At 71.1% G+C, this 109,919-nt stretch carries 101 protein-coding genes, 1 pseudogene and 1 riboswitch; of the genes and pseudogenes, 60 read left to right on the plus strand and 42 right to left on the minus strand.

Annotated features, from left to right (window positions below):
• The first annotated feature begins 118 nt into the window (after positions 1-118).
• Complete coding sequence (locus ACZ470_RS04185; protein WP_468424244.1) at positions 119-2,050, plus strand: AMP-dependent synthetase/ligase; 1,932 nt, start codon at positions 119-121, stop codon at positions 2,048-2,050.
• Between the two features lie 31 nt (positions 2,051-2,081).
• On the opposite strand, the gene ACZ470_RS04190 is transcribed toward ACZ470_RS04185, so the two are convergent.
• On the minus strand, positions 2,082-2,396 hold the full coding sequence (locus ACZ470_RS04190) for an AzlD domain-containing protein (RefSeq protein WP_468424246.1): 315 nt from the start codon (positions 2,394-2,396) through the stop codon (positions 2,082-2,084).
• Positions 2,393-3,106 carry an AzlC family ABC transporter permease gene (locus ACZ470_RS04195; protein WP_468424247.1) on the minus strand — a complete coding sequence of 238 codons (714 nt, stop codon included), beginning with the start codon at positions 3,104-3,106 and terminating at the stop codon, positions 2,393-2,395. The genes ACZ470_RS04190 and ACZ470_RS04195 overlap by 4 nt, the downstream gene beginning before the upstream one ends.
• Before the next feature lie 68 nt (positions 3,107-3,174).
• On the opposite strand from ACZ470_RS04195, the gene ACZ470_RS04200 reads away from it, so the two are divergent.
• Positions 3,175-3,741, plus strand: a complete 567-nt coding sequence (locus ACZ470_RS04200; RefSeq protein WP_468424249.1) for a helix-turn-helix domain-containing protein — start codon at positions 3,175-3,177, stop codon at positions 3,739-3,741.
• A gap of 121 nt (positions 3,742-3,862) precedes the next feature.
• Here ACZ470_RS04200 and ACZ470_RS04205 read toward each other — a convergent pair whose 3' ends face one another.
• Positions 3,863-4,066, minus strand: a complete 204-nt coding sequence (locus tag ACZ470_RS04205; protein ID WP_003992177.1) for a cold-shock protein — start codon at positions 4,064-4,066, stop codon at positions 3,863-3,865.
• A gap of 309 nt (positions 4,067-4,375) precedes the next feature.
• On the opposite strand from ACZ470_RS04205, the gene ACZ470_RS04210 reads away from it, so the two are divergent.
• The 4 genes from ACZ470_RS04210 to ACZ470_RS04225 all read left to right on the plus strand — a co-directional run bounded on the left by ACZ470_RS04210 (position 4,376) and on the right by ACZ470_RS04225 (position 14,484).
• The gene (locus ACZ470_RS04210) at positions 4,376-5,224 is read left to right on the plus strand and encodes a menaquinone biosynthetic enzyme MqnA/MqnD family protein (protein ID WP_468424251.1); all 849 of its coding nucleotides are present in this window, start codon (positions 4,376-4,378) and stop codon (positions 5,222-5,224) included.
• A gap of 75 nt (positions 5,225-5,299) precedes the next feature.
• The gene (locus ACZ470_RS04215; RefSeq protein ID WP_468424253.1) at positions 5,300-7,498 is read left to right on the plus strand and encodes a serine/threonine-protein kinase; all 2,199 of its coding nucleotides are present in this window, start codon (positions 5,300-5,302) and stop codon (positions 7,496-7,498) included.
• A 118-nt stretch (positions 7,499-7,616) separates the two neighbouring features.
• Positions 7,617-9,929: a protein kinase domain-containing protein gene (locus tag ACZ470_RS04220; protein WP_468424255.1), complete on the plus strand. Its 2,313-nt coding sequence runs from the start codon at positions 7,617-7,619 to the stop codon at positions 9,927-9,929.
• A gap of 82 nt (positions 9,930-10,011) precedes the next feature.
• The gene (locus ACZ470_RS04225; protein ID WP_468424257.1) at positions 10,012-14,484 is read left to right on the plus strand and encodes an FtsK/SpoIIIE domain-containing protein; all 4,473 of its coding nucleotides are present in this window, start codon (positions 10,012-10,014) and stop codon (positions 14,482-14,484) included.
• A gap of 477 nt (positions 14,485-14,961) precedes the next feature.
• Here the strand turns inward: ACZ470_RS04225 and ACZ470_RS04230 are convergent, their stop codons facing one another.
• Positions 14,962-16,428 carry a hypothetical protein gene (locus ACZ470_RS04230; protein WP_468424259.1) on the minus strand — a complete coding sequence of 489 codons (1,467 nt, stop codon included), beginning with the start codon at positions 16,426-16,428 and terminating at the stop codon, positions 14,962-14,964.
• An 11-nt stretch (positions 16,429-16,439) separates the two neighbouring features.
• The gene (locus tag ACZ470_RS04235; RefSeq protein ID WP_468424261.1) at positions 16,440-16,709 is read right to left on the minus strand and encodes an SAV_915 family protein; all 270 of its coding nucleotides are present in this window, start codon (positions 16,707-16,709) and stop codon (positions 16,440-16,442) included.
• A gap of 71 nt (positions 16,710-16,780) precedes the next feature.
• Here ACZ470_RS04235 and ACZ470_RS04240 point away from each other — a divergent pair, with 71 nt between their 5' ends.
• Complete coding sequence (locus ACZ470_RS04240) at positions 16,781-17,083, plus strand: hypothetical protein (RefSeq protein WP_468424262.1); 303 nt, start codon at positions 16,781-16,783, stop codon at positions 17,081-17,083.
• 94 nt (positions 17,084-17,177) lie between these two features.
• Here ACZ470_RS04240 and ACZ470_RS04245 read toward each other — a convergent pair whose 3' ends face one another.
• Positions 17,178-17,438: a WXG100 family type VII secretion target gene (locus ACZ470_RS04245; protein ID WP_468424264.1), complete on the minus strand. Its 261-nt coding sequence runs from the start codon at positions 17,436-17,438 to the stop codon at positions 17,178-17,180.
• Between the two features lie 146 nt (positions 17,439-17,584).
• Between ACZ470_RS04245 and ACZ470_RS04250 the strand changes: the two genes are divergently transcribed.
• Complete coding sequence (locus tag ACZ470_RS04250) at positions 17,585-17,845, plus strand: hypothetical protein (RefSeq protein WP_468424266.1); 261 nt, start codon at positions 17,585-17,587, stop codon at positions 17,843-17,845.
• A 23-nt stretch (positions 17,846-17,868) separates the two neighbouring features.
• On the opposite strand, the gene ACZ470_RS04255 is transcribed toward ACZ470_RS04250, so the two are convergent.
• The 4 genes from ACZ470_RS04255 to ACZ470_RS04270 are packed head-to-tail and all read right to left on the minus strand — an operon-like array spanning position 17,869 to position 20,827.
• Positions 17,869-18,654, minus strand: coding sequence for a hypothetical protein (locus tag ACZ470_RS04255; RefSeq protein ID WP_468424268.1), 786 nt, complete (start codon positions 18,652-18,654; stop codon positions 17,869-17,871).
• Positions 18,647-18,955, minus strand: a complete 309-nt coding sequence (locus ACZ470_RS04260) for a hypothetical protein (RefSeq protein WP_468424270.1) — start codon at positions 18,953-18,955, stop codon at positions 18,647-18,649. The genes ACZ470_RS04255 and ACZ470_RS04260 overlap by 8 nt, the downstream gene beginning before the upstream one ends.
• A 22-nt stretch (positions 18,956-18,977) precedes the next feature.
• On the minus strand, positions 18,978-20,474 hold the full coding sequence (locus ACZ470_RS04265) for a C2 family cysteine protease (protein ID WP_468424272.1): 1,497 nt from the start codon (positions 20,472-20,474) through the stop codon (positions 18,978-18,980).
• A complete protein-coding gene (locus ACZ470_RS04270) occupies positions 20,474-20,827 on the minus strand; it encodes a hypothetical protein (RefSeq protein WP_468424274.1) in 354 nt (117 codons plus the stop codon). The genes ACZ470_RS04265 and ACZ470_RS04270 overlap by 1 nt, the downstream gene beginning before the upstream one ends.
• A gap of 255 nt (positions 20,828-21,082) precedes the next feature.
• Here ACZ470_RS04270 and ACZ470_RS04275 point away from each other — a divergent pair, with 255 nt between their 5' ends.
• Genes ACZ470_RS04275 through ACZ470_RS04285 form a run of 3 tightly spaced genes read left to right on the plus strand, consistent with a single transcriptional unit; the run spans position 21,083 to position 23,818 of the window.
• The gene (locus tag ACZ470_RS04275; RefSeq protein ID WP_468424276.1) at positions 21,083-21,691 is read left to right on the plus strand and encodes a hypothetical protein; all 609 of its coding nucleotides are present in this window, start codon (positions 21,083-21,085) and stop codon (positions 21,689-21,691) included.
• 20 nt (positions 21,692-21,711) lie between these two features.
• Positions 21,712-22,527 (plus strand): hypothetical protein, encoded by an 816-nt coding sequence (locus ACZ470_RS04280; protein ID WP_468424277.1) that lies wholly within the window; start codon positions 21,712-21,714, stop codon positions 22,525-22,527.
• Between the two features lie 52 nt (positions 22,528-22,579).
• The gene (locus ACZ470_RS04285; protein ID WP_468424279.1) at positions 22,580-23,818 is read left to right on the plus strand and encodes a mucin-2; all 1,239 of its coding nucleotides are present in this window, start codon (positions 22,580-22,582) and stop codon (positions 23,816-23,818) included.
• A gap of 60 nt (positions 23,819-23,878) precedes the next feature.
• Here ACZ470_RS04285 and ACZ470_RS04290 read toward each other — a convergent pair whose 3' ends face one another.
• Genes ACZ470_RS04290 through ACZ470_RS04315 form a run of 6 tightly spaced genes read right to left on the minus strand, consistent with a single transcriptional unit; the run spans position 23,879 to position 28,941 of the window.
• Positions 23,879-24,718 carry a hypothetical protein gene (locus tag ACZ470_RS04290; protein WP_468424281.1) on the minus strand — a complete coding sequence of 280 codons (840 nt, stop codon included), beginning with the start codon at positions 24,716-24,718 and terminating at the stop codon, positions 23,879-23,881.
• A 60-nt stretch (positions 24,719-24,778) separates the two neighbouring features.
• A complete protein-coding gene (locus ACZ470_RS04295) occupies positions 24,779-25,357 on the minus strand; it encodes a hypothetical protein (RefSeq protein WP_468424283.1) in 579 nt (192 codons plus the stop codon).
• Positions 25,358-25,405: 48 nt separating this feature from the next.
• Positions 25,406-26,581 (minus strand): hypothetical protein, encoded by a 1,176-nt coding sequence (locus ACZ470_RS04300; RefSeq protein WP_468424285.1) that lies wholly within the window; start codon positions 26,579-26,581, stop codon positions 25,406-25,408.
• Positions 26,578-27,168, minus strand: a complete 591-nt coding sequence (locus ACZ470_RS04305) for a hypothetical protein (RefSeq protein WP_468424287.1) — start codon at positions 27,166-27,168, stop codon at positions 26,578-26,580. Before ACZ470_RS04305 ends, ACZ470_RS04300 begins: the two co-directional genes overlap by 4 nt.
• Before the next feature lie 22 nt (positions 27,169-27,190).
• Entirely contained in the window at positions 27,191-28,276 is a 1,086-nt protein-coding gene (locus ACZ470_RS04310) for a hypothetical protein (protein ID WP_468424289.1), read from the minus strand.
• The gene (locus ACZ470_RS04315; protein WP_468424291.1) at positions 28,273-28,941 is read right to left on the minus strand and encodes a hypothetical protein; all 669 of its coding nucleotides are present in this window, start codon (positions 28,939-28,941) and stop codon (positions 28,273-28,275) included. Before ACZ470_RS04315 ends, ACZ470_RS04310 begins: the two co-directional genes overlap by 4 nt.
• A 159-nt stretch (positions 28,942-29,100) precedes the next feature.
• On the opposite strand from ACZ470_RS04315, the gene ACZ470_RS04320 reads away from it, so the two are divergent.
• On the plus strand, positions 29,101-29,616 hold the full coding sequence (locus ACZ470_RS04320; protein ID WP_468424293.1) for a hypothetical protein: 516 nt from the start codon (positions 29,101-29,103) through the stop codon (positions 29,614-29,616).
• Positions 29,617-29,660: 44 nt separating this feature from the next.
• On the opposite strand, the gene ACZ470_RS04325 is transcribed toward ACZ470_RS04320, so the two are convergent.
• Both ACZ470_RS04325 and ACZ470_RS04330 read right to left on the minus strand, forming a co-directional pair.
• On the minus strand, positions 29,661-29,969 hold the full coding sequence (locus ACZ470_RS04325) for a helix-turn-helix domain-containing protein (protein WP_468424295.1): 309 nt from the start codon (positions 29,967-29,969) through the stop codon (positions 29,661-29,663).
• Positions 29,966-30,346, minus strand: coding sequence for a type II toxin-antitoxin system RelE/ParE family toxin (locus ACZ470_RS04330; RefSeq protein WP_468424297.1), 381 nt, complete (start codon positions 30,344-30,346; stop codon positions 29,966-29,968). The genes ACZ470_RS04325 and ACZ470_RS04330 overlap by 4 nt, the downstream gene beginning before the upstream one ends.
• Before the next feature lie 486 nt (positions 30,347-30,832).
• Between ACZ470_RS04330 and ACZ470_RS04335 the strand changes: the two genes are divergently transcribed.
• The 14 genes from ACZ470_RS04335 to ACZ470_RS04400 all read left to right on the plus strand — a co-directional run bounded on the left by ACZ470_RS04335 (position 30,833) and on the right by ACZ470_RS04400 (position 43,716).
• Positions 30,833-31,552, plus strand: coding sequence for a CpaB family protein (locus ACZ470_RS04335; protein ID WP_468424299.1), 720 nt, complete (start codon positions 30,833-30,835; stop codon positions 31,550-31,552).
• A gap of 18 nt (positions 31,553-31,570) precedes the next feature.
• Positions 31,571-32,455, plus strand: coding sequence for a hypothetical protein (locus ACZ470_RS04340; RefSeq protein WP_468424301.1), 885 nt, complete (start codon positions 31,571-31,573; stop codon positions 32,453-32,455).
• Positions 32,452-33,759 (plus strand): CpaF family protein, encoded by a 1,308-nt coding sequence (locus ACZ470_RS04345; RefSeq protein ID WP_468424303.1) that lies wholly within the window; start codon positions 32,452-32,454, stop codon positions 33,757-33,759. The genes ACZ470_RS04340 and ACZ470_RS04345 overlap by 4 nt, the downstream gene beginning before the upstream one ends.
• Positions 33,760-33,820: 61 nt before the next feature.
• Positions 33,821-34,780: a type II secretion system F family protein gene (locus ACZ470_RS04350; RefSeq protein ID WP_468425170.1), complete on the plus strand. Its 960-nt coding sequence runs from the start codon at positions 33,821-33,823 to the stop codon at positions 34,778-34,780.
• A 14-nt stretch (positions 34,781-34,794) separates the two neighbouring features.
• A complete protein-coding gene (locus ACZ470_RS04355; RefSeq protein WP_468425171.1) occupies positions 34,795-35,703 on the plus strand; it encodes a type II secretion system F family protein in 909 nt (302 codons plus the stop codon).
• 79 nt (positions 35,704-35,782) lie between these two features.
• Positions 35,783-36,034 carry a hypothetical protein gene (locus ACZ470_RS04360; protein ID WP_006133157.1) on the plus strand — a complete coding sequence of 84 codons (252 nt, stop codon included), beginning with the start codon at positions 35,783-35,785 and terminating at the stop codon, positions 36,032-36,034.
• 23 nt (positions 36,035-36,057) lie between these two features.
• Positions 36,058-36,507 carry a TadE family protein gene (locus ACZ470_RS04365; protein WP_468424305.1) on the plus strand — a complete coding sequence of 150 codons (450 nt, stop codon included), beginning with the start codon at positions 36,058-36,060 and terminating at the stop codon, positions 36,505-36,507.
• Positions 36,508-36,945 (plus strand): TadE/TadG family type IV pilus assembly protein, encoded by a 438-nt coding sequence (locus tag ACZ470_RS04370; protein ID WP_468424307.1) that lies wholly within the window; start codon positions 36,508-36,510, stop codon positions 36,943-36,945. It abuts the gene before it with no gap.
• Positions 36,942-37,403 (plus strand): TadE/TadG family type IV pilus assembly protein, encoded by a 462-nt coding sequence (locus ACZ470_RS04375; RefSeq protein ID WP_468424309.1) that lies wholly within the window; start codon positions 36,942-36,944, stop codon positions 37,401-37,403. The genes ACZ470_RS04370 and ACZ470_RS04375 overlap by 4 nt, the downstream gene beginning before the upstream one ends.
• Positions 37,404-37,695: 292 nt before the next feature.
• Positions 37,696-37,932 carry a hypothetical protein gene (locus ACZ470_RS04380; protein ID WP_468424311.1) on the plus strand — a complete coding sequence of 79 codons (237 nt, stop codon included), beginning with the start codon at positions 37,696-37,698 and terminating at the stop codon, positions 37,930-37,932.
• A gap of 213 nt (positions 37,933-38,145) precedes the next feature.
• Complete coding sequence (locus ACZ470_RS04385) at positions 38,146-41,109, plus strand: BTAD domain-containing putative transcriptional regulator (protein WP_468424313.1); 2,964 nt, start codon at positions 38,146-38,148, stop codon at positions 41,107-41,109.
• Positions 41,106-41,840 carry a prepilin peptidase gene (locus ACZ470_RS04390; RefSeq protein WP_468424315.1) on the plus strand — a complete coding sequence of 245 codons (735 nt, stop codon included), beginning with the start codon at positions 41,106-41,108 and terminating at the stop codon, positions 41,838-41,840. Before ACZ470_RS04385 ends, ACZ470_RS04390 begins: the two co-directional genes overlap by 4 nt.
• Before the next feature lie 69 nt (positions 41,841-41,909).
• A complete protein-coding gene (mqnC, locus tag ACZ470_RS04395) occupies positions 41,910-43,109 on the plus strand; it encodes a cyclic dehypoxanthinyl futalosine synthase (protein ID WP_468424317.1) in 1,200 nt (399 codons plus the stop codon).
• A gap of 7 nt (positions 43,110-43,116) precedes the next feature.
• The gene (locus ACZ470_RS04400; RefSeq protein WP_468424319.1) at positions 43,117-43,716 is read left to right on the plus strand and encodes an imidazolonepropionase-like domain-containing protein; all 600 of its coding nucleotides are present in this window, start codon (positions 43,117-43,119) and stop codon (positions 43,714-43,716) included.
• A 34-nt stretch (positions 43,717-43,750) separates the two neighbouring features.
• Here ACZ470_RS04400 and ACZ470_RS04405 read toward each other — a convergent pair whose 3' ends face one another.
• A complete protein-coding gene (locus tag ACZ470_RS04405; RefSeq protein ID WP_468424321.1) occupies positions 43,751-44,749 on the minus strand; it encodes a chitinase in 999 nt (332 codons plus the stop codon).
• A gap of 187 nt (positions 44,750-44,936) precedes the next feature.
• On the opposite strand from ACZ470_RS04405, the gene ACZ470_RS04410 reads away from it, so the two are divergent.
• Genes ACZ470_RS04410 through ACZ470_RS04425 form a run of 4 tightly spaced genes read left to right on the plus strand, consistent with a single transcriptional unit; the run spans position 44,937 to position 49,316 of the window.
• Positions 44,937-45,308, plus strand: a complete 372-nt coding sequence (locus ACZ470_RS04410; protein ID WP_468424323.1) for a hypothetical protein — start codon at positions 44,937-44,939, stop codon at positions 45,306-45,308.
• Positions 45,305-47,533: a bifunctional polysaccharide deacetylase/glycosyltransferase family 2 protein gene (locus tag ACZ470_RS04415; protein WP_468424324.1), complete on the plus strand. Its 2,229-nt coding sequence runs from the start codon at positions 45,305-45,307 to the stop codon at positions 47,531-47,533. Before ACZ470_RS04410 ends, ACZ470_RS04415 begins: the two co-directional genes overlap by 4 nt.
• Entirely contained in the window at positions 47,533-48,624 is a 1,092-nt protein-coding gene (locus tag ACZ470_RS04420) for an acyltransferase family protein (protein ID WP_468424326.1), read from the plus strand. The genes ACZ470_RS04415 and ACZ470_RS04420 overlap by 1 nt, the downstream gene beginning before the upstream one ends.
• Positions 48,621-49,316: a demethylmenaquinone methyltransferase gene (locus ACZ470_RS04425; RefSeq protein WP_468424328.1), complete on the plus strand. Its 696-nt coding sequence runs from the start codon at positions 48,621-48,623 to the stop codon at positions 49,314-49,316. Before ACZ470_RS04420 ends, ACZ470_RS04425 begins: the two co-directional genes overlap by 4 nt.
• On the opposite strand, the gene ACZ470_RS04430 is transcribed toward ACZ470_RS04425, so the two are convergent.
• A complete protein-coding gene (locus ACZ470_RS04430; RefSeq protein WP_468425172.1) occupies positions 49,303-49,644 on the minus strand; it encodes a PASTA domain-containing protein in 342 nt (113 codons plus the stop codon). The two genes, ACZ470_RS04425 and ACZ470_RS04430, sit on opposite strands and share 14 nt — an antisense overlap.
• Positions 49,645-49,769: 125 nt before the next feature.
• Entirely contained in the window at positions 49,770-50,276 is a 507-nt protein-coding gene (locus ACZ470_RS04435; RefSeq protein ID WP_468424330.1) for a GNAT family N-acetyltransferase, read from the minus strand.
• Positions 50,277-50,373: 97 nt separating this feature from the next.
• Here ACZ470_RS04435 and ACZ470_RS04440 point away from each other — a divergent pair, with 97 nt between their 5' ends.
• Together ACZ470_RS04440 and ACZ470_RS04445 are read left to right on the plus strand one after the other, a co-directional pair.
• Positions 50,374-51,657: a geranylgeranyl reductase family protein gene (locus ACZ470_RS04440; RefSeq protein ID WP_468424332.1), complete on the plus strand. Its 1,284-nt coding sequence runs from the start codon at positions 50,374-50,376 to the stop codon at positions 51,655-51,657.
• Between the two features lie 143 nt (positions 51,658-51,800).
• Positions 51,801-53,477, plus strand: coding sequence for a hypothetical protein (locus ACZ470_RS04445; protein WP_468424334.1), 1,677 nt, complete (start codon positions 51,801-51,803; stop codon positions 53,475-53,477).
• Positions 53,478-53,767: 290 nt separating this feature from the next.
• Here the strand turns inward: ACZ470_RS04445 and ACZ470_RS04450 are convergent, their stop codons facing one another.
• Positions 53,768-54,601 (minus strand): C40 family peptidase, encoded by an 834-nt coding sequence (locus ACZ470_RS04450; RefSeq protein WP_468424336.1) that lies wholly within the window; start codon positions 54,599-54,601, stop codon positions 53,768-53,770.
• Positions 54,602-55,446: 845 nt separating this feature from the next.
• Between ACZ470_RS04450 and ACZ470_RS04455 the strand changes: the two genes are divergently transcribed.
• From ACZ470_RS04455 to recQ, 15 genes are all read left to right on the plus strand, one after another.
• The gene (locus ACZ470_RS04455; RefSeq protein ID WP_007490928.1) at positions 55,447-55,806 is read left to right on the plus strand and encodes an NADH-quinone oxidoreductase subunit A; all 360 of its coding nucleotides are present in this window, start codon (positions 55,447-55,449) and stop codon (positions 55,804-55,806) included.
• A gap of 13 nt (positions 55,807-55,819) precedes the next feature.
• Positions 55,820-56,374 (plus strand): NuoB/complex I 20 kDa subunit family protein, encoded by a 555-nt coding sequence (locus tag ACZ470_RS04460; protein WP_016640165.1) that lies wholly within the window; start codon positions 55,820-55,822, stop codon positions 56,372-56,374.
• Positions 56,371-57,120, plus strand: coding sequence for an NADH-quinone oxidoreductase subunit C (locus ACZ470_RS04465; protein WP_468424339.1), 750 nt, complete (start codon positions 56,371-56,373; stop codon positions 57,118-57,120). Before ACZ470_RS04460 ends, ACZ470_RS04465 begins: the two co-directional genes overlap by 4 nt.
• Positions 57,117-58,439 (plus strand): NADH-quinone oxidoreductase subunit D, encoded by a 1,323-nt coding sequence (locus ACZ470_RS04470; RefSeq protein WP_468424340.1) that lies wholly within the window; start codon positions 57,117-57,119, stop codon positions 58,437-58,439. The genes ACZ470_RS04465 and ACZ470_RS04470 overlap by 4 nt, the downstream gene beginning before the upstream one ends.
• Positions 58,436-59,296: an NADH-quinone oxidoreductase subunit NuoE gene (nuoE, locus tag ACZ470_RS04475; protein WP_468424342.1), complete on the plus strand. Its 861-nt coding sequence runs from the start codon at positions 58,436-58,438 to the stop codon at positions 59,294-59,296. The genes ACZ470_RS04470 and nuoE overlap by 4 nt, the downstream gene beginning before the upstream one ends.
• Positions 59,296-60,642 (plus strand): NADH-quinone oxidoreductase subunit NuoF, encoded by a 1,347-nt coding sequence (nuoF, locus tag ACZ470_RS04480; protein WP_468424343.1) that lies wholly within the window; start codon positions 59,296-59,298, stop codon positions 60,640-60,642. Before nuoE ends, nuoF begins: the two co-directional genes overlap by 1 nt.
• Complete coding sequence (locus ACZ470_RS04485; RefSeq protein WP_468424345.1) at positions 60,639-63,143, plus strand: NADH-quinone oxidoreductase subunit G; 2,505 nt, start codon at positions 60,639-60,641, stop codon at positions 63,141-63,143. Before nuoF ends, ACZ470_RS04485 begins: the two co-directional genes overlap by 4 nt.
• The gene (gene nuoH / locus ACZ470_RS04490) at positions 63,140-64,516 is read left to right on the plus strand and encodes an NADH-quinone oxidoreductase subunit NuoH (RefSeq protein WP_468424347.1); all 1,377 of its coding nucleotides are present in this window, start codon (positions 63,140-63,142) and stop codon (positions 64,514-64,516) included. Before ACZ470_RS04485 ends, nuoH begins: the two co-directional genes overlap by 4 nt.
• Positions 64,509-65,150, plus strand: a complete 642-nt coding sequence (gene nuoI / locus ACZ470_RS04495) for an NADH-quinone oxidoreductase subunit NuoI (protein WP_468424349.1) — start codon at positions 64,509-64,511, stop codon at positions 65,148-65,150. The genes nuoH and nuoI overlap by 8 nt, the downstream gene beginning before the upstream one ends.
• Positions 65,147-65,989, plus strand: coding sequence for an NADH-quinone oxidoreductase subunit J (locus ACZ470_RS04500; RefSeq protein ID WP_468424351.1), 843 nt, complete (start codon positions 65,147-65,149; stop codon positions 65,987-65,989). The genes nuoI and ACZ470_RS04500 overlap by 4 nt, the downstream gene beginning before the upstream one ends.
• A complete protein-coding gene (gene nuoK / locus ACZ470_RS04505) occupies positions 65,986-66,285 on the plus strand; it encodes an NADH-quinone oxidoreductase subunit NuoK (protein ID WP_037929353.1) in 300 nt (99 codons plus the stop codon). Before ACZ470_RS04500 ends, nuoK begins: the two co-directional genes overlap by 4 nt.
• 14 nt (positions 66,286-66,299) lie before the next feature.
• The gene (gene nuoL / locus ACZ470_RS04510; RefSeq protein ID WP_468424353.1) at positions 66,300-68,264 is read left to right on the plus strand and encodes an NADH-quinone oxidoreductase subunit L; all 1,965 of its coding nucleotides are present in this window, start codon (positions 66,300-66,302) and stop codon (positions 68,262-68,264) included.
• A 5-nt stretch (positions 68,265-68,269) separates the two neighbouring features.
• Positions 68,270-69,841: an NADH-quinone oxidoreductase subunit M gene (locus ACZ470_RS04515; RefSeq protein ID WP_468424355.1), complete on the plus strand. Its 1,572-nt coding sequence runs from the start codon at positions 68,270-68,272 to the stop codon at positions 69,839-69,841.
• A complete protein-coding gene (nuoN, locus tag ACZ470_RS04520) occupies positions 69,838-71,487 on the plus strand; it encodes an NADH-quinone oxidoreductase subunit NuoN (protein WP_468424357.1) in 1,650 nt (549 codons plus the stop codon). The genes ACZ470_RS04515 and nuoN overlap by 4 nt, the downstream gene beginning before the upstream one ends.
• A gap of 174 nt (positions 71,488-71,661) precedes the next feature.
• Positions 71,662-73,521, plus strand: a complete 1,860-nt coding sequence (gene recQ, locus ACZ470_RS04525; protein ID WP_468424359.1) for a DNA helicase RecQ — start codon at positions 71,662-71,664, stop codon at positions 73,519-73,521.
• A gap of 155 nt (positions 73,522-73,676) precedes the next feature.
• Here recQ and ACZ470_RS04530 read toward each other — a convergent pair whose 3' ends face one another.
• Together ACZ470_RS04530 and fahA are read right to left on the minus strand one after the other, a co-directional pair.
• Positions 73,677-74,615, minus strand: coding sequence for a M56 family metallopeptidase (locus ACZ470_RS04530; protein WP_468424361.1), 939 nt, complete (start codon positions 74,613-74,615; stop codon positions 73,677-73,679).
• 184 nt (positions 74,616-74,799) lie between these two features.
• Positions 74,800-76,014, minus strand: coding sequence for a fumarylacetoacetase (gene fahA, locus ACZ470_RS04535; RefSeq protein ID WP_468424363.1), 1,215 nt, complete (start codon positions 76,012-76,014; stop codon positions 74,800-74,802).
• Positions 76,015-76,326: 312 nt separating this feature from the next.
• Here fahA and ACZ470_RS04540 point away from each other — a divergent pair, with 312 nt between their 5' ends.
• Positions 76,327-77,517: a DegT/DnrJ/EryC1/StrS family aminotransferase gene (locus tag ACZ470_RS04540; RefSeq protein ID WP_468425173.1), complete on the plus strand. Its 1,191-nt coding sequence runs from the start codon at positions 76,327-76,329 to the stop codon at positions 77,515-77,517.
• The gene (locus ACZ470_RS04545) at positions 77,510-79,891 is read left to right on the plus strand and encodes a lipopolysaccharide biosynthesis protein (RefSeq protein ID WP_468424365.1); all 2,382 of its coding nucleotides are present in this window, start codon (positions 77,510-77,512) and stop codon (positions 79,889-79,891) included. The genes ACZ470_RS04540 and ACZ470_RS04545 overlap by 8 nt, the downstream gene beginning before the upstream one ends.
• Before the next feature lie 24 nt (positions 79,892-79,915).
• Here ACZ470_RS04545 and ACZ470_RS04550 read toward each other — a convergent pair whose 3' ends face one another.
• The 6 genes from ACZ470_RS04550 to ACZ470_RS04575 all read right to left on the minus strand — a co-directional run bounded on the left by ACZ470_RS04550 (position 79,916) and on the right by ACZ470_RS04575 (position 86,742).
• Complete coding sequence (locus tag ACZ470_RS04550) at positions 79,916-80,989, minus strand: glycoside hydrolase family 26 protein (protein ID WP_468425175.1); 1,074 nt, start codon at positions 80,987-80,989, stop codon at positions 79,916-79,918.
• A gap of 89 nt (positions 80,990-81,078) precedes the next feature.
• Positions 81,079-81,543, minus strand: coding sequence for a hypothetical protein (locus tag ACZ470_RS04555; RefSeq protein WP_468424367.1), 465 nt, complete (start codon positions 81,541-81,543; stop codon positions 81,079-81,081).
• A gap of 43 nt (positions 81,544-81,586) precedes the next feature.
• Positions 81,587-83,500, minus strand: a complete 1,914-nt coding sequence (locus ACZ470_RS04560) for a hypothetical protein (protein WP_468424369.1) — start codon at positions 83,498-83,500, stop codon at positions 81,587-81,589.
• A gap of 73 nt (positions 83,501-83,573) precedes the next feature.
• The gene (locus tag ACZ470_RS04565) at positions 83,574-84,374 is read right to left on the minus strand and encodes a polysaccharide deacetylase family protein (protein WP_468424371.1); all 801 of its coding nucleotides are present in this window, start codon (positions 84,372-84,374) and stop codon (positions 83,574-83,576) included.
• Complete coding sequence (locus ACZ470_RS04570; RefSeq protein ID WP_468424373.1) at positions 84,371-85,654, minus strand: glycosyltransferase family 2 protein; 1,284 nt, start codon at positions 85,652-85,654, stop codon at positions 84,371-84,373. Before ACZ470_RS04570 ends, ACZ470_RS04565 begins: the two co-directional genes overlap by 4 nt.
• Positions 85,655-85,671: 17 nt before the next feature.
• On the minus strand, positions 85,672-86,742 hold the full coding sequence (locus ACZ470_RS04575; RefSeq protein WP_468424375.1) for a GNAT family N-acetyltransferase: 1,071 nt from the start codon (positions 86,740-86,742) through the stop codon (positions 85,672-85,674).
• Positions 86,743-86,974: 232 nt separating this feature from the next.
• Between ACZ470_RS04575 and ACZ470_RS04580 the strand changes: the two genes are divergently transcribed.
• Positions 86,975-87,847, plus strand: coding sequence for an HAD family hydrolase (locus tag ACZ470_RS04580; protein ID WP_468424377.1), 873 nt, complete (start codon positions 86,975-86,977; stop codon positions 87,845-87,847).
• On the opposite strand, the gene ACZ470_RS04585 is transcribed toward ACZ470_RS04580, so the two are convergent.
• Positions 87,811-88,305 carry a transglycosylase SLT domain-containing protein gene (locus tag ACZ470_RS04585; protein WP_468424379.1) on the minus strand — a complete coding sequence of 165 codons (495 nt, stop codon included), beginning with the start codon at positions 88,303-88,305 and terminating at the stop codon, positions 87,811-87,813. The two genes, ACZ470_RS04580 and ACZ470_RS04585, sit on opposite strands and share 37 nt — an antisense overlap.
• A 3-nt stretch (positions 88,306-88,308) precedes the next feature.
• Positions 88,309-88,479, minus strand: a riboswitch (cyclic di-AMP (ydaO/yuaA leader).
• A 572-nt stretch (positions 88,480-89,051) separates the two neighbouring features.
• Between ACZ470_RS04585 and ACZ470_RS04590 the strand changes: the two genes are divergently transcribed.
• From ACZ470_RS04590 to ACZ470_RS04610, 5 genes are all read left to right on the plus strand, one after another.
• Entirely contained in the window at positions 89,052-90,062 is a 1,011-nt protein-coding gene (locus tag ACZ470_RS04590; protein WP_468424381.1) for a polyprenyl synthetase family protein, read from the plus strand.
• Between the two features lie 237 nt (positions 90,063-90,299).
• Positions 90,300-91,520: a LolA family protein gene (locus tag ACZ470_RS04595; RefSeq protein WP_468424383.1), complete on the plus strand. Its 1,221-nt coding sequence runs from the start codon at positions 90,300-90,302 to the stop codon at positions 91,518-91,520.
• Between the two features lie 56 nt (positions 91,521-91,576).
• Complete coding sequence (locus ACZ470_RS04600) at positions 91,577-92,551, plus strand: ABC transporter ATP-binding protein (protein ID WP_468424385.1); 975 nt, start codon at positions 91,577-91,579, stop codon at positions 92,549-92,551.
• On the plus strand, positions 92,538-93,416 hold the full coding sequence (locus ACZ470_RS04605) for an ABC transporter permease (protein WP_468424387.1): 879 nt from the start codon (positions 92,538-92,540) through the stop codon (positions 93,414-93,416). Before ACZ470_RS04600 ends, ACZ470_RS04605 begins: the two co-directional genes overlap by 14 nt.
• A gap of 46 nt (positions 93,417-93,462) precedes the next feature.
• Entirely contained in the window at positions 93,463-94,053 is a 591-nt protein-coding gene (locus ACZ470_RS04610) for a hypothetical protein (RefSeq protein ID WP_468424389.1), read from the plus strand.
• 13 nt (positions 94,054-94,066) lie between these two features.
• On the opposite strand, the gene ACZ470_RS04615 is transcribed toward ACZ470_RS04610, so the two are convergent.
• The 3 genes and pseudogenes from ACZ470_RS04615 to ACZ470_RS04625 all read right to left on the minus strand — a co-directional run bounded on the left by ACZ470_RS04615 (position 94,067) and on the right by ACZ470_RS04625 (position 96,380).
• Positions 94,067-94,651, minus strand: a complete 585-nt coding sequence (locus ACZ470_RS04615) for a flavodoxin family protein (RefSeq protein WP_468424391.1) — start codon at positions 94,649-94,651, stop codon at positions 94,067-94,069.
• 81 nt (positions 94,652-94,732) lie between these two features.
• Positions 94,733-95,889: pseudogene (locus ACZ470_RS04620) on the minus strand (amidase).
• A complete protein-coding gene (locus ACZ470_RS04625; RefSeq protein ID WP_468424393.1) occupies positions 95,886-96,380 on the minus strand; it encodes a DUF6668 family protein in 495 nt (164 codons plus the stop codon). Before ACZ470_RS04625 ends, ACZ470_RS04620 begins: the two are co-directional and overlap by 4 nt.
• 159 nt (positions 96,381-96,539) lie before the next feature.
• Here ACZ470_RS04625 and ACZ470_RS04630 point away from each other — a divergent pair, with 159 nt between their 5' ends.
• Complete coding sequence (locus ACZ470_RS04630; protein ID WP_468424395.1) at positions 96,540-97,766, plus strand: tetratricopeptide repeat protein; 1,227 nt, start codon at positions 96,540-96,542, stop codon at positions 97,764-97,766.
• Between the two features lie 8 nt (positions 97,767-97,774).
• On the opposite strand, the gene ACZ470_RS04635 is transcribed toward ACZ470_RS04630, so the two are convergent.
• From ACZ470_RS04635 to ACZ470_RS04645, 3 genes are all read right to left on the minus strand, one after another.
• Positions 97,775-98,248: a VOC family protein gene (locus tag ACZ470_RS04635; protein ID WP_468424397.1), complete on the minus strand. Its 474-nt coding sequence runs from the start codon at positions 98,246-98,248 to the stop codon at positions 97,775-97,777.
• A 43-nt stretch (positions 98,249-98,291) separates the two neighbouring features.
• A complete protein-coding gene (rarD, locus tag ACZ470_RS04640) occupies positions 98,292-99,263 on the minus strand; it encodes an EamA family transporter RarD (protein WP_468425176.1) in 972 nt (323 codons plus the stop codon).
• 195 nt (positions 99,264-99,458) lie between these two features.
• A complete protein-coding gene (locus tag ACZ470_RS04645; protein ID WP_468424399.1) occupies positions 99,459-100,313 on the minus strand; it encodes an SDR family oxidoreductase in 855 nt (284 codons plus the stop codon).
• 91 nt (positions 100,314-100,404) lie between these two features.
• Between ACZ470_RS04645 and ACZ470_RS04650 the strand changes: the two genes are divergently transcribed.
• Positions 100,405-100,785, plus strand: coding sequence for a winged helix-turn-helix transcriptional regulator (locus ACZ470_RS04650; RefSeq protein WP_468424401.1), 381 nt, complete (start codon positions 100,405-100,407; stop codon positions 100,783-100,785).
• Between the two features lie 32 nt (positions 100,786-100,817).
• Here the strand turns inward: ACZ470_RS04650 and ACZ470_RS04655 are convergent, their stop codons facing one another.
• From ACZ470_RS04655 to ACZ470_RS04675, 5 genes are all read right to left on the minus strand, one after another.
• Complete coding sequence (locus tag ACZ470_RS04655; protein WP_468424403.1) at positions 100,818-101,876, minus strand: 2-oxoacid:ferredoxin oxidoreductase subunit beta; 1,059 nt, start codon at positions 101,874-101,876, stop codon at positions 100,818-100,820.
• Positions 101,869-103,803: a 2-oxoacid:acceptor oxidoreductase subunit alpha gene (locus tag ACZ470_RS04660; protein WP_468424405.1), complete on the minus strand. Its 1,935-nt coding sequence runs from the start codon at positions 103,801-103,803 to the stop codon at positions 101,869-101,871. The genes ACZ470_RS04655 and ACZ470_RS04660 overlap by 8 nt, the downstream gene beginning before the upstream one ends.
• Positions 103,804-103,944: 141 nt before the next feature.
• On the minus strand, positions 103,945-104,604 hold the full coding sequence (locus tag ACZ470_RS04665; RefSeq protein WP_468425178.1) for a LuxR C-terminal-related transcriptional regulator: 660 nt from the start codon (positions 104,602-104,604) through the stop codon (positions 103,945-103,947).
• 237 nt (positions 104,605-104,841) lie between these two features.
• The gene (locus ACZ470_RS04670; protein ID WP_468424407.1) at positions 104,842-106,206 is read right to left on the minus strand and encodes a sensor histidine kinase; all 1,365 of its coding nucleotides are present in this window, start codon (positions 106,204-106,206) and stop codon (positions 104,842-104,844) included.
• Positions 106,207-106,316: 110 nt separating this feature from the next.
• Positions 106,317-107,576 carry a sensor histidine kinase gene (locus tag ACZ470_RS04675; RefSeq protein ID WP_468424409.1) on the minus strand — a complete coding sequence of 420 codons (1,260 nt, stop codon included), beginning with the start codon at positions 107,574-107,576 and terminating at the stop codon, positions 106,317-106,319.
• A 245-nt stretch (positions 107,577-107,821) separates the two neighbouring features.
• Here ACZ470_RS04675 and ACZ470_RS04680 point away from each other — a divergent pair, with 245 nt between their 5' ends.
• From ACZ470_RS04680 to ACZ470_RS04690, 3 genes are all read left to right on the plus strand, one after another.
• On the plus strand, positions 107,822-108,214 hold the full coding sequence (locus tag ACZ470_RS04680; RefSeq protein WP_030860845.1) for an NADH-quinone oxidoreductase subunit A: 393 nt from the start codon (positions 107,822-107,824) through the stop codon (positions 108,212-108,214).
• On the plus strand, positions 108,205-108,831 hold the full coding sequence (locus tag ACZ470_RS04685; RefSeq protein WP_468424411.1) for an NADH-quinone oxidoreductase subunit B: 627 nt from the start codon (positions 108,205-108,207) through the stop codon (positions 108,829-108,831). Before ACZ470_RS04680 ends, ACZ470_RS04685 begins: the two co-directional genes overlap by 10 nt.
• Positions 108,828-109,919 (plus strand): NADH-quinone oxidoreductase subunit C (locus tag ACZ470_RS04690; RefSeq protein WP_468424413.1); only part of this gene is annotated, 1,092 nt, incomplete at its 3' end. The genes ACZ470_RS04685 and ACZ470_RS04690, both read left to right, overlap by 4 nt.

Below are 109,919 nucleotides of genomic sequence, written 5' to 3' on the forward strand. Positions count from 1 at the left end.
TCCCGGCACCGACCGGTGGTAATCCCTTTCCCCGCCGGCCATCGGTGAGCGCCTCGGCGTGCGAGGCACGTACGTCGTGGCACCCAGCAGTTCCACTGCACCGCCTCAGGAGCCGCCCGTGTCCACCGCGTATCCCTCCGCGTTTTCCTCCGGTCTCGACGACGACGTCTACGGAGCACCCGTCCTGGTCGAGCCAGAGATCCGGCGGCTGGACGGAGTCGTACGGGAAGTGTCCGTGCCGCCGTTCGCCCGGCCGGTGCGGCACGGCTCGCTCGCCGACCTGCCGTTCGAGAACGCGAGCACGGCACCGCACGCGGTGGTCCTCAGCCGGAAGACCCCGGACGGCAGTTGGAGCGACGTGACGGCCGCCGCGTTCGCCGCCGAGGTCCTGGCCGTCGCCAAGGGGCTGATCGCCGAGGGCCTGACCCCGGGCGACCGCATCGCCGTCATGGCCCGCACCATCTACGAGTGGACCGTCCTCGACTTCGCCGCGTGGGCCGCCGGACTGGTCACCGTCCCCATCTACCCGACCTCCTCCGTCTTCCAGGCCCGCTGGATCCTGCACGACTCCGGCGCCGTCGCCCTGATCACGGAGACCGCCGGCCAGGCCGCCGCCCTCGGCCCCGAGTTCCCGCACCTTCCCGACCTGCGGCGGGTGTGGACCGTCGAGAAGGGCCACGTCGAAGCGCTCGCGGAGGCCGGCGCGCACATCCCGGACCAGGAGGTGGAGGTACGCCGGGGAGTCCTCGGCCCCGACACCCTCGCCACCCTTATCTACACCTCGGGCACCACGGGCCGGCCCAAGGGATGCGCCCTCAGCCACGGCAACTTCTTCGCCGAGGTCGACAACGCGATCGAACTGCTCTACCCCATCTTCAAGGCCCGGACCAGTGAGGAGGCCTCCGTCCTCCTCTTCCTGCCCATGTCCCACGTCTTCGGCCGCATGGTCGCCGTCGCCTGCGTACGCGCCCGGGTGCGCCTCGGCCACGCCCCGAGCCTCGCGGCCGAGGACCTCCTGCCCGACCTGGCGAGCTTCCGGCCGACCTGCCTGCTGACCATCCCGTACATGCTGGAGAAGGTCTTCAACACCGCCCGCGCGAAGGCGGAGGCGGGCGGACGGGTCTCCACGTTCGACCGCGCGGCGTCCGTGGCCCGCCGCTACGGCGAGGCGGTCGAGGCCCGGCAGACGGGAGCCGGTTCCGGCCCGTCCCGGGCCCTGAAGACCTCCCGCGCCTTCTACGACCCGCTGGTCTACCGCAAACTCCGCAACGCCATGGGCGGCAGGGTCCGTTACGCCATCTGCGGCGGCTCCCCGCTCGGCCGCCGCCTCTCCGCCTTCTACGCCGGTGCCGGCATCGAGATCTTCGAGGGCTACGGCCTGACGGAGACCACCGGCGCCTCGACGGTGACGCCCCCGCTGAAACCCCGCCTGGGGACGGTGGGCTGGCCCCTGCCCGGGACGCGGATCAGGATCGCGGCGGACGGCGAGATCCTGGTCGGGGGAGAGCATGTGCTGCGCGGCTACTGGGACCCGCAGGCGGGCGGTGTCGTCCCCGCCGCCCCCGACGGCTGGCTTCCCACCGGCGACATCGGCGAACTGGACGACGAGGGCTATCTGACCATCACGGGCCGCAAGAAGGAGCTGATCATCACCTCGGGCGGCAAGAGCATCGCCCCGGCCCCGCTGGAGAACTGGCTCCGCTCACACCCGCTGATCTCGCAGGTCATGGTGGTCGGGGACAACCGGCCGTACGTCTCCGCGCTGATCACCCTCGACCCCGACGGCATCACCCACTGGCGCCGCATGAACGGCAAGCACCCGGTCCCCGCGAAACTCCTGGCCGACGACGAGGAACTGCACGCCATCCTGCAACGCGCGATCGACGAGGCCAACAAGATGCTCTCCCGCCCGGAGTCGATCCGCCGCTTCACGATCCTCCCCGGGGACTTCACGGAGGAGGCGGGCCATCTGACCCCGTCGATGAAGCTGCGGCGGGAGGAGATACTGCGGGACTTCGCGGGGGAGGTGGAGGGGCTGTACGGGGGGTAGGGGCGGGTGGTGACGGTTGGCGGCGCGCTGTCTACGCGACACCCACGGCCCGCAGCGCCGCCGCCGTCCCCGCCGCACCGAGGACGACCACCGCGAACGGCGCCCGACGCCACGCCAGCACCCCGCCCACCAGCACCCCCACGGGGCGCGCCCACCCGGCGAAGGCCCCGCCCTCGGTGAGCGCCCCCGTCGCCAGCAGCGCCACCAGCAGGACCACCGCACCGGCGGACAGCAGCTCCTGCACCCGGGCCGGTAGTTCGACCCGTCCGTGCAGGGCGGGCCCGACCAGCCGGAACGCATACGTCCCGACCGCCAGCACCAGGATCACCGCGACCGTCGCACTCACCCGGACCACCCCGGCCGACGCCCGAGACCGCGCCCTCGCCCGTACAGCACCAGCCCCGCCAGAGCCACCAGCACGGGCACGCCCGCAGGCACCAGCGGTGTCACCGCCAGGGCCAGCACGGCGCCCGGCAACGCGGCCCGGCGGACGTCCGCGTCCCGGCGCAGGGCGGGCAGCACCAGGGCGACCAGCACCGCCGGGAAGGCCGCGTCCAGTCCGTACCGCGCCGTGTCCCCCAGCGCGTCCCCGGCCAGGGCGCCGACCAGCACCCCGGCGTTCCACACGGCGAACATCCCGAGCCCCGAGATCCAGAACGCCGCCCGTCGCCGGGCCGGGTCCCGCTGGGCCAGCGTGAAGGCCACCGTCTCGTCGGTCACCAGATGCGCGCCGACCAGCCGGGCGAGCCGTCCCCGGCCGAGGTGCTCGGCGACGGCGAGGCTGAAGGCGGCCGTACGTGTGTTGAGCAGCAGCCCCGTCACCGCCGCCGCGACCGGACCGCCCCCGGCCAGCAGGACGCCGACCGCGCTGAACTGGGCGGAGCCCGCGTACACCACCAGTGACATCACCACCGGCACCCAGACCGGCAGCCCGCCGGCGACGGCGATCGCCCCGAACGACACGCCGACGATGCCACCGGCCAGACACACCAGGGACACGTCCCGGACCAGGGACGAGGAGGAGGGTGTTCGCGGTGTTCGCTGTACCGAACGCATGTTTTCTACAATGGACGGATGAGCTCGTGTTCGTCAAGGCGAACGATTCGACTGCTGGAGCGAACGACATGACCGACGGCCCCCCGCCCCGCCTTCCCCTCGACTGGATCGCCGCCGCTCTGCGCCGCGAACGCACCCGCGCCGGACTCTCCCTCTCCGAGCTGGCCAAACGCGCCGGAATCGCCAAGTCCACGCTGTCCCAGCTGGAGGCGGCGAGCGGGAATCCGAGCATGGAGACGATCTGGGCGCTGGCGGTGGCGCTCGGCGTGCCGTTCAGCGCGCTGGTGGAGCCCCCTGCGCCGTCCGTTCAGGTGATCAGGGCCGGTGAGGGGCCGAGCGTACACTCCGAGCAGTCCAGTTACGTGGCCACGCTGCTGTCGGCCGCTCCGCCGGGCGCGCGGCGCGACATCTACGCCGTGGGGCTGGAACCGGGGACCGTACGCGCCTCCGACCCGCACATTCCGGGGACGGTGGAGCACATCGTGGTGAGCGCCGGACGGGTGAAGGCGGGGCCCGACGAGGAGAAGGCGGAACTCGGCCCTGGGGACTACATGACGTACCGCGGGGATGTGCCGCACACGTACGAAGCACTGGAGACCGGTACGCAATTCGTGCTGATCATGCAGCACGTATGAGAGGAATTCCCCGAATATTCACCGGGGCATTTCGGTGGGTGTGGGAGGGAAAAGGCAGGAGCCCCGTCGCCTGACGGCGCGGGGCTCCTTGGGTACTGCTAGTCGTTCCCGGATCGGAGGATCAGACCGGGGTGACGTTCTCCGCCTGCGGGCCCTTCGGGCCCTGCGTGACGTCGAAGCTCACCTGCTGGTTCTCCTCGAGGGAGCGGAAACCGCTCGCGTTGATCGCGGAGTAGTGGACGAAGACGTCGGGGCCGCCGCCTTCCTGGGCGATGAAACCAAAGCCCTTTTCGGCGTTGAACCACTTCACGGTTCCGGTAGCCATAAGCCCTCCTTGGGCCCAAAGGGTTGCCCTGCTCCAGAACCAGCAAGTGTGAAGACAAGTTCCGCACAATCGCTCATGTCTGAGAACGACGAGAGCCCGCGGTCACATGCTCCGCAGGCTCTGTACTGCAAGGGAAACCAAACTGCAACTTGCGAACGAGCCTAGCACGCGGGGACCCGAATGCAATAGAGGTCAAGATCACGTCACCCGAATGTTTGAACACCCCGTCCGTCACGGGTGTCGTTCGAACGCTTGAGCGGGCAAGGGGGTGAGGGCCCGACCGCCCGGGGCGAGGGCTAGCCTCACGATGTGGACAATCCTCGCACCCGGCCGCGCGTCGGCCACATCCAGTTCCTGAACTGCCTGCCCCTGTACTGGGGGCTCGCGAGAACGGGCACGCTCCTCGACTTCGAGCTGACGAAGGACACCCCGGAGAAGCTCAGCGAGCAGCTGGTGCAGGGCGACCTCGACATCGGGCCGATCACCCTCGTCGAGTTCCTCAAGCACGCGGACCGACTCGTCGCCTTCCCGGACATCGCCGTCGGCTGCGACGGCCCCGTGATGTCCTGCGTGATCGCCTCGCAGGTCCCGCTGGACCGGCTGGACGGAGCCCGGGTCGCCCTCGGATCGACCTCCCGCACCTCCGTACGCCTGGCCCAGCTCCTCCTCGCCGAGCAGTACGGCGTACGGCCCGACTACTACACCTGCCCGCCCGACCTGAGCCTGATGATGCAGGAGGCCGAGGCGGCCGTCCTCATCGGCGACGCGGCCCTGCGCGCCAACATGCTCGACGGGCCCCGCTACGGCCTCGACGTCCACGACCTGGGCGCGCTGTGGAAGCAGTGGACGGGGCTGCCGTTCGTCTTCGCGGTGTGGGCGGTGCGCCGCGACTACCTGGAGCGCGAACCGGTCATCACCCGCAAGGTGCACGAGGCCTTCCTCGCCTCCCGCAACCTCTCCCTGGAGGAGGTCGGCAAGGTCGCCGAGCAGGCGGCCCGCTGGGAGGCCTTCGACGAGGAGACCCTCGCCCAGTACTTCACCACCCTCGACTTCAGCTTCGGCGCCCCGCAGCTGGAGGCGGTCGCGGAGTTCGCCCGCCGGGTCGGACCGACGACGGGCTTCCCGGCGGACGTGAAGGTCGATCTGCTCCAGCCGTGAGGCCGCCGGCGGCCCGCCCACTACCCTGCTGGAAGGTTCCGGCGTACGGGGCGTGACGGGGGAGGGGTGGACGCCATGCGGCCGCTCGAAGTGGACGAGCCCACGGTCGTGGGGCCCTACCGGCTGCTCGGCCGGCTCGGCTCCGGCGGCATGGGCCGGGTCTATCTGGGCCGCAGCGCCGGGGGCCGCACGGTCGCGGTGAAGATCGTGCACCCCCATTTCGCGCTGGACGAGGAGTTCCGCGCCCGCTTCCGGCGCGAGGTCGACGCCGCCCGCCGGGTGGGCGGCGCCTGGACGGCGCCCGTCCTGGACGCCGACCCCGACGCCCGGGTCCCCTGGGTCGCCACCGCCTACGCGGCCGGCCCGTCCCTCACGGCGGCGGTCACCGACACCGGCCCCCTGCCCCCGTCCACCGTGCGGGCGCTGGGCGCGGGACTGGCCGAGGCGCTGACGGCGGTGCACGAACTGGGCCTGGTACACCGGGACGTGAAGCCGTCCAACGTCCTCCTCACCCTCGACGGCCCCCTGCTCATCGACTTCGGCATCGCCCGCGCCACGGACAGCACGGCCTCGCTCACCTCCACCGGCGTCTCGATCGGCTCCCCGGGCTACATGTCCCCCGAGCAGATCCTCGGCAAGGGCGTGACGGGCGCGGCGGACGTCTTCTCCCTCGGCGCGGTCCTGGCGTACGCGGCGACGGGCAGCCCGCCGTTCCCCGGCGACTCCTCGGCCGCGCTGCTGTACAAGGTCGTGCACGAGCCGCCGGAGCTGGGCGAGTTGGGCGGCGAGGTACGTGAACTCGTAGAGGCATGCCTCGACAAGGACCCGTCGGCCCGCCCGACCCCCACCGAACTGGCCGGCCGCCTCGCCCCCGAGGGCGCGGCCCGCCTGATGACGGGCGGCTGGCTGCCCGGCAGCCTGGTGGAGCAGGTGAGCCGGGCCGCGGTGCGACTCCTCAACCTGGAGGCGACGGGGGACGCCCCGTCGGGGCCGGTGGGCTTCAGCAGTCCGTCGGTGGGCGGGGAGGCGGGCGACGGGCTGGATGGTGTGTCGGGCGGCGGGGGCTCGGTGGGCGGTGGGTTCGGCGGCTGGCCGGCCGGTGAGGGCTCGGTGGACGGTGGACTCGGCGGCCGGTCGGCCGGTGGGGCTCCGTCAGCCGGGCGGTCGGGCGATCCGTCGGCGGGGGTGGCGCCCGGAGGGGCGGCATCCGGCGCCCTCGGTGATCCCTCGGCCGGTGGGTTCGGCTTCCCGTCGGCCGGGGCGGCATCCAAGGGTATGGGCGGCCCCCCGGAGGGGGGTTCTCCGGCGGCCGGGGCTGGGTCCGGCGGGCTCGGTACCCCGGCGGAGGCGAGGTTCGCGGGCCTTGGCGGTCCGGCGGAAGGCAGCCCTCCAGGGGCCGGGGAGGGGGCCGACGGGTCCGGTTTCCCGCCTGCCGACGGGACAGGGGCGGGAGCGGGCGGCGCGGTGATCGCGGGACCTGCCGGAGGCGCCCCGTCCGGAGGGCCTTCGCCCGCCGGAGCGGCGGCCGCCGGATTCACCGGCCCGTCGGCCAACGACGCCCCCACGGCCGGAGCGGCGGCGGCGTCCGGGACGTTCGGCCCGCCGCCGGTGATGCCGGGCCCGAGGGGCGCGGAACCCACCCCCGAGCAGCCCCGCGACGCGCCCCCGCACCCGCCGACCCAGCCGGTGGACCAGCACCGCGCCCCCGGCAAACTCTCCGTTTCCTTCGCGGCGACCTCCACCCCCGACCACGGCGGCCGGGGCCGACGCGTCAGCTGCACGGTGGCCCTCGCGGTGGCGGGCGCCCTGGCCGCCGTGACCGTCGGCTCCGTGCTCGTGCTCGACGTGCTGCCGGGCGGCTCCGGAGGCGCCGCCCAGTCCGACGGCGGAAGCCAGACCGAACAACCGGCCACCCCCACCACCGTCCCCGCCGCCTACCTCGGCACCTGGGAGGGCCAGGCCAACTCCCGCGACGGCATCAGCATTCCGCTCGGCACGTTCCGGGTGACACTCACCCAGGCCAAGGTGGGCGAGCGGGTGGGCACCCTCCGCCACACGGACATCTTCGGCGGCACCTGCGACGACGTCCTCACCCTGAAGCAGGTCACGAAGAAGCAGCTCGTCGCGACCTCCGTCGGCGCCAAGTCCAACCGCGACGTCTGCAACCCGGCCCGCCACACGGTCCGCCTCACCCCGGCCGGCGACGACCTCGTCTACGAGTCGGACAGCAAGGAATCGGGGTCGCCGAAGGCACGGTTGTCGAAGATCAAGTAAGTATCTTTCAGCTCTCCCGGTCGCTGTCCGTCTCCCCGTACTCACTAATGTGTCTGCGTTGGCGAACGACACCAGGCGCAGCACATGCCTCACGGGCATCACGACGGGGAAGGCCACCATGGAGACACTGCAGCCGGACGACCCTCGCGAGTTGGGCCGTTACCGCCTGCTGGGAAGACTCGGTGCCGGCGGAATGGGGCGTGTGTACCTGGCGCGTTCGCCCGGTGGCCGTACCGTCGCCGTGAAGGTGGTCCGCCCGGATCTTGCGGCGGACGCGGGCTTCCGGGACCGCTTCCGGCACGAGGTGGAGATCGCCAAGGCGGTCTCCGGCCGCTACACCGCACCGGTCGTGGACGCCGACCCGGACGCCTCACTGCCCTGGCTGGCGACGTCGTACGTGCTCGGTCCCGACCTCACCGAGGTCGTCGCCGCGCATGGCGCGCTGCCGGAGCACACGGTCCGTGCCCTGGCCGCCGGCCTCGCCGCGGCACTTCAGGAGGTGCACGCGGCGGGTCTGGTCCATCGTGACCTCAAACCGTCCAACGTCCTGCTGGCCGCCGACGGTCCACGCGTCATCGATTTCGGCATCGCCCGGGCGGTCGACGGAAGTCGTATGACGCAGACCGGAGTCGTGGTCGGATCGCCCGGCTACATGTCCCCGGAGCAGGCGCAGGGAAAGGATGTCGGCACCGCCGGCGACGTCTTCTCCCTGGGAGCCGTACTCGCGTTCGCGGCGACCGGCAGGGGGGCGTTCGGCGACGGATCCTCCTCGCACGCGGCGCTGCTCTATCAGATCGTGCACGGTGAGCCCGACCTCACCGGCGTACCGCAGTCGCTGCTGGGCCTGATCCGCGCCTGTCTGATGAAGGACCCCGCGCAGCGCCCCGCACCGGCACAGATCGTGGCATCCCTTGCCCCGCAGGGCGTCGAGCCCGTCCTGACCGACTGGCTGCCGTCGGCCGTGGCGTCCACGATCGCGACACACGCCGCGAGGATCCTCGACCTGGAAGCCCCCGACTCGGCTCCGGCCGGAGCGTCCTTCGGCCCGGCGCCGACCATGACGGCGGGCACGGCCGCGACGGCCGTCCCGGGCCAGGCGTACGGCAGTCCGCCGGCCCCGCGATACGGCGGAGCGTCGACGCCGGGGTACGGCACCCCCGCCCACGGAGGTGGCGGCCCGGGCACCCCCCTCCCCGGAACGGTGCAGCTCGGCGGGCAGCCCGACGGCCGGTCCCGTCGCAACGTACTCGGCCTGACGCTCGGCGCCGCCGCCGGTGTGGCCGTGGTCGGTGGCGGAGCGGCCTGGTGGCTCACGCGGAACGAGGACGACACCCCCGCGACGGGCCGGGGCGGCGCGGCCGAACCGGCCGGGGAACGGTTCACCACGCCACCCCCCGGCGTCGCGCCGCAGCCCCTGTGGCACAAGTCGGCGGCCGAGGACGGCACCAGCCCGCGGGTGCCCCTGCTCACGCACGACGGCCTGCTCCTGATCAGCGGCGATCCGCTGGTGGCCTACGACGTGAAGACGGGCAGGGCACGCTGGTCGAAGGAAGGCGTCTGCCGGCCGGGAGAACCCCTTCTCTTCCACGGTGGCAAGGTGTTCCTGGCCGACGGCGACTACGACGGCGTACTCGTCGCCCTCGACGTGAGGACCGGCGAGGAGGTGTGGCGGAGCCGCCTCGGCAAGACCGTCACGGTCGAGTCCGCCGTCGCGATCGACGACAAGCACGTCTATGTCACGGCGAACGACTACGGCGAGTCCAGGAGCGCCACGCAGTACCGCACGGCCGTGGCCGCCATCAGTCACACCACCGGCAAGAAGGTGTGGCTCCAGAAGCGGGACTGGGGCACCAGGGACTACGACGTCCAGGGCGATGTCTCCGGCAAGTACCTGGTCTACGCCGACTCCAACAAGAACCTCACCGTGCGGGACACCGCCACCGGCGCACAGTTGTGGACCAAGAAGATCGGTGACGACTGGAGTTGGCAGCCCACCGTCGCGAACGGTCTCGTCTTCCTGCCGGGCGACGAACTGACGGCCGTCGACGCCGACACCGGCGCCACCCGCTGGACCCTGTCCCCCAACGGCCGCCGGAGCTTCCGCAACCCGTCGGTGTTCGACGGCGTGCTCTACGTCAGCGATCACGACGACGGTGTCTGGGCAGTGAACGTCAAGACCGGCAAACGGACCTGGCTCTGCGACGACCTCGAGGTCGAGGGACCGGAGACGTTCCTGCGGGTCGGCTCCTCGCTGTACGGGGCGACCGGCAGCCTCGACGGCGGCATCGTCGCCCTGGAGGCCAGGACCGGCAAGGTCCGCTGGGTCTACGACGACAACAAGAGCAACGGCGAACCGTGGCAGGTGACCATCTCCGGCAACCGGCTGCTGGTCACCCACGGACCGGAGATCTACGCGCTGCCGGCCGTCTGACGCACGGTCGGAACCGGCACCGACGCCGGTCAGCCGAAGCAACGAATGTGGCCGCAGGGGCCGACGGGGAGGATGAACCGCCATGCAGATGCTGGTCACGGTCGTACGGGAGGGCGGTGAGCCGCAGGACGTCGTCGTCACCACGGACGACACCGCCACGGCGGGCGACGTCGCGGAGGCACTGGCGGCCGCCCTCGGCGGGCCCGGCGGCCCGGAGGGTGTGCCCGGCAACGTCGTCCCCCTGCCCGGCGCCTCGGGAGCCCTCCCGTACGGCCATGGCGCGGTGGCCGCCGGAGCACCGTTCCTGTGGGCCGACGGTGAGCGCTGCGATCCCTCCGCGCCGGTGACGGCCGTCCTCCAGGACGGCATGCGCGTCTCGGTCGACGACTCGATCGGCCCACTGCTGCGCAAGGGGGAGCCGGTCGGACAGTACGAACTGAGGGTGGCCGGCGGTCCCGCCTCCGGCCGGGTGGTCCGCCTGGGCATCGGAGTGGCCACGGTCGGTGCCGCGCCCACGTGTTCCCTTCCCCTGACGGACACGTCGCTGCCGCCGGTCGCCCTGAGGATCACCATCGACATGAAGGGCGGCACCACGCTCGTCCCCGAGGGCGGGGCCGAGGTCCTCCTCGACGACCAGGCGGTGACGTCCGGTACCCCTTGGCCGCTCGGCGGCGTCGTCCGGGTCGGTGACTCACTGCTCGTACTCGACCGGGTGGCGGAGCCCGACGCCCACCTGTCCGCGATGAGCGAGGGCGGCCTCGCCTACAACCGCCCGCCCCGGCTGTCCCCGCTGCGGCCCCGGCGGCGGCTGGTGGTGCCCGTACCGCCCACCAAGGGGGACAGGGCCCGCTTCCAGTTCATCATGGCGTTCATGCCCATGCTCTTCGGCATCGGCATGTGGCTCCTCACCAAGCAGATCTACATGCTGCTCTTCTGCCTGATGAGCCCGATGATGATGCTCGCCCAGTGGCTCAGCGAGAACCGCGAGGGCAAGAAGAAGCACAAGACCTCCGTCAAGCAGTACAAGAAGGACCTCGCCGCCCACGAGGCGGACCTCGCCGCCCTCGGCAAGGAGGAGCAGCGCGCCCGCCGCGCGGACAGCCCCGACCCGGCCGAGATCCTGCTGTTCGCCACCGGACCGCGCCGTCGTCTGTGGGAGCGCCGGCTCACCGACCCGGACGCCCTCCAGCTGAGGGTCGGCACCGGCCATCTGCCGTCCGACGTCGAACTCGTCCTGGGCCGCGGCGGCTCCCTGTACGAGGAGGAGCGCCCCGAGCCTCCCGTCCTCCCGGACGTTCCCGTCACCCTCCCCTTCACCGAGCTCGGCGTGGTCGGCGTCGCCGGGGACCGGTCCCGTGCCCTGGCCACCGCCCGCTGGCTCGCCGTCCAGGCCGCGGTGCTGCACAGCCCGCGGGACCTCTCCCTCGTGACGCTCGCGTCCACCCCGAACGCCGGCGCCGACTGGCACTGGGCGCACTGGCTGCCCCACGCCGGCCCCACCGAGGGACAGGACTGCGTCGCGCTGGTCGGCTTCGACTCGGAGGGAATCACCCGCCGTGTCAACGAACTGCTCAACGAGCTGGCCCGGCGCAAGGCCTCCCGCGAGCAGAACAACATGACCGGGCAGCTGTACCCGGACCCCAACGTCCTGCTCGTCCTCGACGGGGCCCGGCTGCTGCGCCGCGTCCCCGGTGTGCCCCAACTGCTCGCCGAGGGCCCCCAGTACGGCATCCTCGCCCTCTGCGTCGACGAGGACGAGCGCCTGCTGCCGGAGGAGTGCAAGGCCGTCGTCGCCTGGTCCCCCGACGCAGCCCACCACGTCCGGGTCCGCGGTCACGGCCTCGAGGCCGCGGGGGACGTCCTGGCCGACCAGGTCACCCCGGAGTGGTGCGAACTGCTCGCCCGCTCCCTCGCCCCCGTCCGGGACGTCAGCCGGGACGACGCGGGCAGCGCCCTGCCCACCTCCGCCCGGCTGCTGACGCTGCTGGGCATGCCGGACCCGACCGGGACCGACGTGGAGCGGATCTGGCGGGCGGGCGGCTCCACCACGGCGGCGCCCGTCGGCATCGCCGCGGACGGCCCCTTCGTCCTCGACATCCGGCGGGACGGACCGCACGCGCTGGTCGCGGGAACCACCGGTGCCGGTAAGTCGGAGCTCCTCCAGACGATCATCACCTCGCTGGCCGTCGTCAACCGGCCCGACGCCCTCAACTACGTCCTCATCGACTACAAGGGCGGCAGCGCCTTCATGGACTGCGCCCGGCTGCCGCACACGGTCGGCATGGTCAGCGACCTCGACGCCCACCTCACCGAGCGGGCCCTCGCCTCGCTCGCCGCCGAGCTGCACCGCCGGGAGAAGATCCTCTTCGACGCCGCCGCCAAGGACATCGAGGACTACAACGACACCCGCAAGCTCCGCCCCGAGCTGGAGCCGATGCCCCGACTGGTCCTGGTCATCGACGAGTTCGCCTCGCTGGTCGCCGAACTCCCCGACTTCATCGCGGGCCTGGTCGACATCGCCCGCCGGGGCCGCTCCCTCGGCGTGCACCTGGTCCTGGCCACCCAGCGGCCCGCCGGTGTGGTCAGCGCGGACATCCGCGCCAACACCAACCTGCGGATCGCGTTGCGCGTGACGGACGCCTCGGAGTCCATCGACGTCATCGAGGCGCCGGACTCGGGCGCCATCGCCAAGTCCACACCGGGCCGGATGTACGTCCGCTCCGGTGCGCAGTCCCTGGTCGGCGTGCAGTCGGCGCGCATCGGTGGCCGCCGGCCCGCCACCGGGCAGACCGGTCCGAAGGCCACGCTGCTGCCGCTGCCCTGGAACGCTTACGGCCGCCCGCTGCCCAGGCGCGCCGAGGCCGAGGACGACGGCACCATGGTCACCGACCTCGCCGTCCTCGTCGACGCGGTGCGGGACGGCGCCCGGCGCATGGGCTTCGGTGAACAGCGCAGTCCGTGGCTGCCGCCGCTGTCGGAACAGGTCACCCTGGACGAGCTCACCGTGGCGGAGTTCACCTCGGGTGAGGCAACGGACGTGGCGCCGATCCCGTACGGCCTGATCGACCTGCCGGCCAAGCAGTCCCGTACGCCACTGTCCCTGGACCTGGTGCACGGCGAGCACACCATGCTGCTCGGCGGTGCCCGCTCCGGGCGGTCCACCGCCCTGCGGACCCTGGCGGGCTCGCTGGCCCGCAGCACCTCCCCGCACGACGTGCACCTCTACGGCATCGACTGCGGCTCCAACGCACTGCTGCCGCTGATGCGGCTGCCGCACGTCGGTGCCGTGGTGACACGCGACGAGCCGGACCGGGTCCGGCGGCTCATCGAACGCCTGCTGGCGGAGATCGCCCGTCGGCAGCAGTTGCTCGCGATGGAAGGCGCCTCCAGCGCGGCCGAACAGCGGGCGACGGCCGCGCCGGAGGACCGGCTGCCGTGGATGGTTCTCCTGCTGGACAGCTGGGAGGGCTTCGCCTCCGCGTTCGAGGCGTACAACTACGGCCAGCTCCTCGAGGCGGCCCAGCGCATCTTCCGTGAGGGTTCCGCCGTCGGCCTCAAGGTCGTCATGACCGCCGACCGCAGCGGCCTGAGCGGTCACGTCTCGTCCGCCTTCGCCGATCGGCTGGTGCTGCGCTTCGCCGACCCGAACGACTACTCCACGGCCGGGCTCCAGCCCCGCGAGGTCCCCAAGAACATGCCTCCCGGACGCGCCCTGCGGATCACCGACACGGGCGTGGACGAGACCCAGATCGGCCTGCTCACGGACGACCCCGCCGGTCAGGCGCAGGTGCGGGCGCTGCGTGAGATCGCCGAGGAGGCGGCGGCCCGGCACGGCCGGGTCCCGGCCGAGCGACGCCCTATGCGGGTGGACGCACTCCCCTCGCGCATCACGGTGTCCGAGGCCCTCGCCCTCGACCCCGACTTCACCGTGCCCTCCCCGCTCTGGGCGCTGATCGGCGTCGGCGGCGACGAACTCCAGCCGATCGGCATCGACCTGGAGGAGAGCGGACCCGGCTTCGTCATCGCCGGCCCGCCGAAGTCCGGCCGCTCCACGCTGCTGGTCGCCGCCACGGAAACCCTGCTGCGTTCCGGCACACCGGTGGTGCTGGTCGCCCCGCGCCGGTCACCGCTGCGCGAACTGGATGGCCGGGAGGGCGTTCTGGGCCTCCTCAACGCCGACAGCCGCGAGGACGACCTCGACGAACTGGTGGACAAGGCGTCCGGCGGCTCGTACGTCGTGATCGTCGACGACGCGGAGCTCCTCTACGACACCCGCCTCGACGAGGCCCTGGAAACCGTCGTCCGCAAGGGCGCCGACGGCGGCATCGGCCTCATCGCGGCCGGCTCCACCGACAGCCTCTCGGGCCAGTACCGCGGCTTCGCGGTAGAGGCCCGCAAATCCCGCAACGGCATGCTCCTGACCCCGCAAAGCCCTTCGGAGGGCGAACTCTTCGGCATCCGCCTGCCGTCGAGCAGCGGCGGCGGCGCAGCGGGGAGCGGGCTGTTCGTGGCCGGGGGCTCGTTCATGCCGATTCAGGCGGTGATGAACGGGTGAGGGGGGTGCGGAGCAGTCGGCGGCGGCGGACGGTACCAATGAGTGCCCCAGTCAGGAAGAACGTCGCGACAGCTGAGGCGCCGTAGGCGGGCAGATTCGTCGGCGGATCGATGACCCAGTCGTGCAGGAGGGCACGTGACGGGTCCTTTGGGTCGTACGTAACCATCATCGAGTCGCCTGAGTGAGCATCAGGGAGCATCCCTGCGTAGTCCCAGAGTTCCGTCTCAGTTCCTGACTGTGGGCCTTGGAGAAACTTGACGCGCACGTACCTGGGCTTGTTGTCGACTCCAGTGACCGCGGCAACGACTGTAACCCCGTCCGCACGTAGGTCATGGATCAGAGACCGCGAAGGGAGCCAGAAGAACAACGCCAGCGCTAGGCAGAGCAGAAACCCGCCAAGGATGCCCCAGATCATTCGAGGTGTGGGTGTCACTGGGCGATTGCCTCCTGAAAGCCGATCGGCCGTACGCCTCCGCTTCACGAAAACCACCTTTCTACCGTGGTCTTCACGCTGGAGGCCGCATCACCGACCGCCTTGCCCGCATCCTTTACCGATCCCGTTACAGCGTTGATGGCCTTCTTGCCCGTTGGAGTTTTGAGGGCATAGGAGACTCCGTAGCCCACACCAAAACCGACCACAACGCCCGCTGCGATTCCCCACCCGACGGGACCTCCGGCCGTTGCCACCACGGCCATCGTGCTCGCAGTCATGCCGGATCCGGCAGCCATCCCACCCACATTGGCCGCCACGGCAACATCCATTTCCTCGCCGTGATCGATGTCCCACCCAATGGCCCCGACCGTGAGCACCGTGCCGACCAACGGGAGCTTGCCGCCCGTGTGGAGGGCGCGGCCGAAGAGTGTTGACGAGTTGGGTGGGGCTAGGCCGGGGACCTTGCCGATGAGCCAGCTGCCGCCGTCCGCGACGGAGAATTCCATCAACCGCGACAACGTACCCATGCCGAACTTGCCGAGAATCCGCTCCGCCTCCGCAGCCGAGTGTCCAGCGGCTCGGCCCGCGCGTTTGGCCGCGTTCTTGAACTGCCTCTTTTCCGCCTTGCTCATGCTCAGCCAACGCTGATCACGCAGCCGGGCCGCCTCGTCGGAGAACTTCTGCGACCGTTCCCAGAAGTGCCCGGCGTACTTCGCCTGCATGCCGATGACGGACGCCAGCAGCCCCGCCGTGTCGGACCACGTGTCCCCGGGATCGCCGAGCTTCTTCACCGCGATCTCCGTGTGCTTCCACGCGAGGGCCCACAGATCGACGTCGTCGCCCTGCATGAGTGCCCTGTTGAACACGGCCGTCGGCTCGTCCTCGCCGATGTCACCGTGGAAGAGGGCGACCGCCTTGGCGAAGCCGGGAGCGGGAGGGTCCGCGTCGACCGCGGTGGTGAACGCGGAGCCGAACACCTTGGCGTCCGCCTCCGCCGTGGGCGCCTTCGCGGCGGCGACGGTCACCGGCAGTACCTTCAGCAGCGCCGGATCGAGCTTCGCGTAGAACGCCGAGGTGAAGTCGGGGTCCCCCTTGTTCTCGGCCAGCACCGCCGCGATCCGGTGGAACTCCGCACCCGCCTTGCCCGGGGCGAGGTCCGCCGCCAGAGACGTCTCCTCGGCGAGTGCCTTGCCTTTCGTTCTCGCCTCGCCGATCCCCAGAACCGGCTCACGCACCCGGACCATGGTCCCGGTCCCGCCCCTGAAACCTCCCCGCTCCGTCTCCATGGCCGCTGCCAGGGCCTGTCTCCGGCGCAGCATGGGAAGTTCGTCGTCCACCCAGCCGGCGATCCTGCCGATCTCCGTCAGATGTGCCGTGTCCAGACCGAACTTGCGGAACCTGGAGAGGTACACGGTTTTCGCGCTGTGCAGCGCCTTGCTGCCGGATTCGAGGTCCTTGATGGTCCTCAGCAGGTTGTCCGGGTTGATTCCGGAGAAGTTCGGGTCGACCATCAGGCCGCTTCCTATTCCGCGCCGACGGCGAGTCGGGGATCGACCAGCACCGCTTCCGCGCCGGAGCCCGCCAGGGCGTCGTCGACCTCGCCCGCGGGGAGGACGACCCACGACTGCTCCTCGCCCATCGCCTCTACCAGCAGGGAAACCGAGGTGAACGCGAGTGCGGCGAGCCGTGCTTGTCCGCCCGTTCCGGTGATGGGGACGAGGGTCACCTCGACGGTGTCGCCGGCGAGCGGGGAACCGCTCATTGTGGGCAGGACGAGGTATTCGGAAGCCATTGGCTTAGATTATGAGGCGCTGAGAGCGGGGGCAATTCCGAGCGCGAAATGAAATTCGGAAGGTAATACTAATGGTGGAATCCGAATCCAACGTGCCCAATCCCAGAAAGGCGGATCTGCAGAAACTGCGCGATGACCTCGCCAAGGAGGTGGAGAGCCTCGGCAGGACTCTCAAGGGACCGGCCGCGGACATCGGCGGCGACAAGGTCTGGGTGGGGGCGAATGCCCGTGCGTGGCAGCGGGAGTTGGACGGACGTCACCGCAGACTGGGCGAGCAGGTCGGCAAGCTGTTGCCGTTGATCGACGCGGCCATCCGTGGTGAGCCCGAGAAGGTGTCCGCGGCCGAGGCGCGCTCGTACCACGGGAGCGTCTGACGCCGGGCCTCGTATGAACGCCGCCGGGGCCCACCGCTGAGGGTGTGCCCCGGCGCCCCGGCCGACTGTGCGGTCCGCGTGAGGCGTCCTGGAATCAGGTGGCGCGCTCGATGTTGTCGGCGCTGGTGTTCGCGGACTTGCTGGCCTCGTTCAGCGTGTCGACCCACTTCTCGAAGGTCGGCTTCACATCGCGCCAGTCGTCCCGGAAGCGGTCGGCCTTCGGGCCCTTCCAGTACCCGGTGCTGTCTGCCGTGGCCGACTGAAGGTCCTTGATCAGGAGCTGAAGGTCGTGAGCCTTCCGCGCGTAGAGCTTCGACAATTCCCGGAGCCGTGTGAGATCTGCACCGCGATCCATGGCGATCCTCCCCGTGTCATCAGGAACAAGCGGACTATCCGTTTGCAACAGTGGACGCTATCGCACCACGGCCAGTTCCTGCCCCGCGCACAGGGGTTGGGGGATGCGACCGTATCCTGGCCGTCGAGACAGCGGGGGAGGCTGCTATGGCAAATCCTGACATACAGGAACTCAACCAGCGCGCCAGCCGGTTGCGATCGCTGGCCGACCACATCGACTCACTGGTCGACACGGCCAAGAACCACAGCACGACCGGCATGAAGTCCTGGGCGGGCCCCAACGCGGACGACGTACGGGGCAAGCTCAAGACCTGGCAGACGAAATGCGGCACCGTCGCCAAGGCCCTGCGCGACGAGGCACAGCAGTGCGCGCAGGATGCCAAGGACCTCCAGGACAAGAAGAAGTAGCGGCAGGAGCGTCGGCCGGCCCGCTACGCACTCGCCCGTGTGAGCCGTACGACCTGTTCGGTGATCTCCGAGACCTCGAACAACACCCCTGCGAGCTCCACCGGATCGCCGACGCGTACGTCCTCGTACGCCGCGACCGGGATCGCCGCGCAGTTCGCGGCGACACCGGCTGTGCCCGTGTCGGTGTCGAGGTACGAGACGGTGAGGGACAGGCCGATGGGGAAGCGCTGTACTCCACCGTTGCCGAGGAGGGAGAGGGGCTCGCCCTTGGCCGGGAAGCCGGCCGCGGCGGCGGCCAGGACGTCCTTGTTGGTGGTGAAGCACAGGGGTGAGTCCGCCGGTCCGCCCACGGACTTCATGGACGTGGGCGCCGCGGCGAGCGCGGCCTTGTCCTCGGCGGCCTCCGGTTCGAGTACGACGCGGTAGGAGCAGATCTGCCGGACGACGTAGCCGTGGCCGGAGACGGTGACCTGCGTGCCGGGCTCGATGGACCACTCGTGTTGGCCGGACTCGTATCGCTCCCCCTCGCGGAGGGTCGCCGTACGGGTCGTGCCGTCGGCGTCGGCAGCGGCGTACTGCACGCCCCCGCCCCCCGGGAGCCGGAAGCCGCCGCCGCGCAGGACGTGCACCCCGTCCCGCGGCGCCTCGCCCACACACACCGGGCCCTTGTCCTTGGCGGCCGCCTGTGTGGTCGCGGGGGCCGTCGTGGGCTCCCCGCCGCCCCCGCCGCCGGACGACGATCCGCAACCCGCCAGCGTCAGCAGGGCTGCCAGCGAGGAGCCTGCGATGCGGTAACGGTACCTACTCACCGGCCTGTGCACCGGAATCCTCCTCTGTCTCCTCGGGGACGCGTTCCAGGACGACACGGGTCCGGTACTCGACCTCCGTCACCCGCCACACGTCCCCGGTGATCTCCACCTGACTCCCGGGAACCAGCTCGTCGTACTCGGCGATGAGCTGCCCGTCGCGGTTGACCTGGATCCGGCCGTGGACCGACGGCTGGGCGAAGATCGTGGCCACGATCCGGTGCGTATGGCCCTCGTGCTCCACCGTGTACGGAATGTGGTAGCGAAGCACCCAGCGGCCGTCGAACTCGAACGGATACTTCACCTGTGAACGGTGGGTCGTGTTGTCACGGGACATCGAATGCCTCCGGCGCCTGGAAGTACTTGTCGAACTGCTCCTGCGTCACGGTGATCGGCGGATAGCCGGACGTTCCCCAGGGATTGCCGAGGATGACCTTGCCGTCGTCGGTGAAGCCGCGGACGTAGTAGGCGTGATTGCTGTGGTAGGTGCTGCCCCATTCCTTGGGGTGGTTCTTGTCCAGGCTCTCGTCGGCCGGTGTGGAGACGGTGACGACCTGCCCGGACTCGAACGCCTTCCTCAGGGAGTCCAGGTTCTTGTCCTCGTCCTCGCCGATGCCGAGGAAGCCGCCCGTCGTCAGGTCCTCGCCCTCCCGGCCGGTGAGGTAGGGAGCGGACTTCTTCGGGTCGTCCCCCTCGATGCCGCCGTAGCCGCGTTCGCCGTCACCGTCCTCGGAGTAGACCATCGCGAAGGCCTTCTCGTAGTACGCGGGCCAGGACTCGCCCTTGCCGTAGGTGCTGATCGGGTTGCCGTTCTGGTCGGTGGGCAGATCGGCGGTCATGGTGACCCAGTGGTAGTTGCCCTCCTTGTCCCAGACGCGGACGCTGACCGTGCCGTTCGGGTTCTCCTTGATGCCTTCCTGGACGAACCGGGGGTTCTTCTGTGCCAGACCGGCCAGTGAGGCGACGTACCAGCAGTCACCGAACTGGTTCTGGTTCACGTCGTCGGCCGAGACGCCGTTCTGGAACAGCGGATCGCCGGGCGGCGCCCAGTGGATGCCGCTGTTGGTCTGCCCGTTCTGGTTGTTGCCGCCCTGTTCGTACGCGCCGGTGTTGGTGAACGTCGGCTGCATATTGGGGAAGGCCGCCTGGAAACGGGGCACGTTCTGCGGGCTGATCTTCGACAGCATCAGGCTGAGCGTGTCCCGGCGCTTGTCTTCGGGGAGGCCGTTCTTGTCGAAGGGGTTCCAGCCGGAGTCGCCTGTGTCGGTGAGGAGTTCGTTGTAGAAGGCGAGGTCCTTCGGGGATGCCTTCGCCATGAGGGCGTCGAGTTCGGCGGCCGTCAGCCCGTCGAGCTCGCCCGCGACCTTTTCCAGGTCGTCGCGGTTGCCGTTGGTGCCGAAGTCCTTGCCATCCAGGGCCCGCAGGTTGCGCAGCGCCTCGTCGATCTTCTTGGCGTCCGGGGCCTTCTCGTCGAGGAACACGCTCCCGTCGGCGACGGGATACCCCTTCCCGGCCAACTCCTGAACGCCCTCCAGTTGCCTGATCCGGCGCTTCATCGACGCCTGCATGTCGCCCAGCTCCCCGGCCAGGGAACCGGGCAGTCGGCGGCGCCCGCCGAAGAACGACGGTATGGGGACGACATCGCCGACGAGAGCCTGCAGTTCGGGATGGCGGGAGGCGCTCTGCCCCGACGGCAGGTTCTGCTGGGCGGAGGTCAGGAGGGCGGCCAGCCGGCTATGCAGCTTGCCCGCATTGCCGGCGAGGGCGTCGAGCTCGCCGGCGAGCGCCGTGAGCTTGGAGGCGTCGAACCCTCTGAACCCCATCAGTTGCCACCCGCCCCGGTCTTGGCCTTGTCCTTTTCCTTGGCCTGGCGGTCGAGTTCGTCTGCCTGGTTCTCCCAGCGGGTGGCATCGGCCAGCAGGGCGCCGCCCATGCCGTTGAGGGTGCGCTGCCGCTGCTGCAACTGTGCGGTGCAGTCGTCGGCGAAGGGCCCCTGCCAGATCGCGTCCGCACTGTCTCCCGCCCGGGAGCCGGCCCGCGGGGTGGCCTTCTTCACCACGCCATCGAGATACGGGCCCAGGCTGCGCGCGAGGGTCCGCGCCTCACGCGCACACTCCCGCAACCGCTCGGCCCGCCTCTTCAACTCGGCACCACTGTCCGCATCTGTAGGCCCCACGGCCGACGCCCTCCCCGTCCGCTGACATTTCCGGCGATTTCACGTGAGTTGATGCACGGGATCGCCGCTGAAGCATACGAGAGTCGGTTCCGTTCCACGGTTGCGGAGCGGAACCTCCCCGGCCGACACAGGTCCACCACATGGGCCTTCGGTGTCCGGCGGCACGTCAATCGGCTTTGCTTTACTGTGACTTGGCGGCCGGTGTGGGAGGCGAGGAGATAGCGCGCCATTTCCCCCATATCGGCCTTTTGGTATGTGATCGAGGACAAGGAAGGGGGCAAGCGAGTGAGCGGGGTGTCCTTTGAGCTGCAACGCGCGTCATCCACTCGGGGGCGCCGGGGCGAGGTCTTCTCGTGGGTCGGCCAGGTGGACGGCCTCGGCCGTATCGAGTTGGCCTTTCCCACGGAGCACAGCGACTATCCGTCGGAATACTGCGAGGTGGCGGTCAGCGGCGACAGCTTCCCCCTCGTCACCTACCTCGGGCTGCGGTACCTGCGGCGTCCTCTCCTGGCGAGAGGGGAACTGCGGGTCGACTGGGAACCGGCGGACCTTTCCCGGAACGTCTACTGGCCGGGCCGCCGGGGTCGAGCTCTCCGCATTCAGGTCATGGGACGCTCGTACGCTTACGCCCAGACCGGTGGCAAGCGCAGCCATGAACTGACCCGTCCAGGCGCGGGCGTACTCATGAGACGTTCCAGCTGGAACAACCCACGGACGCTGTCCGGGACCTGCTCGGGTGAGGCGGACGCCCTCGACATCGGCCTCGCCGTCGTCCTGGAGGCCGTGTACACGCGGAATCTGTCGATGCCCGGCGCTCTGGTGTCGATGCCCGGGCGCTTTCTGAACCGATGCAATTTTCTCTGAATTCTGGGGGACACAACAGAATGCCTTCCTTGGATGCGGCGCGGCGTCGGCTGCGGCTGTCCGATGCCCATATCAGCGTGCTGGGAATTCTCGTCGAAGGGGACCCGCTGCCGGACGAACTCTCGCAGGCACGAGCCGAGTTGCGGGAAGCGGCGCTGCTGGACGGCGACGACAAGATCGTCGCCGATCTCTATCCACTCGTTTCCACACTGATGGCGCCGCGTGTCATCGCGCGCGTGGAAGTCACCGGCCCGCAGGGGGTCACCAGCAACGGGGCGGTCATCGGCGACGAGTTCATCTTTGTCCACGAGGCGTGGCCCGGTTCGCCGGAGTCGGAGTACGTGCCCGCGGAGCCCGAGACCCTGGTGTGGTCCCTGGCCCGGATGGTCGACCTGCACCGGGACTTCACAGACGAGGTCGACGGCGGCGAGGTGATCACGTCCACCATGGGCTTGTTCGACAAGGTGATCGAGCGCATGGAGGCCGGAGAGTTCGAGGAGCCGGAAGCTGTGGCAGAGGCGACCGGAGCCCCCCTACGGCTCGCCGAGATCCTCGCTCAGCTGAACGGCATGTGGCGGATCACCGTGGTCTGGCAGGGAGTGGAGGAGGGACGGGGCTCGGACGGGCTCTCCGTGGCGGCGCTGTCGGCCTGGGACTGCGGCGTTGAGGGCTACTGGCTGCGCGAACTGCCGGCCGAGCCGGTCAGTGACGGTCAGGTGGAGGCAAGCAGTGAGCTGCGGGTGCGACGCACCTCGGCCAAGGAGCTCTGGCGCCTGATCACGGATCTGCTTCCGGACGGCGCGCAGCTCGACGCTGCTCAGCCGCGGGCCTCCTGAGCCGGCCCTACTCCGAATCCAGACACCGCATCATGACGAACACGGGGAAAAAGTGAGCGACAGTTCCAAGCGCATGGCCAACCCGTCGGACCTGGAACACCTGGCGAAGCTGTTCGACGGCAGGGGCAATCTCGGGGACAAGCTGGACGAGGCCTTCACCCGGGCGACCCAGCTCGGCGTGCGGGACAAGCTGGCTGTTCTGAAGCCCATGCGGTCGTGGACCGGCGAGACGGCCGTCGACCTGCGGCGGCGTGCGGCCATCCTGAGGGCCGAGAAGGGCGATCCCAAAGCCGCGGCCCTGTACGCGGGTTTCAAGCCCGAGGAACTCAAAGGTCTGTCGCTCCCGCCGGACGCCATGCTGATCGCCAACGCCTCCGTCGCGAGTGGGGAAAAGTTCGACGCCGCTTGGCTCAAGCGCAAGCCCGGTGAGACGTATCAGGACTGGCTGCAGCGCATTCCGGGAGACGCCGTGGCCAAAGTCAGCGGTGACGAAAAAATCGGTGAGGTGGTGGGTGACTACATCGAGCTCACCGCTCTTGCCTCCACTGTCACGGGTGCGTTCACGACGGCGACCCTGGGAACGCTCAGTCTCATCAAGAGGTTCAAGCACGGCACCTTCATGAAGGCGCCGGGAACCACGCTCGCCCAGATTCTCAAAGGCAGGGCTCCGAGCCTGATTCCGGCACGAATAGCGAGTTTGGGGGCGCAGATCGGCAGGAGCACACCTACTGTCGTCCTCGATGTCCTGACCGGCTCGGACAGGCTCGCTCAGCTCCATGGCGGAAGGCTGTACGCCTGGGAGGCCAACCTCCTCAAGGTCGGCAATAACGTCGGTACGGCCTCCCGGGCCGCCGGTGCGAGCCGGCTGGGGGCATTGAGGTCCGGTGCGGGGGCCGCGCTGCGTACCGCCGGCTGGTGGCGGGCGGCCGGCATCGGTGGAAGCGTTGTGGCCACTGGTGTCGGTGCGTTCGACGTCTACCAGGAGGGGAACCCTGTCGAGGCGTTCAAGCGAGACAAGCTGGGATATGTCTCAAAGGTTTCCGGCACGGCCTTCAACGCCTCACTCACCATGGCCATGGTGGCACCCACCCCGCTGACCATTGGTGCCGCGGTGGTCACTGGCGCCGTATACGGTGGCGTCTCCCTTTGGCAGAACCGAGAGAAAATAAAGGAGTTCCCCGGCAAGGTCGCCGACGCGGGAGCCTGGGCCGGCAAGAAGATCGCCGAGGGCGCCGACAAGTTGGCGGACGGCGCCAAGAAGCTGGGTAGCGCCCTCAATCCCTTCGACTGATCCTCAGGCCGAGCGCTGAGCGGCAATGGCATTCAGGCCAGTGCGGTGAGCAAGGCCGGATCAACCCGCTTGCGGCGGCGCCGCGAACTCCTCGGCGGCCGGGAGCAGATCGGTGATCAGCTGCCAGACCTCCTTGGCGTCGACCCGGACCAGCTTGAGCGCAGTGGTGCCGTCCACCTGGCCGGGCAGGATCGGTTCGGCGGGCAGTTCACGGTGCCAGTAGCCGAGGGGTCCGCAGTCCCACACCGCGAACCCGCGCACCTTCGGGGCCGGGGTTCCGTCGTCGTGCCCCTGCCATACAGCGGTCATCCGCCAGCTGGAACGCATTCCGGCGATCAGCTTGGCAAACGTGCTGAGCTGTGACTTCCGGGTGAGTCCGGCGTCCTTCAGTGCCTCCGCGATCCGGTCGATGCCCTCGTCCGCCGTCAGACCGGGGAGGCTGTCCAAGGTGTCGAGCCCCGCGTCGAGGACGGCCATGGTCGTCTCGATCACGGGTGTGGCGACCTCTACGGTCTCCTCGCCCTGGAGATTGACCATTCGGGCCAGTGCCCAGACGAGCATGCTCGGCTCCAGCCGGACATACTCCGACTCCGCGGAGCCCGGCCAGGACTCATGGGAGTAGACGTAGCCGTCGCCGATGGTGACTCCGTGGTGGAGGGTGCCGTGCTCACCGAGCGCCTCCACATGAAGGACGACGACGGGAGCCCGCAGAGTGCTGACCAGCGGGCCGAGCAGGAGGTCGAGGTTTCCCTCCCGGTCGGTCAGGCCTGCCTCCGACAGTTCGCGGTCGGCGTCGGCCAGTTCCGCGGGCACCTCCTCCCCTTCGACGCGGTGACGGAGGACGTCCAGGTGGCTCTCGGCAAGGCGGAACCGGCCCCGGGTGCTGTCGTACGAGGGCATTGTGTGTCGCTTTCTGCGGCGGGAGGGATCGGACGGCGGTGGCTCAGGCGGTTCACGAGATCACTGGAAGATCTCCAGCCAGTTCAGCGATCTGTTGAAGAAGGCGCGAACGGCGCCGCCCCGGGTGAGATTGCGGGTGTTGACGCCGACCAGCACGGCGGCCAGCGCGAGGTCGGTGGCGTCGGCCGGACCGAGGACGGTGAAGGTGGCCTTCTTCCGCGCACCGCTGCCGTGCCGGCCGGTCCGGATCTCCACGCCGTCGCGGATCAGGGCACGGTCGCGGTGGCGTCGGCCGGTGGCGAGATAGCGGTACTCCCGTCCGGCGCACTGCATCCGCAGGGCGCGTCCGGCTCTGGTCTGTGCCCAGCGGTTGCGCTTGAGGCGGATTCCGGCGCCGCCGACGCTGAGCTGCCCCATGTGGAGCGAGGGCTTGCGCCCGTAGGCCCAGCCGCCGAAGGACGTGGCGGGCACGGTGTCGCCGTCGACCTCCGTGACATGACGGTCACCGTGCCGCTTCGCCGGATAGACCACCTCGATCCGGCCGAACTCCCCCGCCGTGCCCCGGTAGCCGAACGTCCAGGTCAGCCGATGGCCGGAGCGGTCTTCCCAGCGGTCGAGCGTGTATGTGTGCTGCTGCATGGTTCCTTTCCCCTCGCGCCGCAGGGCGCGGACGTGCCACGACCGGCGTCAGTCGAACGGGTTGAGGGCGCTGCCGAGTTTCTTGGCACCGTCGGATATGGCCTCTCCCGCCTTGTCGGCCTTGTCGCCCACCCAGTTCGCCGCGTCCTCCGCAGCGTCCGCGATCTTGTCCGAGTTGTCCCAGATCAGGGTTCCGGCATAGGCGAGTCCGGTGCCGACGGCGAGGCCGACGGTGACCGGGTTGGGAGCGATCATCGCGGCGGTGAGGGAGGCGTTGAAGGCCGTACCGGTCCAGTTGGAGAGGTACTTGGCCTTGTCCTCCTTCCAGGCCTTGCCGTGATCCATGGTCGCCAGGTTGGCGACGCCCCAGGCGGTGGCGCCGGCGGAGCCCACGATGCCCAGGCCGCGCATCCACCCGGCGGCCTTGGCCGCGTTGGCGAGACCACCGCGCTGTGCGACGCGGAGCAGGTTGGCCTCCGTGGCGGTGGGCAGGTAGAAGGCGCCGTTGCGCATGTATCCGGCGAGCATCGCCGCCTCGTCGGAGCCGGTGAGCACACTGGCCGGCACCCGGGTCAGCCAGCTTCCGGCCTTGGGAATCCTGGACAGTTTGTCCCAGTGACCGTTGATCATGCGGGCGGTGAAGGTGCCCGGCGCGTTGAGCACCTTCGATGATCTGAAGTAGGAGATGAGGGATTTGCCGCCGAGTATCGCCGTGGTCGACGACGCGAAGAACGCCGACAGGTTGGCGGCCCCCTCGATGTACGTCGAGACCGCCTTGCCCAGCTGTTCGTTGCCGGTGAGCTGGGTGACGGCGTCACCCTGGATCCTGACGAGCCAGTCGTCGAGGGTCTCGCCGTCCTTCCTCTTGAGCCAGCCGTCGTCGACCTGGTCGTCGGACGCGGCCGCGTTGGCGACCAGCAGGATGTCCGGTGGCAGGTCCTTGTTCTTGAGCTGCTCGGGGGTGAACCCGGCAAGCAGCAGGCCCGCCAGCGGATCGCCGTTCTCCAAGCGGGCGTAGGCGGCCTTCTTGCGGAGTTCGGGCGCGGTGTCCGATATCCATGAGCGCATCGGCCGTATCGCGGTCAGCTTGTCCGACACCCCGAGGGCCGAGGCCCGGGTGAAGGCCTCGTCGAGCTTGTCCCCCGTTCCGCCCCTCCCGTCGAGCAACTTGGCCAGCTGCTCGAGGTCCTGCGGATTCACCACTCTGTTCAGCTTGCCTGTCACAAGGCTCCTCCCTGGGTCTGCCGGGCCCGCGCCAGTGCGTCCAGCAGCGCCTCGCGGTCGTGGGTGGCGATCAGCAGCGGCTCACCCCGCACGGTCTCGACGACGATCTGGTCCATCCCCATCGGCACGGACCAACCGCCACCTACGAGCCGCGGCGGCCTGCTCGCGTGGCTGCTCCGGCGCAACTCCGCGAGCTCCTCACGCGACCGCGAGGCCAAGGACGCGACGAATTCCGCGTCCGAGGGCTGCTCACGGGCCTCCTGAAGTGAGGCGACCGTCAACGATTCCACCGCGATCGTCTCCCGCCCCACGGTCAGCTGACCGTCCTGAATGCGGATTCGATGATAGATGCGTTTGGAAATGGGCACGGCATTGAATACGAGCGTGAGCAATGCGGAGAAACCAAGAATGATGACCCAGACCGTGCTGTCCTCGGGCAGCAGCACGCTGCCCTGATAGGCGACCCAGGCGGTCAGGACTGCCGAGGTCGCGATGATCCAGCGCCTCGGCAGCTTCTCCCGGTACACCACCGCGCGCCCGTAGGACGCGTTCGCTGCGCCTATTCCGGAATCCTCCGCGCCTTCCACGGCTGCTCCTCGGTCACTCGGTTCAACGATTGATGGCCTGGATTTCTTGGACGGTAACCGCCTGATCGTTCCCGAAGGTGCCATCGGGCAGGTCGCCCCCGGCGCCGCCCGTGCCGGTCCATGCGATTTCCCAGGTGATGGTGGCCTGGAGGTCGTAGGTTCCGCTGCCGGAGGAGCGGAGGTACTTGAGTCCGCAAGGGGGAGTACGGTCCGCCTTGCCCTTTGCGTACGGCTCGCCGATGGAGCCGTCGGCGTTGATGGTGCACTCGCCCGAGGCGGGGTAGGTCATGGCGTCATCGGTGCCAGGCTCCAGCTTCAGGGACACCGGCTTGGCGGTCGTCGTGGCCTGGAGGGCGAAACCGGGGACGTTGATGGACGCCGTGGCCTGGACCTCGTCGAAGACGGCCTTGTCGAGCCATGCCCAGGTCGGCAGGTTGACCTTGGTGGTTCCCTCGGGCCTGAGGCTGACCTCGGTGTCGGGCAGCTGCATGTGCTGGTAGGCGAGGGCGGCGAGGATCTCCGGGGTGATGGCTTCCTCGTACTGGGGCGGCGGGGCCTCGCCGTTCTCGACCCAGAAGGGGAGGTCGTTGCAGGAACTGCGCTTGAGCAGGTCGGGTTCGTTCGGGTTTTCGACGGCGGCCCAGAACATGCCCTCGCCGTCCCTGTCGACGTTGTAGTCCTTGTAGCCGGGGGTGTCGGTCCAGCCGTACTCGTCCTCGTAGTGGCGCTGCAACTCGCTGAGCGCCGCGCCCGCGTGGCCGCCCATGCCCGGCGCGCTCATCTGGCTCTCGATGTCCTTGGACATCTTCTTCTTGAAGTCCTTGGCGCCGAGGTACGGGGCGTACCAGCAGGGCGGCGGCGTCCAGTTGACGTCGGCGGACGTCACGTTGCCGGTGCCGCCGTTCTTGGCGACGGATCCGGAGTACGTAATCCGGGCTGCGGCGTAGATGCCGTTGCCGTTGCCACCGCCGGTCTGTTCTGTGGTGGCTCCATTGCCGTTGCTCGACGGTTCTGCCGAGTAGGCGGGTTCAGTGAGGATGGTGACGCCAAAGGTCAATGTCAGGGCAACGATCGCGGCACTGAGTGCGATATGCCGTGACCTGCTCATCGGCACTGCTCGGCCTTCGTCTCGACAAATACCTTGGATGCCTGCCACAGTCCGTCACTCGTGGGGACCTTGACCATGATGATCTTGAAGTGGTCGTAGTCCGCGATGCTGGGCTCGCTCTTCAGGACCTTCCCAGTCTTGATTTCCTTGCCGTAGAACTTGCTGGAGTCCACGCAGAACGCCACCTCGACCGACGTGCCGTTCGCGGCGGACCGAGTGGTGGCCTGGTAATGACGCCGAGTGCCGGTGGCCGTCCAGCCGCCCTCAACCCTGTCGCCGATTTGCGTCTTCGCGTAGGTCAGGCCTCCGCCCGTGGCGTAGGCGGTCACGGCCGCCACCTCGGACGTGCGCTTGTCGACGCCGTGGTAAATGGCGCGGACGAAGTTGGCCGTATCGGCCATCGCCGCCGCCTCGTTCGCGTTCTCCGGCTTGTCCCAGTCGAACACCAGGTTCATGTCCGCAGGAAGCGACACGTCCACGCCGTCAGGCTTGTCCGCGGCGGGTGCGCCCGAGGGCTGGGCTGACTTGCTGGGGGTCTGAGTTGCCTGGTCGGCACCGGGGATCTTGTCGCCGCCCGACTTGTCTTCCCCGCCGCCGCAGGCTGTCAGCAACAGACTTGCGGCGGTGGCGAACGCGGCAGCGGCGGGCAGAGTGCGGCGCTTCACAGTGGGCTCCCCGTAAGACGACAGTTTGCAGTGACTGACGATATCGGTGGGGTTCTCGGTTTCACTAGCGCGAACTACTCAAGTGGGTGGCGGATATGGCGAGCTTGGGATGCTTCGGCGCCGATGTGCGGCGGGAGTTACGCCGTCTACGCTGCGGCTGTGGTCTTCATCTCGCACCGTGCCCTGCAAGGCAGCCGTGGGCAGCGGCTGGCCGCCGGCGTCATGCTCCTCCTCTTCTGGCTCTTCCTGGCAGTCGGGCTCACCGCCGCGGCGGCCGGGTCCCGTGTCGAGTGGCTGATCCGGCTGGGGTTCGGCGCCGGAGCCGTCTCCGCGTATCTGCTCGTGTGGTGGTGCGCCCGATTCTGGTGGTCCGCCTTCTGCGAGGGGCGGCGTGAGGAAGAGGTGGCCGAGCCGGACTCCTGGCCCTGGCTGTTTCCGCCGGTCGTTATCGCTGTCACTCTCGCCGTATCGGGAGCGGGGGCGCTGGGCCGTGGGGACGGTAGCGGGTGGTTCTCGTTGGGGTTCGCCGCGGTGTTCGGCGGTCCGTCGCTCACGCTGGTCGCCGTCCAGGTGTGGGAGTGGTTCTCCGGGCGAGGGCGTCGCGATCCGGTTGTGGCGGCCCGGCCCGTCGAGCCGCCGAGACCCCGGCGGGACTGGGGGCCGATCGGCCGGTGAGCGCCCTGCCCCGACGTGCCGAGCCGGTGGTGCCGGGGCCGGGCTCAGGCCGCGCGGTCCTCGAATCGGAACTCGGGGCTGGTGCGCGGGTCGATGTGGGCTCCGGCCTCCAGTGCCGTGGCGAGGCGCTCGATCAGCTCGAGTGTTGGATCGACGCCGCTTTCCTCGATGGCTTCGATGTCCTCTTCGGGGAGCGCCGCACGTCGGGCCAGTTCTGCTGTCGTCCAGCCGAGGGCTGAGCGCCGGTCGTGTACCGCCTGTGCGAAGTCCATGCGACGGCCCGCGGCACGGTACGCAGGGTCCTCGCGGTGTTCTGGCGGGACCTTCCAGCTCGTGTGGTATCCGCTGCTCATCGGGCCTCCTCATCCCTACTGTAAACGTCGTGCTCACCGGCTGGTGCGTGTTCCGCCTCGCATTGTTTCCTCGCTCGCTGCGCGCGCACGACCTCGTCCCGCTCTCGCATCCTGGTCTTGCGGAAGACCGTGAGGAGGACTGCGCGGTGTCCCGGAGCGAACCAGTAGGTGACGCGCACCGGCCCGATACGAAGTTCTCGCAGGCCGTCGCCGAGGTGGCTGGCGAGCGGGAACGGCAAGGCCGGGCCATCGGTGGCGAGCCGGTCTGCGAAGCGTTCGACGGCTCGGTAGTCCGCATGAGGGAGGGTCTCCAACCAGGTGCGCACCTCCGGCTCGACTTCGATCGTGTAGAGGTCTGGGGCCGGTGGTTGCGACATGACCCCTCCGTTCATAGGTGGCCTTCAGTGCGGCGGGCGTCGGCTCGGCTTTGCCTCAGTACGTCCTGTCACCGGTCCGAGCGAAGTGCGAGGCCCGCAGGCTGGACCCCCTCGTGAGTGAATCGTGGAAGGGCCATGTGTGGGGCGTGAGGGCCGCGTACGGTCTCCGCGGTCAGGGGGACGTGGCGGGGTTCGCCGGTGCACAGGTCGGCGGGCTGGTTTCAACTGGGTTGTTCAACAGTGAAATTGCAGATGAGGAAGTGTGTGTGGGGTGGGGCACGTGAGGTGGGTTCCGCCTTGAGGGGCTTATGTGCGGCTGATACGGTGCCATGGCTTGACACTCACCCCCAGCGTTGGCTATTTGCCCAGGTCGGGCGGGTACGTCCGACCCGTCGTGCATGTCTGTGCGCGAGCGGGCCTGGGTGAAGTGTCCGGAATTACAGGGAACTTGGCAGACTACATCTTGGGTGTACGGGGAGCGGCTGCGTGAAGATCCAAGAGCGTGCGGGGGCGGGCGCCGGTCGTTCCGCGGCTCCGGCGGGGCCGGCGGTCGGTGACCGGCTTCCCACTCCGCCTCGCGAGCGCAAACCGGCGCTGGCCGCGTTGGCCGTGCTGTTGATCCTGGTGGGTGCGCTCGGTGCCACGATGCTCGTGCTTCAGGCCGGGGACCGGATCGAGGTCGTCAAGGTCACCAACGAGATCCAGGCCGGGGAGTCCGTCACTGACAAGGACGTGACATCCGTGATGGTCGCCGAGGATCCGGACATCAACTACATCCTCTGGACCCAGCTGGACACGCTCAAGACCCTGAAGGCCAAGACCACGATCTACGACGACACGGTCGTGCAGGGGCAGATGTTCGCTGCCAAGAGCAGCCTGCCCGAGGGCAAGGCCTCGGTGGGTGTGGCGTTGAAGGAGGGCCAGTACCCCGGGGACATCAAGCCCGGTGACATCGTGGCCGCCTACCGTGTCGGCGGTGCCGGCTCCGGCTCCAACGACTCCGACGACTCCGGTGCGACCGGTTCGGCCTCCGGCGGTGCCCTCGTCGACGACGCGCGGGTGAACACCGTCGCGGACGACAGCGACTCCGCCGTGAGCACCGGCAGCAAGACGCTCACCCTGCTGGTCGACGAGGCCGACGCGGCGGCGCTCGCCTCGGCGGCGGCCGCGGGTGAGGTCGCCATCGTGCACGTTCCCGGTAACTGAGAAGGCGGCACCCCACCCATGGCCCTCATCGCCCTCGCCGCCGACAAGGGTTCCCCCGGCGTCACCACCGCGGCCGTCGCCCTCGCGGCGGTCTGGCCGCGGCGGGTGCTGCTCGCCGAGGCCGACCCGGCGGGTGGTGACCTCGTGTACCGCAGTGCCGCCGCGCACGGCGGGCCGCTGAACCCGAACACCGGGATGCTGTCCATCGCCGCGACCGCGCGGCGCGGGCTCGTGCCCGACCAACTCTGGGACCACGTGCAGCCGTTGAGCGGTGGACTCGAAGTGCTCGTCGGGCTCGGGATCGCCGAGCAGGCCGCCGGGCTCACCGGGCTGTGGCCGACCCTCGGGCATGCCTTCGCCTCGCTCGCCGACTCCCCGCACGCGCCCGCCGACGTCATCGCCGACTGCGGACGGATCAGCGGGGACACCCCGGCCGTCGAGCTGTTCCCGCACGCCTCCCTCGTCCTGCTGATCTCGCGCACCGAGCCGGAGGCGCTCGCGCGGGTGCGGGACCGGGCCGCCGCGCTCGCCGGCAAGCTGCACGGCGGGCCGCGCGGAGCCGCGGCGCTCGGCAACCCGGTGATCGGCGTCGTCCTCGTGGCCGACACGGGAGACGCCGCCAAGCTCGCTTCCCAGGTCAACGACATGCTCGTACACGCCCAGACGGGTGCCCGGGTGGTCGGCACCCTCGCCGACGACCCGGCCGGCGCCGAGCAGTTGGCCGGACGTCGGCGCGGGCGGCTCGACAAGTCGCTGCTGATCCGGTCCGCCCGCAAGGTGACGGCCGATCTCTATCAGCAGTACGGCGCGGCCTGGCAGGCCCAGGCACAGGCTCAGGCGCACGCGCAGGCCCAGCAGCCCCACCAGGGTCACCTGAACGGCCCCGCCGGAGTCGGCCGATGACCGCTGTCGACCACCAGCTGGTCAAGCGGTTCCGTCAGGACGCCGGCGACCGGATCGCCGAACAGCGCCGCCTCGACCAGGTCAACGGCGTCACGCCGATGTCCACCGAGGACGAGCGGCAGTACGCCCGTGCCGTCATAGCCCAGATACTGGAGGAGTACGCCCGCGCGGAGATCAACGCGGGCCGTACGCCGCTGGACGCGGAGACCGAGGAGCAGTACGCGGCCGCCGTGCACGCCGCGCTGTTCGGGGTGGGGCGGCTCCAGCCGCTGCTCGACGACCCCGAGGTCGAGAACATCGACATCAACGGCTGCGACCAGGTGTTCGTCGGCTACTCGGACGGGCGTGAGACGCGGGGTGAGCCCGTCGCCGAGACCGACGAGGAGCTCATCGAGCTGATCCAGGTGCTGGGCGCGTACTCCGGTCTGTCGTCCCGGCCCTTCGACTCCGCCAACCCCCAGCTCGACCTGCGGCTGCCGGATGGTTCGCGTCTGTCGGCCGTCATGGACGTGGCGCGGCGGCCCGCGCTGTCGATCCGTCGCGCGCGGATGGGCAAGGTGTTCATCTCCGACCTCGTCGGGAACGGGACGCTGAGCCCGGAACTCGGGCACTTCCTCGCCTGTGCCGTCCGCGCCCGCAAGAACATCATGATCGCGGGCGCCACGAACGCCGGCAAGACGACGCTGCTGCGCGCCCTCGCCAACGAGATCCCGCCGCACGAACGGCTCATCACCGTCGAACGCGCCCTGGAGCTGGGGCTCGACACCTTTCCCGATCTCCACCCCAACGTCGTGGCGTTCGAGGAGCGGCTGCCCAACTCCGAGGGGCAGGGCGCCATTTCGATGGCGGAACTGGTGCGCCGGTCGCTGCGCATGAACCCGTCCCGGGTCATCGTCGGTGAGGTGCTCGGCGACGAGATCGTGACCATGCTGAACGCGATGTCCCAGGGCAACGACGGTTCGCTGTCCACGATCCACGCCAACAGCTCCAGCGAGGTCTTCAACCGTATTTCCACCTACGCCCTTCAGGCGACCGAGCGGCTGCCGATCGAGGCCAGCCAGATGCTGATCGCGGGCGCGGTGAACTTCGTCGTCTTCATCCAGCGGCGCAACGACTACCAGAGCGGCGGCCGCCTCCAGCGCATGGTCACCTCCGTCCGCGAGGTCAACGGCGTCGACGGACGCGTGCTGTCCAGCGAGGTGTTCGCGGAGACGCCCGACGGGCGGGTCGGCGCGCACGCCCCCATAGCCTGCCTGGAGGAACTGATGGCCTACGGCTACCGGCCCAGCGGAACGTGGGGGTGAGCCGGTGACCCGTACGACCACCGACCTCGCCGCACTCGGGTCGCTCGAGTCGCTCGGCTCCATGGGCGGACTGTTCTCCACCACCGTGCTGTACGCGCTCGCGTCCGGTGTCGCCGTCGGCGGCGGGCTCGCCCTGTTCGTCGTCGCCGTACGCGGGCTGCCGGCGAAGCCCGAGCACGAGAAGCAGAAGGCGAGCGAGCGCGCGGGCGAGCTGGCCCGGTTCGCCGGGCGGCGCGGCTCCCTCGCCGCGCTCGTCGGCCTCGCCGTGCTGCTGCTGACCCGCTGGGCAGTCGCCGGCATCGCGGCCGCCGTCCTGGTCTTCTTCTGGGACCGCCTCTTCGGCGGGGCCGCGGAGGAGCGGGCCGCGATGCGGCGGGTGGAGGCGCTGGCGTCCTGGACCGAGTCGCTGCGCGACACCATCGCCGGCGCGGTGGGCCTGGAGCAGGCGATCCCGGCGTCCGCGCGGGCCGCCGCGCCCGTGCTGCGCCCGCACCTCGACGCGCTCGTGGACCGGCTGCGCGCCCGCACCCCGCTGCCCGACGCGCTCCAGCAGCTCGCCGACGAGATCGACGACGCCTCCGCCGACATCATCGTGGCCGCGCTCATCCTCAACGCGCGGCTGCGCGGCCCCGGTCTGCGGCAGGTGCTGGGCGCGCTGGCGAAGTCGGCGCGCGAGGAGGTGGACATGCGGCAGCGCGTGATGGCGCAGCGCGCGTCCACCCGGCGTTCGGTGCAGATCGTCGTCGCCGTGTCGATCGCGTTCGTGCTCGGACTGTCCATCTTCAACCGGGACTTCGTCGAGCCGTACGGGACCGCCGTCGGGCAGCTCGTACTGGCCTGTGTCTGCGGTCTGTTCGCGCTCGGTTTCTGGTGGCTGCGCAAGCTGTCGACCATCGAGACGCCCGAACGTTTCCTGGTGCGCGACGAGTCGGCGGTGCGGTTCGTCCGGCCGCGCACGCCCGGTGCCGGGCCGGCTCAGCAGCAGGCGCCGCTCCAGCCGGAAGAGGGGGTCCGCCGGTGAGTGACGAACTGACGATGCCGGTGATCGTCGGCGCGATCGTGGGCCTGGGGATCTACGTCCTGGTCCGCGCGTTGATGCCCACCAAGCGCAGCGCCATATCCCAGGTCGCGCGGATCGACGCGATGCGCGCGCGGGGGGCTGCGTACGAGTCGGCGCGGACGGCGCGGGACACCGGCCGTTTCGGCTCACTGCGGTCCGAAGTGGGCGCGCGGGTCGCCGAGTTCTATCTTCAGCAGGGGTGGGAGCAGCGCTCGCTGCGCGCGGACCTCGCGGTGCTGGAGCGCAGCTGGGAGAAGTTCCTGGCGACGAAGGTGCTGCTGGCGGTGGCGGGTCTGTTCTTCGGGCCGTTCCTCTTCGCCATCGTCTGGACGCTCGCCCTCGCCGACAGCCCGATCATCCCGGTCTGGCTGGCCCTGCTCTGCGCCGCGCTGTTCTTCTTCCTGCCCGATCTGGAGGTGCGCCGGGACGCCGCCGAGAAGCGGCGCGATCTGCGGCGGGTGATCGGCGCGTATCTGGACCTGGTGTCGATGAGCCTGGCCGGCGGCCGGGGTCTGCCGGAGGCGCTGATGGCGGCGGCCGAGGTGTCGGACGGCTGGGCCACGCACCGTATCCGCAACGCCCTCGCCGACGCCCGGATCACCGGCATCAGCCAGTGGCAGGCGCTGGGGCAGCTGGGTGAGGAGCTGGGCGTGGAGGAGCTCAAGGACCTCTCCGCCTCCCTGGCGCTCGTCGCGGATGACGGGGCCAAGGTGCGCGAGTCCCTCGCCTCCCGCGCCGAGACGATGCGGCACCGCGAACTCGCCGAGATCGAGGGCAGCGCGGGTGAGAAGTCCCAGTCGATGCTCGTGGCGCAGCTGCTGCTGTGCGCGGGGTTCCTCGTGTTCCTGATCTTCCCGGCGGCGATGCGGGTGTTCCAGGTGTGAGAACCGTGAACTGCCGAACCGGCAACCGCGATCCGTACGTCAGAACTTCCGTGAACCGAATTCGAGAGGACAACGCGTCATGAACGGACGTACCTTCCACACCGGCATTCCCGCCGTGGACTTCCTGGTCACCTTCATGCGGGCCCGCGTCGAGCGTGCCCGCTCCGGCGAACTGGACCGCGGGGCCTCCGCGGTGGAGTGGGTCATCATCTCGGCGGTCGTCGTGGCGATCGTCGGTGTGGTGGCCGCGATCATCAACGCCGCGCTCAGCGAGGGTGCCAACAAGGTCGGCGACTGCATCAAGGGCGCGGACGCGGGCAAGACCTGCTGACGGCCGCTACTTCTCTCACGGGGATGTCGGTGCGCGTACGTCGCTGGGTACGCCGACGGGTGGAGGCAGCTTCCGCCCGCGGCGAGTCCGGCATGACCGCGATCGAGTTCGTGCTGCTCACGCCCGTCCTGTTCTTCATGATCTTCGCGACGGTGCAGTTCGCGCTGTACTTCTTCGCCGATCATGTCGCCCAGGCGGCCGCCCAGGCGGGCGCGCGGAAGGCGCGTGCGACGGCGCACGACCAGCCGGGCGGCTGGCGGGGCGAGGCGCGGGACGTGGTGGACAGCTACATCCGGCAGCTGGGCCCGCAACTGGTGCTGGGGCCCGATGTGAGGATGCTCCAGCCGGAGCAGAACACGGTGGGCGTGGAGATCACGGCACGCATCCCGACGGTGTTCCCGGGGCTGGACCTCACGGTGCACGCGCAGTCGGTGGGGCCGGTGGAGCGGTTCGTGCAGGAGGGGGAGAACTAGATGGGGTTCCCCTGGTTCCCCCTGCGGGACGGGCGGCCGGCCACGGGCGACGACCGGGGGCTGTCCACCGTCGAGGTGGTCATCCTCGCGCCGGTGATGATCCTGTTCATTCTGGTGCTGGTGGGGTTCGGGCAACTGGTCGACGGGCGCGGCGCGTTGGACGGCGCGGCGCGGGACGCGGCGCGTGCGGGCTCGATCCAGAAGGACCACGCCACGGCGATGGCCGAGGCGAGGGCGGCGGCCGAGGCGAACCTCGCGGACGTCTGCGCGGGCCCGGTGACCGTCGTACAGACCAGCCGGGGCTTCGAGCCGGACACCATTTTCACGGTCGAGGTGAGCTGCGAGGTGCGGGGTCTCGCCATGCTGGGCCTGGACATCCCGACGACCCTGACCGCGAGCTTCAGCTCGCCGCTGGACCCGTACCGGAGGACGGCGTGAGAGCGCGTGTGCGGAGCCTGCTGTCGGACCGGCGTGCGCGACTGGACGACCGCGGCTCGGGCGCCGGCGCGGTGATCATCTTCGCGTTGGTGTTCCTGTCGCTGGCGGCCTTCGTCATCGACGGCGGCATGTCCATCTCCAAGCGGGAGCGCGCGGCCGACATCGCGGAACAGGCGGCCCGTTACGCCGCTCAGGACATCGACCGCGAGGCGCTGTACGACGACGTGGGCGGTCCGGCGCCGATCAACTTCGAGAACTGCGACGCCCGGGTGAAGGCCTTCGCCCGGGAGATGGGCATGTCCGGGCCGGACATCGCGGCGACCCACTGCGTCGCGGCGACCGTGGACGCGGTGGAGGTCGAGGTGCAACTGACGTACGCGCCGGTCTTCACGGGCATGTTCTACGGCGGGGACGTGGTGGTGCACGGGCAGTCGGTCGCGGAGAACGAGGTCGGCTGAAACCGGGCCCGGAGGGGGCGGTTTCGGAACCTCCCGGGGATCTGCACAGTGTTCACGAGGAGGTCCGTTTCGAGGCGCCGGACGAGGGCGTCAAGGGTGCTCACAAGCCCGTTCGGGACCGGTCGGCGTGAAGAATTCGGGCGGGTGGTCGGCGCACGTGGCGGAGTCGTGAATCCGGCGGACCCGGACAGCCCCGCACGGTGACCGGACGACTGGTCGCCCTTTCGCGCGCGTGCTTTGATCAGGGTTCCCCCCACCACGCCAATTGGTCCTACGAAGGGAAACGCGCGCCATGAACCTCGCCCCCCAGGTCGAAACCGCCGAAATCTCCGACGCCGACCTGGACTTCGTCTCCGGCGGCCTGGCCGGCGCCGGCGCCGCCAACGTCGACCTCGGCGTCCACGCGGAGGCCGGTGCTCTCGGCGCCCACGTCGAGGCCGGCCCCATAGGCCTCAGCGCGGGTCTGGGCGCCTCCGTCTCGGCGCAGGGCGTCTCGGTGGACGGCCACCTGCACGCCACCCTGTACTGACGGGGCAACGCGGCGGAGCAGGGGCAGGGGAGTGTGTCACTCCTCGCCCCTGCTCTTTTCTGTTTCCCGTTCGTCCTCGACCTTCCTCTTCTCGTCGGCCTGCTCGGTGAGTTCGGAAGCTGACCCGGCTCCGCCTTCGACTGCGGCCGTGGGAGTCAATAGGATCTCTGGAGGCCCAGTAGACCCTCCTTCCACAAACCCAGGACATCCGCCATGCCGCGACGCCGCAGTTCCAGCTCGTCAAGCTCGACGGACGCGGGTTCCGCCACTCCGCGGAACCGGACACCGCAGCCGGTGCGGGTGCGACGGCGGACGTTCGGGGACTTCGTCAAGGCGTTCTTCGCCTTCGTGGCGCTGCTCGCGCTGCTCGTAGGGGTGCCGTTCGCGCTGGCCGTCACCGCCGGCTGGCCGTTCCCGGAGTCGTTCGAGCCGATGGACTGGCTCAAGCAGGACATCTCGGTCGAGACGTTCCTCGGCATCCTGACCTTCGTCGTCTGGCTGGCCTGGGCCCAGTTCACCGCGTGTGTGCTCGTCGAGATGAAGGCCGCCCTCTCGGGGGTCGGGGTGCCGGGGCGGGTGCCCGGGGCCGGGCCCAGTCAGCTGCTCGCCCGGCAGCTCGTCGCCGCGGTGCTGCTGATCAGCGCCACCGCCGCGGGCTTCGCGCCGGGGCTGTCGCAGCTCGGGCAGAGCTTCGAGGGGGGGCAGCAGCCCGCCGTGGCCGCCGCTCAGCAGACGCCCGGCTTCTTCGCCCAGCAGCAGGAACAGGCGGCCGGTGCCGCCGCCGCGCTCGCCGAGCAGGCGTCGCACGCCGAGACGGCGGGCGCCGCCGGCGCCAAGCAGCGGGGCGACACGAAGTTCTACCGGATCCAGCCGCCCGAGGGGCGTCACCACGACTCCCTCTGGGAGATCGCCGAGCGGCACCTCGGTGACGGACGCCGGTACAAGGAGATCTTCGAGCTCAACAAGGACCGTACGCAGCCCGACGGTTCCAAGCTGTCCGAGGCCAGCCTGATCCGGCCCGGCTGGATCATGGAGATGCCCGGCGACGCGCGCGGCGGCGACCTCGTCGAGATGCCCGACGAGGCACCCGAGGTCTCGCCCGAGGTCCAGCAGCAGATCCACGACTACGCCAGGACCGGTGACCACGCGCAGGGCGCCGGCGGCAGCGGCGCCGCCGAGGTCTCCGTGCCCGAGCAGCGGCCCGCCCCCGCGCCCGAGGCCGACAACGCCGGTCACCGGCAGCCCGCGGAGCGGGAGCAACAGCACGCCACGCCCGCCGGGGAATCCTCCTCCTTCGGTCTCCCCGAGGCCCTCCTCGCCGCCCCGCTGCTCGCCGCCGGTCTCCTCGGCGCCCTCGGCCACCGTCGCCGACAGGCCCTGTGGCAGTCGGCGTTCGGCGGCATCGCCGGCCGGCGCGGGATGGAGCCGCCCACGCCGACCGGGGACGCCCAGGACGTGCAGGACGCGCTGCTGGTCGGCGCCGACCCCGAGGGCGTACGGCTGCTCGACCGGTCGCTGCGCGGGCTCGCCGCGTCCCTCGCCGCAGAGTCCCGCCCGCTGCCCACCGTCTACGCGGCCTGGCTCAGCAACGGCGACCTGCACCTCCAGCTCGCCCAGCCGTCCGGGAAGCCGCCGACGCCCTGGCAGCTCGGGCAGGACCAGACGTTCTGGATGCTCGCCAGGGACGACGCCGAGCGGTACGAGGACGTCGACACCGCCGCCCCCTTCCCGGGCCTCGTCAGCCTCGGCACCATGGACGACTCGCGGCTGCTGCTCAACCTGGAGTCCGTCCCCGGCATCGTCTCGCTGAGCGGCAGCGAGACCGACCGGGCCGCCGTGTTCGCCTCCGTCGCCGCCGAGCTGGCCACCAACGGCTGGTCGGACCGGATGACCATCACCCTCGTCGGGTTCGGCGAGGACCTGACCCCGCTCGCGCCCAACCGGCTGCGCCACCTCGACGGCATCGACGCGCTGATCGAGACCATGGAGGCCGAGACGCGGCAGCGGCGGGGCGCACTCGGTGCCGCCGGGCACGACTCCGTGCTCACCGGGCGCACCGGGCCCGCCCAGCACACCCGTTGGGCCCCGCACCTCGTGCTGCTCGCCGCCGAGCCGTCCGCCGAGGACGCCGTCACCCTCGCCGAACTCGCCGCCGACGCGAGCCGTCTCGGCATCGGCTACCTCGTGGGCACCGGCAGCGGCGATCTGCCGGGCGCCGCCTGGGAGATGGAGATCACCGGCGAGGGCAAGCTGCTCGCGCCGCTCCTCGGTCTCGAACTCGACGCCCAGCTCCTGCCCGTCGCCCAACAGCGCGCGGTCGTCGAGCTGTTCACCGACGCCGACCCCGAGCGGGGCCCCGACGGCCCGGGCGACACCCCGCCGTTCCTCGTCGACATCAGCGAGCAGGGGCGGCCCGCCGTGTACGCGCGCCTCGTGGGTCCGTACGAGATCATCGGCCTGGACACCCCGGACGGCGAGCGCAGCGCCCTGCTGCACGAGGCGCTCGCGCTGCTGCTCCTGCACCGCGAGGGCGTGCACCCGCGCGTGCTGTCCTCCGCGCTGTGGCCGCGCGGGGTCACCGACGACGTGCGCGACGCGCTCGTCGAGCGGCTGCGCGCCTGGCTCGGCACCGACCCCGACGGCACGCCCCGCCTCGGCACCGACACCACCGGACGGCTCACCCTCGCCAAGTCCGTCGTCTCCGACCTGGACGTGCTGCGGTCGCTGTACCACGAGGCCACGCAGGGCCGGGGCGTCGACAGCCGGGCCGTGCGCGGCCGGCTGCTCACCGACGCGCTGGTGCTGGTGCGCGGGCCGCTGCTCGCCGACCGGCCCGAGGGCCGCTACCGCTGGCTCACCCACGAGATCGTCGACGCCCAACTCCCGCTGCTCGTCGCGGACACCGGACTCGCGCTCGCCGAGTTCCACATGGAGAAGAACCGCGCGGAGAAGGCCATCGAGGCCCTCGACGCCGCGCTGCGCACCGCGTCGGCCGACGAGCGGCTGTGGAACGAGCTGCTGCGCGCCACCCACGCCCTCGGCGATCCCGAGCGGCTCACCGCCCTCGCCGCCGACCTGATCGGCCGCAGCGGCGCCCGCGGGCTGCCGCCCCGCACCGAGGCGCTCCTCGACGAACTGCTGCCGGCGTGGCGCGACGGGGTCGCGACGGCGGGATGAGCGACTACCTGGACGTGTCGCTGATCGTCGCCGCCGCGCTGTGGGGCGCGGCGGCCGGCGCGGTGCTGCCCCGCGCGGCCTACCGGTTCTCCGTCCCCTCCGGGGAGGAGTGGCGGACGGAATGTCCGGCGGGGCATCCGCTCGGGGGCTGGCTCGGCCGGGGCCGGTGCGGGCGGTGCGCGGGACCGCCGTACGGACCCGGCGTCACGTCCGCCGTCGTCACCGCGCTCGTCTGCGCCGCCCTCGCCGCCGCCACCGGGACCCGGCCCGAGCTGGGTGTGTGGCTGCTGCTCGCGCCCGTCGGCGTACTGCTGGCGACGGTCGACTTCCGGGTGCAGCGGCTGCCCGACCCGCTCACCCTGCCCTTCGCCGCGACCTCACTCGCCCTCCTGGGCCTCGCCGCCCTGGCCCCCGAGCACGCGGGGCAGTGGACCACCGCCCTGCTGGGCGCGCTCGTGCTGGGCGCCGGCTACTTCGTGCTGTTCCTCATCAACCCGGGCGGCATGGGCTTCGGCGACGTGAAGCTGGCGCTCGGCGCGGGCGCCGTCCTCGGCTGGTACGGCTGGCCCACGGTGATGCTCGGCACCCTCACCGGGTTCCTGTTCGGGGCGCTGTACGGGGGTGCGCTCGTCGTCGCGCGGCGGGCGGGCCGCAAGACGGCCATCCCGTTCGGGCCGTTCCTGATCGGCGGGGCCTTCGCGGGGCTGCTGATCGGCGCGTACGCGGCCTGACGTCAGCCGGCGCGACCGGCTGACGTACGCTGGATCGGTCCGTCCACACCTTTTCCGAAAGGGACACCGGTGACCGAGAAGGCCGACCTTCAGACCGTCCTCGACCGTGCCGCCGCCGGTGGGCGGATCACCCCCGAAGAGGCCCTCGACCTCTACCGCGACGCGCCGCTGCACGCGCTGGGCGCCGCCGCCGACGCCGTACGCAGGCGGAAGTACGCCGGTACGGAGCACATCGCGACGTACATCATCGAGCGGAACATCAACTACACGAACGTGTGCGTCACGGCGTGCAAGTTCTGCGCCTTCTACGCCGCGCCCAAGGACACCGCCAAGGGCTGGACCCGCGACCTCGACGACATCCTGCGGCGCTGCGCCGAGACCGTCGAACTCGGCGGTACGCAGATCATGTTCCAGGGCGGTCACCACCCGGACTACGGCGTCGAGTACTACGAGAAGCACTTCGCCGCCATCAAGAAGGAGTTCCCGCAGCTCGTCATCCACAGCCTGGGGGCGAGCGAGGTCGAGCACATGGCGCGGATCAGCAAGGTGGGCGTCGACGAGGCGATCCGGCGCATCCACGCGGCCGGCCTCGACTCCTTCGCCGGTGCCGGCGCGGAACTCCTCCCCGCCCGGCCGCGCAAGGCCATCGCTCCGCTCAAGGAGTCCGGCGAGCGCTGGCTGGAGATCATGGAGATCGCCCACAACCTCGGTGTGGAGTCCACGTCCACCATGCTCATGGGCACCGGCGAGACCAACGCCGAGCGCATCGAGCACCTGCGGATGATCCGGGACGTGCAGGACCGCACGGGCGGCTTCCGGGCGTTCATCCCGTACACGTACCAGCCCGAGAACAACCACCTGAAGGGCCGCACCCAGGCCACCCTCTTCGAGTACCTGCGGATGATCGCCATCGCCCGCCTCTTCCTCGACAACGTGGCGCACATCCAGGGTTCCTGGCTGACCACCGGCAAGGAGATCGGCCAGCTCTCGCTGCACTACGGCGCGGACGACCTCGGCTCGATCATGCTGGAGGAGAACGTGGTCTCCTCCGCCGGTGCCAAGCACCGCTCCAACCGGCTGGAGATCATCGACCTGATCCGCAAGGCGGGCCGGGTGCCGGCCCAGCGGTCGACGACGTACGAGCACCTCGTCGTGCACGACGACCCGGCGAACGACCCCGTCGACGACCGCGTGGTCTCCCACATCTCCTCGACGGCGATCGAGGGCGGCACGGCCCACCCGGAGCTGAAGCTCCTCGCCTCCAACTGACCGGCCCGTGCTGACCCTTCACACCGCCGACGCCTCGCCCGAGGCCGCCGTCGTGGTCGACGGCGCGCACATCGCCGCCGTCGGCCCGTACGAAGAACTGGCCGCCGGTCATCCGGGCGCCCGGCTGCGGCGGTGGCCCGGCATCCTGACGCCCGGTCTGCTCAACCCCTACGGCCCGGAACTGCTGGAGCAGGCGTACCACCCCGACCCGCGCGAGGCGGACCGGCTCGGTACCGAGCCGGTGTTCGGGGAGCGTGCACGGGCACTGCTGGCCGCCGGACCGTCCGCGCGGGGCGCCAGCGCCCGCCGCGGAGTACAGCGCATGCTGGCGCACGGAACGGTCGCGGTCGCCGGCGAGCTGCGCAGCCGCGAGGCCCTGGACGCGGTGCGCAGGGCCGGGCTCGCCCTGGCGGGGCGTCCGCCCGCACTGCCCGGGCCCGCGGCGCTCTCCCCGGTTCCTCTCGTGCTGCTGCCGGGCCTCGGCGCCGGGAAACCCGCGCGGTTCGCGGTGTTCGACGTGCCCGACCGGGACGCCCTCGTGCGGGACGGCGCGTCCACGTGCGTGGCCACCGTCGTGGGCGGCCGCCTGGTGTACCGGCGGCGCTGACCCATGGCGAGGCCGGCCCCTGGCGGCGCGGCCCTCACCCCGAAAACGCCTCCCCGAACGCCCCGTCCTCCTGGGACACCCCGCTGCAAGTGGTCAACGCGTCATCCGCGGCGGCGTCTTCACCGCACTCCGTGTCCCGGAACGCCGACCACATCGACACCCACGCGATCCCCTTCTCCTCCGCGAAGGCACGCACCTCCCCCGCGTCCTCCAGCGTGAACGTCTCCCCCTCCACGTCGTTGACGCCGATCATCGAGGTGAGCGCCATGCCCCGCCAGGCATCGGCCTGCGACAGCCCGAAGACCTCCTGGAGCTGGACGTTCGCCGCCTCGGCGGAGGCGAGGGCGTAATCGCCCATGTCACCGTCGTAGGACTCGCCGTAGTTCATCGTCATGAGGTTGACGGTGGCGACCTGGACGCCCTGGCTGTTCGCGGACTCCAGCAGGGCCAGCCCGTCCTCGTCGAGCCCGGACGGCATGACCGGGAGGGTGAACGACACCTCCAGGTCCGTGCGTTCCTCCTGGAGCAGCGCGATCGCCTCCGAACGCAGGTCCACGGAGGCGGAGTCGGTGAGTTCGTCGCCCTCGATGTCGAAGTCGGCGCGGGTGGCGCCGGCCGCGTCGAGCGCGGTGCCGTACGAGTCCGCCAGTTCCTCCGCGCTGTCGCAGGCGGCCGCCAGCTCGTCCCCGGAGGCGCCGCCGAAGGAGACCCGTACGTCGGCGCCGGACCCGGTGAGCCCCGCGATCCGGGACGTCACGGCCGCGTCGTCGATGTCCTGGGTACCGTTCCAGTACGGGGTGCAGCCGCTGCCGGAGGAGATCACGAACGCCAGGTTGTACGTCGTGGGGGAACCCGCCGAGTCGGTGTCGGAGGCCGCCGAGGAATTGACGTACGGGGCGTACGCGGTGGTGGGGTCCGCGGCCGGGGCCGCGTCCGTCGTGGTCTCCCCGGCGGAACAGCCGGCGGTGGCCGCGACCAGGGCCAGGGCCGGGAGGAGGGCGAGCCCGGCAACGGACTTCAGTGGACCGCGCATCGTGCCCGTTCCATTCGTGAGACGTCGGGTGGACGGCCAACGTGGCACACGGGACTGTGCGCTTTCTGAGGATGTACGCCCGGTTCCCGGCTGATTCTCAGGGGACGGAGAGGTTCGCGGCCCTTCCACGGGAGACTCACAGGGAACGCCGGGTTTTCCCCGCACAGCGGCCCCTACCGTCCGGGCCATGCATTCCGATCCCGCCATCGAAAGCCGCGCCGACGCGCGCGGCCGTCGCCGCAAACGCCGCAACGGGTCAGGCGAAGGACCCGTCTTCGTCGACTCCTCCGGACGCCGGGCCAGGCTGCTGCGCCGGATCGGCCTGCTCCTGGGAACCGTCTGCGCCGGGTACGCGGTCGTGCTGGGGATGGCCTTCCTGGGCATCGGCACCTCGGTCACGCCGGCCTCGCTGCTGCCGTTCGGAGGAGGACAGGGGGAGGCCGGTCCCGGTGGCGGCGCGGGTCCGCGCGGCGGGGTGGCCCCCACCGGCACACCGCCGTCCCCGCCGGCCGGTGCCCCGAGCGCCACCGCCGTACCCACCCCCTCGGCGGCGTCATGATCGCCGCGCCCCCCGCGCGCGGCCGGCGCCGCGCCCCCACCCGAATGGAGCGCGCCGCCGGGCGGGCCGCGGCGCTGCACCGGCCGCGGGTCCTCCTCGCGCTGCTGCTCCTGCTCGCCCTGACCTGTGTGCTGCTGCTCGACGGCTATCTGCGCTCCGAGGTCGGCGACGACCAGCGGGTCCGCACCGGGGCATCGGCCTCCGAGGTGCCCGACGAGATTCTCGACGGCGGCCCGATCCTCACCTTCCCCGGCGGGCAGGCCGAGACCGTCTCCGTCCCGGACAGGACGATCGTGCTCACCTTCGACGACGGACCGGACCCCACCTGGACCCCGAAGGTCATGGAGGTCCTGGAGGAGTACGACGTTCCGGGCACGTTCTTCGTGGTCGGCTCGATGGTGTCGCGCCACCCCGACATCGTGAAGGACCTGGTCGACCAGGGCCACGAGATCGGCGTCCACACCTTCACCCACGTCGACCTGTCGTACCAGAGCGCCTCCCGCGTCACCCGCGAGATGGAGCAGACCCAGCTCGCGCTCGCGGGCGCGGCCGGGATCACCACCACGCTGTTCCGGGCGCCGTACTCCTCCGAGCCGGACGCCGTCGACAACTACAGCTGGCAGGTCTACCAGCAGCTCGGCGAGGACGGGTACACCAGCGTCTTCATCGACACCGACAGCGAGGACTGGAAGGAACCGGGCGTCGCGAGGATCGTCGAAGGGGCCACCCCGGAGGACGGGGAGGGCGCCTCGGTGCTCTTCCACGACTCCGGCGGCGATCGCACGCAGACCGTCGCGGCGCTGGCGAAGTACATCGAGAAGATGCGGGCGGAGGGGTACACCTTCACCACCGTCAGCGGCGCGATGGCCGAACAGCGGCAACAACCCGCCGGTGCCGCCGTCCCCGCCGGTGCCGGCGACCCGCTCCAGGCATCCCACCGTCCCGCCACCGGCACGACCCTCTACGAGGGCAAGGCGCTCATCGCGGCCGTCACCGTCGCCGAGTGGACGGTGCCCGCGCTCTCGGCCGGCCTGGCGATCGTGGGCGTGGCCGTCCTGGGGCGGTTCGGGCTGATGCTCGTCCTCGCCCGGCGCCACCACCGGCAGCGCAACAGACGCCGCTTCAGCTGGGGGCCGGCCGTCACCCGGCCGGTCAGCGTGATCGTCCCGGCGTACAACGAGAAGGAGTGCATCGAGAACACCCTGCGGTCGCTGGCCGGGAGCACCCATCCGATCGAGATCGTCGTCGTCGACGACGGCTCCACGGACGGCACGGCGGACCTCGCCGAAGCGCTCGGCCTGCCGGGCGTCCGGGTGATCCGGCAGGAGAACGCGGGCAAGCCGGCCGCCCTGAACACCGGCATCCGCAGCGCCCGGCACGACATCGTCGTGATGATGGACGGCGACACCGTCTTCGAACCGGACACCGTGGGCCGCCTGGTACAGCCCTTCGCCGATCCGTCGGTGGGCGCCGTCGCGGGCAACGCCAAGGTCGGCAACCGCTCCACGCTCATCGGCGCCTGGCAGCACATCGAGTACGTGATGGGCTTCAACCTCGACCGGCGCATGTACGACCTGCTGCGCTGCATGCCGACCATCCCCGGCGCGATCGGCGCGTTCCGCCGCGAGGCGGTGCTCCAGGCGGGCGGGATGAGCGAGGACACCCTCGCCGAGGACACCGACATCACCATCGCGCTGCACCGCGGGGGATGGCGGGTCGTCTACGAGGAGCACGCACGCGCGTGGACCGAGGCCCCACGCTCGCTGCGGCAGCTCTGGTCCCAGCGCCACCGCTGGTCGTACGGCACCATGCAGGCGCTGTGGAAGCACCGCAAGTCCCTGACCGACAAGGGGCCCTCGGGACGGTTCGGGAGGGTCGGCATGCCGCTGGTGGTGCTCTTCCAGATCGTCACGCCGGTGTTCGCGCCGCTCATCGACGTGTTCACCGTGCACTCGATGCTCTTCGTCGACTTCGAGGCCGCCCTGTTGGCCTGGCTGGCCGTCCTGGGCGTGCAGCTGGCGTGCGCCGCGTACGCCTTCCGGCTCGACCGGGAGAAGTACCGGTATCTGCTGATGATGCCGCTACAGCAGTTCGCGTACCGGCAGATGATGTACCTCGTCCTCATCCACTCCTGTGTCACCGCCCTGACCGGCGGCCGGCTGCGCTGGCAGAAGCTGAAGCGGACGGGCGAGGTCGGGATGCCGTCGGCGGGGACGGGCGGCTGATGGGGGCGCACCGCAAGGGGGCCGTGCGCCGGCAGGCCACGGCCCCGCCGGGCCGCGACGGGTACTTCGACGTCCTGCGCGCGGTGGCCCTCGTCCGGGTCGTGGCGTACCACACCTTCGGCTGGGCCTGGGCGGGGATGGTCTTCCCGTCGATGGGGGTGATGTTCGGGCTGGCCGGCACCCTGATGGCCAGGTCGCTGCGGCGCCCCGCGCTCACGGTGATCCGGGGCCGGGTCCGCCGCCTGCTGCCGCCGTTCTGGTTCTGGGGCCTCTTCGTGGTCACCGCGATGCTGGTGCACGGCTGGATGCCGGGGTGGCGGATCGTGTACTGGATCGTGCCGCTCGGCGACCCGCCGGGCAGTGCCTGGGCCGAACAGGCCTGGGAGATCGTCTGGTACCTGCGGACGTACCTGTGGTTCGTGCTGCTCTCCCCGCTGCTGCTGCGGGTGTTCCGGCTGTCGCCGCTCGTGGTGCTGGTGCTGTCGCTCGTCCCCGTCGTCGTCCTGACGTACGTGTGGCAGCCGCCGGAGGGGCGGCTCGGCAGCGCCCTCACCGACCTCGCGACGTTCCTGTTCTGCTGGCTCCTCGGCTTCGCCCACCACGAGGGCGTGCTCGGGCGGCTGCGCCCCCTCGCCGTCGCCGTGGCGTCGCTCGCCGCGCTCGCCTACGGCGGCTGGTACGCCCTCGCCCACCGGTCCGCGTACGGCGGCACCTACGACCTGGACGACAACCCGCTCGCGCAGGCCTTCTGGTCGGCCGGGTTCGTGACGCCGCTGATGTACGCCAAGGAGTACGCGGGCCTCGTCGGACCGTCCCGTTCCCGGCTGGTCGCCGTGTTCAACGCGCGCGCCGTGACGATCTACCTCTGGCACGAGGTGGCGCTGATCCTGGCCGTGCCGCTGATCGACCGGTTCTGGGAGGTGCCCGCGTTCCAGGCGCATCTGCCCCTGGAGAGCCAGTGGTTCGTGTTCGGCGTCGGCTGGGTCCTGATCGGCGGCTTCGTGCTCGCGTGCGGCTGGGTCGAGGACGTCGCCGCGCGCCGGAAGCCGACGCTCCTGCCGGGCGGGCGGGCTGCAAGAATGGGCGGGTGACCCGCGCATCCCTGGACAAGCAGCCGCACGAAGTCGCCTCGATGTTCGACGACGTCGCGGAACGATACGACCTGACGAACGATGTGCTGTCCCTCGGCCAGGACCGGCGATGGCGCAAGGAGGTCGCGAAGGCCGTCGACGCCCGGCCCGCGCAGAAGATCCTGGACCTGGCCGCCGGTACGGGCACCTCGTCGATGCCCTTCGCCCGCGCCGGTGCCTACGTCGTGCCCTGCGACTTCTCCCAGGGCATGCTCCGGGTCGGCAAGCGGAACCGTGACTGGCTGCCGTACACCGCCGGCGACGCGACCCGGCTGCCCTTCAAGGACGACGTCTTCGACGCCGTCACCATCTCCTTCGGGCTGCGCAACGTGCAGGACACGGACGCGGCGCTGCGCGAGATGCACCGGGTGACCCGGCCCGGCGGGCGGATCGTCATCTGCGAGTTCTCGCACCCGACGTGGGCGCCGTTCCGCACCGTCTACACCGAGTACCTGATGCGCGCGCTGCCGCCGGTCGCCCGGTCGGTGTCGTCCAACCCGGACGCGTACGTCTATCTCGCCGAGTCCATCCGCGACTGGCCGGACCAGCCCGCGCTGGCCGGCCGGCTGAAGGGGGCGGGCTGGTCGCGGGTGGCGTGGCGCAATCTGACGGGCGGTGTGGTGGCGCTGCACCGGGGCTTCAAGGAGAGCTGAGCATCACCGCGTGGGGGAGGGCGGGCTCGTCCAGTTCCCGCTGGAGCCCGCCCGTCGGCGGCACCGGTCCGCGCGGCTCGCGCACCCCTCCGCCGCCCTCGCCCTCACCGAAGTCGAACCACACGTGGACCACGGAGTCCCGCGGCACCTCCGTGCCGGGCTGCGGGTACTGCCGTACGACGTAGTCGACGACGACGAACGGGAAGTCCGGCCGGTCGGGGGCGTTGACGGACAGGCCGCGCGCCCGGGCGGACTCGCGGGCGTCCACGGCCATCAGACCGACCAGGCGCGGCACGCGCACTTCGGGCGTCGGTGTCCTGGGTGTCATACGCACGGACGTCACCCCCCAAGCGGTACCGGCAGAGTAGACCCGCGCCGTGCCCGCCGGAAGCATCAAGTGGCGTTCCGTGACAATTGATTACTGTGAGTAACGATGGTTGGTGGTTGTCGGGGTCAGAGATCCAGCCGGTAGCAGTGGGCCTCTCGCGGGTCGGGCGGGAGTGTGAACGTCTCGGCGAGGCGCATCCCGAGCCGCCGGGTGACCGCTACGGAACGGGTGTTGCGGGCGTCCACCATCGCCACCACGCCCTTCAGGCCCGTCGCCGCCACCCGTTCCAGCGTCTGCCGGGCCGCCGCGGTGACGTACCCCTTGCCCCAGTGTTCCCGGGCGAGCCGCCAGCCGATCTCGATCTCGCCGGTCGGGCCCCAGTTGCGCTCCCACGGTTGGGCCCCGGTGAAGCCGATGACCCGGCCGGACTCGTCGAGCATGCTCCACAGGCAGAAGCCGAGTTCGGCGTCGTGCCGGCGCTGGCGGGCGGTGAGCTCCTCGTAGACCGACAGCTCCGCCGACGTGCCGCCGTGGAACTCCATGACGTCCGGATCGTCGAAGATCCGGTGCCAGGCGAAGGCGTCCTCGTGGGTGGGGACGCGCAGCCGTACAGCGGGTAGAGCTCGGTTCACGGGGCAGCCCTTCAGCCGGGTGATCAATCGTGCTGAATAGACTGCCCATGTCCAGTGCCGGTCGGCACGCAGATTTCGAACTTGGGGAGATCCCGCCGTGACCGAGCCCCTCTCCGACAACACCGCCGATGTCATCGTGGTAGGCGCGGGGCCGGCCGGCTCCACCACCGCCTACCACCTGGCCCGGTCCGGACTCGACGTGCTCCTGCTGGAGAAGACCGAGTTCCCGCGGGAGAAGGTGTGCGGCGACGGCCTCACCCCGCGCGCAGTGAAGCAGCTGGTGTCGATGGGCATCGACATCTCCGAGGAGGCCGGCTGGCTGCGCAACAAGGGCCTGCGCATCATCGGCGGCGGGGTCCGCCTCCAGCTGGACTGGCCGGATCTCGCCTCCTTCCCGGACTACGGCCTGGTCCGCAAGCGCGACGACTTCGACGAGCAGCTCGCCCGGCAGGCCCAGAAGGCGGGCGCCCGGCTGTACGAGCGCTGCAACGTCGGCGCGCCGATCGTCGACGACCGCACCGGGCGCATCACGGGCGTGAAGGCCAAGCTCGGCGAGGACAAGCGCGAGGTCACCTTCCACGCCCCGCTGGTGGTGGCCGCCGACGGCAACTCCACCCGGCTGTCCCTGGCGATGGGCCTGCACCGCCGCGAGGACCGCCCGATGGGCGTCGCGGTCCGCACGTACTTCACCTCGCCCCGCCACGACGACGACTACCTGGAGTCCTGGCTGGAACTGTGGGACCGCCGCGGCCCGCAGGACCGTCTGCTGCCCGGTTACGGCTGGGTCTTCGGCATGGGCGACGGCACGAGCAACGTCGGCCTCGGCGTGCTCAACACCTCGGAGGCCTTCAAGGAGCTCGACTGGCGCGAGGTCCTCAAGGCCTGGTGCGCCTCCATGCCGGAGGACTGGGGCTACACGCCCGACAACATGACCGGCCCGATCCGCGGCGCCGCGCTCCCCATGGCCTTCAACCGCCAGCCGCACTACACGCGCGGGCTGCTGCTCGTCGGCGACGCGGGCGGTCTGGTGAACCCGTTCAACGGCGAGGGCATCGCCTACGCCATGGAGTCCGGGCAGATCGCCGCCGACGTGATCGTCCAGGCCCACGCGCGTGCGACCCCCGCCCAGCGGGAGATCGCGCTCCAGCGCTACCCGCGCGTGCTGAAGGACACCTACGGCGGCTACTACACGCTGGGCCGCGCCTTCGTGAAGCTCATCGGCAACCCGAAGGTCATGCAGATCGCCGCCCAGCGCGGGCTGACGCACCCGATGCTGATGCGGTTCACCCTGAAGCTGCTCGCCAACCTGACCGACCCGACGGGCGGCGACGCGATGGACCGCATCATCAACGGTCTGAGCAAGGTGGCGCCGAAGGCCTGACCGACGCGGCCGGTGGTCCACTGCGACCGGGGTGGTCCATTGTGATCATTGCGTAACGCATCTGTGGACAACTGTTCGGCTGTGGTCGGTGTCGTACGGGACGTAATCACTCAGGCACGTCCCGTACGACGAAAGAGCCTTCCATGACACAGCAGGCAAACCGGCGGCTGGGGCCGCTCAGAGCCCTGGGGCTGGTGGCCGCCACGAGTCTGATCGCGGCCGGTGCCGCGGGCACCGCCCGGGCGGCCGACGCGCCCCTTCCCGTGACCATCACCGGTGCGGACCGGGTCGACCTGTCGCTGGCCTCCGACAACGGAGAGCCCTCGGAGCCGCAGGTCGACCTGCGGCTGAACGTCCCGGGGGAGGAGTTCGAGGGCGAAGGCGACATCCCGCCCGTGTTCACCGGTGACTACACCATCCGCATCGACGCCACCGGGCTGGAGGGCGTCGCCTCGGTGGAGCTCCCCTGCGACGCCGACGGCCTCGTCGCCGTCTGCACGGGCAGCGAGCTCTACGCCGGGCAGCAGTACAACCGGGTCGGCGGCATCCGGCTCGACGTCAACGACGCCAGCGAGGCCGGGGACTTCGGCACCATCACCGTCACCGGTGAGGGCGAGGGCCTGGAGTTCGCGCCGCTCGACATCGACGTACTCGTCGGCGGCCCCGAGTTCCTCAACCGCGAACTGCCCCGGCCCGGTGACCTGGAGGCGGGCGACACCTACAAGGCGCCCGTCGGACTGCGCAACGTCGGCAGCATGCCGTCCGAGGGCGCGGTGCTGAGGTTCCACGGCTCCCGCGGGGTGTCCTTCCCCGGCTCGTACGGCAACTGCGCCTACTCCGAGGTGACCACGGGCCCGCTGCTGCGGCAGGGCACCGACGTCATCTGCACCTTCGAGGACACCATCGAGGCCGGTACGGCGTACGCGCTGGCCAAGCCGCTGAGGGTGCGGACCGCGGACTTCGCGCTGAACGACATCTTCACCTACTCCTTCTCCGCGGTCCCGCCGAGCGAGGCCGCCGGCCTGCGCGCGGCCAAGGACTACCGGCAGGGCAGCGGACCGGACCTGAAGCTGAGGAAGGTCCCGGGCGCGAACCCGGCGGACTACACCAAGTACGCCGAGCTGGACCTGCCCACGACGAACACCTACGACCTGGAGCTGACCGGCGCCTCGGAGGCGGCCGAGGCCGGCGACACCGTCACGGCGGAGATCGGCTTCCGCAACAACGGCCCGGCCTGGGTCAGCGCGCTGCGCTCCGGCGGTGAGCCCATCACGTTCACCGTGGCCGTGCCCGAGGGCGCGACCGTCACCAAGGCCCCGGAGGAGTGCGGGGAGACCGAGATCTCCGAGGGCGAGCGCGGCTACCGCTGCTGGGTGAGCACCCCGCTGCTGGAGGACGCCGAGCTGAGCTTCCCGTTCGAGCTGCGCGTCGACCGGGTCGTCGAGGGCGCCAAGGCCCGGGTGGCGCTGCCGGAGTGGGACAACCCGTTCGACTCCGACCACACCAACGACTCCGCCTGGATCGTCCTGAACGGCGCGGACGGCTCGGACGGGCAGACGGACGGCGGCACGGGCCAGAACGGCGGCGGCACGCCGTCCCCCTCGGCCTCGGCATCGGCATCGCCCTCGGCCGGGACGGGACAGCAGGGCGGCACGTCCGGTGGCGACACGGGCGACGACGTCCAGGGCGGCCTGGCGTCCACCGGTGCCGGCGGGACGGCGCTGATCGGCGGAGCGGCACTGCTGGCGCTGGGCCTCGGCGCGGGCGTGGTCGTGGTGCTGCGTCGCCGGGCGCGGCAGGCGGGCGGGCTCACCGCCTGAGGAGTGTGAGTGAGCGCCCATAGGGCGCGAAGCCGTGAGCGGCGCTGTGAGCGGCCGGGGTCCGGACATCGGACTCCGGCCGTCGGCGTTCGCCCCGGGGCCCCGTGAGGGGCCGTCACGGGCCGAATCAGCCCCTCCGGCGTTTGAGGAGCGGGGTCTGGGGCGGAGCCCCAGGTTCGGGACGGGAAGGGGCGGCGGGGGCGAAAACCCCCCACCTCGGGCGCAAGGCGCGAACACGAGGAGGGCCGCTGCCCCCGAGGCAGCGACCCTTCGGCCCGTATGAGCGCGGCTCAGAGCACGCGCACGGCACCCGACGCCGGGTAGCCGGAGAGGTCCTGGATGACGACGCCCTTGGACGGGTTGGCTGCGTCCAGGTACTGGCCGCCTCCGATGTAGACACCCGTGTGGTACGCGGAGCCCTTGCCGCCCCAGTACAGGATGTCGCCGACCTGGATCTGCGACAGCGGAATGTCGGTGCCGACCGTCGACTGGTCCTGCGAGACGCGCGGCAGGTCGACGCCGACCTGCCGGAACGCGGCCTGCACCAGGCTCGAGCAGTCCCAGGCGTTGGGACCCGTGGCACCCATGACGTAGGCGTCGCCCACCTGCGCCTTGAGGAAGGCGATGACCGTCGCGACGCTGCCGCCGGCGGGCGCGGAGGCGGTGGTCGTGGCGGAGGCGGTGGAGAGGGCGGGGCGCTCGGCGTCGCGCGCGGCACGCTCGGCGGCGGCCTTGCGGGCCTCCTCGGCGGCCTTCTTCTTCGCTTCGGCCTTCTTCTTGGCCTCGGCGAGGTCCGCCTTGGCCTCCTTCGCGGCCTTTGCGGCGGCCGCGTCACGCTCGGCCCGCAGCTGGTAGTTCGCGGCCGCCTGCTGGGTGGCCTCCGCGGACTGGGCGGCCTGAGCGGCCAGGTCGGCCGTCAGGGTGGGCAGTTCGAGGGTCTGCGTCACCGGCTCGGCGGCGTTCGCCGAACCCGACGCCCCGGCCACTGCCAGGGTGCTGAGGACGCCACCGGCAACTCCGGCCCGCATCGCGATCGTGGACGTCGCGGTACGGCGGGGCTTCCGGTGGCTGCGTATGTGAGCGGTGTGGGACATGGGAACAACCGGTACCAGGGGCTGCTTCATATCTTCAAGAAACGTGTGCTGCGCCACAGTTGTTCAATCGGGGCTCCGAATCCCGGGCGTGTCGTTCTTTATTGACGCCGTAACGGACATTGCGGGCGCCCGTGATCGGCCCGTGATCACGTACTTTCATCGTTACGCCCGAATTGCCCCGCGCTTACCACCGGTTGGACTGGTTGGCCAATCCCTCCTCTCATGCGGCTCTCATGAATGTGACGGAGGTCACGGAACGATTACCCCAGCCGTCGCGTCCGGAGCGTCGGCCCGCGCTTCGGACGGCCGCGGAATCGACGGCCGCGGAATCGACGGCCGGGTCGACGGCGGGTGCGAGGGCGGCGTCGGGTCGACGGGGCGCCCGGATCGGTGGAGCAGGCGAGGGTGACGGCCCGGTGGCCGGAACGTGGCGCCGGGACTTCGTGAACGCGTGCACACGTCCACATCCCGCCGCCCGTCCCCTCTGATGTGTGAACGCTCCTCTATCAAGAGATCAAGTCCAGCACCAATTTGCATGCGCGGGAAGCGTCTTGATATTGAGACAGCCCTTCTGAGCTGCGCTGACGAGGGAAAATGTCACCTTTGGTGACCACGTGGATGCTTGGCGTGTGAAGATCACCGCTCATCCGACTTCATGATCGTTCGTCAGGTGGTGGAGATCACAAAGCTTGTGCAATACCCCGTGTCGCAGATCACAGACCCACGGGCATAAGATGCGGAGCGGTTGGGCTTGTGACCTGCTTCACATGTTCTCGATCTTCGCCGGGGCGGGCGTGGTTCGTGGGGCTGTTGAGGCGGGTGAGCCCACTGCACAACCGCCAGCAGTCAGTGCCGACTGAGAGGAGCGAGGAGCGGTGAACGCGTATGCGCCCATCCTCGTACTGGGAGCCCTCGGGGCAGGCTTTGCGATCTTCTCCGTGGTCATGGCCACGCTGATCGGTCCGAAGCGGTACAACCGCGCCAAGCTCGAGGCGTACGAGTGCGGTATCGAACCGACCCCCACGCCGGCCGGCGGCGGGCGCTTCCCCATCAAGTACTACCTGACGGCGATGCTCTTCATCATCTTCGATATCGAGATCGTCTTCCTCTACCCCTGGGCCGTCACCTTCGACGCCCTGGGGCTTTTCGGGCTCGTGGAGATGCTGCTCTTCGTGCTCACCGTCTTCGTCGCGTACGCGTACGTATGGCGGCGCGGCGGCCTGGAATGGGACTGAGGGGCCACAAGTCATGGGACTCGAAGAAAAGCTGCCGAGCGGCTTCCTGCTGACCACGGTCGAGCAGGCCGCGGGCTGGGTGCGCAAGTCGTCCGTCTTCCCCGCCACGTTCGGCCTCGCCTGCTGTGCCATCGAGATGATGACCACCGGCGCCGGCCGCTACGACCTGGCGCGCTTCGGCATGGAGGTCTTCCGCGGCTCACCGCGGCAGGCGGACCTCATGATCGTCGCCGGGCGGGTCAGCCAGAAGATGGCGCCCGTGCTGCGGCAGGTCTACGACCAGATGCCGAACCCCAAGTGGGTGATCTCCATGGGGGTCTGCGCCTCCTCGGGCGGCATGTTCAACAACTACGCGATCGTCCAGGGCGTCGACCACGTCGTCCCCGTCGACATCTATCTCCCCGGCTGCCCGCCCCGCCCCGAGATGCTGATGGACGCGATCCTCAAGCTCCACCAGAAGATCCAGACCTCCAAGCTCGGCGTGAACGCCGAGGAGGCGGCCCGCGAGGCGGAGGAGGCGGCGCTCAAGGCCCTGCCCACTATCGAGATGAAGGGGCTGCTGCGATGAGCGACGCGAACGGCACCGCGGGTGACGGCGTGAACCCCGAGAAGGACCTCTCCGCCGAGAACCTCCCCGGCCAGCGCGGACAGGGCGGCGAGGAGATCCGCGTCCAGCGCGGGATGTTCGGCGCCAACAACGGCGGCGACACCTCCGGCTACGGCGGGCTGGTCCGCTCGGTCCGGCTCCCGGGACCGGCGGCCCGCCCCTACGGGGGCTGGTTCGACGAGGTCGCCGACGAACTCGAGGGCGCCCTGGAGGAGCAGGACCTGCTCCCCGAGAACGCCATCGAGAAGACGGTCGTCGACCGCGGCGAACTCACCTTCCACATCGAACGCGAGCACCTGGTCCGGGTCGCCCGCACCCTGCGCGACGACCCCGCGCTGCGCTTCGAGCTGTGCACCGGCGTCAGCGGCGTGCACTACCCGAACGACAAGGGCCGCGAGCTGCACGCCGTCTACCACCTGCGCTCGATCACCCACAACCGGCTGATCCGCCTGGAAGTCAGCGCCCCCGACAGCGACCCGCACATCCCGTCGCTGTTCTCGGTCTATCCGACGAACGACTGGCACGAGCGCGAGACGTACGACTTCTTCGGCATCGTCTTCGACGGTCACCCCGCCCTGACGCGGATCATGATGCCGGACGACTGGCAGGGCTTCCCGCAGCGCAAGGACTACCCCCTCGGCGGCATCCCCGTCGAGTACAAGGGCGCCCAGATCCCGGCTCCGGACCAGCGGAGGTCGTACTCATGAGCACTTCGCACGCCTCCCCTCGTGAAACCACCGAGGGCACCGTCTACACCGTCACCGGTGGCGACTGGGACGAGGTCGTCGAGACCGCGGCCCGAGCCGACGACGAGCGCATCGTCGTCAACATGGGTCCGCAGCACCCGTCCACCCACGGTGTGCTCCGCCTGATCCTGGAGATCGACGGCGAGACCGTCACCGAGGCCCGCTGCGGCATCGGCTACCTCCACACCGGCATCGAGAAGAACCTCGAGTACCGGACGTGGACCCAGGGCACCACGTTCGTGACGCGCATGGACTACCTGACGCCGTTCTTCAACGAGACGGCGTACTGCCTCGCGGTCGAGAAGCTCCTCGGCATCGAGGACCAGGTGCCCGACCGGGCCACGATCATCCGCGTGCTCCTGATGGAGCTGAACCGGCTCTCCTCCCACCTGGTGTGCATCGCCACCGGCGGCATGGAGCTCGGCGCCACCACGATCATGATCTACGGATTCCGTGATCGTGAACTCATTCTCGACATCTACGAGCTCATCACCGGCCTGCGGATGAACCACGCGTACATCCGCCCCGGCGGACTCGCCCAGGACCTGCCGCCCGGCGCGGTGGACCAGATCCGCGAGTTCGTGAAGAAGATGAAGAAGAACCTCCCGGAGTACGACAAGCTCGCCACCGGGAACCCCATCTTCAAGGGCCGTATGCAGGACGTCGGCTACCTCGACCTGGCCGGCTGCATGGCCCTCGGCGCCACCGGTCCGATCCTGCGCTCCACCGGCCTGCCCCACGACCTGCGCAAGGCCCAGCCCTACTGCGGCTACGAGACCTACGACTTCGAGGTCCCGACCGCCGACACCTGCGACTCCTACGGCCGCTTCCTGATCCGGCTGGAGGAGATGCGCCAGTCGCTGCGCATCGTCGAGCAGTGCCTGGACCGGCTCCAGCCCGGACCGGTCATGGTCGCCGACAAGAAGATCGCCTGGCCCGCCCAGCTCGCCCTGGGACCGGACGGCCTCGGCAACTCCCTCGACCACATCAAGAAGATCATGGGCACCTCCATGGAGGCCCTGATCCACCACTTCAAGCTGGTCACCGAGGGCTTCCGCGTCCCGCCGGGACAGGCGTACGCGGCGGTCGAGTCGCCCAAGGGCGAGCTCGGGGTGCACGTCGTCTCCGACGGCGGCACCCGCCCCTACCGGGTCCACTTCCGCGACCCGTCCTTCACCAACCTTCAGGCCATGGCGGCGATGTGCGAGGGCGGCCAGGTCGCCGACGTCATCGTCGCCGTCGCGTCCATCGACCCCGTGATGGGAGGCGTCGACCGGTGACCACCTCTTCTTCGGAGCGGGGCGTCAGCCTGGGCATGCCCGAACTGCCCGCGCCGGACTACCCGGACGACGTCCGGTCCCGGCTGGAGACGGACGCGCGCGAGGTCATCGCCCGCTACCCGGACTCCCGGTCCGCCCTCCTGCCGCTGCTGCACCTCGTGCAGTCGGAGGAGGGCCACGTCACGCGCACCGGCATGCGGTTCTGCGCGGAGATGCTGGGCCTCACCACGGCCGAGGTGACCGCGGTCGCCACCTTCTACACCATGTACCGGCGCCGGCCGAGCGGTGACTACCAGGTCGGGGTGTGCACCAACACCCTGTGCGCCGTCATGGGCGGCGACGCGATCTTCGAGGAGCTCCAGGAGCACCTGGGCGTCGGCAACGGCGAGACCACCGACGACGGCAAGGTCACCCTGGAGCACATCGAGTGCAACGCGGCCTGCGACTTCGCGCCCGTGGTGATGGTCAACTGGGAGTTCTTCGACAACCAGACCCCCGAGAGCGCCAAGCGCATGGTCGACGACCTGCGCGCCGGCCGCCCGGTCGCGCCCACCCGCGGGGCGCCCCTGTGCACCTTCAAGGAGACCGCCCGCATCCTGGCCGGCTTCCCCGACGAACGCGAGGGAGCCGTCGAGGCCACCGGAAGCGCGGGACCCGCCTCGCTGATCGGTCTGAAGCTGGCCAAGGGAGAGGCCGCGCCCGCGCGTGTGGTGCACCCGCGCGGTGAGGCACCCCGCGACACCCCGCCGCACGAGCCGTCGCCCGCCGAGCACCTCAGCTCGCACGACGCGCCGCAGGACACGTCGGCCTCCGACCCGTCGCACCCGTCGGGTCCCGTAGCCGAGGAGGGGGAGTGATGACCTTGGCACCCGAACTCAAGGACATGAGCCCGGAGAAGCTGCTCGCACCCGTGCTGTCGGCCTTCTGGGACGAGGACCGGTCCTGGACGCTGGACGTCTACCGGAGGCACGACGGATACGAGGGCCTGCGCAAGGCGCTCGCCATGTCCCCGGACGACGTCATCGCGTACGTCAAGGAGTCCGGTCTCCGCGGCCGCGGCGGCGCCGGCTTCCCGACGGGAATGAAGTGGCAGTTCATCCCGCAGGGGGACGGCAAGCCGCACTATCTCGTTGTCAACGCCGACGAGTCGGAGCCCGGAACGTGCAAGGACATTCCGCTCCTCTTCGCGAACCCGCACAGCCTCATCGAGGGCATCGTCATCGCGTGCTACGCCATCAGGTCGTCCCACGCCTTCATCTATCTGCGGGGAGAAGTCGTCCCCGTACTGCGGCGGCTGCACGAGGCCGTGCGCGAGGCCTACGAGGCCGGCTTCCTCGGCGAGAACGTCCTGGGCAGCGGACTCGACCTCCAGCTCACCGTGCACGCGGGCGCGGGCGCGTACATCTGCGGTGAGGAGACCGCACTGCTCGACTCGCTCGAAGGCCGCCGGGGTCAACCGCGGCTCCGTCCCCCCTTCCCCGCCGTCGCGGGCCTCTACGCGTGCCCGACTGTGGTGAACAACGTCGAATCGATCGCGTCGGTTCCCGCCATCATCAACCGGGGCAAGGAATGGTTCCGCTCGATGGGCAGCGAGAAGTCCCCCGGCTTCACGCTCTACTCCCTCAGCGGCCATGTCGCCTCCCCCGGCCAGTACGAGGCGCCCCTCGGCATCACGCTGCGCCAGCTGCTGGAGATGAGCGGCGGGATGCGCCCGGGCCACCGGCTGAAGTTCTGGACGCCGGGCGGTTCCTCCACGCCGATGTTCACCGACGAGCACCTCGACGTCCCGCTCGACTACGAGGGAGTGGGCGCCGCGGGTTCCATGCTCGGCACGAAGGCACTTCAGTGCTTCGACGAGACGACCTGCGTCGTCCGCGCCGTCACCCGCTGGACCGAGTTCTACGCCCACGAGTCCTGCGGCAAGTGCACGCCCTGCCGCGAGGGGACGTACTGGCTGGTGCAGCTGCTGCGCGACATCGAGGCCGGCAAGGGACAGATGGCCGACCTCGACAAGCTGAACGACATCGCCGACAACATCAACGGCAAGTCCTTCTGCGCCCTCGGCGACGGCGCCGCCTCGCCGATCTTCTCCTCGCTCAAGTACTTCCGCGAGGAGTACGAGCAGCACATCACGGGCCGTGGCTGCCCCTTCGACCCGGCCAAGTCGACGGCCTGGGCCGACCGTACGGAGGTGCACGCATGACTGTGACCACCAACGCTCCCTCCGGTGGGGGAGAGGCGGCGGTCCCGCCCGAGGACCTGGTGACGCTGACCATCGACGGCGCCGAGATCAGCGTGCCCAAGGGCACCCTGGTCATCCGGGCCGCCGAACAGCTCGGCATCGAGATCCCCCGCTTCTGCGACCACCCGCTCCTCGACCCGGCCGGCGCCTGCCGACAGTGCATCGTCGAGGTCGAGGGCCAGCGCAAGCCCATGGCGTCCTGCACCATCACCTGCACCGACGGGATGGTGGTCAAGACCCAGCTCTCCTCGCCGGTCGCGGAGAAGGCCCAGAAGGGTGTGATGGAGCTCCTGCTCATCAACCACCCGCTGGACTGCCCGGTCTGCGACAAGGGCGGCGAGTGCCCGCTCCAGAACCAGGCGATGTCGCACGGCAACGCCGAGTCCCGCTTCGAGGGCAAGAAGCGCACCTACGAGAAGCCCGTCCCCATCTCCACCCAGGTGCTGCTCGACCGCGAGCGGTGCGTGCTGTGCGCCCGCTGCACCCGGTTCTCCAACCAGGTCGCGGGCGACCCGATGATCGAGCTGATCGAGCGGGGCGCGCTCCAGCAGGTCGGCACCGGCGAGGGCGACCCCTTCGAGTCGTACTTCTCCGGCAACACCATCCAGATCTGCCCGGTCGGCGCGCTCACCTCGGCCGCCTACCGGTTCCGCTCCCGACCCTTCGACCTGATTTCTTCGCCGTCGGTGTGCGAGCACTGCTCCGGCGGCTGCGCCACCCGCACCGACCACCGGCGCGGCAAGGTCATGCGGCGGCTCGCCGAGAACGACCCCGAGGTCAACGAGGAGTGGATCTGCGACAAGGGCCGCTTCGCGTTCCGGTACGCGCAGCTGCGGGACCGTCTCGACACCCCGCTGGTGCGCAACGCGGAGGGCGAGCTGGAGCCGGCGTCCTGGCCCGACGCGCTCCAGATCGCGGCGCAGGGCCTGCTGGCCTCGCGCGGCCGCACCGGCGTGCTGACCGGCGGTCGGCTCACCGTCGAGGACGCCTACGCCTACAGCAAGTTCGCGCGCGTGGCGCTCGCCACCAACGACATCGACTTCCGGGCGCGCGTGCACAGCGCCGAGGAGGCCGACTTCCTCGCCGCGCGGGTCGCGGGCCGCGGCCGTGACCTCGACCGTACGGGCGTCACGTACACCGCGCTGGAGAAGGCGCCCGCCGTCCTGCTGGCCGGGTTCGAGTCCGAGGAGGAGGCGCCCGGCGTCTTCCTGCGGCTGCGCAAGGCCTGGCGGAAGCACGGACAGCGGACCTTCGCCCTGGCCACGCACGCCACACGCGGACTCGAGAAGGCCGGCGGCACCCTGCTCCCGGCGGCTCCCGGCACCGAGACCGAATGGCTGGACGCGCTCTCGAGCGGCGTCGGCCTGGAGGGCGACGGGGCCGCGGCCGCCGAGGCGCTGCGGGCCGAGGGCGCGGTGATCGCCGTCGGCGAGCGGCTGGCGGCCGTACGGGGCGGGCTGACCGCGGCCGTCCGGTTCGCCGCCGCGACCGGCGCCCGGCTGGTGTGGATCCCGCGCCGGGCCGGGGAGCGCGGCGCCGTGGAGGCGGGCGCGCTGCCGTCGCTGCTGCCGGGCGGCCGCCCGGCGACCGACCCGCGCGCGCGTGATGAGGTCGCCGCCCTCTGGGGCGTGGCCGAGCTGCCGCACCGCTACGGCCGCGACACCGGACAGATCGTCGAGGCGGCGGTCCGCGGTGAGCTCCAGGCGCTGCTGGTCGCGGGCGTGGAGGTCGCCGACCTGCCCGACCCGGCACGCGCGCGTGCCGCGCTCGCCGAGGCCGGGTTCGTGGTCTCGCTGGAGCTGCGGCCCAGTGAGGTCACCGAACTCGCCGACGTGGTGCTGCCCGTCGCCGCGGTCGCCGAGAAGGCCGGGACCTTCCTCAACTGGGAAGGCAGGGTCCGCATGTTCGAGGCGGCGCTCAAGCCCGACCAGATGACCCGCCGGCTCGCGCCGACCGACGCGCGGGTGCTCCAGATGCTGGCCGACGCCATGGACGTCCACCTGGGGCTGCCGGATCTGCGCACGGTCCGCGCGGAGCTCGACCGGCTCGGCGCCTGGGACGGACCCCGGGCCACCGACCCGCTGGAGACCGCGGGCGTCCTGCCCCGGCCCGCCGCCGGGGAGGCCGTCCTCGCGGGGCACCGGCTGCTCCTCGACGAGGGCGTCCTGCAACTGGGCGACGAGGCGCTCGCCGGAACCCGGCACGCCGCCCACGCGCGCGTGTCGGCCGCCACCGCCGCCGAGGCCGGCGTCAAGGACGGCGACCTGCTGGCGGTGACCGGCACGGCCGGGACGGTCGAACTGCCCCTGGCGGTCACCGAGATGCCCGACCGCGTGGTGTGGCTCCCGCTGAACTCCGTCGGCGGCGGCGTCGCCTCCGGCACCGGGGCGCTGCCCGGCTCCCTCGTCCGTATCGGCCCGGCGACCCTCGCCGACGAGGCCCCCAAGGAGGTGGAGGCATGAGCCCGTACATCGCCGCTGAAGACCTCTCGATGTTCGGCCGCGACCCCTGGTGGCTGATCGCCATCAAGGCGGTGTTCTGCTTCGCCTTCCTGATGGTGACCGTGCTGGTCTCCATCGTCATGGAGCGCAAGGTCGTCGCCTGGATGCAGCTGCGCATCGGCCCCAACCGGCACGGCCCCTGGGGCATGCTCCAGTCGCTCGCCGACGGCGTGAAGCTGATGCTCAAGGAAGACGTCGTCGTCAAGCGCGCGGACAAGGCCGTGTACGTCCTCGCGCCGATCGTCGCGGCCGTCCCGGCCTTCATGGCGATCGCGGTGATCCCCTTCGGGCCGGCCGGCAACGAGGTCTCGATCTTCGGCCACCGCACCACGATGCAGCTGACCGACCTGCCGATCGCGGTGCTCTACATCCTCGCGGTCGCCTCGGTCGGCATCTACGGCATCGTCCTGGCGGGCTGGAGCTCCGGCTCGACCTATCCGCTGCTGGGCGGTCTGCGCTCGTGCGCGCAGATGATCTCGTACGAGATCGCCATGGGCGCCGCGTTCGCCTCCGTGTTCCTCTACTCGGGGTCGATGTCGACGTCGACCATCGTCGAGCAGCAGAACGACCGCTGGTACATCCTGCTGCTGCCGGTCTCCTTCCTCATCTACATCGTGACGATGGTGGGCGAGACCAACCGCGCCCCGTTCGACATGCCGGAGTCCGAGGGCGACCTGGTCGGCGGCTTCAACACCGAGTACTCGTCGATCAAGTTCGCGATGTTCATGCTCGCCGAGTACATCAACATGGTGACCGTCTCGGCCGTCGCCGTGACGCTCTTCCTGGGCGGCTGGCGGGCGCCCTGGCCGGTGAGCACCTTCTGGGAGGGCGCGAACCACGGCTGGTGGCCGCTGCTCTGGTTCACGCTCAAGGTCCAGCTGCTGCTCTTCATGTTCGTGTGGCTGCGCGGCACGCTCCCGCGCGTCCGCTACGACCAGCTGATGAAGCTCGGCTGGAAGGTCCTCATCCCGGTGTCCCTGGTGTGGCTGATGCTCGTCGCCACCGTGCGGGCGCTGCGGAACGAGAACTACGACTTCGCCGACATCGCCCTCTACATCGGCGGTGCCGTCCTCGCCCTCCTGCTGCTGTCCTTCGTCGCCGACCTGTTCCGCGGCAAGGGCAAGGAGGCCGGGCAGCCCGCCGAGGGCCCGCCCGCCTTCGACCCGACGGCCGGCGGATTCCCCGTACCGCCGCTGCCGGGACAGGAGTTGCCGCCGGTGCCGCGACGCCGTCCGCGCCGGGAGCGGGAGCTCATTGTCAGTGGCGGCCCCGATACTCAGAGTGACGGATCTCTGGGCGGATCAACGGATGGAAAGGAGGCGTCCGATGGCTGAGGAGCCCAAGGAGACCAAGCCCGGTTTCCTGAACCCCGTGGCCGGCTTCGGCGTGACCTTCAAGGCCATGTTCAAGAAGCGGCTCACCGAGCAGTACCCGGAGCAGCAGAAGACCACCGCTCCGCGCTTCCACGGACGGCACCAGCTCAACCGCCATCCGGACGGTCTGGAGAAGTGCGTCGGCTGCGAGCTGTGCGCCTGGGCCTGTCCCGCCGACGCGATCTACGTGGAGGGCGCGGACAACACCGACGAGGAGCGCTACTCGCCCGGCGAGCGGTACGGCCGCGTCTACCAGATCAACTACGCCCGCTGCATCCTGTGCGGCCTGTGCATCGAGGCATGCCCCACGCGCGCGCTGACGATGACCAACGACTTCGAGCTGGCGGACTCCAGCCGCGCCAACCTCATCTACACCAAGGAGCAGCTGCTCGCCGGTCTGGAGGAGGGCATGGTCGACTCCCCGCACGCCATGTACCCGGGCACCGACGAACAGGACTACTACCGGGGCCTGGTGACCGAGGCCGCGCCCGGTACGGAGCAGCAGGTCGCCCACTCCAAGGGCGAGGTGGTGCAGGAGGCCGCCTCGACCTTCGGCCCGGAGGAACCGGCGTCGGAGGAGGTGATCAAGCGATGACCGAGCAGCTCGCCGCCTACTCCACCTCCACCGGAGAGGCCGTTCAGTTCTGGATCCTGGGCACGGTCGCCGTGATCGGCGCCCTGTGCACCGTGTTCATGAGGCGGGCCGTGCACAGCGCGCTCTGCCTCGCCGGGACCATGATCGTGCTGGCGGTGTTCTACCTGGCCAACGGCGCCTACTTCCTGGGCGTCGTCCAGATCGTCGTCTACACCGGCGCGATCATGATGCTGTTCCTGTTCGTGGTGATGCTGGTCGGCGTCACCGCGGCGGACTCCCTGAAGGAGACCATCAAGGGCCAGCGCTGGCTGGCCCTGCTGTGCGGTCTGGGCTTCGGCATCCTGCTGATCGGCGGGATCGGTAACGCCTCGCTCAGTGAGTTCAGCGGCATCGGCGAGGCGAACGCGGGCGGCAACGTGGAGGGTCTGGCGACCCTCCTGTTCACCAAGTACGTCTTCGCCTTCGAGATCACCGGCGCCCTGCTCATCACGGCCGCCGTCGGCGCCATGGTGCTCACCCACCGCGAGCGCACCGAGCGCGCCCGGACCCAGCGGGAGCTGGCCGAGCAGCGCGTCCGCGAGGGCAAGTACCTGCCGCCGCTCCCGGCCCCCGGCGTGTACGCCCGGCACAACGCCGTGGACATCGCGGGCCTGCTGCCCGACGGCACCCCGTCGGACCTCACCGTCAGCAAGACGCTGCGGGACCGCGGCCAGATCCGTGACGTCTCGCAGGAGGCGATCAACGACCTGCGGGCGATGGAGCAGCGCGCGGAGGAGCGCCTGGAACGCACCGCGATCGACGCGCCGACGTTCAAGCGGCCCGAGGAGGCGTCGAAGTGAACCCGGTGAACTACCTGTACCTGGCCGCGCTGCTGTTCACGATCGGCGCCACCGGCGTGCTGATCCGGCGCAACGCGATCGTGGTCTTCATGTGCGTCGAGCTCATGCTCAACGCCTGCAACCTCGCGTTCGTCGCCTTCTCCCGGATGCACGGCAACCTCGACGGCCAGGTCATCGCCTTCTTCACGATGGTCGTCGCCGCCGCGGAGGTCGTGGTCGGGCTGGCGATCATCGTGTCCCTGTTCCGTTCCCGCCACTCGGCCTCGGTCGACGACGCCAGCCTGATGAAGCTGTGAGGGGCTGCTGAATCGTGGAGAACCTGATTGCGCTGCTGGTGGCGGCGCCCCTGCTCGGAGCGGTGGTCCTGCTGTGCGGCGGACGCCGGCTGGACGCCGTCGGCCACTGGATCGGCACGCTGCTCGCGGCCGTCTCCTTCGCGCTCGGCCTGGTGCTGTTCACCGACCTGCTGGGCAAGGGCGCCGACGAACGCACCGTCACGCAGCACCTGTTCAGCTGGATCCCGGTGGAGGGCTTCCAGGCCGACGTCGCCTTCCGGCTGGACCAGCTGTCGATGACGTTCGTCCTGCTGATCACCGGCGTCGGCTCGCTGATCCACCTGTACTCCGTCGGGTACATGGAGCACGACGAGCGGCGCCGCCGCTTCTTCGGCTATCTGAACCTGTTCCTCGCGGCGATGCTGATCCTCGTCCTCGCCGACAACTACCTGCTGCTGTACGTCGGCTGGGAGGGCGTCGGTCTCGCCTCCTACCTGCTGATCGGCTTCTGGCAGCACAAGCCCAGTGCCGCGACGGCCGCGAAGAAGGCCTTCCTGGTCAACCGCGTCGGCGACATGGGCCTGTCCATCGCGATCATGCTGATGTTCCTGTGGTTCGGCACCTTCGCCTTCGGGCCGGTGCTCGGCACCCTGGAGGAGCCCGGCCTCGCCGGGCAGGCCGGTGAGGGCAAGCTCACCGCGATCGCGCTGATGCTGCTGCTCGCCGCCTGCGGCAAGTCCGCCCAGGTGCCGCTCCAGTCCTGGCTCGGGGACGCGATGGAGGGCCCGACCCCGGTCTCGGCCCTGATCCACGCGGCCACCATGGTGACGGCGGGCGTGTATCTGATCGTCCGCTCCGCGGCCGTCTTCAACGGCGCCCCGGACGCCCAGCTGGTCGTCACCATCGTCGGCGCGGTCACGCTTCTCTTCGGTGCGATCGTCGGTTGCGCGAAGGACGACATCAAGAAGGCGCTGGCCGGCTCGACCATGTCGCAGATCGGCTACATGGTGCTGGCCGCGGGCCTCGGCCCCATCGGCTACGTCTTCGCGATCATGCACCTGGTGACGCACGGCTTCTTCAAGGCCGGGCTGTTCCTCGGCGCCGGTTCCGTCATGCACGGCATGAACGACGAGGTCGACATGCGGCGCTACGGCGGCCTTCGTAAGTACATGCCGGTCACGTTCGTCACCTTCGGCCTCGGCTACCTCGCCATCATCGGCTTCCCGGGCCTGTCCGGCTTCTTCTCCAAGGACAAGATCATCGAGTCGGCGTTCGCCAAGGGCGGCACCGAGGGCTGGATCCTCGGCGCCTGCGCCCTGCTCGGCGCCGCCATCACCGCGTACTACATGACGCGCGTGATGCTGATGACGTTCTTCGGCGAGGAGCGCTGGCGCAACGCCCCGACGCCGTCCCCGACCCAGCCCGACGTGGAGCCCGCCGCCGAGACCCGCGGCGAGTACACGCCGCCGCACCCGCACGAGTCCCCGAAGGTCATGACGATCCCGATGATCGTGCTGGCCGTCGGGTCGGTCGCGGGCGGTGCCTTCTTCAGCATCGGCGACCGCTTCATGCACTGGCTGGAGCCCATCACCGGCCACGACCACGGTCATGCGCCGATCAGCGCGATGACGGTGACCGCCTCCACGGTCGCCGTGATGGTCATCGGTGTGGCGGTCGCCTGGGCCCAGTACGGGCGCCGTCCGGTGCCGGCCGTCGCCCCGCGCGGGTCGCTGCTCACCCGGGCCGCCCGGCGCGACCTGCTCCAGGACGACTTCAACCACGTGGTCCTGGTCCGGGGCGGTGAGCACCTGACGCGCTCCCTGGTCTACGTCGACCACACCCTGGTCGACGGGGTCGTCAACGGCACGGCGGCCTCGATGGGCGGCCTGTCCGGGCGGATGCGCAGGCTGCAGAACGGCTTCGCGCGGTCCTACGCGGTCTCGATGTTCGGCGGCGCGGCGGTCCTGGTCGCCGCGACCCTGCTGATGAGGGCGGTCTGATACCGATGTCCTTTCCTCTGCTGACAGCGACGGCGGCGCTCCCGGCCATCGGGGCGATCGCCACGGCCGCCGTACCGGCCGCGAAGCGCACGGCGGCCAAGTGGCTGGCGCTGCTGTTCTCGCTCGCCACGCTCGTGCTGGCGATCGTCGTCCTGGTGCGGTTCGACCCGGACGGCGACCGCTACCAGCTCACCGAGTCCCACGCCTGGATCGCCGACTTCGGCGTCCGGTACGAGCTGGGTGTCGACGGCATCGCGGTGGCGCTGATCGCGCTGACCGCCCTGCTGATCCCGTTCATCGTCCTCGCGGGCTGGCACGACGCCGACCCGATGGAGACGGGGAGCAGGAGGTGGCGGCCGACGCAGGGCTTCTTCGCCCTGATCCTGGCCGTCGAGGCGATGGTGATCCTCTCCTTCGAGGCCACCGACGTCTTCCTCTTCTACATCTTCTTCGAAGCCATGCTCATCCCGATGTACTTCCTCATCGGCGGCTTCGGGGACCGGGCCCACGAGCACGGCGAGAAGACGGCCGCGACGCAGCGGTCGTACGCGGCCGTGAAGTTCCTCCTCTACAACCTGGCCGGCGGTCTGATCATGCTGGCCGCGGTGATCGGGCTGTACGTGGTCGCCGGGAACTTCTCGCTCACCGAGATCGCCGAGGCACGGGCCAACGGCTCGCTGGACATGGCGACCAGCACCGAGCGCTGGCTGTTCCTCGGCTTCTTCTTCGCATTCGCGGTGAAGGCGCCGCTGTGGCCGCTGCACACCTGGCTGCCCAACGCCATGCAGGAGTCCACCGCGCCGGTGGCCGTGCTGATCACGGCCGTCGTCGACAAGGTGGGCACCTTCGCGATGCTGCGCTTCTGCCTCCAGCTCTTCCCGGAGGCCAGCAAGTGGGCGACGCCCGTCATCCTCGTCCTGGCGGTCATCAGCATCATCTACGGCGCGCTGCTCGCGGTCGGACAGCGCGACATCAAGCGGCTGATCGCGTACGCGTCGATCTCGCACTTCGGCTTCATCATCATGGGCATCTTCGCGATGACCAGCCAGGGCCAGTCCGGGGCGACGCTGTACATGGTCAACCACGGCATCTCGACCGCCGTGCTGATGCTGATCGCCGGATTCCTGATCTCGCGGCGCGGCTCGCGGCTCATCGCCGACTACGGCGGTGTGCAGAAGGTCGCCCCGGTGCTCGCCGGCACGTTCCTGATCGGCGGTCTGGCGACGCTCTCGCTGCCGGGGCTCGCGCCCTTCGTCAGTGAGTTCCTGGTCCTGGTCGGCACGTTCACGCGCTATCCGGTGATCGGGATCGTCGCCACCCTCGGCATCGTCCTCGCCGCGCTCTACACCCTCGTCCTCTACCAGCGGACGATGACCGGCCCGGTGAAGCCCGAGGTGGCCGCGATGCCCGACCTGCGGGTGCGGGAGATCGCGGTGGTCGCGCCGCTGGTCGTGCTGCTGGTCTTCCTGGGCGTCTACCCGAAGCCCGTCACGGACGTCGTGAACCCGGCGGTGAAGCACACCATGTCCGATGTGGAGAAGAAGGACCCCCGGCCCGAGGTGGAGGCGGCCAAGTGAGCGCAACAGCCGTCCACAGCCTGTGGACAACTGCGGCCGACCCGATCTCGAAGATCGACGCGCCGAAGATCGAGTACGGACAGCTCGCCCCCACCCTGATCGTCGTCGGCGCGGCGGTCGTCGGGATCCTGGTCGAGGCGTTCGTACCGCGCAAATCCCGTTACTACGCACAGATGTTCGTGGCAGTGGTCGCGTTCGTCGCCGCGTTCGCCGCCGTCGTGGCGCTCGCCGCCGACGGCTACGGCACCACCAAGGCGGGCATCGCGGCGATGGGCGCCATCGCCGTCGACGGACCGGCCCTGTTCCTCCAGGGCACGATCCTGCTGACGGCCCTGGTCGGCCTGTTCACCTTCGCCGAGCGCCGGCTCGACCCGGAGGCGCACGGCAACCGGGTGGACTCCTTCGCCGCGCAGGCGGCGTCGGTGCCGGGCAGTGACAGCGAGCAGAAGGCGGTCAAGGCCGGCTTCACCACCACCGAGGTGTTCCCGCTGCTGCTGTTCGCGGTCGCCGGCATGCTGGTCTTCCCGGCGGCCAACGACCTGCTGACGCTGTTCGTGGCGCTGGAGGTCCTCTCGCTCCCGCTCTACCTGCTGTGCGCGCTGGCCCGCCGCAAGCGGCTGATGTCGCAGGAGGCGGCCGTCAAGTACTTCCTGCTCGGCGCGTTCGCCTCCGCGTTCACGCTGTTCGGCATCGCGCTGCTGTACGGCTACTCGGGCTCGATGTCGTACGCCGCGATCGCGCAGGTCGTCGACGGCACCGTTCCGGAGGTCACCCCGGCGCTCGCCGACACCATGGGCAACGACGCGCTGCTGCTGGTCGGCGCCGCGCTGCTGGTCATGGGCCTGCTGTTCAAGGTCGGCGCCGTCCCCTTCCACATGTGGACGCCCGATGTGTACCAGGGCGCCCCCACGCCGGTGACGGGCTTCATGGCGGCGGCGACCAAGGTGGCGGCGTTCGGCGCGCTGCTGCGGATCCTGTACGTGGTGCTGCCGGGCCTGCGCTGGGACTGGCGGCCGGTCATGTGGGCCGTCGCCATCGTCACCATGCTGGCCGGTGCGATCGTGGCGATCACCCAGACCGACATCAAGCGGCTGCTGGCGTACTCGTCCATCGCGCACGCGGGATTCATCCTCGCGGGTGTGATCGCGACCACGCCGTCCGGCATCTCGTCCGTCCTCTTCTATCTGGCGGCGTACTCGTTCGTGACGATCGGCGCGTTCGCGGTGGTCACGCTGGTGCGGGACGCCGGCGGTGAGGCGACGCACCTGTCCAAGTGGGCGGGGCTCGGCCGCCGGTCCCCGCTGGTGGCGGCGGTGTTCGCGGTGTTCCTGCTGGCCTTCGCGGGCATTCCGCTGACCTCCGGTTTCGCCGGGAAGTTCGCCGTGTTCAAGGCGGCGGCGGAGGGCGGGGCGGCCCCGCTGGTCGTGGTCGGTGTGATCTCGTCGGCCATCGCCGCGTTCTTCTACATCCGCGTCATCGTCCTGATGTTCTTCAGCGAGCCGCGCCCCGAGGGCCCGACCGTCGCGGTGCCGTCACCGCTGACGATGACGGCGATCGGGGTCGGCGTGGCGGTCACGGTGGTGCTCGGCGTGGCACCGCAGTACTTCCTGGAGCTGGCGGGGGACGCGGGAGTGTTCGTGCGCTGATACGGCCCTCACCGGCACGTCGACGGCGGCCCGGCACCCTTCGGGGGGTGCCGGGCCGTTGTCGTCGGGGGCGGGTCTGTGGATAACTCCGGGGCTGTCGGTGCGGGCCCCTATCGTGGAGGCAGTGGTCGAGGGACGACTCACGGGGGCACGGTGATGGGTGGTAGCGGCGGGATGGCAGTGACGGAGAGCGAGGCGCTGACCGCGCTGCACCGGGTGTTCGGGTACGACGCCTTCCGCGGCGAGCAGGAAGCGGTCATCGAGCATGTGGTCACGGGCGGCGACGCCGTCGTGCTCATGCCGACCGGTGGCGGCAAGTCGCTGTGCTACCAGATTCCGGCCCTGGTCAGGCCGGGCACGGGGGTGGTCGTCTCCCCGCTCATCGCGCTGATGCAGGACCAGGTGGACGCGCTGCGGGCGCTGGGTGTGCGGGCCGGGTTCATGAACTCCACGCAGGACTTCGACGAGCGGCGGGTCGTCGAGGCGGAGTTCCTCGCCGGCGAGCTGGACCTGCTGTATCTCGCGCCGGAGCGGCTGCGGCTGGAGTCCACCCTCGACCTGCTGTCGCGCGGCAAGATCTCCGTCTTCGCGATCGACGAGGCGCACTGCGTGTCCCAGTGGGGCCACGACTTCCGGCCGGACTACCTCATGCTGTCGCTGCTCGGCGAGCGCTGGCCGGACGTGCCCCGCATCGCGCTCACGGCGACGGCCACGCACGCCACGCACCGGGAGATCACCGAGCGGCTGGGCATGCCGGACGCCCGGCACTTCGTGGCGAGCTTCGACCGCCCCAACATCCAGTACCGGATCGTGCCCAAGGCTGACCCCAAGAAGCAGCTGCTGAGCTTTCTGCGCGGGGAGCACGCCGGGGACGCGGGCATCGTCTACTGCCTCTCGCGCAACTCGGTCGAGAAGACCGCCGAGTTCCTCTCGCGCAACGGCATCGAGGCGGTGCCGTACCACGCGGGCCTCGACGCGGGGACGCGCGCGGCGCACCAGGCGCGGTTCCTGCGGGAGGACGGACTGGTCGTGGTGGCGACCATCGCCTTCGGCATGGGCATCGACAAGCCGGACGTCCGGTTCGTCGCCCACCTCGACCTGCCCAAGTCGGTCGAGGGCTACTACCAGGAGACGGGCCGCGCGGGGCGCGACGGGCTGCCGTCCACGGCCTGGATGGCGTACGGGCTGAACGACGTCATACAGCAGCGCAAGCTGATCCAGTCCGGTGAGGGCGACGAGGCGTTCCGCCGGCGGGCCAACCAGCACCTGGACGCGATGCTCGGCCTGTGCGAGACCGCCCAGTGCCGGCGCGGCCAGCTCCTCGCCTACTTCGGTCAGGACCCCGACCCGGCGGGCTGCGGCAACTGCGACACCTGTCTCACCCCGCCGGAGACGTGGGACGGGACCATCGCGGCGCAGAAGGTGCTGTCCACGGTGGTGCGGCTCCAGCGTGAGCGCGGCCAGAAGTTCGGCGCGGTGCAGATCGTCGACATCCTGCTGGGGCGGCGCACGGCCAAGGTGATCCAGTTCGACCATGACCAGCTGTCGGTGTTCGGCATCGGTGAGGAGCTGAGCGAGGCGGAATGGCGGGGTGTCGTACGCCAGTTGCTGGCCCAGGGGCTGCTCGCGGTCGAGGGGGAGTACGGCACGCTGGTGCTGACCGAGGCCAGCGGGGCGGTGCTGCGGCGGGAGCGGGAGGTGCCGCTGCGCAAGGAGCCGAAGAAGCCGGCGGCGGCCGCGTCCCGGGGTGCGGGGTCCCGGGGGGAGCGCAAGGCCAAGGCCGCCGCGGCCGAGCTGCCCGAGGAGCTTCAGCCCGCGTTCGAGGCGTTGCGGGCGTGGCGTGCGGAGCAGGCTCGGGAGCAGGGGGTTCCGGCGTATGTGATCTTCCACGACGCGACGCTGCGGGAGATCGCCACGGTGTGGCCCACGTCGGTGACCGAGCTCGGGGGGATCAGCGGGGTGGGGGAGAAGAAGCTGGCGACGTACGGGGAGGGCGTGGTGGAGGTCCTGGCGGGCCTGACGCCACCGGAGTAGCCCGCACCCCGCAGCTGCGGGCAGTCGTGCCGCTGGGGCGGCACGGGTGGGCGGTGGGGGTACCTCCCGCTCGAGCGAAGCCGAGAGTGGGGGAGGCACCCCGCGAACGCCGGGCTGCGAACCTCCCCCCGGCCCACCCCGCCGCAGCGTGACGGCTACGGCAGCGCCGTCAGCCCCGGTGCGAAGGTGATCAGCAGCGGGACAAGGGGCACCAATGCCGCCGCCGCCGTCGTCAGCGCGCGATGCCGGCGGTCGAGGCGAGGCGGCGGCTCCAGGAGCCGGTCGACGCGCTCACCGAGCAGCCGGTGGCTGGACGCGCAGGACAGCACCCCCCGGTGCTGGTTGAGTTCGATCAGCGCCAGCGCCGTGGTCAGGTGGCCGCACCGGCGGGACGCCGTGTCGTCGGCGGACAGCTCGACCAGGCGGTGCGTCTGGTCGCAGAAGTGCGCGAACAGCGGGATCCGCGGGAAGCCGGTGGCCAGCGCGGTGGACAGGTGCAGCAGCCAGTCGTGGCGGGCGCGGGCGTGGCCGCGCTCGTGGGTGAGGACGGCGTTCAGCTGGTGGTCGGTGAGACGCTGAAGGGCGCCGGTGGTGACGATCAGCTGGGGCGGGCTGCCCGGCATCCACCAGGCGTCGGGGTACTCCTCCTCCAGCACCAGCAGGGGACCGCGGGCCGTGGGGAGGCCCGCGGGCAGATCGGGGGCGCGTTCCCGCAGATGCTCCCGGGCCCGGACGCGCCGGCGGCGGGCCTCGACCAGCTCGCGCCCCAGCATGGCCGTCGTCCAGGCGGCCCCGCAGGCCAGCAGCACGGTGAGGGCGGTCGTCCAGGGCGAGGCGGCGGACAGGTCGTACGCCGCGGTCACCGCGGGCGGGGCCGGGGCGAAGAGCTGGGCGCGGACGGTGCCGAAGACGGCGGCGGCGCCCAGGGCGAGAGCCGTGACGCAGCACAGCAGGACGGTGGCGACCAGGCACTGCCACACCCACAGGGCGACGACCGGTTCCCGTTCGGGCCACTTCGCCCGGGTCAGCGCCCGGGGGACGGGCACGGCGGCCGTCACGGCGACGACGCTCAGCAGGAGCAGGCAGACGGTCATGCCACGGGCTCCGGAATCTTCTCGGACGAGGGCGGCTTCAGGTCGTGCGGGAGGTGCTGGAGGTGCTGGAGTTACAGAAGTTGCGGGGAGCGAGGTGCGAACGCGCACACCGCCCCGCGCCAAGTATGACGGCGAGGGGCGGTGTGAGTCAGGGGTCGTGACGGATCGGCGAGGGCCGGACGGGTCAGACGGCGGGCACCACCCGTCCCGTGACCTCGCCGAGGCCCACGCGCACACCGTCCGGGCCCGGCGCCCAGGCCGACAGCGTCACCACGTCGCCGTCCTCCAGGAACGTCCGCTTGCCGTCGGGGAGTTCGAGGGGGTCACGGCCGTTCCAGGTCAGCTCCAGCAGCGAGCCGCGTTCGCGCTCGGTGGGGCCGCTCACGGTGCCGGAGCCGTACAGGTCGCCGGTGCGCAGGGAGGCGCCGTTGACGGTCATGTGGGCGAGCTGCTGGGCGGCCGTCCAGTACATGGTGGAGAAGGGGGGCTCGGAGACCGTGTGACCGTTGACGGCGACGGTGATCCGCAGGTCGTAGCCGCCGGGTTCCTCGTCCGCGTCGTCCAGGTACGGCAGCAGTTCGTGGGTGCGCTCCGGCGGGGCCACGCGGGCCTCGTCCAGGGCGTCCAGCGGGGTGATCCAGGCCGACACGGAGGTGGCGAAGGACTTGCCGAGGAACGGGCCGAGGGGGACGTACTCCCAGGCCTGGACGTCGCGGGCGGACCAGTCGTTGAGGAGGCAGAGCCCGAAGACGTGGTCGCGGTAGTCGCCGAGCGGCACCGGGCGGCCCAGCTCGGACGGGGCGCCGACGACGAATCCGACCTCGGCCTCGATGTCCAGCCGGACGGACGGCCCGAAGACCGGGGCGGCGTCGGTGGGCGCCTTGCGCTGGCCGGAGGGGCGTACGACGTCGGTCCCGGAGACCACGACCGTGCCGGAGCGGCCGTGGTAGCCGATCGGCAGGTGCTTCCAGTTGGGGGTCAGGGAGTCGGGTGCGTCGGGGCGGAACATCTGTCCGACGTTCCGGGCGTGGTTCTCGGACGCGTAGAAGTCGACGTAGTCCGCGACCTCGAAGGGGAGGTGCAGGGTCACCTCGGACAGCGGGTGGAACAGCGGCTCGACGGTCTCCCGGTGCGCCGGGACCGTCACCCACGCCGTGAGCGCCCGCCGCACGTCCGACCAGGCCGTACGGCCCGCAGCCAGCAGCGGGTTGAGGGTCGGCCGGGCGAGCAGGGAGGCGTAGGGGGAGCCGAGGGCGTGCGCCGCCGCGCCGGCGTCGAGGACGTGGTCGCCGAGCCGGACGCCCACGGTCCGCTCCGACGAACCGGGGGGCGAGAACACGCCGTACGGCAGGTTGTGCGGGCCGAAGGGATCGCCCTCGGGGACATCGAAGGGGGGCATCGGGTGCTGCCTCGCTTTCGTGTGCGCAGGTGCGCCACGTGTCCGTGGCCGTGCCACACGTTACGGGTGACACGGCGGTCTTGTGCAGAGCCGATGTGGTGGCGCACCCCGCTTCCCCTTGCGTACCGGAAGTTATCCACAGGATGGGAGGCAATCTTGACGGAGCGGTGCGAACGGGGCGACTCTGGGCGGGTGCCGGAAGGCCTCGGGGAGGGGGCGTTCCGACGGCACACTGGGGGGCGGATGGCCATTGGGGAGGCCGGCCCGCGCTCGGCGCGCTCGGGAATCCAGCCGGGACGGCTGGAGGAGACCATGCGCGGCCGGCTCGGCCGGGAATGCGTGTACGTGCCGTCGTGCAGGCTCGGGATGTACGCGGCGCTGCGTCACTGGTGCCCGCCGGGCGGCAGGGTGCTGATGTCGCCGGTCAACGACGACGTCATCTTCTTCGTGGTGCTGGCGGCGGGACTGCGGCCGGTGCAGGCGCCGTTGAACCCGTTCGACGGGTCCATCGACATCGACGCCGTGCCCGAGGAGACATGGGGCTCGCTCTCCGCCGTACTGACCACCAACCTGTACGGCAACCCGGACCCGGCGCCGGAACTGCGGGCGCGCTGCGACGCGCTGGGCATTCCGCTGCTGGAGGACGGGGCGCACGCGATCGGCAGCGAGGTCGGCGGACGGCCCGTCGGGGCCTGGGGCGAGGCCTCCGTTTTCAGCCTTTCCAAGCACGTCGGCGCCCAGGCGGGCGGCATCCTCGCGGTCGCCGACCCGGGCCTGGCCGACACCCTGCGCGCCACCTGCGACGAACTGCTCACCCCGCGCCGCACGGCGTCCGAACTCGCCTATGCCTTACGGCCGTACGCCGAGGCGGCCGTGCGGGGGCTGGGCCTGCGTCGCGCCGCGTGGGCCGCGCTGGAGCTGCTGGGGCTGACAGAGCGCGACGGGATCAGGATGCCGCTGCGCCCGGGGGAACTGGCCCGGGCCATGGACGCCGCCCCGGATCTGGCCGCGCACGATTCCTGGGTGCGCGTCGACATGCACACCTACCGTCTGCGGTCCGGCCCGCTGCGGCTGCGGCGGATCCGGCGCTGTCTCGGACGGCTGGACGAGGTGCTTCGGGCCCACCGGGACGGCACCGAGCTGCTGCTGTCGACACGGTGGGCCCGGCCCCGGGAGGGGAGCGACGCGCAGCCGTTGTTCCGGGTGCCGCTGCTGGTGGCGGACCGGGACGCCGCGATCGCCGCACTGGCCCGGCGCGGGATCGTCGTCGGCTACCTCTACGACCCGCCCCTCGACGACTACGCGGGCCGGGAGTTCACGGACCCGTCGCCCGCGCCCGGCGCGGCCCGCTGGTTCGCGCGGCACGCGCTGCCGGTGGATCCGCTGCGGGCGAGGGAGGCCGTCGACGCTCTGGAGCGGTCCGGCGTGCGGCCGGCCGAACCGCCGGAGGACCTGACGCGGCCGGGGAAGCCGGCCGACGGGCCGGGGCCGGCCCGTGACTGACACCCAGGTGCACGAGCCCGACGCGGTGCGTGCCGACGGCGGGCCACGGCCCCCGGGGAGCAGCCCGCCCGGCTCCGACTCCCTTTTCAAGAACGCCTACTTCCTGATGCTCAGCACGGGCGTGTCCGCCGTCCTCGGCCTGGGGTTCTGGCTCGTGGCCGCCCGCTACTACTCCGAGGACGCCGTCGGCCAGGGCTCCGCCGCGATCGCCGCGATGCGGCTGCTCGCCAGCATCACCGCGACCACGATGATCGGCGCCGTGGTCCGTTTCGTCCCGCGCTCGGGACGCCGGACCGGGCGCCTGGTGTGGGGCGTGTACCTGGCGAGTTCGGTGGTCGTCGCCCTGGCCGCGGGCGTCTTCCTGCTCACGCTCGACCAGTGGGGCGCCTCCTACGCGCCGCTCGGCACACCGGCGGCCGGGGCGCTGTTCGTCGCCGCGTGCGTGGCGTGGGCGCTGCTCACCCTCCAGGACGGCGTGCTCACCGGGCTGCGCAAGGCCGAGTGGGTGCCGGCCGGGAACGCGGTGTTCTCCATCGGCAAGCTGGTCCTGCTGGCCGTCTTCGCGAGCGCGCTGCCCGTGCTGGGCATCTTCGTCTCCTGGGCCGTGGCCATCGCGTTCTCCACGCTGCCGCTCGGCTGGCTGATCTTCCGCCGGCTCATTCCCCGTCAGGCCGCCGCCGACCACGACGTGGAACCGCCCGGCCTGCGGTCCATGGGCCGGTTCCTGGCCGGTGACTCGCTCGGCGCGCTGTTCAGCCTGGCCATGATCAACCTGCTGCCGGTGATGGTCGCGGTCCGCTTCAGCGCCGCGGAGAACGGCTACTTCTACGTGGCGTACACCGTCGGCGGCACGATGGAGTTCATGGCCATCAACATGGCCTCCTCGCTCACCGCCCACGCCTCCCACGACCCGCGTCAGCTCGCCGACGGGGTGCGGGGGGCGCTGCGCAGGATGACGCTGCTGCTGGTGCCGGTGGTCGCGGTGCTGGTCGTCTTCGCGCCCCAGATCCTCACGCCGTTCGACGCGGACTACGCCGAGCACGGCTCGACCGTGCTGCGGCTGCTCGCGCTCGGCGCGCTGCCCCGTGTGGTCGTGGAGCTGTACATCGGGGTGCTGCGGGTGCAGGGGCGCACGGGAGTGCTCGCCGCGCTCCAGGGCGCGATGTGCGCGCTGGTGCTGGGCAGCGCGGCCGTGCTGTTCACCCCGGCGGGGATCGCGGGGGCCGGCTGGGCGGTGCTGATCAGCATGACGCTGATCGCGGCCGTGTCGGTGTTCGGGCTGCGTGCGGCGCTGCGGGAGAAGACCGACGGGACCGGGGAGCACACCGGCGCCCCCGAGTACGGCACGCGCTGGGCCCGGCTCAACGCCACCGCGGGGTACGGCACGAACTGGGCGCGCCGGGCGGCGTACGAGGGCAAGGACCGGGAGGACGACGAGGAGACCGTCACGCTGTTCATCGGCCGTCCCGGCTACGAACGGGAAGCCCTTCAGGCGGACCGGGTGGCGTTCATCGTGCGGCCGCCGGCCCCGGACGAGCGGGGGGACGGCGCCGACGGCGAGGAGCGGCCGCCCGACGTGGAGTACGGCATCCGGGAGGAGCGGCGGGTGCCGGCGGAGGCGAGCGGGGCGCCGTGGGCCGAGGAGGCACTCCCCGGCACTTCGACGCGGGACGCCGGCCGGCCCGACGACCGTCCGGACCCCGCCGGGCCACCGGTGCCCGGCGACGACGCCGACCGTCGGCTGGTGGGGACCCTGTGGGCCCTGCTCGTCCTCGCGACCCTCGTCTTCTGGGCGTCGATCCGCTCGCTCCCCTGGTCCGACGGCGCCGGCGGGGGCGAGCCCACGGGACGCCGGCTGCTCGAAGGACTCCCGCTGCCCGCGTCGGCGGCGGGAGGAGTGCTGCTCCTCGTCTTCGTCGCCTCGGTGACGTTGTGCCGACGGCCGGTCCCCTGGCTCTCCGCCGCCGCGGTGGGCTCCGCCCTGCTCGCCCTGCACATCGCGCCCGTCGCCCTCGGGTGGCGGCCCGATCCGGTGGACGGGGCGCTGTACTCCGACGCGGCCCGCCTCCTCGCGGAGGCGGTGGGGCTGGACGGACCCGGTCCCTTGCTGCGGTGGGCCCCTGCGGTGTTCCAGCTGCTGTGCCTCGTACCGCTGTGGCTGCTGCTCGCGCGTGCGGGCGGTCGGCTGACGTGGCCGGCCCGCTGGGGCGTGCTGTATCTCCTCGGGGTGGCCGGCTGGGTGTTCCGGCAGGCACTGGCGCCGGTCGCGCTGCCGCTGCTGCTCGTGCTCCTCGGGCTGCTGCTCATCGGCCGGGCGGTGCCGGCGGCACGGCTCGCGCTCCGCGGCGGACGGAACGGCCCGCCCGGCCGCTGAGCGACCGGGCGGGCCGGGCGTCGCTCAGCGGGGTGGCACCGGCTGGTGGAAGTACCCGTTCCGTCCCGCTTCCCGGTAGCCCTCGAGCCCCGGGCCGTCGTTGACGGTCAGATCGCACTCGGGCTCCTCCGAGGTCGGCCGGTTCCAGTGCACCAGGGCCTTCACCTCCGGGAGCTTCTTCACGTCGGCCGGGATCCGGGTGTACCAGTCGCGCTGGCGTCCCGGGTCGTCGGCGTCGGGCGCGGTGGCGAACTCCGCGAGCATCACCGGCTTGTCGTCGGTGACGTTCTCGCGCAGCCATTCGTAGCTGGGCTGCTGGCTGCGCAGGAAGTCCTTCCAGTCGGTGGTGTCGTGGCAGGCGTAGTAGTTGTACTGGTCCATGGCGATCCAGTCGACGTACTCGTCCCCGGGGTAGAGGGCCTTCATCTCCTTCGCGCTGCCGAGGTAGCCGGAGACGGTCCACACCCAGACGACGTTGTCGGCGCCCAGTTCACGGAACCGGTCGTGGAGATGGCGGTACGCCGCGACGAACTCCTCCGGGGTGCCGGCGCCTTCCTTGATGCGGGCGTCGGTCTCCTGGTCGAAGGAGAAGAAGACGCGCTTGCCGTAGGCCTTGAGGCGCCGGATCTGCGGGTCGATGATCTCCTCGTCGTACTTTCCCGAGGCGATGTTCTTCCAGCCGAGCTGGGTCTCCGTCCAGTTCTCGTGGTGCGGCTCGGTCCAGACGGTGGACTCCCAGGCGAGCATGAGCAGCCGGTCCTTGCCGAGCTCCTGTTCGTCGGGGGTGAGCAGCTGTCCGTCGAGCTCGGTGCCCGACATGTCGTGGTAGTTGTAGACGAGATCGAGCTTACGGCCGATCCGCTTCTCGAAACCGAGCACGGCGTCCTTGAGCGAACCGTTCGCCGCGTACGGCACATACGCTCCCCACCAGGCGCCGCAGGGCGGGACCAGGGTGTCGGTGGGGGCGCAGGGGCCGGTGGGCAGCTCGCCGGAGGCCGCGTCGCCGGGCAGTCCCCGAGCGGAGGGGTCCGCGTCGTCGGAGCGGGCGGCCCAGACGCCGAGCCCGGTCAGCAGCGCGGCGACCGTCACCAGGACGATCGCCGTGTAACCGCGCCTCGCGCGCACCGTCTCCCTCAGCCCGCGCCACCTGGACCGCTTGCGCGGCTCGCGCAGCCGGTGCGACCCCGTCATGTGCCACCGCCGTCCGTGGGCCTGCGCTTGACGCGTTCCGCCGCGCCGCGCCGGGCGGCGGGCAGCGGCAGCCCGGGCAGGGCGGCCACGACCGTGGTGAAGACGGCGAGCGAGACGAGGAAGGAGGTCGACGAGAAGCCCTCCACCAGGAACAGCGAGGTGGCGGTGAGCACGCCCAGCGAGAGACCGATCGGCGCGGCGAGCGCGACGGCCTCCAGTCTCGCGCCGGTGGCCAGCCCGCCCGGCTGCGGATACAGGGCCGCCCAGCCGGGCCCGAACAGGATGAAGAGCAGCACCGGGATCCAGCGCAGCGGTGAGGGGCCGGGGAGGGCGGTGGCGGCCAGCGCGAGCCAGCCCGAGGCGCCGATGAGGACTCTGACGTGCGTCGCGGTGACCCGGATGCCACTGAGGCCCTTGGAGGCCGTGGCGTCGGTCGAGTGGGCGGAGTCGGTGCGGCTCATGGGTTGACCTGACGGAACTGACTGGCCTTCAACGTCACTTCGATCACCTTGTGGTCGATCCTCGGGCGGCCGGGCGGTACTCCAGGACGACGCCGTAGGAATGGCTTTCGACGGTCCGGAAGAGAGGTGAGACGGAGAGTTCGGTGCGCAGCTTCTCGAAGCCGCCGGCCGGCAGCAGGCCCTCGCCGGCGGTGTAGATGTCCTGGGTGCGGGTGAGGACGACGTACGTCCTGGTTCCCGGCGGGATCCGGTCGGCGAGGTAGCGGGCCGGGTCCTTCAGCATCCTCTCGTTCTCGGGCAGTTCCTGCTCGGCGAAGAACCAGTGCTCGAGCCGGTCGTAGCGGTGCAGCGCCTGCGGGAAGGAACCGCTGGTGGCGAGGATCAGCGAGCCGTCGGGGGCGTTGTCGAGGGCCCGGGTGACCAGCGCGGTCTCCTCGGGCGGTGTGTAGTACATCTTCTCCTTGCCGTAGTACGACGGCAGGAAGCCGGCCAGCAGCACCAGCAGCACGGCCGGCAGGGCGACTGCCGCGGCTCGGCGCCGCAGCGTCCCCGCCCGGCCGCGGGTGCCCGCGGCGGCGGGCACGAGCGCGGCGGCGGCGAAGAACGCCGCACCCGGCAGGCCGAACAGGTAGACGCGGAAGAGCATTTCGCCGCCGTAGTCGTTGACGGCGAAGAGCGGGACCGGGGCGGCGGAGACCAGCAGCAGCGGCAGCGCGCTGCGGACCAGCCGGCGCCGCAGCAGGAGGGCGACCCCGGCGAGCGCGGCGACCGCGAGCACCATCAGCACGTTGGCGGTTCCGGCGAGTTCGGGTCCGGGACCGGTCAGCTGTCCCGCGTATCCCGCGCGGGAGTTCTGGGTCAGTTCCCCGATCGACTCCTTGAGGGTGGACAGCGTCTCGACGAACAGCGGCCGGCCCATGGTCAGGTCCCAGGTGAGCATCAGCAGCACGGCGACGGCCAGCAGCCCGTAATTGCGGTAGCGGCGCGTGAGGCAGAGCGCGAACAGGCAGATGCAGAGCATCACCGGGGTGAGCTGGTGCGTGGCGTTGACGGCGGCGATCAGCGGGGCGAGGATCACCACGCAGACCGCGCGCTGCCGGGGGCCCGTGGGCGCCGGCACGCCGGCGGCGGCCGGGTCGAGGTACGTGCGGTCGCGCAGCCGCCCCGCCGACCCGGGCCGCACGAAGTGCCGCAGCACCACCGCGATGACCGACAGATGCAGCAGGTACGCGAGCCCCTGGGGAGCGAAGTAGTCCTGGCCCACCCAGTTGGCGAGCTGGAAGATCCATACGGCCGTCCACACCAGCCGCCAGTCCTGGCAGAAGGTGCGGTAGATGAGGACGAGCACCGGCATCATCAGCAGACCGAGGACGATCGGTGCCCAGTTGGCGTACGTGGCGGCGCTCTCCACGCCGAAGGCGCGTACCAGGCCGGCGTCGAGGGTGAAGAAGCCCGGCCACTGGTCGTAGGCGGACATGTTGCCCGACAGCGCCGCGCCCGGCCGCAGTTCACCGTTGGCGAGCAGTGTGTTGACCACGGCGTCGTGCTTGGACGCCCACGGGTAGCGCACGGCGTCGTACAGCATCGCCGGTGGCGCCTTGAGCGCGAACAGCAGCGCGGCACAGTGCGCGGCCGGCCACCAGGGCGCGGTGCCCGCGCGCCGCAGGCTGAGGACGAAGCCGGCGGTGAGGACCACCAGCGAGAGGTAGTAGGCGGCCGGGAGGCGGTCCAGCAGTCCGTAGTCGCCCATCTCCCGGAAGCCGATGCGGGGCAGGGCGTAGAACCACAGCCCGGCGGCGAGCAGCAGGGTCAGCAGCCCGGCGTCGGGCGGACCGCTCGGGACCGGCCAGGATCTGCGACGGCCGGTGGCCGGTCCAGGATCCGCGGGGCCGTCGGCCGGCTCGGGGCTGGGCAGCTCGCTGCTCTCAGTGGTCGGTACGGGCACATGTTGTTGCACGCCGAGACTCCCCTCCCCCGCGACGAGTATAGGAATTACCTCTGTTTTTCACACCAAAAACGCAGAACTCGCCTCAGCCGGCGAACGCCGGACGGCCGCGCAGGACGGTGAGGGACCGGCGGTACCACCGCCAGCCGACGGTCCTCAGGCCGTCCCGGTACGGGGCGATCCGCGCCCCGTCACCCGCCAGCCACGCCTCGACATCGGCGACGGTGTGGCCGCGGCGGACGATCAGGCGGGCGATGCGGTAGCGCTCGTCCCGGTCCGAGCTGAGCGCGTGCCGTACGGCGGTCGCCGTCTCGTACCCGGCCCCGGCGGCCATGGCGCGCACCCGGGGGCTGTTGTAGCCGTGCGGATAGGCGAGGTGGGGCACGGAGTGGCCGAGGGTGTCCTCCAGTACGGCCTTGGAGTCGAGCAGTTCGGCACGGAGCCGCTTGGCGGTGAGCGTGTCGAGCTGGGCGTGGGTGACCGTGTGACTGCCGATCTCGACACCGGCCTGCTCCAGCTCCACGACCTGGTCCAGGCTCATCATCGGGGCGGGCGGCAGCAGACTGCGGCCGCCCGGGGAGATGGCGCCGGTGGTGAGATACGCGGTGGCCGTCAGCAGGTGCTCGGCCAGGGCCTCGGCGGTGGGACCGGGCAGGTCGGCGAAGCCGTCGTCGAAGGTGAGCAGTACCGGCCGGGGCGGCAGGGGCGCCCGTCCGGCGAGATGCGCGGCGAGGGTGCTGATGGTGACGGGCGTGCGGCCGCTGTCCAGGACGGCGTCGAGATGGGACGCGAACTCCTTCGGCGTGACGGTGAACTCGGCGATCCAGTCCGGCGGATCGTCCATCACGGCGTGGTAGAGGAATACGGGTATGGCGGCCGGGTTCATCTCGTCCCCCTTCCGGCGGCGCCCGCCAGGGCCCGCCGCGCCCGCAGATAACCGAGCGGTCCGTACAGCATTCCCCTGCGCTGGAGCCGCGACAGACGGCGCGGCCAGGGATGCGTGCGCGTGTCGTGCCCGCCCGGCGCACCGCCGCCGTCCGAGTCGCGCGCCTCGGTCAGCGCGCGGGCGTGGGCCAGACCGCGCGGCAGCCGGGCGAGGAACGCCGGCAGCAGCGCGGGGCGGTTGACCAGGATCGCGGTGAGGTAGGCGGTGAGGCCGGCGCCGTAGCCGTACGCCTGGGTCTCCAGGTCGGCCCAGGTCTCCCGGTGGTGGTGCCACACCAGCGCGTACGGCGTGTAGCGCAGCCGGTGCCCTTGGGCGAGGACGCGGACGAATCCGTAGAGGTCGTCGCCGCCCCGGGCGGCCGTCCCGGCACCCGTGGCCGGGTCGAAGCCGCCGACGCCGCGCAGCACCTCCGTACGGAAGGCCATGTTCGCGCCGGAGCCGAAGCGGCCCGCGGTGAAGGGGAACAGCGGCTCGTCGCGCGGCGGGTCCCCGGGGTCGTACGTCGTCGGTGTGAAGCCCTTCGCGAAGCCGCCGTGGCTCTCCAGCAGGACCTGGGCGGGAGTGCGCAGCCGGGCGGGCAGGATCAGTCCGGTGGCGCAGCCGAGCCGGGGGTCGGCGGCGAACGGCGCGGTCAGCTCGGTGAGCCAGCGCGGATCGGCGACCACGTCGTCGTCGGTGAACGCGACGACCTCGCCCCGCGACTCGGCCAGCCCCTTGTTGTGCGCGGTCGCGAGTCCGGGCACCGGCTCGCACACGTACCGCACCCGCTCGCCGTACTTCCGCTCCACCAGCTCACGGGTCTCGCCGGTCACGGGCGCGTTGTCGACGACGACGACCTCGAACCGCGGATGCTCCTGCGCGAGCAGCGAGTCCAGCGCCCGCGCGAGCTGCCCGGCGCGCTCCCGGGTGGCCACGACGACCGAGGCGTACGGCGGCTCCGCGGCGCCCCCCGCGCCCTCGGCCTCCCGCGGAACTCCGGAGGCCGCCTCCGTCAGCACCGCCCGCGGGTCCGGCCCCTCCGGTACGTGTGTCAGCAGTGTCCCCACCGGGCGGCCCGACCGTCTGACCAGCAGGAACACCTCGCCGTGCGTCACCGGCGGGCTTCCCGGGCCGGGTCTCAGCACGGCCTCGTCACCGGCCAGGTCCAGGTCGGCCACCTGGACCGCGCCGATGGCCAGGAACCGTCGTATCTCCTCCTGCGTGCCTGTTCTCCGGGACATCCGTCCCTCCCCCCTCCTCAGGACCGGCGCAGCCGTGCCGCGCCCTTCAGGGTCCGCGACGCCAGCGACGCGAGGCGCGGGCGGGCGCGGACGAAGCCCTGCGCGCGGCGCGCGGGCTCGCGGCTCAGCCAGTGCAGCGCGGCGCCCACGCCCGGACGGGTGGCCGCCCCCTCGTACACGGCGCGTTCGCCGGTCTTCAGCGAGTCCTTGTACTCGGCCGCCCCGCGCCCCATGTCGAGCATCCCGATGCCCTCGGCCGCCGCCGCCTCGGCCATCCGCAGATGCAGCACGAGACCCGGCGAGTACTTCGCGAACTCCGGGTCGTACGCCGGGAACCAGCAGGCCAGCACGGACGCCGAACGCAGCCCGAAGTGCGCGGCGACCGGGCGTTCGCCGGCGTACAGGACCGACAGCGTGCCCGTGCACTGCGGGGCCCGGGTCTCGGCGAGCCGGCCCACGAGCCGGGCGATCCACTCCCGCGCGAACCGGTCGCGGCGCCCGGTCCTGCGGTACTGCGCCGACTTCCACTCCATCAGCGCGCGCAGCGCGGCCGGGTCGCGCTCGTCGAAGACGAACCGCACGGGCCCGGCCTGGCGGCCCAGCCTGCGTTCCTTGGCCAGCGTGGTCTTCAGGAACTTCGGCGACTGGGTGCGCAGCACCGACTCGTACGTCTCGTAGCCCTTCTCCACGTCGATGACATAGGTGGCGTGCTCCTCCGCCGCGTACGGCACCAGCAGCCCCTGGTCGGCCTCCAGGTTGTCGAAGACGAAGCTCGACACCGCGCAGCCGCGCAGCAGTTCACCGGTCTCCAGGGCGACACCGGGAGCCAGGACCGCGCCCTGGCAGTCCGACACCCCGAGCCCGATCGCCCGGCCCTGCCCCCACGCGCCCCGCTCGTACGGAAGGAAGCCCACCGGTTCCGTGCCCTCGTACAGCGACGCGACCCGGGCCCGCGCACGCACCCGGCCCACGGCGACGGTGAACTCCGGTTCCATGAAGGGGTTGCGCGGTGCGTCCGTCGCGGCGCGCAGTTCCCGCCAGCGCTCCCGTTCCCCCTCGCTGAGCTCCTCCGGCCTCAGCACGCGCATGCGTCCACTGCTCACCTGACCCCCCGATCAAGTCCCCCCTGGACTCTTGGAAGGTACCGCCCCGGAGCGGGGGGACGGTAGATAGCGGACCATGTTCTTGCCAAACGGTGAAAGAGTCCTGAACCGGTCCGTACCCGGCGATGACGGAAGCGGAAGCGCACGGAAAGCGAGCGGTTCCGTACACGGTGATGCACGGTGAATCGCGCCGTCGTGTTGTCCGTATTCTCTGATCATGGCCGCACCCACCGATTGTTCACTCATCGCCACCGACCTGGACGGGACGCTGCTGCGCGGCGACGACACCCTGTCCGACCGGTCCCTAGCCGCGCTCGCGCGGGTGGAGCGGGCAGGTGCCCGGCACCTCGTGGTGACGGGGCGACCGGCCCCCAGGGTGCGTCCGCTCCTGGACGACCTCGGCTGCACGGGGCTCGCGGTGTGCGGCCAGGGTGCGCAGGTGTACGACGCCGGCGCGGACCGGATGCTGTGGTCCGTCACGCTGGACCGGGAACTGGCGGAGACCGCGCTCGGCAAGATCGAGGCCGAGGTGGGGGAGGTGTACGCCGCGGTCGACCAGGACGGGGTCGACGGGCTGACGCTGATCGAGCCCGGCTATCTGATGCCGCATCCGACCCTGCCCGCCGTACGGGTGGAGCGGCGGGCCGAGCTGTGGGACATGCCGATCAGCAAAGTGCTGCTGCGCCACCCGGACCTGTCCGACGACGCGTTGGCGGCGGCGGCGCGGTCGGTGGTGGGCTCGCTGGCCACGGTCACCATGTCGGGTCCTGGCACCGTGGAGCTCCAGCCGTGCGGGGTGACCAAGGCGACGGGACTGGCGCTGGCCGCCGAGCACCTGGGGCTGAGCCCGGCGCGGACGATCGCCTTCGGCGACATGCCGAACGACATCCCCATGTTCGACTGGGCGGCCCACGGCGTCGCCATGGCCAACGCGCACCCCGAGCTGAAGGCGGTGGCAGACGAGGTCACCACGTCGAACGAGGACGACGGCGTGGCCGTCGTCCTCGAGCGACTGTTCGACAAGACGGCCGTGCTGGGCCGTCAGCGGGTGGCTCAGTACGCGCCGAAGACGTTGTCGATGGAGCCGTAGCGGTCGGCCGCGTAGTTGCAGGCCGCCGTGATGTTCGCGACCGGGTCGTACGGGTCGAAGGCGGTGCCGGGCACGTGGTAGGCCGCGAAGGTCGGGTCGATGACCTGGAGCAGGCCCTTCGACGGGGTGCCCGCGGCGGCGTTGGAGTCCCAGTTGTTGATGGCGAGCGGGTTGCCGGAGGACTCGCGCATGATGTTGCGGTGGATGCCCTCGTAGCTGCCCGGGATGCCGTGCTGCGCCATGACGTCCAGCGACTCGCGGATCCAGCCGTCGAGGTTGTCCGGGTAGGCGGTCGTGGCGGCGGCCGTGGTGGTCGTCGTGTCGGCCGTGGTGGCCGCGGAGGCGCCGGTGGCGCCGACCAGCGGCAGGGCGACCATGGCGACGCCGGTGCCGGCGACGGCGAGGGAGCGGACGAGGCGGCTGTTGCCGAAGCGGCGGTGCAGACCGGAAGTGGGCATGTCTGGGTTCCTCTCCTACGCCTGCGAGGTGAGCTGTCGGGTTCGGGCGGGAGAGTGCCCGGCCGTGCCCCTGCGGGCATGGCTTCACCCCTAGCCGTTCCGGCGCGTGGCCGGCCCGGCGGCTTACCTGGGTCCCCCGCTCCTGCCGTCATGAGTGATCGTCGGTGGTTGATGCGGGCGGCGGCAGGATTCGGCGTCCACCCGGCAGGCCGGGAACGTATGCGAGAGCACATGTCGGGAACAAGTGCGGCCGTCACGCATCACGCCGTTTGATCTTGAGTTGGGGTGTTTTGGGCGCTTGATCCTTTGCGAGTGCCAAGGGTCAACTCCACTCTGTGGAAGGGGGAAAGGGGAGTGAAGGCCCGTGGTGCGGGTACCGGGGTGCGCGTGACCCACTTCACTGGGGATCACTCGCGAGCGCATTTCTCGCCAAGGGGAATTCGCTTGGTATTTGCGGCAAATCGGACGTCGGGGCGGGCAGGATGGTTCGCGCGGCGAGGAGCGGTCCGGACGGCGGGCCGGAGGCCGGGCCGAGGAGTCGATCGCTACGTCCGTGAAAGTCAGGGAATGTCCGTTGTTATCAACCGATCAAAATCGCTCGCCTTTCGATCCCGTAGCGCCCTGCCCGTAACCCTGGGCGCTGGCGGTGATCGAAACGTGACCGGATACGCTGACTTGAGTGATGGCAGCGACCTATCGACAAACCGTGTAATCACCAGTGGACACCAGCAGACAGGAGACCCCTCGTGACCGTCGTCGGGCCGTTCGGGCTGAGCGTGCGGGACCAGGCTCTGGAAGCCGATGTCCAGGCCGGATTGACGGCTGTCGAGGAGGGGCTGCTCGAGGCCACCAAGAGTGAGGTGCCCTTCATCACAGGCGCCGCCCAGCACCTGGTGCGGGCCGGCGGCAAGCGGTTCCGTCCGCTGCTCGTGATGCTCGCCGCCCAGTTCGGCGACCCCTACGCGCCCGGTGTCGTGCCGTCGGCCGTGGTCGTGGAGCTGACCCACCTGGCCACGCTGTACCACGACGACGTGATGGACGAGGCCGAGGTGCGGCGCGGAGTCGCGAGCGCGAACGCCCGCTGGGGCAACTCCGTCGCGGTCCTCACCGGCGACTTCCTCTTCGCTCGGGCCTCGCACATCCTGGCCGACCTCGGACCGGAGGCCGTGCGGGTCCAGGCCGAGGCGTTCGAACGGCTGGTCACCGGTCAGATCCTGGAGACCGCGGGACCGCAGGACGGCCGCGACCCGGTCGACCACTACCTGGACGTGCTCGGCGGCAAGACCGGCTCGCTGGTCGCGGTCTCCTGCCGCTTCGGCGCGATGATGTCCGGCGCCGACGAGACGGTCGTGGACGTCCTCACCCAGTACGGCGAGCGGCTCGGCGTCGCCTTCCAGCTCGCCGACGACGTCCTGGACATCGCCTCCGACTCCCACGAGTCCGGCAAGACCCCCGGCACCGACCTGCGCGAGGGCATCGCCACCCTGCCCGTGCTGCGGCTGCGCGAGCGGGCGGCCCGGCTGGGACTGGCCGAGGACATCGCCCTGTGCGAGCTGCTGGACTCCGACCTCACCGACGACGCCCGGCACGCCGAGGCGCTGCGGCTGCTGCGCGCCCACCCGGCCCTGGACCAGGCCCGCCGGGACACCGTGCGCTACGCCGAGGAGGCGCGTGCGGTACTGGCCCCGCTGCGGGAGTGCGAGGCGAAGGCCGCGCTGGTGCAGCTGTGCGACGCGGTGGTGCACCGCGCGGGCTGAGCCGGCCCGAACTCCTCCCCGACCCCTACTGGTCGGGGGAGGAAACCGCCCCCCGTGTCATACCGCAGCAGTACGTGGAGTTGCGTCCGGGGTCTGACGAATCCGCCTGCCGGATTTGGTCAGATGGACAACGACGGACAACACCACTTCTCACCGGTTCGGGTGAGAATGGCGGCTCAGGGTGAGACTGGTGCGAGGACACGAGACGGAAGCCGCCGCCGACCACGGAGGGCACACATGGCACCGTACGATTCCGACGACATGACGACCGCGAGGGAGGTCGACGAGCCGCGCGCGGGGCGGCGCAGGGCCGCGCGGTACGTCGTCCCGGTCACGGTGATGGGAGTGGCGGCCGCGACCATCGGGCTCGTCCCCGCCATCGCCGACTCGGGCGACCCCGACCTGCCGGAGATCACCGCCGCGCAGCTGATGGAGAAGATCGCGAAGTCGGACGTGGAGCAGCTGTCCGGCACCGTGAAGATCACCACGGACCTCGGTCTGCCGAACCTCGGCGGCCTGGAGAGCAGCCTCGCCTCCGGCGCCATGGAGCGCGGCGAGGACGGCGGCTCCTCCGCCGACCCCTCGGCCAAGCTCACCGAACTGGCCTCCGGCACGCACACCCTGCGCGTCGCGACCGACGGCCCGGACCGGCAGAAGCTGTCGCTCCTGGAGAACGCCGCCGAGTACAGCCTGATCCACAACGGCAAGGACGTCTGGGGCTACGACAGCGCGTCCAACGAGGTCTACCACGGCACGGTCGACGAGTCCGGCCAGGACCGCGAGCAGCGGCCCCCGGCCACCCCGGACGACTTCGCCGAGGAGGCGCTGAAGTCGGTCGACGACACCACGTCCGTCACCGTCGACGGCACCGCCCAGGTGGCCGGCCGGGACGCGTACAAGCTGGTCGTCAAGCCCAAGCAGTCCGGCTCCACGATCGGCGCGATCAGCATCGCGGTCGACCACAGGACGGGGCTGCCGCTGAAGTTCACGCTGACCCCCGCGAGCGGCGGCGCCGCCGTCGTGGACGTCGGCTTCACCCAGGTGAGCTTCGACCGGCCCGCCGCGTCGACGTTCGAGTTCACCCCGCCCAAGGGCGCCAAGGTGACCGAGGACGGCGAACTCGACCACGGCCGGGAGCACTCGGGCGGGCCGGAGCGGGCCCCGAAGTCCGAGGAGGACCTGGGCAAGGGACTCGACGGCCTGAAGATGCTCGGCGAGGGCTGGAACTCCATCGCCACCTTCGACACCGGCGCCGAGGGCGGCCTGCCCACCGGCGGGGCCGGCGGTGACCTCGGCGGATTCCTCGGCTCCCTCGGCGACCAGGTCAAGGGCGAGTTCGGCACCGGCACGGTGTTCAGCACCCGCCTGGTGAACGCCCTGATCACCGAGGACGGCAAGGTCTACGCGGGCACGGTCACCAAGGACGCGCTCGTGAAGGCGGCGAACTCGGGGAAGTAGAGCCCGGGGCCTTACGACGTGACGATGTGACGACGTGACAGGGAACGAGGGAGCCGATGGGCGAGGCGTCCGCCAGCGAGCCGGACGGGGCGCACGCGGGTGAGGGGGTCATCATCACCCGCGCGCTCACCAAGCGCTACCGCGGCGGACAGCTCGCCGTCGACGGTCTGCACCTGACCGTCCCGGCGGGCAGCGTCTTCGGCTTCCTCGGTCCCAACGGCTCGGGCAAGACCACCACCATCCGCATGCTGATGGGCCTGATCGAGCCGACCTCCGGCACGGCGCACGTCCTGGGCCGCCCCATGCCGCGCTCCGCACGCGCCGTGTTGCCCCACGTGGGCACCCTCATCGAGGGCCCGGCCCTGTACGGCTTCCTCTCCGGCCGTGACAACCTCCTCCGCTACGACGCCGCCGACCCGACCGCCGACCCGCGCACCCGGCGCGCCCGGGTCTCCGCCGCCCTGGACCGGGTGGGCCTCACGGCCGCCGCGGGCAAGAAGGCGAAGGCGTACTCCCTCGGCATGAAGCAGCGCCTCGGGCTCGCCGCCGCCCTGCTCCAGCCGCGCCGGCTGCTCGTCCTGGACGAGCCGACCAACGGGCTGGACCCTCAGGGCATGCGGGAGATCCGCACGCTCGTCCGCGAGCTGGCCTCGGACGGCACGACCGTCTTCCTCTCCTCCCACCTGCTCGACGAGATCGAGCAGGTGTGCACGCACGCCGCCGTGATGGCCCGGGGCCGGCTGATCACCCAGGGCCCGGTCGCCGACCTGGCCGCGGGCGCCCGGGGCCGGCTGGTGGTGACCACACCGGACCCGGCGGACGCGGCCAGGGTGCTGAAGGAGCAGGGGGTCGCCGATGTCGTGGTGGACGGGGAGCGGGTGACCGGCGAGCTGCCCGAGCGCGACCTCGCCGAGGTGAACGCGGCACTGGTCACCGCCGGGGTCCGGGTGCGCGGCTTCGGGGTGGAACGGGCCTCGCTGGAGGACGCGTTCGTGGCGCTGACCGGGGAGGGATTCGATGTCGCGGGCTGAGACGGTGACGGGGGTGAGTCCGCTGTGGACCCTCGGTCTGTTCCGCAGCGAGCTGCTCACCACCTTCCGGCGCTGGCGCACCCTCGCCCTGCTCGGGGTGCTGGCCGCCGTGCCGGTCCTGGTCGGCATCGCCGTGCGGATCGAGACCGGTGACGGCTCGTCGGCCGGGGGTGGTGGCGGAGGAGGGGGCGGCGGGCCGGCGTTCATCTCGCAGGTCACCAACAACGGCCTCTTCCTGGTCTTCACCGCGCTCGCCGCCACGCTGCCGTTCTTCCTGCCGATGGCGATCGGGGTGGTCGCGGGCGACGCCGTCGCCGGCGAGGCGAACGCCGGCACCCTGCGCTACCTCCTGGTGGCGCCCGCCGGCCGTACCCGCCTGCTGCTCACCAAGTACGCGACGGTCATGGCCTTCTGTCTGGTCGCCACGCTCGTGGTCGCCGTCTCGGCCCTGGTCACCGGGGCGCTGCTGTTCCCGCTGGGCGATCTCACGACCATTTCCGGCACCCGGATCAGCTTCTCCGAGGGCCTGGCCAGAGCCCTGCTCATCGCCCTGGTCGTCGCCGTGTCACTGATCGGGGTGGCGGCGCTCGGCCTGTTCGTCTCGACGCTGACCAACAGCGGCATCGCGGCGATGGCGACCACGGTCGGGCTGTTGATCACGGTCCAGATCGTCGACCAGATCCCGCAGCTGCACGCCCTCCATCCGTACCTCTTCTCCCATTACTGGCTGTCCTTCGCCGACCTGATGCGCGAACCGGTCTACTGGGACGACCTGACGAAGAACCTCGGCCTCCAGGCCCTGTACGCGACGGTGTTCGGCTCGGCGGCCTGGGCGCGGTTCACGGCGAAGGACATCACCGCGTAGGAAATGCGCTGGCACGGGCGGGCCGGGACGTGTGACGGTTCGGTCCATGGGCAACTCACGGGCGTACCCCGTCCTGCGAACCACCGACGCGGCCGAGGCGTACCGGCAGGCCAAGCGGCTGTGCGCGCTGCTGGAGCACATCGAGGACAAGGTGTGGCTGTTCGCCGAGACCCGGACGCCCGCGGAGGCGCGGAGGATGGCGGAGAACGTCCCCGGGGCACAGTTCGACTACGTGGACACCCGCACCGATCCGGCGACCGGCGACTTCCTCTTCTTCGACCTCGACGTGACGCAACTGGACGACGACGGACTCCAGCCGCATCTGCCGCTGGAGTTCCTGGAGGACGTCGAACGCGGGGACGTCGAGGAACGGTTCCTGGCCGCTCTGGGGGAGGGCATGGCGGCCATCGAGTGGAACGGCCGCTGGCCGGACGACCCGGAGACGAACTCGTACGGGTATCCGAAGTACGACGGGGTCCAGGTCATGTTCCACGGCGACCAGGCGCAGTACGGCGACTGGACCGAGGACCACACCGTCTTCGTCCATGTGACCAAGCACGGCGATCTCGAGCGTGCTCGGAAGCTCGCCGCCCACATCGGCAGCGAGGTTCTGGGCGAGGCGCAGCTCGGCTGGTGAGCCGGGGCGGGGGTCAGGCGGCCTCGTACGGGAAGCGGGCCAGGGGTGCCTCCCGCGCGAAGAACGTCTTCGCCCGCGCCAGCGCCTCCGCGTCCTTCCGCACGTCACCCGGCTTGCTGCCGTTGCCCAGCAGCACTCCGCCGAAGCGCATCCCCATGTACGCGGCCGAGTTGTTCAGCGTGCCGACCAGCGGGTCGGCGACCTCCGGCTCCTCGTGCGCGAGCGCGGTGACGCCCCAGAGGGTGCGTCCCGCCATGGTCGCCTTGAAGTCCAGGCCGGGGGTGCGCAGCCAGCCCGACCAGTGATCCAGGTAGCGCTTGGTCTGCGCGGACACCGAGTACCAGTACAGCGGCGAGGCGATCACGATGTCCGTCGCCGCGAGGGTGGCGTCCAGCAGCAGGGCGACAGTGCCCTCGGTGGGGCGGACGTGGTCGCTGTCGTGGCGCAGGTCCTCGAAGTCGGGGAGCGGGTGGGCCGTGAGGTCGATCCACTGCTGCTCCACGTCCGGGGACAGCTGTTCGGCGGCGCGGCGGGCCAGCAGTTCGGTGTTGCCGTCGGGGCGGGCACTGCCCAGGACGAAGAGGAAACGGCGAGCCATGGTCATCCCTCAGAATGGTCGGCGTACATCAATTACACGCCTGTGCATCATATGCGCATGCAAGCAAATCGCCAAGGGTGCTCAGTCGATGCCCCCGCGCCGCTCCGCCTCCCGCGCCACGGCGAGCAGCAGGTCCTCCCGCCCGTGCGGCGCCACCAGCTGGAGCCCCGCCGGGCAGCCGTCGCCGCCGAACCCGGCCGGCAGGCTCAGGGCGGGGTGCCCGCTGACGTTGAACGCCCAGGTGAGCGCCGTGGAGTAGACGTCACCGGGGCCCTCGTGACCGTGCGGGGCCGTCGGGGCCGTGGGGGTGAGCAGCAGCTCGGCGCCGGAGAAGAGGAGCTCCAGGCGCCGGTCGTTCTCCGCCCGCAGGCGGTGGGCGTCGGCGGGGTCGGCGCCCGGTGTGCGCAGGGCGAGCCAGGCCGGGGCGGGGTCGAGGAGCCGGGGCGGAGCCGAGGGCCGGACGAGCCGTACGACACCGGCGTCGGCCAGCCGCTCGGCCGCCGTCCGGGCCAGTGTCACGGGTTCCGGGTCGGGGTCGGCGAAACCGAGATCGGGGGACCAGACGGCGGCGACGGGAAGGGAGGGCGCGGGCGCCTCGATCCCGCCGGTCCGCCCCGACACCACCCGCCACCAGGCCGCCGCGTCCGGGACCGTACGGCCGAGCACTCCGGGCGCGGCGAGTCCCGTACGGTCGGCGGAGGGGAGACGGCCGCCCGTGACCTTCAGCCCGACGGCCCCGCACCACGCCGCCGGGATCCGTACCGAGCCGGCGCCGTCGCTGCCCGTCGCCAGCGGCACCAGCCCGGCCGCCACCGCCACCGCCGACCCGGCCGAGGAACCGCCCGGCGTACGATCCGCCCGCCACGGGTTGACGGTACGGCCGTGCGCCCCGAGCCCCCAGGTCTGCCAGGGCGTCCCCGGGCCGGGCACCGAGGTGGCGCCCACGGCGACACAGCCGGCCGAGAGCAGCGCCCGCGCCGCACGCAGTCCGTGCCGCCCCTTGACCGCGACCGGCACCCCGGCCAGCGGCAGACGCTCACCGGCGGCGACCCGCGCGTCCACCTCGGCGGCCCGCCGCGCCGCCTCCTCCTCCCACACTCGAGGAACGCGCACAGCACCGGATCGGCCCGCTCGATCCGCTCCAGCGCCTCCGCGACCACGTCCACGGCCCGCAGCCGTCCCCCGCGCACGGCGGAGGCGATCTCCTCGGCCGAGGCGGACGCGTCACCGACGCTCAGCGCGTCACGCCCGTCAGGCGGGCCAGGGACTCCGTCTCGCGGGGCGGCCGGCCGCTCAGGTCACCCAGGCGCCACTCGTTCACCCAGGGCACGCGGTACACGTCGATCATCGACTCGATGAGCCGGATGCGGTGGGTGAGCGGACGCGGCAGCCGCCCCGGCGCGTCCGCCACCAGGACGACGGCGTCCAGATCCAGCCCCTGAGGGGCGTCGCCGCGCCGGAAGGTGTCCACGGCCGGGACCACGGCGTCCAGCCCGGCCGCATGGGTCCGGGCGACGAGCAGCACCGACCGCGGTTCGGCCGGGCCGGGCCAGGCACGGCCGCTGTCGACACCGCCGTAGACGGTGGCGAGCGTCGAGACGCCCGCACCGCCGTGCAGGCCGACCCAGGAGAAGCGCCGGGCGGCCGCCCGGGCGTGGGCGGGCTCCGGCGGGGCCGCCTCCGGTACCGCCACCGGCCCTCGGATCCAGATCTCCGGTCCCTGTCGCATGTCCCTCTCCTGCTCACCACCTCGATCTTTCATGCCGTCCGACGTGCGGTGAACCGGTGCGGACGGCCGTTGGGACGAGCCTGTGACAACGCGGTGACGTGAGAAGCGCGAGCGAGCGGACAGACTCGACGGTAGGTGTACGACCCGAATGAGGGGACGATGTCTCGACTCAGCCGCGAGAAGAAGCGGGAACAGCAGCAGGCCGCACATGCGGCGAACCTTGCGGCAGCGCCGATCGACGTCCATGTCCCCGTCGCCGGGACGGGCACGGGCGGGGCGTCGGTCGGCGGGGTGACGGTGATCGCGGGGCCGGGCGAGGAGATCCAGCAGGCGGTGCTCAACCGCCTCCACCGCATCGCCATCGCCTCGGGTCACGCCGTCCTCGCCACCGTGCACGACGAACGCATCGGCTACGTCGTCCCGCTCCAGGTCGACCCGGACGGCTCCAGCCACTTCACGGCCCAGCCGGTCCTGATGGGCCCGGCGCGGGACCGGGAGCCGGCGCGGGACTCCGGCTCCGACCGGCCGACGCACGTTCTGCGCCCCGTGCCGGAACCGGTGGCGGAGGAGACACCGGAGCCCGCACCCGTACGGGACTCCGCCCCCACCTTCAAACTCCGGCCCGTCCCCGAGTCGGCGGCCCCCCGGGACGCCGTACCGCCGTTCGAGCCGCGCCCCCTGCCCGGGTCGGCGGGGGCCACGCCGCCCGGCACGGTCGCACCGCCGACGGGGGAGTTCGGTCCGCCCCCGCCCATGGACGCCAGGCCGCACCCCGAGCCCGGGCCCGACCGGCCCCGGACCCCGGAGCCCGCGCCGTCCCCCGAACCCGAGCCGGTACTCGACCCCGACCCCAAGCCCACCCCGCCCCGCGGTTTCGACGCCGTGGCCGAGGCGGTGCTCGGTGACGAGCCCCTCCTCGCGGGCGGCGAGAACCACCTCGCCGAACCCATGGCCCGGGTCAACGACGCCGTCCGGGCCGGCAGGATCGACGCGGCGGCCCGGCTGGCCGAGGAGACCGTGGCGGAGGCGACCGGAACCCTGGGGCCGGAGCACCCGGAGGTGCTGCGGCTGCGCGAGCTCGCCGCGTACATCGCCTATCTGGCCGGTGAACCGCTGCGCGCCTACCGGATCTCCCTCGACCTGGCCGTGATCTGCCGCCGCGCGGGGGACGCGGAGGCCGCCTACGGCAACGTCCGCAGCGCGGCCACCGCCTGGCGGGCGGTGCGCGAACCGCTGCTCGGACTGGAGCTCGGGCACGAGCTGATCGCCCTGTGGACCGAGCTCACCACCGAGGAGGGCCCGGCCGCCGACGAGATCGAGGAACTGGAGTCGGCCCGCGCCCGCATGGGCCGGCTGACGGAGCGCGCCCGCGCCCAGCAGCCGTAGGCAACCCGCTAGTGCAGGCAGAACTCATTGCCTTCCGGGTCCGTCATCACCAGCCAGCCCCCGGAAGGCTCCTCCACCCGTCGCAGCACGCGCGCACCGAGCCCCTCCAGCCGGGCGAGTTCCTCCTCGCGGCGACCCGCGCCCGGGTGCAGATCGAGATGGAGCCGGTTCTTGACCGTCTTCGCCTCCGGTACGCGCTGGAACAGCAGCCGCCGCCCACGGCCGGTGCCGCTCTCCTCCTCGTAGGGGTCGTCGGGGTGCCGTACCGCCGCCAGGTCACGCCAGGCCCGGCGGCCGTGCGACTCGACGGTGAGCTCGGCCGGCACGGCACCCGCGCCGAGCAGCTTCTCGATGAGCACGCTGTTGTCCTCGACCTCGTAGCGGAGGGCGGCGGCCCAGAAGTCCGCCTGCGCGTGCGGGTCGCCCGCGTCGATGACGACCTTCCAGTGCACGGGGGTGGCGGGTGTCGGTGTCTGCGTCATAGGACCAGTTATAGGGCGTCCCACCGACAGTGCCCGGCGGCTGCTACGGCCGGGCCTCCAGCGCGTCCTTCTCGGCCTCGGCGGGCACGTTCCCGGCGCTCGGCGCAGGGGCGGTGGTCCTCGGCGCGCCCTTCCGGCCGGCGAGCTCACGAGCGGTCCGGTGGGCGGTGCGCAGCGCGTCCCAGGTGAGGAGGGTGAGCGCCAGCCACACCAGCGCGAAACCGGCCCAGCGCTCGGGCGGCATGGCCTCCTTGAAGTACAGGATGCCGAGCAGGAACTGGAAGACCGGCGCCAGGTACTGGAGCAGACCGAGCGTCGACAGCGGCACGCGGATGGCGGCGGCGCCGAAGCAGACCAGGGGCAGCGCGGTCACGATGCCGGTCGCGGCGAGCAGCGCCGCGTGCCCGGCGCCCTCGCTGCCGAAGGTGGCATCGCCCTGGGCACCCAGCCACAGCAGATAGCCGAGCGCGGGCAGGAACTGGATCGCGGTCTCGGCCGCCAGCGACTCGATGCCGCCGAGGTTGACCTTCTTCTTCACCAGCCCGTACGTGGCGAAGGAGAAGGCGAGCACGAGGGAGATCCACGGCGGCCGGCCGTAGCCGATGGTGAGGACGAGCACCGCCGCGGCACCGACCCCGACCGCCGCCCACTGCACGGGCCGCAGGCGCTCCTTCAGCAGCAGCACGCCCATCGCGATCGTGACCAGCGGGTTGATGAAGTAGCCGAGGGAGGCCTCGACGACGTGCCCGGAGTTCACGGACCAGATGTAGACGCCCCAGTTGACCGTGATGACCGCCGCCGCGACGGTGATCAGCGCCAGCCTGCGCGGCTGCCGCAGCAACTCGCCGAGCCAGGCCCAGCGGCGTATGACGAGCAGGGCGGCGGCCACGAAGAACAGGGACCAGACCATCCGGTGGGCCAGGATCTCCACGGCCCCGGCGGGCTTGAGCAGCGGCCAGAACAGCGGAACGAGCCCCCACATCCCGTACGCCGCGAAGCCGTTCAGCAGTCCCATGCGCCGCTCTGCGGCCGCCGACTTCCCGGTCACGGGCCCTCCTTCGTGCCTGACGCGTGCCCTGTCTCCCACGGGGCTCGCCGAACGCGTGCGCGAGCCTCGCCGGACGACGGTAACGCCGGACACCCCCGCATGTCATGCCCGTACCGGCATACGGTCATGACGTGCGGAGACGGGGGCCCGACAGGCCTGGGATCAGTCCTTGAGCGCGGCGGCGACGGCCTCGGCGAGCGGGGTGGTCGGACGGCCGGCCAGCCGGGACAGATCGCCGCTGTCGACGACGAGCTCACCCTTCTCGATCGAGACGTCCACGCCCGCGAGGACGGCAGCCAACGGCTCGGGCAGTCCGGCGCCGACCAGGATGCCGGTGAGCGCCTCGGGCGTGACCGCGTTGTAGGTGATCTCCCTGCCGGTCTGCCGGCTCAGCTCGGCCGCGTACTCGGCGAAGCTCCACGCCTCGTCGCCGCCCAGCTCGTACGTCTTGTTCTCGTGCCCCTCACCGGTCAGTACGGCTACGGCGGCGGCCGCGTAGTCGGCCCGCGAGGCGGTGGAGATCCGGCCCTCGCCGGCGGCGGCGACGACCGCGTCGTGCGCGAGCACCGGGGCGAGGTTCTCGGTGTAGTTCTCGTGGTACCAGCCGTTGCGCAGCAGCGCGTACGGCACCCCCGAGCCCAGCAGCGCCTCTTCCGTGCCCCGGTGGTCGTCGGCGAGCGCGGCGGTCAGGGAGCCGGGGGCGCTGGTGTAGGCGAGCAGGGCGACACCGGCGGCCTTGGCGGCGTCGATGACGACCCGGTGCTGTCCCACCCTGCCCTTGTCGAACTCGTTGCCCGAGATCAGCAGGACCTTGTCGCCGGCCGCGAACAGTCCGTCGAAGGTCTCGGGGGCGTTGTAGTCGGCGACCGCGATCCGCACCCCGCGCCCGGCGAGGTCCGCCGCCTTCTCCGCACTGCGGACGACGGCGGTGACCTGCTCGGCCGGAACCCTCTCCAGCAACTGTTCCACGACGTGACGGCCGAGCTTTCCGGTGGCTCCGGTGACGACGATGCTCATGATTCAGAACTCCTTGTGGGGTGCGTACGCCACTAACCCTAGGAGCTGCGCTAACTATGGGAAAGTACCCACTTTGAAGTAAGGTACTGGCATGGCAGTAAGTGTGAGTGATCGGCTGAACGACGGCGAGGCGCTGTGCCCGCACCGTCTGGTGCTGGAGCACGTGACCAGCCGCTGGGGCGTACTCGTGCTGGTCCAGCTGCTGGAGCGCCCCCACCGCTTCAGCGAACTGCGCCGGGCGATCGGCAGGGTCAGCGAGAAGATGCTCACCCAGACCCTCCAGACCCTGGAACGCGACGGCATGGTCCACCGCGACGCCAAGCCGGTCATCCCGCCCCGCGTCGACTACTCCCTCACCGAACTGGGCCGCGAGGCGGCCGAGCAGGTGCGCGACCTGGCCCTGTGGACCGAGAAGCGCATGGCCGACGTACGCGCGGCCCGCCAGGCGTACGACGAGGCCCGGACGCCGTAGGGCATCCGGGCCTCGTACGGCCTGCGGCGGGTTCAGCCGACGACGGTCCAGGTGTCGCCACCGGCGAGCAGCGCGGCGAGGTCGCCCTTGCCGTGCTGCTCGATGGCGGTGTCGAGCTGGTCGGCCATGAGGGTGTCGTAGACGGGTCGTTCGGTGTTGCGGAAGACGCCGATCGGGGTGTTGTGGAGGGTGTCCGGGTCGGCGAGCCGGGACAGCGCGAACGCGGTGGTCGGGGAGGCGGCGTGGGCGTCGTGGATGAGGACGTCGGCTTCGTTGTCGTCCGTGACGGTGACGATTTTGAGGTCGCCGGTGGCCCGGTCGCGGACGACGCCCTTGGAGCCGTCGGTGCCGAAGCGGATCGGCCGGCCGTGTTCCAGGCGGATCACCGCCTCCTCGGCCTGCTGGCGGTCCTTGAGGACTTCGAAGGCGCCGTCGTTGAAGATGTTGCAGTTCTGGTAGATCTCCACGAGTGCGGTGCCGGGGTGGTCGGCGGCCTGGCGCAGCACCTCGGTGAGGTGCTTGCGGTCGGAGTCCACCGTCCGCGCCACGAACGAGGCCTCGGCGCCGATCGCGAGTGACACCGGGTTGAAGGGTGCGTCGAGGGAGCCCATCGGCGTGGACTTGGTGATCTTGCCGACCTCGGAGGTCGGGCTGTACTGGCCCTTGGTGAGGCCGTAGATGCGGTTGTTGAACAGCAGGATCTTGAGGTTGACGTTGCGGCGGAGGGCGTGGATGAGGTGGTTGCCGCCGATGGAGAGGGCGTCGCCGTCGCCGGTGACGACCCAGACGCTGAGGTCGCGGCGGGAGGTGGCGAGTCCGGTGGCGATGGCGGGGGCGCGGCCGTGGATGGAGTGCATTCCGTAGGTGTTCATGTAGTACGGGAAGCGGGAGGAGCAGCCGATGCCGGAGACGAAGACGATGTTCTCCTTGGCCAGGCCGAGTTCGGGCATGAAGCCCTGGACGGCGGCCAGGACGGCGTAGTCACCGCAGCCGGGGCACCAGCGCACTTCCTGGTCCGACTTGAAGTCCTTCATGGACTGCCGGCCCTCGGCCTTGGGCACCAGCTGGAGAAGGGGGTTGGTGTCAGCCATCGATGGCCTCCTTCAGCGCCGTGGCGAGCTGTTCCGCCTTGAACGGCATGCCGTTGACCTGGTTGTACGAGCGCGCGTCGACCAGGTACTTCGCCCGGATGAGGGTGGCGAGCTGCCCGAGGTTCATCTCGGGGATCACCACCGTGTCGTACGTCTTGAGAACCGTGCCGAGGTTCTGTGGGAAGGGGTTGAGGTGGCGCAGATGGGCCTGCGCGATCCGGCCGCCCTCCTTGCGGATGCGGCGCACGGCGGCGGTGATCGGGCCGTACGTCGAGCCCCAGCCCAGCACCAGGGCCTTCGCCCCGTCCGGATCGTCGACCTCGATGTCCGGGACGTCGATGCCGTCGATCTTGGCCTGGCGGGTGCGGACCATGAAGTCGTGGTTGGCGGGGTCGTAGGAGATGTTGCCGGTGCCGTCCTGTTTCTCGATGCCGCCGATGCGGTGCTCCAGGCCGGGGGTGCCGGGGATGGCCCAGGGGCGGGCCAGGGTCTGCGGGTCGCGCTGGTAGGGCCAGAACACCTCGGTGCCGTCGTCGAGGGTGTGGTTGGGGCCCTGGGCGAACTGCACGCGCAGGTCCGGCAGTTCCTCCGGTTCCGGGATCCGCCAGGGTTCGCTGCCGTTGGCGAGGTAGCCGTCGGAGAGGAGGAAGACCGGGGTGCGGTAGGTCAGGGCGATGCGGGCGGCTTCCAGGGCGGCGTCGAAGCAGTCGGCCGGGGTGCGGGGTGCGACGACCGGGACGGGGGCCTCACCGTTGCGGCCGTACATGGCCTGGAGCAGGTCGGCCTGTTCGGTCTTGGTGGGCAGGCCGGTGGAGGGGCCGCCGCGCTGGATGTCCACGACCAGCAGCGGCAGCTCCAGCGACACCGCCAGCCCGATCGTCTCCGACTTCAGCGCCACACCGGGGCCGCTCGTCGTGGTCACCGCGAGGGAGCCGCCGAAGGCGGCACCCAGCGCCGCGCCGATGCCGGCGATCTCGTCCTCGGCCTGGAAGGTGCGTACGCCGAAGTTCTTGTGCTTGCTGAGTTCGTGGAGGATGTCGGAGGCCGGGGTGATCGGGTACGAGCCCAGGTACAGCGGCAGGTCCGCCTGGCGGGACGCGGCGACCAGCCCGTAGGACAGGGCGAGGTTGCCGGAGATGTTGCGGTACACCCCCGGCGGGAACGCCGTCGCCGCCGGAGCCACCTCGTAGGAGACGGCGAAGTCCTCGGTGGTCTCGCCGAAGTTCCAGCCCGCCCGGAACGCGGCGATGTTGGCGGCGGCGATGTCGGGCTTCCGGGCGAACTTCGACTTCAGGAACTTCTCCGTGCCCTCGGTGGGCCGGTGGTACATCCATGACAGCAGGCCGAGGGCGAACATGTTCTTGCTGCGTTCGGCCTCCTTGCGGGTGAGGTCGAACTCCTTGAGCGCCTCGACGGTCAGCGTGGTCAGCGGGACGGGGTGGAGGTGGTAGGCCTCCAGCGAGCCGTCCTCCAGCGGCGAGGTCGCGTAGCCGACCTTCTGCATCGCCCGCTTGGTGAACTCGTCCGTGTTGACGATGATCTCCGCGCCGCGCGGCAGGTCGCCGATGTTGGCTTTGAGGGCGGCGGGGTTCATGGCGACCAGGACGTTGGGTGCGTCGCCGGGGGTGAGGATGTCGTGGTCGGCGAAGTGGAGCTGGAAGCTGGAGACGCCGGGCAGGGTGCCGGCGGGTGCGCGGATCTCGGCCGGGAAGTTCGGCAGGGTGGAGAGGTCGTTGCCGAAGGACGCGGTCTCCGAGGTGAAACGGTCGCCGGTGAGCTGCATACCGTCACCCGAGTCCCCCGCGAACCTGATGATCACTCGGTCGAGCCGGCGGACGTCCTTCGTCCCCGCCGCTTTACGCTGCTCCCCCACTACTGCTCCGTCGGTCTGCTCCGGCTCCGCTGGGCTGCTGACCTGGCTGGTCACTGAACTGGACCTCCTCGAGGCGGCTGTCCGGGACGGCCTTCCCGCAGGCCTTCCCCGCATAAACCCTACGTCCGTAAGGGTCGCCTTCCTTGGGTCATTCGCATGTTGGACACGACTTTGAGACGTACCGCTCAGGAGTGCTCAGGAGTTGAGATAGGTGAGAACCGCCAGGACCCGCCGGTGATCGCCGTCGCTCGGGGACAGCCCCAGCTTCAGGAAAATGTTGCTGACGTGCTTCTCCACGGCCCCGTCGCTGACCACGAGCTGCCGGGCGATCGCCGAGTTCGTCCGCCCCTCGGCCATCAGCCCCAGGACCTCCCGCTCGCGCGGGGTGAGCCCCGCGAGCACGTCCTGCTTGCGGCTGCGGCCCAGCAGCTGCGCGACCACCTCCGGGTCCAGGGCCGTACCGCCCCGGGCCACCCGCACCACCGCGTCCACGAACTCGCGCACCTCGGCCACGCGGTCCTTGAGCAGATAGCCGACGCCCCGGCTGGAACCGGCGAGCAGCTCCGTGGCGTAGCGCTCCTCCACGTACTGCGACAGCACCAGCACCCCGACGCCCGGATGCGACTTGCGCAGCTGCACCGCGGCCCGCACGCCCTCGTCCGTGTGCGTCGGCGGCATCCGTACGTCCGCCACCACCACGTCCGGGAGCTGGTTCTCCCCGTCCAGCTCGGTGATGGTCTTGATCAGCGCGTCACCGTCGCCGACACCGGCCACGACCTCGTGCCCCCGGTCGGTCAGCAGCCGGGTCAGTCCCTCCCGCAGCAGCACGGAATCCTCGGCGATGACCACCCGCACCCTGTCCTCCACGTTCCTCGGCCCCCATGCCCCCGATCCGCACCCGCCCCCGTGGCGGGCCCGGTCGAGAGGTCCAGCATTCCAGCATCCGGTCGGGGATGCGGCGGGGCACCGCGATTGGCGGGTGTCGGGGAGCTGGGGGATGTCGTCGACGCGGCGGGTGCGAGCCCATGGCCCGCACCCGCCGCCGGTTCCGCCGGTTCCTCCGGTCTCAGTCCGCTGTCACCTGGTCCGCCGTCACCTGGTTCGCTCCGCCCGCCACGGCAGCTCGGCGGTTATCCGGGTCGGGCCGCCCGCGGGGGAGTCCACCACCAGGATCCCGTCCACCGCGTCCAGCCGCTCCGCCAGACCGGCCAGCCCGGAGCCCTGCGACACATCGGCGCCGCCGACGCCGTTGTCCACGACCTGGAGCATCAGCCGGTTCTCCGTCCGCCACACCTCCACGGCCGCCCAGCTCGCCCCGCTGTGCTTGCTGATGTTCTGGAGCAGCTCCGAGACCGTGAAGTAGGCGATGCCCTCGATGGCCGGCGCCGGGCGCTCCGTCAGGTCCACCTCCACCTGCACCGGGACCGTGCACCGGGAGGCCACCGCCGACAGGGCCGCGTCCAGGCCCCGGTCGGTCAGCACCGCCGGATGGATGCCGCGGGCCAGGTCCCGCAACTCCTGCAACGCCGTCTTCACCTCGCCGTGCGCCTCGTCCACCATCCGCGCCGCGACCCGCGGGTCCTCCCGCAGCTTCTCCTTCGCCAGTCCCAGATCCATCGCCAGGGCCACCAGCCGGGCCTGCGCCCCGTCGTGCAGATCCCGCTCGATGCGCCGCAGGTCCGCCGCCGCCGTGTCCACCACGACCCCGCGGTCCGACTCCAGCTCCACCACCCGCGTGGCCAGCCGGGACGGCCCGAGCAGCCCGTGCACCATCACCCGGTCCACCATCGTCAGCGCCCGCACGATCCACGGCGTGGCGAGCGTGAACAGCAGACCGATCAGCGCGGTCACCGTGATCTCGAACGGGTTGTCCAGATAGATCCGGTGGGTCTCGTCGCCGTACAGCTGTATGCCGTCCTGCCCGCCGTACATCGGGAAGACCCAGAACCACAGCGGATACGTCAGCAGCGACCAGCCCACCGACCAGAAGGTCACGGTGACGGTGAAGGAGAGCACCGCCCACGGCAGGTGCAGCACCGCGTACAGCAGGGCACGCCACGAGGCGCCGCTCTTGAGCACGGCCCCGATCCACGCCATGAACCCCTGCCGCTTCATCCGCAGCGGCTCCGGCTCGGCCACCTCCAGACCCAGCAGCCCCCGCGCCCGCGCCCGCTCCACCGCGCCGAACCCGCGGCAGCCGACGAGCGCCGCCGCGAGCACCGGGACACCGAGGAACGTCACCAGCAGGCCCGCCCCCAGCGACACCATCGTGACCGCGTACGTGAACAGCAGAATGCTGATCGGCAGGCTCAGCAGTACGTATCCCAGCTCCCGCCAGGTGCGTCCCTCGACCGGCGCCCGCAGCGCGGCCGGCAGCCGGTACCGCCGTTCCCCGGGGTGCCCGGGATGTGCGGGGCCCGCGGAAAGCCCGTAGTCCTGTCCGTACTCCGTGGCCATCGGCGTCGTCCCTCTCCTCGTCCGGCGGCTGTGCTGTCGTAGCTCCAGACTGCTCCGCCGCAGGTCGGCGGACCATGGAGTCCGTCGCAGTCTTGGACGGGGGGTTTTCCCTACCCCCGCCCCCGGACGGCCGCCTTCTTGGTCCCGCGCGTGCCGTCGGCCGGCTCACCGGAACGGTCCCGCCACGGCAGCTCCGCCGTCACCGTCGTCGGGCCGCCCTCCGGCGACTCCACGACGAACAGCCCGTCCACCGCGCCCAGCCGGTCGGCGAGACCCCGCATGCCCGTCCCGCCGTCCAGGCTGGCGCCCCCGCGCCCGTCGTCCCACACCTGCATGAACAGGCGGCTCTCCGACCGCCACACGTCCACCGCGGCCGACCGGGCCCCGCTGTGCTTGCTGACGTTCTGGAGCAGCTCCGAGACGGTGAAGTAGGCGATGCCCTCGATGGCGGGGGCCGGCCGCTCGTCCAGGTCGACCGTCACCTTCACCGGCACCGTGCAGCGCGAGGCGACCGAGGACAGCGCGGCGTCCAGACCCCGGTCGGTCAGGACCGCGGGATGGATGCCCCGCGCAAGATCCCTCAGCTCCTGGAGCGCCAGCTTCACCTCGCCGTGCGCCTCCTCGACCATCGACGCCGCGGCGTCGGGGTCCTCCAGCAGCTTCTCCTTGGCCAGGCCCAGCCCCATCGCCAGATTGACCAGCCGGGCCTGCGCACCGTCGTGCAGATCCCGCTCGATGCGCCGCAGGTCCGCCGCCGCCGTGTCGACCACCACGCCCCGGTCGGACTCCAGCTCGGCGATGCGCCGTTCCAGTTCGTCGGAGGGCGACAGCAGCCCGCGCACCATCGCACGGTCGGCGTTGGCCAGAGCCCGCGCGACGAACGGCAGCACCGGCCACAGCACGAACAGACCGGTGAGCATGACGACGAAGGTGAGGATGCCCCACGGCAGCCGTATCAGCGCGTACAGGACCGTGCGCCAGCCCACCGGGTCCTTGACCGCCATCCACAGCCGCGGCCACATCCCGTCGGAAGGGCGCGACGGCAGCCGGCTCGGCTCGTCCACCCGCACCCCGAGCAGCTTCCTCGCCCGCGCCCGCTCGCTCCTGCCCAGCGCCCGCGCGCCCACCAGCCCCGCCGCGAGCAGCGGGAACCCGATCACCGTGACGGTCAGCCCGACGCCGGTGAACAGCATGGTCACCGTGTAGACGAAGCCGACCAGCGACGCCGGCAGGTTCGCCAGGAGATGGGCGATCTCCTTCCAGGTGTGCGCGTCGTACGCGAAGCGGGCCAGCGGCGGGCGGTCGCCCTGGTCCGCCGGTACCGGGACGGCCGTCACGGACGGGCCCGGATGCGGGAGTGGTTCGGTCATGGGTACCAGCGTGCCCGGAGCCGGGGGGCCCGCGCCATGAGGCGGACCGCCAGGACGCACGGGGGAAAACCCCACCTCCCGCATGCCGAGCCTTGACGGGCTGCTTACGGTGCATTTATCAGGGCCTAGACTCCCGTGCGTACAGATCGTCGAACCGTGGTGTTCACCGGCACGGACCAGGTGCCGGACCATGGGCTCGGCGCGGGCACGGACCAGGTTGCCGATCAAGGGAGTGAGGGGCGGACGTGCGGGAAACGACCGTCGTCGCGGCGGACTACTTCCAGTCCTACTCGGTCGTCGGACTGCTCGCCGTCGTCGGCCTGCTGTTCGTCGCCGTCGCCTTCGGGGCGGGCCGCCTGCTGCGGCCCGTGGTCCCCACCCCCGAGAAGCTCCTGACGTACGAGTGCGGGGTCGACCCGGTCGGTGAGGGCTGGGCCCACACCCAGGTCCGCTACTACGTCTACGCCTTCCTCTACGTGATCTTCGCCGTCGACTCGATCTTCCTCTTCCCCTGGGCGACCGTCTTCGCCGCCGACGGCTACGGCGCGACCACCCTCGTGGAGATGTTCATCTTCCTCGGCTTCCTCGCCGTGGGACTGCTGTACGCATACAAGAAGGGCGTCCTGACATGGACGTGAACCCTGCCGCCCCCGAGCCCGTCCTGCTTCCGGAACCCAAGAGGCTGGGTGCGCTGGCCCGGCTGGCTCCCGAGCCGATGAAGGTGGTCCTCAACTGGGGGCGCCGCTACTCGCTGTGGGTCTTCAACTTCGGCCTCGCCTGCTGCGCGATCGAGTTCATCGCCGCGTCGATGGCCCGCCACGACTTCATCCGCCTCGGCGTCATCCCCTTCGCGCCGGGGCCGCGCCAGGCCGACCTGATGGTCGTCTCCGGCACGGTCACGGACAAGATGGCGCCCGCGGTGAAGCGCCTCTACGAGCAGATGCCCGAGCCGAAGTACGTCATCTCCTTCGGCGCGTGCAGCAACTGCGGCGGCCCGTACTGGGACTCCTACTCCGTCACCAAGGGCGTCGACCAGATCATCCCGGTCGACGTCTACGTCCCCGGCTGCCCGCCCAGGCCCGAGGCGCTGCTCCAGGGGATCCTGAAACTCCAGGAGAAGATCGCGCGGGAGTCGCTGGGGGAGCGGTACGGGTCCGGCGGCGGCGCGGGGCGTCCGTCGGCGGAGGCGCTGCGGAGCGGGCTGGTCCAGCCGCCGGCGCCGACCGCTTCGTCCGGTGAGGGTGAGGGCCGATGACCGCGGTCGGCTGGCTCCCCGCCGACGCCGAGGAACTGTTCGGTACGGAGGCCACGGCGGAGGAGTCGTACGGCGTCCTGACCGTCGACGTACCGCCCGCCTCCTGGATCTCCGCACTGGAGGCCGCGCGGGACCGCGTCGGCTGCACCTTCTTCGACTGGCTGAGCGCGGTCGACGAACCCGGCACCGGGTTCCGCGTCACGGCGCATGTCGCGGCCCTGGCCCCGGTACGGCGCCTGCTGCTGCGCACCACGGTGCCGCACGAGGCCCCGACGCTGCCCTCCGCCGTGGACGTCTACGCGGGCGCCGCGTGGCACGAACGCGAGACGCACGAGATGTTCGGCGTCGACTTCACGGGCCACCCCGGCCTGGACCACCTGCTGCTGCCGGACGGTTTCGAGGGCCATCCGCTGCGCAAGGACTTCGTCCTCGCGTCCCGGGTCGCCAAGGCCTGGCCCGGCGCCAAGGAACCCGGCGAGTCCGAGCACGGGGGCCCCAAGCGCCGTCAGATGCTGCCCCCCGGCGTCCCCGACCCGAACGAGTGGGGCCCCCTCAAGGGCCAGCTCCCCCCTGCCCCGGCCCGCCCGACCCGTGGCGCGGGCAGGCCGACCCCAGGCGCGCCAACGGACCGCCCCCGCCGCACCCGCACGGCAGCAGAGGGCTCCACAAGCCAGCCGGCCGCGCCCGATGCTTCGGCCCCGCCGCGTCGCAGCCGCTCGGCGTCCGAGGGTTCGGTGAGCCAGTCGGCCGCGCCTGAGTCCCCGGCCCAGCCCTCGTCCGCGGAGGGCTCCGCGAGTCAGGCGGGGGAGGCGCGCCCCGACGAGGCTGGTGCCCCGGCGCGTCGGGCGCGGAGTGCGAGCGAGGGGTCGGCGTCGCAGCGTTCCGGCGCCCCGGGGGCCGGAGGCCCTCGCCGTACCCGCTCGGCGTCCGAGGGTTCGGTGAGCCAGTCGGCCGCGCCTGAGTCCCCGGCTCAGCCCTCGTCCGCGGAGGGTTCCGCGAGTCAGGCGGGGGAGGCGCGCCCCGACGAGGCTGGTGCCCCGGCGCGTCGGGCGCGGAGTGCGAGCGAGGGGTCGGCGTCGCAGCGTTCC

The organism is Streptomyces sp. NPDC031111 (assembly GCF_055570675.1).

Coding starts and splice junctions, on each gene's coding strand:
- ACZ470_RS04195 (WP_468424247.1), bottom strand. CDS start 3,106: ATGCGTTCGGTACAGCGAACACCGCGAACACCCTCCTCCTCGTCCCTG.
- ACZ470_RS04200 (WP_468424249.1), top strand. CDS start 3,175: ATGACCGACGGCCCCCCGCCCCGCCTTCCCCTCGACTGGATCGCCGCC.
- ACZ470_RS04205 (WP_003992177.1), bottom strand. CDS start 4,066: ATGGCTACCGGAACCGTGAAGTGGTTCAACGCCGAAAAGGGCTTTGGT.
- ACZ470_RS04215 (WP_468424253.1), top strand. CDS start 5,300: ATGCGGCCGCTCGAAGTGGACGAGCCCACGGTCGTGGGGCCCTACCGG.
- ACZ470_RS04220 (WP_468424255.1), top strand. CDS start 7,617: ATGGAGACACTGCAGCCGGACGACCCTCGCGAGTTGGGCCGTTACCGC.
- ACZ470_RS04225 (WP_468424257.1), top strand. CDS start 10,012: ATGCAGATGCTGGTCACGGTCGTACGGGAGGGCGGTGAGCCGCAGGAC.
- ACZ470_RS04230 (WP_468424259.1), bottom strand. CDS start 16,428: ATGGTCGACCCGAACTTCTCCGGAATCAACCCGGACAACCTGCTGAGG.
- ACZ470_RS04235 (WP_468424261.1), bottom strand. CDS start 16,709: ATGGCTTCCGAATACCTCGTCCTGCCCACAATGAGCGGTTCCCCGCTC.
- ACZ470_RS04240 (WP_468424262.1), top strand. CDS start 16,781: ATGGTGGAATCCGAATCCAACGTGCCCAATCCCAGAAAGGCGGATCTG.
- ACZ470_RS04245 (WP_468424264.1), bottom strand. CDS start 17,438: ATGGATCGCGGTGCAGATCTCACACGGCTCCGGGAATTGTCGAAGCTC.
- ACZ470_RS04250 (WP_468424266.1), top strand. CDS start 17,585: ATGGCAAATCCTGACATACAGGAACTCAACCAGCGCGCCAGCCGGTTG.
- ACZ470_RS04265 (WP_468424272.1), bottom strand. CDS start 20,474: ATGGGGTTCAGAGGGTTCGACGCCTCCAAGCTCACGGCGCTCGCCGGC.
- ACZ470_RS04280 (WP_468424277.1), top strand. CDS start 21,712: ATGCCTTCCTTGGATGCGGCGCGGCGTCGGCTGCGGCTGTCCGATGCC.
- ACZ470_RS04290 (WP_468424281.1), bottom strand. CDS start 24,718: ATGCCCTCGTACGACAGCACCCGGGGCCGGTTCCGCCTTGCCGAGAGC.
- ACZ470_RS04295 (WP_468424283.1), bottom strand. CDS start 25,357: ATGCAGCAGCACACATACACGCTCGACCGCTGGGAAGACCGCTCCGGC.
- ACZ470_RS04310 (WP_468424289.1), bottom strand. CDS start 28,276: ATGAGCAGGTCACGGCATATCGCACTCAGTGCCGCGATCGTTGCCCTG.
- ACZ470_RS04325 (WP_468424295.1), bottom strand. CDS start 29,969: ATGAGCAGCGGATACCACACGAGCTGGAAGGTCCCGCCAGAACACCGC.
- ACZ470_RS04330 (WP_468424297.1), bottom strand. CDS start 30,346: ATGTCGCAACCACCGGCCCCAGACCTCTACACGATCGAAGTCGAGCCG.
- ACZ470_RS04340 (WP_468424301.1), top strand. CDS start 31,571: ATGGCCCTCATCGCCCTCGCCGCCGACAAGGGTTCCCCCGGCGTCACC.
- ACZ470_RS04345 (WP_468424303.1), top strand. CDS start 32,452: ATGACCGCTGTCGACCACCAGCTGGTCAAGCGGTTCCGTCAGGACGCC.
- ACZ470_RS04350 (WP_468425170.1), top strand. CDS start 33,821: ATGGGCGGACTGTTCTCCACCACCGTGCTGTACGCGCTCGCGTCCGGT.
- ACZ470_RS04355 (WP_468425171.1), top strand. CDS start 34,795: ATGCCGGTGATCGTCGGCGCGATCGTGGGCCTGGGGATCTACGTCCTG.
- ACZ470_RS04360 (WP_006133157.1), top strand. CDS start 35,783: ATGAACGGACGTACCTTCCACACCGGCATTCCCGCCGTGGACTTCCTG.
- ACZ470_RS04365 (WP_468424305.1), top strand. CDS start 36,058: ATGTCGGTGCGCGTACGTCGCTGGGTACGCCGACGGGTGGAGGCAGCT.
- ACZ470_RS04370 (WP_468424307.1), top strand. CDS start 36,508: ATGGGGTTCCCCTGGTTCCCCCTGCGGGACGGGCGGCCGGCCACGGGC.
- ACZ470_RS04380 (WP_468424311.1), top strand. CDS start 37,696: ATGAACCTCGCCCCCCAGGTCGAAACCGCCGAAATCTCCGACGCCGAC.
- ACZ470_RS04385 (WP_468424313.1), top strand. CDS start 38,146: ATGCCGCGACGCCGCAGTTCCAGCTCGTCAAGCTCGACGGACGCGGGT.
- ACZ470_RS04390 (WP_468424315.1), top strand. CDS start 41,106: ATGAGCGACTACCTGGACGTGTCGCTGATCGTCGCCGCCGCGCTGTGG.
- ACZ470_RS04405 (WP_468424321.1), bottom strand. CDS start 44,749: ATGCGCGGTCCACTGAAGTCCGTTGCCGGGCTCGCCCTCCTCCCGGCC.
- ACZ470_RS04410 (WP_468424323.1), top strand. CDS start 44,937: ATGCATTCCGATCCCGCCATCGAAAGCCGCGCCGACGCGCGCGGCCGT.
- ACZ470_RS04415 (WP_468424324.1), top strand. CDS start 45,305: ATGATCGCCGCGCCCCCCGCGCGCGGCCGGCGCCGCGCCCCCACCCGA.
- ACZ470_RS04420 (WP_468424326.1), top strand. CDS start 47,533: ATGGGGGCGCACCGCAAGGGGGCCGTGCGCCGGCAGGCCACGGCCCCG.
- ACZ470_RS04430 (WP_468425172.1), bottom strand. CDS start 49,644: ATGACACCCAGGACACCGACGCCCGAAGTGCGCGTGCCGCGCCTGGTC.
- ACZ470_RS04445 (WP_468424334.1), top strand. CDS start 51,801: ATGACACAGCAGGCAAACCGGCGGCTGGGGCCGCTCAGAGCCCTGGGG.
- ACZ470_RS04450 (WP_468424336.1), bottom strand. CDS start 54,601: ATGAAGCAGCCCCTGGTACCGGTTGTTCCCATGTCCCACACCGCTCAC.
- ACZ470_RS04460 (WP_016640165.1), top strand. CDS start 55,820: ATGGGACTCGAAGAAAAGCTGCCGAGCGGCTTCCTGCTGACCACGGTC.
- ACZ470_RS04465 (WP_468424339.1), top strand. CDS start 56,371: ATGAGCGACGCGAACGGCACCGCGGGTGACGGCGTGAACCCCGAGAAG.
- ACZ470_RS04470 (WP_468424340.1), top strand. CDS start 57,117: ATGAGCACTTCGCACGCCTCCCCTCGTGAAACCACCGAGGGCACCGTC.
- nuoF (WP_468424343.1), top strand. CDS start 59,296: ATGACCTTGGCACCCGAACTCAAGGACATGAGCCCGGAGAAGCTGCTC.
- ACZ470_RS04485 (WP_468424345.1), top strand. CDS start 60,639: ATGACTGTGACCACCAACGCTCCCTCCGGTGGGGGAGAGGCGGCGGTC.
- nuoH (WP_468424347.1), top strand. CDS start 63,140: ATGAGCCCGTACATCGCCGCTGAAGACCTCTCGATGTTCGGCCGCGAC.
- nuoI (WP_468424349.1), top strand. CDS start 64,509: ATGGCTGAGGAGCCCAAGGAGACCAAGCCCGGTTTCCTGAACCCCGTG.
- ACZ470_RS04500 (WP_468424351.1), top strand. CDS start 65,147: ATGACCGAGCAGCTCGCCGCCTACTCCACCTCCACCGGAGAGGCCGTT.
- ACZ470_RS04515 (WP_468424355.1), top strand. CDS start 68,270: ATGTCCTTTCCTCTGCTGACAGCGACGGCGGCGCTCCCGGCCATCGGG.
- recQ (WP_468424359.1), top strand. CDS start 71,662: ATGGCAGTGACGGAGAGCGAGGCGCTGACCGCGCTGCACCGGGTGTTC.
- ACZ470_RS04530 (WP_468424361.1), bottom strand. CDS start 74,615: ATGACCGTCTGCCTGCTCCTGCTGAGCGTCGTCGCCGTGACGGCCGCC.
- fahA (WP_468424363.1), bottom strand. CDS start 76,014: ATGCCCCCCTTCGATGTCCCCGAGGGCGATCCCTTCGGCCCGCACAAC.
- ACZ470_RS04540 (WP_468425173.1), top strand. CDS start 76,327: ATGCGCGGCCGGCTCGGCCGGGAATGCGTGTACGTGCCGTCGTGCAGG.
- ACZ470_RS04555 (WP_468424367.1), bottom strand. CDS start 81,543: ATGAGCCGCACCGACTCCGCCCACTCGACCGACGCCACGGCCTCCAAG.
- ACZ470_RS04565 (WP_468424371.1), bottom strand. CDS start 84,374: ATGAACCCGGCCGCCATACCCGTATTCCTCTACCACGCCGTGATGGAC.
- ACZ470_RS04570 (WP_468424373.1), bottom strand. CDS start 85,654: ATGTCCCGGAGAACAGGCACGCAGGAGGAGATACGACGGTTCCTGGCC.
- ACZ470_RS04575 (WP_468424375.1), bottom strand. CDS start 86,742: ATGCGCGTGCTGAGGCCGGAGGAGCTCAGCGAGGGGGAACGGGAGCGC.
- ACZ470_RS04580 (WP_468424377.1), top strand. CDS start 86,975: ATGGCCGCACCCACCGATTGTTCACTCATCGCCACCGACCTGGACGGG.
- ACZ470_RS04585 (WP_468424379.1), bottom strand. CDS start 88,305: ATGCCCACTTCCGGTCTGCACCGCCGCTTCGGCAACAGCCGCCTCGTC.
- ACZ470_RS04595 (WP_468424383.1), top strand. CDS start 90,300: ATGGCACCGTACGATTCCGACGACATGACGACCGCGAGGGAGGTCGAC.
- ACZ470_RS04600 (WP_468424385.1), top strand. CDS start 91,577: ATGGGCGAGGCGTCCGCCAGCGAGCCGGACGGGGCGCACGCGGGTGAG.
- ACZ470_RS04605 (WP_468424387.1), top strand. CDS start 92,538: ATGTCGCGGGCTGAGACGGTGACGGGGGTGAGTCCGCTGTGGACCCTC.
- ACZ470_RS04610 (WP_468424389.1), top strand. CDS start 93,463: ATGGGCAACTCACGGGCGTACCCCGTCCTGCGAACCACCGACGCGGCC.
- ACZ470_RS04615 (WP_468424391.1), bottom strand. CDS start 94,651: ATGGCTCGCCGTTTCCTCTTCGTCCTGGGCAGTGCCCGCCCCGACGGC.
- ACZ470_RS04625 (WP_468424393.1), bottom strand. CDS start 96,380: ATGCGACAGGGACCGGAGATCTGGATCCGAGGGCCGGTGGCGGTACCG.
- ACZ470_RS04630 (WP_468424395.1), top strand. CDS start 96,540: ATGTCTCGACTCAGCCGCGAGAAGAAGCGGGAACAGCAGCAGGCCGCA.
- ACZ470_RS04635 (WP_468424397.1), bottom strand. CDS start 98,248: ATGACGCAGACACCGACACCCGCCACCCCCGTGCACTGGAAGGTCGTC.
- rarD (WP_468425176.1), bottom strand. CDS start 99,263: ATGGGACTGCTGAACGGCTTCGCGGCGTACGGGATGTGGGGGCTCGTT.
- ACZ470_RS04645 (WP_468424399.1), bottom strand. CDS start 100,313: ATGAGCATCGTCGTCACCGGAGCCACCGGAAAGCTCGGCCGTCACGTC.
- ACZ470_RS04650 (WP_468424401.1), top strand. CDS start 100,405: ATGGCAGTAAGTGTGAGTGATCGGCTGAACGACGGCGAGGCGCTGTGC.
- ACZ470_RS04655 (WP_468424403.1), bottom strand. CDS start 101,876: ATGGCTGACACCAACCCCCTTCTCCAGCTGGTGCCCAAGGCCGAGGGC.
- ACZ470_RS04670 (WP_468424407.1), bottom strand. CDS start 106,206: ATGGCCACGGAGTACGGACAGGACTACGGGCTTTCCGCGGGCCCCGCA.
- ACZ470_RS04675 (WP_468424409.1), bottom strand. CDS start 107,576: ATGACCGAACCACTCCCGCATCCGGGCCCGTCCGTGACGGCCGTCCCG.
- ACZ470_RS04685 (WP_468424411.1), top strand. CDS start 108,205: ATGGACGTGAACCCTGCCGCCCCCGAGCCCGTCCTGCTTCCGGAACCC.